An 87,185-nucleotide genomic window follows, 5' to 3' on the forward strand; every position below is an offset into this window, starting at 1 on the left:
CAGCGGAATGCGGGGATGGGGAATGGATTCGAAGCCGGACACCAGCTCGACCGGATCGCGGATCAGGTCGTCGATCGCGACGTCCTCGTCGCTGATCCGGTTGACGAAGCTGGAGTTCGCGCCGTTCTCGAGCAGGCGCCGCACCAGGTACGGCAGCAGGTCCTCGTGCGAGCCGACCGGTGCGTACACCCGGCAGGGCACGTCCAGCCGGTCGGCCGGGATCACTTCGGCGTAGAGGTCGTCGCCCATGCCGTGCAGCTTCTGGAACTCGAACGGATGGCCGCCGGCGCGCGCCCCGAGCAGGCGCGTGCCCATGCGGTGCACCGCGGCGATGGTGTGCGCGTTGTGGGTGGCGAACATCGGATAGATCGCATCGGTGGCCGACAGCAGGCGGCGCGCGTTGGCGAGATAGCTGACGTCGGTATTGGGCTTGCGCGTGAACACCGGATAGCCCGGGTGGCCGTCGACCTGGGCGCGCTTGATCTCGCTGTCCCAGTACGCGCCCTTGACCAGGCGCACCGGAATGCGGCGCCCGTGGGCACGGGCCAAGGCGGCGATCCAGTCGATCACGAACGGGGCGCGCTTCTGGTAGGCCTGCACGACGATGCCGAAGCCGTCCCAGCCGACCAGCGACGCGTCGGACCAGGCAGCCTCGATGACGTCGAGCGAGAGTTCCAGCCGGTCGGCTTCCTCGGCGTCGACGGTCAGGCCGATCCGGTAGCCCTTCGCGCGCTGGGCCAGGTCGAGCAGACGCGGCGCGAGTTCGGCCAGCACGCGTTCGCGCTTGGCGTGTTCGTAGCGCGGGTGCAGCGCCGAGAGCTTGACCGAGATCGACGGCGCGGTGATCGCGTCCTCGAACGACCCCGCGCCATCACCTCGGCGATGGCTGGAGTTTCCGATCGCGTCGATCGCGTCGCGGTAGGCCTTGAGATAGCGGTCGGCATCGGCCTGGGTCAGCGCGGCCTCGCCGAGCATGTCGAACGAATAGCGATACGCGGCGTTCGCGCCCTTGCGCGAGCGTGCGAGGGCCTCGCCGATCGTGCGGCCCATGACGAACTGGTGCCCCATGATCCGCATCGCCTGGCGCACCGCGAGCCGGATCACCGGCTCGCCGACGCGGCCGATCAGGCGCTTGAACGCGTTGTGGACGTCGCGCTTGGTGTCGTCCGCCAGGTCCACCAGATGCCCGGTCAGCATCAGGCCCCAGGTGGAGGCGTTGACCAGCACCGAGTCCGACTGGCCCATGTGCTTCTTCCAGTTGGCCTCGCCGAGCTTGTCGCGGATCAGCGCATCGGCCGTGTCCTGGTCCGGAATGCGCAGCAGCGCCTCGGCCACGCACATCAGCAGCACGCCTTCCTCGCTGCCGAGGTCGTACTGCTGCATGAAGGCCTCGATCGCGCCCTGGTGCTGCGCGCGCGCGCGGACCCGGCGCACCAGATCGGCCGCGGTGGTCTGGATCGCGGCGCGGTCGGCCTCGCTCCAGTCGGCGCAGGGCTGGCGCGCCTGGCCGAGGAGATCACGCACATGGGCGCTTTCGTCCCGGGTCCATGCCGCGGTGATGGCCGCGCGCAGCGACGGAAGGGAGGCCGCCTGGGGGGCGGGCGACGGGCTGGCGTTCAAGAGGAGGCGACCGGCAGTGACAGAAGCGGAATTCTAGCCTGCGCGTCGCGGTCCGACTGTGCCGCGCGCGGCGTCTGCCGGGCCGTCCGCCGGGGCCCCGCGCCGGCTTCGCCGCCCATGGCGCGCTGCAGCACGGATCTGTCAAGAGGGCGAGGCGCCATGCGGCTTGCCCCTGCCGTTCGCCGACAGCTACCATTCATTGGTTATTCGCAGTACGCCGCCGCTCCTGCGTATGCCGCTTCCGGGCTCGTCCCGGGCATGGATCGGACGCGTTCCCGCCAGACAACGCCAGCGCAGGCATGGGGTCCGATGTGAAGCAAGCCGGTCGTTTCAAGCAGTGGGTGGGGGGCGTGGCCGCACTGGTGCTGTCCGCGAACGTCGCGGCGCAGTCCGCCGATCCGCACCGGTGGCAGCTGAACATGGGCAAGGGCGTCACCGCCTCGTCCCAGCACGCCTACGACGCGCACATGCTCGCGCTGTGGATCTGCGTGGCCATCGGCGCGCTGGTGTTCGGCGCGATGGCGATCGCGATGTTCCGCTTCCGCAAGTCGCGCGGGGTCACGCCGGCGACGTTCACCCACAACACCACGGCCGAGATCATCTGGACCGTCGTGCCGATCATCCTGCTGGTGATCATGGCGGTGCCCGCCACGCGCAAGCTGATCGCGATGTACGACACCCGGGACGCGGCGATGACCGTCAAGGTCACCGGCGTGCAGTGGATGTGGCACTACGAGTACATGGGCGAGGACGTCACCCTGACCAGCCGCCTCGACCGCGAGAGCGACCGCCTGCGCCAGAACCGCGGCACCACGCGTGCCGAACTCGACGCCCACGGCCACTATCTGCTCGACGTCGACAACCCGCTGGTGCTGCCCACCGACACCAAGATCCGCTTCGTGGTGACCGCCGACGACGTGATCCACTCCTGGTGGGTGCCGGCCTTCGGCTGGAAGCAGGACGCGATTCCGGGCCTGGTCAACGAGGCCTGGACCGAGATCCTCGAGCCCGGCGTGTACCGCGGCCAGTGCGCGGAGCTGTGCGGCAAGGACCACGGCTTCATGCCGATCGTCGTGCGCGCCGTGCCGCCGGCGGAGTTCGCCCAGTGGCTCGCCGCCGAGAAGGCGAGGAACGCGCCGGCCACCCCGGCGCCGGCGCCCACCGAGGCGGCACCGGTCGAGCCCGCCGCGGCCGCCGATGACGCCACCGCGCAGTCTCCTTCCGCCCCCGCCGCGCCCGCGGCCGGCTGATCGCTTCGAGGTCCACCGCCCATGTCGACGACTACCGCCACAGCCGACGCGCACCACGACGATCACGGCCACGCCCAGGGCTTCGTGCAGCGCTGGTTCTTCTCCACGAACCACAAGGACATCGGCACGCTGTACCTGCTGTTCTCGTTCGTGATGTTCATCATCGGCGCGGCGATGAGCGTGGTCATCCGCACCGAGCTCGCCGCCCCCGGCCTGCAGCACGTCAGCCCGGCGTTCTTCAACCAGATGACCACCATGCACGCGCTGGTGATGATCTTCGGCGGCGTGATGCCGGCCTTCGTCGGCCTGGCCAACTGGATGATCCCGCTGCAGATCGGCGCGCCGGACATGGCGCTGCCGCGCATGAACAACTGGTCGTTCTGGATCCTGCCGTTCGCCTTCACCCTGCTGCTGGCCACGCTGTTCCTGCCCGGCGGCGGCCCGGCCGGGGGCTGGACCCTGTACCCGCCGCTGTCGCTGCAGGGCGGCAGCAACGTGTCGCTGACGATCTTCGCCATCCACATGATGGGCATCAGCTCGATCATGGGCGCCATCAACGTCATCGCGACGATCCTCAACATGCGTGCGCCGGGCGTGGACCTGCTGAAGATGCCGATCTTCTGCTGGACCTGGCTGATCACCGCGTTCCTGCTGATCGCGGTGATGCCGGTGCTGGCCGGCGCGGTCACGATGCTGCTGACCGACAAGTTCTTCATGACCTCGTTCTTCAACGCCGCCGGTGGCGGCGACCCGGTGATGTACCAGCACATCTTCTGGTTCTTCGGGCATCCCGAGGTCTACATCATGATCCTGCCGGCGTTCGGCATCGTCTCGGAGATCATCCCCACCTTCAGCCGCAAGCCGCTGTTCGGTTACCAGGCGATGGTCTACGCCACGGCGGCGATCGCGTTCCTGAGCTTCATCGTCTGGGCCCACCACATGTTCACCGTGGGCATGCCGCTGGGCGGCGAGATCTACTTCATGTTCGCGACCATGCTGATCTCCATTCCCACGGGCGTGAAGATCTTCAACTGGGTGTCGACGATGTGGCGCGGCGCGCTGACGTTCGAGGCGCCGATGCTGTGGGCGGTGGCGTTCGTGATCCTGTTCACCATCGGCGGCTTCTCGGGCCTGATGCTCGCGATCGTGCCGGCCGACTTCCAGTACCACGACACCTACTTCGTGGTCGCGCACTTCCATTACGTGCTGGTGACCGGCGCGCTGTTCTCGATCATCGCGGCCGTCTATTACTGGTGGCCGAAGTGGACCGGACGCATGTACAGCGAGTTCTGGGCCAAGGTGCAGTTCTGGTGGACGATCGTGTTCGTCAACCTGCTGTTCTTCCCGCAGCACTTCCTCGGCCTGGCCGGCATGCCGCGGCGCATCCCGGACTACAACGTGGTGTTCGCGGACTGGAACCTGATCAGCTCGGTCGGCGCGTTCGGCATGTTCGTCACGCCGTTCATGATGTTCGCGATCCTGCTGCACTCGAAGCTGCGCGGCGCGCCCGCCGCGGCGCGCTCGTGGGAAGGGGCCAAGGGCCTGGAGTGGACGGTGCCGTCGCCGGCCCCGCACCACACCTTCGCCAAGCCGCCGATCCTCAAGCCCGGCGATCTCGCCCACGACGACATCAGCCACTGAACCCCGCGGAGACGATGCAGGCCACGATGCCCACGCCCGACGCCAATGACGACCTCGTCGCACGCCGCCGGCGCGCACGTCGCACGGCGATCGTGGTGGCGGTGATCGCGGCCGCGATCTACGCCGGCTTCGTCCTGCGCGGGGTGCTGCTGTCGTGAGCGGGGCGCCGCACGTGCCCGAGCAGCAGGTCGACAGCCGGCCGGCGTCGAAGACCTTCGGCATCGGCACGCTGGTCGGCATCTCGATCGTCGCGTTCGCCTTCACGTTCTCGCTGGTGCCGCTGTACCGCATCGCCTGCGAGAAGGTGTTCGGCATCCGTCTCGAGAACAGCGCCGCGAGCGCGCCGGCCACCAGTGCCACACCGGCCGAGCGCTGGGTGACGGTGGAGTTCGACGCCACGGTGAACTCGCGGCTGCCGTGGTCGTTCCGCCCCAACGAGACGCGCATGCGCGTGCAGGTAGGACAGCAGTACGAGACCACGTATTACGCGCACAACGACAGCAGCGCACCGGTGGTCGGCAGCGCGACGCCGTCGGTGGCGCCGGCGCGCGCGTCGGGCTTCTTCCAGAAGACCGAATGCTTCTGCTTCACCGCGCAGACGCTCGAGGCCGGTGAAACCCGCGACATGCCGGTGCGCTTCATCATCGATCCGTCGTTGCCGCCCGACGTCAACACGGTCACGCTGTCGTATACCTTCTTCAAGAACGATGTGCTGACCTCGCGCCTGGCCGCGCAGGGCACGGCCGCCCCGGGGCGCGCCGGTCCGGCCGCGGCGCCGTGATCCGCCCATCCTCCCTTTGAACCGCGCCCGAGACACGGACATCGCCATGGCCCACGTCAAGCCCGCTCCGCACGACCCCGACGTCTACTTCGTGCCGCACGACAGCAAGTGGCCCTTGTTCGCGTCGGTCGCGCTGTTCCTCACGATGCTCGGGCTGGCCACCTGGTTCAACGAGGTGAGCTGGGGACGGCCGATGTTCTTCGTCGGCGCGGCGGTGCTGGCGCTGATCCTGTTCAAGTGGTTCGCCGACGTGATCCTCGAATCGGTGTCGGGCTACTACAACAGGCAGGTCGACCTGTCGTTCCGGATGGGGATGGTGTGGTTCATCTTCTCGGAGATCATGTTCTTCGCCGCGTTCTTCGGTGCGCTGTTCTACGCACGCACGCTGGCGCTGCCGTGGCTGGGCGGCGAGGGCAGCGGCGCGATGACCAATGCGGTGCTGTGGGACGGCTACAGCGCCGCCTGGCCGACGTCCGGACCGGGCGAGGTCGGTGGTGTGTTCCAGACCATCCCGGCCTGGGGCCTGCCGCTGCTCAATACGCTGATCCTGCTGGCCTCGGGCGTGACGATCACGATCGCCCACCATGCCCTGCGCGGCGCGCGGCGGACCCAGCTGCTGGTGTTCCTCGGCGCGACGATCCTGCTCGGCTGCGTGTTCCTGTTCTTCCAGATCGAGGAGTACGTCCACGCCTATCGCGATCTCAACCTCACGCTGGGCTCGGGCATTTACGGCTCGACGTTCTTCATGCTGACCGGCTTCCACGGCGCGCACGTGACGCTGGGCACGATCATGCTGATCGTCATCTGGCTGCGCTGCTACAAGGGTCACTTCACGAAGGAAAACCACTTCGCGTTCGAGGCGGTGGCCTGGTACTGGCACTTCGTCGACGTGGTCTGGCTGATCCTCTTTCTATTCGTCTACGTCGTCTGACGACGTGGATGAAGTGATGGGTGATTTGTGATTGGTGATTCGCAAGAGCCAACGCTCGCGCGATCCGCCGTTCCCAATCACGAATCACCCATCACCAATCACAGCCACACCGGATCCGGACGGCAGCGTCAGCCGTAGACTCCATGCGGCCGGATCCATCCCATCGCGACCGCCAGCAGCACCAGGGCGATCAGGACGACCGACAGGCCGATGCGGCGTGTCAGCGCCTTGACCGTCCGGTCGCTCTGCCCCTTGTCGGTCAGCATGTAGTAGAGGCCGGCCCCGAGGTTCCAGAGAATCAGGAGCACGAAGCCGATGATCAACAGCGTCTTGAGCGAATCGTTCATCACCATGGCGGACTCCGTGGCGCGCGGGACGTGAGCGGAGTATCGCAGTGCGCCGGGGGGGATGTGTGAGTCCCCGCACCTCGCGCATCGTCGGCTGGACACTCGCCCTCGTCGTGATCCTGGTCTGCGCCTCGCTCGGCCGCTGGCAGCTCACGCGCATGCACGACAAGCGCGCCATGCTCGATGCGGTCGCCGCGGTGCTCGAGGCGCGCAGCGCCGTGCCGCTCGCGCGCGCCGCCGATGCCGACCGGGCCCGCGCCTACGACTGGGCGGCCGGGCACGGGCGGTTCGTCGAGGGACGGCCATGGGTGCTCGACAACCAGATCCGCGAGGGGCAGGCCGGGCTGAGAGTCTTCCGGCTGTTCGTGCCCGATGACGGTCTGCCGCTGCTGGTGGATCTGGGCTGGACACCGATTGTCGAGCGCGCAGGTCGCCTGCCGTCGCCGGCGATCGTCGCGGGCGACGGCCTCGCCGGCGCGTCCATGACGGTGCGGGGCCTGCTGATGCCGCCGCCGTCGAGCGGACTCGCCCTGGGCCCTGCGGTCAGCGCGGGTGACGTGTTCCTGATGACCCGCGTCGACATGCAGGCGATCGGAGACGCGGCCGGCGTCGGTCCCCTGGCGCCGCGCGTGCTGCGTCTCGATCCCGAGCTCCCGCTCGGGCAGACGCGCGATCTCGACATCCTGCCCAATACCCTGCCGCCCGAAAAACATCTCGGCTACGCCGTGCAGTGGTTCGGCCTCGCACTGGCCGCGCTGGTCGTCGCCCTCGTCCTCAGCTTCCGGAGCGCCCGTCGATGAGCGCCGAACGTCCCCATGCCCGGCGCGACCGCAACCGCGCCCTGCTGGTCCTGATCGTCGTGCTGTTCCTGGGCAGCGCCCTGGTGGCGGGCGCGTTGCGGTTTTCCGGCTGGCGTCCGTCCGGCATGCAGAACAAGGGCGAACTGCTCGATCCACCGGCCGACCTGCGCGAACTGTCGCCCCGAGTCGTCGACGGCGAGGCCTACCTCTGGCGTCCGGTCGAACGGCGCTGGCGCATCCTCGTGGCGCCGCCCACGGGTTGTGCGGCCGCCTGTGTCGACGTCGCCCGCGAGCTGGATCTGGTGTGGCAGCTGTTCGGCCGCAACGCCGACCACGTCGACATCCTCTGGCTCGGCGACGTGCCCGACGGCGCGGTCCGTAACTCCGCCTGGCGCGTGCTCGAAGCTGACCCGGCGCTGCGTGCGGCCCTGCCGCGCGTCGACGGCGGCCCCGGCGAAGCGGACAATGGCGTCCCCGCCTACGTCGTGGACCCGAACGGGTTCGTGATCCTGCGCTACGCCCCCGGCTTCGACCCCGGGCACCTGCGCGCCGACATGGCCCGGCTGCTCAAGCTCAGATGATGACCCAGACCCCTCCCGCGCACGGCAGTGCGTTCCGCCCGGCGGTCCACCGCCACTTCCACCGCATCGCCTGGCTGGCTGCGGCGCTGACGCTGTGCGTGATCGTGTTCGGCGCCTTCGTGCGCCTGTCCGACGCCGGCCTCAGCTGCCCTGACTGGCCCACCTGCTACGGTCGCGCGGCATGGCCGCAGGCGGCCGAAGAGGTGGCCGACCATGCGGCCACCGCGATCCGCGTGCTGGAAACCGACAAGGCCTGGCGCGAGCAGGTGCACCGCCACCTCGCCGCCGTGCTGGGCGTGTTCGTGCTGGTGCTGGCGCTGATCGCGGCGCGCCGCCGCCGGTACGGCATCGCCCAGGTGATCGGCGCCTCGCTGCTGGTGGCGCTGGCGATCCCGCTGTACATGGCCGGCCACGTGATGTCGGCGCTGGCGATCGCCGCGCTCGGCGAGGCGATCCTGCTGCTGGCCGCGCTGCGCTGGTCGAACGTGGACCTCGCGCGCGCCGCGGCGCTGACGCTGGCGGTGGTGATCTTCCAGGCGCTGCTCGGCAAGTGGACGGTGACCCTGCTGCTCAAGCCCGTCATCGTGATGGGCCATCTGCTGGGCGGCATGCTGACGTTCTCGCTGCTGCTGTGGATGGCCTGGCGGGCGACGGTGCAGCCGATCGTGCTCGTCCAGGCGGGCGTGCTGCGGCGCTGGGCGATCGCAGCGATCGCGCTGGTCGGCGTGCAGATCGCGCTCGGCGGCTGGGTCAGCGCGAACTACGCGGCGCTCGCCTGCGGCGCCGGCGGCTGGACGACCGAGGTGCACCATTACATCGACTTCCCGAAGTGCGTGGGCCAGTGGTGGCCGGCGGCCGATTTCCGTGAGGGCTTCGTGCTGTGGCGCGGCGTGGGCGTCGATTACGAAGGCGGCGTGCTCGACGGTCCGGCGCGGATCGCGATCCAGCTCGCGCACCGGGTGATGGGCGTCGTGGTGTTCGTGGGCCTGCTGGCCTTCGCCGCGCGCCTGCTGCGCACGCCGGGCCTGCGTGCCTGGGCGGTGGCGCTGGCGCTGCTGACCTGCGCGCAGGTCGCGCTGGGCATTCTCAACGTCAAGCTGTCGCTGCCGCTGTCGGTCGCGGTGATGCACAACGGCGGCGCGGCCCTGCTGCTGTTCGTGCTGGTGTCGTTGCTGGCCCGGCTCAAGCGGCCGGACTGACATGGCGCACATCGCCAGCCAGTACTGGGAACTGACCAAGCCCCGCGTCGTCGCCCTGATCGTGTTCACCGCGCTGGTGGGCATGTTCCTCGCGGTGCCCGCGCTGCCGCCGTGGCGCGAAAGCGTCTTCGGCCTGCTCGGCATCTGGCTGGCGGCGGCGTCGGCGGCGGCGATCAATCACCTGATCGACCAGCGCATCGACAAGGTCATGGCGCGCACCGCGAACCGGCCCCTGGCGACCGGCACGCTGCGGCCGGTGCAGGTGCTGGTGTTCGCACTGGCGCTGGGCGCGCTGTCGATGGCGATCCTGGTGCTGCTGGTCAACGTGCTGACCGCCGCGCTCACCTTCGCGTCGCTGATCGGCTACGCCGTCATCTACACCGGCTTTCTCAAGCGCGCGACGCCGCAGAACATCGTCATCGGCGGCATCGCCGGCGCGGCGCCGCCGCTGCTCGGCTGGTCCGCGGTGACCAACATGCAGGGCCAGTGGGACTGGGCGCATGCGCTGCTGCTGGTGCTGATCATCTTCGTGTGGACGCCGCCGCATTTCTGGGCGCTGGCGATCTTCCGCCGCGAGGACTACGCGCGCGCGCTGGTGCCGATGCTGCCGGTCACCCACGGCGTGGCGTACACGCGCTGGCAGATCCTGATCTACACCGTGCTGCTGGTGCTGATCACGCTGCTGCCGACCGCGATCGGCATGAGCGGGCTGTTCTATCTGGGCGGCGCGGTGGTGCTGGGGCTGGTGTTTCTGTGGTACGCGTGGCGCCTGCTCGATCCGCCGGACGAGTTCTTCGCGATGCGGATGTTCAATTACTCCGTCGTCTACCTGATGGCCCTGTTCGCGTTCCTGCTGGTCGACCACTGGCTGCTGCCGTGGTTGCCGGGCGCGGGCGCCGTGGCCGGCGGTCTGGAGTGGCAGCGGCTGGACTGATCCATCGGCTGCGACCGGCGCGCGCTGCGCCGGTCGTGCCACGAGGCCGTTCGCGACCGCGCAGTGTGCTCAGCTCTGGATGTCGGCTACCGCCGCATCGGCGCTCGGCACGTGCAGGCAGGCGTCGGGATCACCGTCGAGCCCGGCCGGCATCTGGCAAGCGCGCGGGGCGAAATCCAGCGTGGGCTGCCAGCCGAGCTTGGTGTCCGGCCGCAAGGCCACCTCGACGTCGACGTCGTGCACGACCACGCGCGCACTGCGGTCCGCGCCGCCCGTCCGCTGCCAGCCGTCGAGGGCCATCGCCAGCGTCGGATCGAGCAGGCGGTTGTCGTCCAGCAGCGTGCGGACATGATCCAGCGCGAGTGCGTGCTCCCCGGCGGTGCCGCTGGGTTCGATGTTGACGCTCGTCAGCAGGCCGTCCTGCTGGCGGAATGCCACGCGCGCGGCCGGCACCGTGAACTGGCGGCCGTCGGGCAGGCGCAGCGTGACCTGTCGCGGCTGGGCGACGGCGTGCTCGGCGGCCAGGGTACCGCTGCGCGTCGGCCAGGCCAGGTCCACCTGTTCGGCGACCGGCGCCGACAGGTCGATGTGCAGCGGCTTGACCAGGGTTGGCGGCGTGTCGATCTTCGCGCAGGCCGAGAGCAGGGTGCCCGTCAATGCGGCGGCGAGCACGGGAAGGCGGAAGCGGATCGATGTCATGGGAGAGGACCTGTCGCGAAGGAAGAAAGGCAGGGCACCGCGCCGGGCGCGTCTGTGCGGCCTCGGCGGATCCGGTTGTGGACGGACAGGCGTGCCGGGGCCGATGGCCCTGCGTCGTCGACCTGTCGATCCCCCTGCGGGCGATCAGGCCAGTGCGCGTGTTAAGCGTCTGTCGACGTGTCCGGCTGGAACCGGTTCCAGCACGGAACGAATGGGGCCGGACTCCCGAAGCGTGACGCCGGGCCGGTCACCCCGGTCCACCCACGCCGTCCGGCCCGCGGCGCTCAGCCGGATGCGATGCCGGCGCCACGCTGCGCCAGCAGGTCGCGCAGCTCCTGCTTGCCGGCGGCGTCGAGCGTGCCGCCGCGCTGCAGATCGAGCAGGGCATCGATGCGCTGCTGCACCACCTGCCGGTTCAACTGGGCGATGACGTCGTGCAGCTCGGCCTGCCAGATCGCCTCGTCGCCCGGCAGGCTCTGGCTGGCGAGTTTCTGCAGCGCCGGGGCTTCCTCGCGGTCGTCGAAATGCGCGAGCAGCAGGCCGGTGCTGATGTCGGGCCGGACGCTGGCCAGAGCGATGACCTCGGTCAGCAGGTCGATGCCCGGCTGACGCAGGGCGACGAAGGGGTACGGCGGCGGCAGGTGGGCCGCCATGCCGGGCTTCTGCAGCAACAGTGCGATCGCGTGGCGCACCAGACTGCGCTTGGGCGCCGGCACCGCGCGCCCGCCGCGCGGCATGCGCGCCGGGCCCGGCATCGGCGTCGCTGCGGCCTGGCCCAGGCCGGTGAGTTCGGACAGCCGCTGGCGCATCAGATCGGCGAACGCGCCGTCGGGAATCTGCGCCAGCATCGGCTTCGCGCGTTCGGCCAGGCGTGCCTTGCCGTCGAGCGTGGACAGCGTGATGCCCTCGCCGAGGGTGTCGAAGAAGAACGTCGACAGCGGCGTGGCCGCAGCCAGACGCGCCTCGAAGCCGGCCGCGCCTTCGGTGCGGACGATGGTGTCGGGGTCCTCGCCGTCGGGCAGGAACAGGAAGAACGCCTGGCGGCCGTCGCGCATGCGCGGCAGCACCGATTCCATCGCGCGCGTGGCCGCGCGGCGGCCGGCGGCGTCGCCGTCGAAACAGAAATAGACGTCGGGCGCATTGCGGAACAGCAGTTCCGCGTGATCCGGCGTGGTCGCCGTGCCCAGCGTGGCCACCGCCTGGGGCACGCCGAACTGGAACAGCGCGACCACGTCCATGTAGCCCTCGACCACGACGAGGCGTTCGATCGTCTGGTTGGCCTGGCGCACCTGCCACAGGCCGTAGAGCTCGCGGCCCTTGTGGAACAGCGGCGTCTCGGGCGAGTTGAGGTACTTGGGCGAATCCTCCGGGTCGAGCACCCGGCCGCCGAAGGCGATCGGCCGGCCGCGGCGGTCGTGGATCGGAAAGATCACCCGGTCGCGGAACTTGTCGTAGCTGTGGCCCCGGTCGTTCTTCGACAGCAGGCCCACTTTTTCCAGCACCGCCACCCGGCGCGCGTCGTCCTTGCCCAGCGCGTCCTTGAGCGCGGAGAACCCGTCGGGCGCGTAGCCGATCGCGAACTGCTCGCGCACCGCATCGCCGACGCCGCGGCGCTCGAGGTAGTCGCGGGCCTTGTCGCTGCCGGCCAGCTGGCGGACGAAGAACCGCGTCGCGGCATCGAGCGCGTCGTACATCGGCGCGCTGTCGGGCCGGGCCTCGCGCTGCCGCGTGTCACGCGGCACCTCCATCCCGGCGCGCTTGGCCAGTTCGTCGACCGCGTCGAGGAATTCGAGGCGGTCGTAGTTCATCAGAAAGCTCAGCGCGGTGCCGTGCGCGCCGCAGCCGAAGCAGTGATAGAACTGCTTGGTCGGCGAGACGGTGAAGCTGGCCGAGCGTTCGTCGTGGAACGGGCAGCGGGCCGAATACTCCTTGCCCTGGCGCTTGAGCGGCACCCGCGCGTTGATCAGTTCGACGATGTCGGTGCGCGCGAGCAGATCGTCGATGAAGGCATCGGGGATGCGCGCCATCAGCGATGTCCCCGCGCGGGCGCCTGCGGGTTGGTGTTGCCGGCGCGCGCGCGGACCGCCGCGCTCGGCACGCGGCCGGTGCGGACAGTCGGGTTCGGGCAGGGCAGGGCGTGCGGCATGCGGGCGCTAGGATGCCATGCGCCGCGCCGGCCGCGGACGCGGCTCAGCCCGACGCGGGCCCGCGCGATGCGGCCTCGGCGCGCGCATTGGCCGCGATGGCCGCGGCCTGGCGCGCGGCGCGCTTGCGCAGCGCGCGTTCGACCGCACTGCGACGCAGCCGTTCATCGATGACCGCGGTGATCAGCGCGCCGACGAAGAAGATGGTCGCCGCGTAGTACATCCAGATCAGCAGAATCACCAGCGTGCCGAACGAGCCGTAGGCGCTGCCCGGCGCGGCCTCGGTGATGTAGACGCCGATCACCCAGCGGCCGAAGACGAACAGCGCCGCGGTGATCGCACCGCCGAACAGGGCCTGGCGCCAGCGCACGCGCCGGTCGGGCAGGTAGTGGTAGAGCAGCGCGAACGCGAACGCATAGACCACCAGCATCGTCGCGTTGCCGAGCAGCGGCAGCAGCGAGGGCACGTTCTGAAACATGAATTCCATCGCCGTCGTCAGCAGCGTCGACACCAGCACCAGGAAGCCCAGCGCGAACACGACGCCGAACGAGAACACGCGCTTGCGCAGGAAGTCGACCACGCCGCCGGGCAGCCGGTCGCCGTCGGTCTGGAAGATCAGGTTCAACGTGGCCTGGAGGCGGGCGAACACCACGGTGGCGCCGACGAACAGCAGCAGCGTGCTCCAGATCCCGGCCAGCGAGCCCACGTCCGGCTGTTCGTTGGCGTTCTGGATCACCGTGTTGGCCACCGCCTGTGCGCCCTCGCCCGCGAGTTCGCCGATCTGCTGAAGCAGGGCCTCCTGGGCCGCGGGATACAGCGACGCGGTGATCCACAGCACCAGCACCAGCAGCGGCGCCAGCGAGATCAACGTGTAGAACGACAGCGAGGCCGCATGGGTCAGCAGGTCGATGTCGACGAAGCGCTTGACCAGGGCCGCCGGCAGGCTGTCCTGGACGCGGTTGACGCCCTTGTCGATCCGGCGGCGGGCGCGGTGCCAGCGGGTGCGCGCAACGGGCGCGTCGTCGGCGTCGGCGGGTGTGGAATCGGGCGAGGTGTCGGTCATGCGGGCGTCGTCGGCGCCGGTGCGTCGGGTGCTGTGCCCCGGTCGGGCGGTGGCGTCACCTTAGCGATGCCGCGGTTGCGCGGCGTGAGGACGTCACGGCGTGATGCGCGCGTCCGCGGCCAGGGCGCGCAGTGCCTCGCCGTCGAGCCGCTGCACGGTCCAGCCGTCCTGGCCGATCGCGCCGATCGCGCGGTAGAAGCCGATCGCCGGCGCGTTCCAGTCGAGCACCGACCATTCGAAGCGGCCGCAGCCGCGTTCGACCGCAAGTGCGGCGAGATGGACCATCAGGCAGCGGCCGACGCCGAGGCCCCGATGCGCCGGGCGCACGTAGAGATCCTCGAGGTACAGGCCACGGCGACCGAGGAAGGTCGAGAAGTTGTGGAAGAACAGCGCGAAGCCGGCGGCCTCGCCGTCGACCTCGGCGATGACCACCTCGGCATCGGGTCGCGGGCCGAACAGTGCGGTCTCCAGCAGCGCCGCGTCCGCGACCACCGCATCGGCCAGGCGTTCGTAGTCGGCCAGTTCACGCACGAAGCCGAGGATCAGCGGCACGTCGGCGCGCTGCGCCGCGCGCAGGTCGATCCGCGGCGGCGCGGCCGCGCTCATGACAGCGACTGCTTCACCAGCCGCGAGACATCGCCCATGTCGGCCTTGCCGGCCAGGTGCGGCTTGAGCACGCCCATCAGCTTGCCGATGTCGGCCGGGCCGGTGGCGCCGGTCTGGGCCTTGGCCGCGGCGATCGCGGCGAGGATGTCCGCTTCGCCCAGCTTCTCGGGCAGGTAGCGCTCGATGACCACGATCTCGTCGCGTTCGATCTGGGCCAGGTCCTCGCGGTCCGCGGCCTCGTACTGGCTCACCGAATCGCGGCGCTGCTTGACCATCTTCTCGAGCGCGGCGAGCACGGCGGCATCGTCGAGCTCGGTGCGCTCGTCGACTTCGCGCTGCTTGATCGCCGACAGCATCAGGCGCACGACGCCCAGCGTCTGCTTGTCGCCGCTCTTCATCGCGGCCTTCATGTCATCGGTGAGTCGGAGCTTCAGGGACACGGCGGACTCCATCGGAACTGGGGGAAATGCGGGGCAGGGGATTTCCGGGAACGACAAAAAGCCGGCGGCGCAGGGCGCTGCCGGCTTTTGCGTCATCCAAGATCCGAACCGGGCGTGACACCCGGCTCGCGCCGATCAGTACAGGCGCTGGCGCTTGGTGACGTCGCGCGAGACGCGGCGGGCCTGACGCTTCACGGCGGCAGCGGCCTTGCGCTTGCGCTCCTGGGTCGGCTTCTCGTAGAACTCGCGCTTGCGGGTTTCGGCGAGCACGCCGGCCTTCTCGCAGGTGCGCTTGAACCGACGCAGCGCAAACTCGAACGGCTCGTTTTCGCGGACTTTGACGCTTGGCATGGAATCTCCGGGGATCTGATCGTCCGGCCTGCATGGCCGGTTCGAATCGAATTTCGAATGCGAATCCACCGGGCTCAGCCCCGGCGAGCCGCGTATCATAGCCGTGTCCCGCCGGCGTGTGCAAGCCGCCGGGGCCGCCGCGCCCGGCGCGGCCTTCCGTCCCGCTCCCCGGCAGCGCTCCGACATGAAAGTCCTCGGCATCGAAACCTCCTGCGACGAAACCGGTGTGGCCGTCTACGACACCGCCACCGGCGGTGCCGACGGCCTGCTGGCGCACGCCGTCTACAGCCAGATCGCGCTGCATGCCGAGTACGGCGGCGTGGTGCCCGAACTCGCCAGCCGCGACCACGTGCGCAAGCTGCTGCCGCTGATCCGCCAGACCCTGGCCGAGGCCGGCCTGTCGACCGGCGATCTCGACGGCGTGGCCTACACCGCCGGCCCCGGCCTGGTCGGGGCACTGCTGGTGGGCGCGGGCGTGGCGCGCGCGCTGGGCTGGGCGCTGGACGTGCCCACGATCGGCGTCCACCACATGGAAGGCCATCTGCTCGCGCCGCTGATGGAGGACGATCCGCCGGCGCCGCCGTTCGTCGCGTTGCTGGTCTCCGGCGGGCATACCCAGCTGGTCGCGGTCGACGCGATCGGCCGTTACCGGCTGCTCGGCGAGACGCTCGACGATGCCGCCGGCGAGGCCTTCGACAAGACCGCCAAGATGATGGGCCTGCCGTATCCGGGCGGCCCGCAGCTGGCGGCGCTGGCCGAGCACGGCACGCCCGGCGCCTTCAGGTTCTCGCGGCCGATGACCGACCGGCCGGGGCTGGATTTCAGTTTCAGCGGTCTCAAGACCCAGGTGCTGCTGGCCTGGCAGGGCAGCGACCAGGCCGACACTACGCGCCGCGACATCGCGCGCGGTTTCGAGGATGCGGTGGTCGACACGCTGGCGATCAAGTGCGCGCGCGCGCTCGACGCGGCCGGCTGCGACACCCTGGTGGTCGCCGGCGGGGTCGGGGCCAACACGCGCCTGCGCGCGAAGCTGCAGGCCGACGCCCAGCGCCGCGGTGGCCGCGTGTGCTTTCCGCGTCCCGCGCTGTGCACCGACAACGGCGCGATGATCGCCTTCGCCGGCGCGCTGCGTCTGCAGGCCGGCCAGCACGACGACGCCAGCGTGCGCGCGACGCCGCGCTGGGATATGGCGTCGCTGTCGCCGGTGGCGGCAGCGACGGGATTGGGGACTGGGGATTCGGGATTCGCAAACGCGGTGTGACTGCAGGCGTGGCGGGTAAGCTGTTGCCGCTGCTGTTTCCAATCCCACCTCCCCAATCCCGAATCCCGGCTCTTATGGACCACGTCTTCATCGAAGGCCTCGAGATCGAGGCGCTGATCGGCATCTACGACTGGGAGCGGCGCATCCGCCAGCCGCTGGTGTTCGATCTCGAGATGCGCTTCGACAACCGCGTGCCCGCGGCCAGTGACGACATCGCCGATACCTTGAACTACAAGGCCGTGAGCAAGCGCCTGATCGAGTATGTCTCGGCCTCGGAGTTCGGCCTCGTCGAGACGCTGGCCGAACGCTGCGCGGCGATCGTGATCGAGGAATTCAACGTCGCTTCGGTACGCTTGAAGCTCAGCAAGCCGGGTGCCGTGCGTGGTGCACGCGCGGTCGGCGTGACCATCGAGCGCAGTCGTCCGGCCTGAGCACGGCCCGGGGCGCCGCGCGGCGCCAGGAGATCGTGTTCCCATGCAAGTCCAGCTCGAGCAGCTCCGCGATACGCTCGCTCCCTATCCCTGGGCCTACAGCCTGACCGTCCTGGTCGGGCTGCTGCTGCTGGCGTGGCTGGCCAACTTCATCACCAAACGCGTGCTGCTGCGTGGCCTGAAACAGGTTCTGGCCCGGACGCCGCTCGGCGGCGCGCAGCACGACCACCAGGTGCGGCTGCGGGTGATCCCGCGGCTGGCCAACGTGGTGCCGGCGCTGGTGATCTCGGCCGGCATTTCCGTGGTGCCCGACCTGCCGCCGCAGCTCGTCACCGTGGTCAAGGCGCTGTGCCAAGTGTTCGTGGTGGTGACGATCGCGCTGGCCGTGTCCCAGGCGCTCGATGTGATCAACCGCAACTACGAGCGGCGGCCGGAGGCCCGCAACAAGCCGATCAAGGGCTATTTCCAGGTCGCCAAGATCATCATGTTCGTGCTGGTCGGCATCTCGGCCGTGGCCACGCTGATCGGTGCGGAGTTCCTGCACATCGTCACCGGCCTCGGCGCGATGACCGCGGTGCTGCTGCTGATCTTCCAGGACACCATCCTGTCGCTGGTGGCCAGCGTGCAGATCAGCAACGACGGCCGCGTGCGCATCGGCGACTGGATCGAGATGCCCAGCCAGAACGCCGACGGCGACGTGATCGACATCGCGCTGCACACGGTGACGGTGCGCAACTTCGATCGCACCGTGACCACGGTGCCGACGAAGAAACTCGTCAGTGACGCGTTCAAGAACTGGCGCCACATGTCCGAGGGCGGCGGCCGTCGGATCAAGCGCTCGCTGCTGCTCGACCAGCGCAGCGTGCGCTTCCTCGAGCCCCACGAGATCGCACGCTTCCGCCGCTTCACCGTGCTCGACGGCTATCTCGACCGCAAGGACGAGGAGCTGCGCGCCTGGAACGCGGCCCTGGCCGAGCGCGGCGCCGAGCCGGTCAACCACCGCCGGGTGACCAACCTCGGCACCTTCCGCGCCTACATCGAGCACTACCTGCGCAATCACCCGGAGATCAACCAGGATCTGACGATGCTGGTGCGGCAGCTGCAGCCCACCGAAACCGGCCTGCCGCTGGAGGTCTGGGCATTCACCTCGAGCACTGCGTGGAGTGTCTACGAAGGCATCCAGTCGGACATCTTCGACCATCTGCTGGCGATCCTGCCGGAGTTCGACCTGCGCGTGTTCCAGGCGCACAGCGACGCGCCGGTGGACGTCAACCTGCGGCAGGTCGCGGCGGACGCCGGGGCGCCGGTGGCGAACGTCGTCGCGCCCCGCGCCGCGCCGCCGACACCCGCGCCGGACGCCGGTTGACCCGCGCGCCGCGTCTCGCAAGGAGGCGGGCCGATCGGCGATCATGGCGCCCCCACCGGAGTGCGTCATGGCCATCGCCCTGCTCAGCCTCGGCAGCAACGTCGAGCCGGAGTTCCATCTGCGCGCGGCGATCGCCGCCCTGCGTGCGCGTTTCGACGACGTGGTGGTGTCGGCCGTCTACCGGTTCCCGGCGGTCGGCTATACGGGCCCGGCGTTCCTCAACGCCGCGGCGACGGTGCGCACGGACCTCACGCCCCAGGCCCTGAACGACTGGCTGCATGCGCTCGAGGACGCGCACGGGCGTGATCGCAGCGGTCCGCGCTACAGCGACCGCACGCTCGACATCGACATCGTGCTGTTCGACGACGCCGTGCTCGACGGCGCCGGCCACCTGCGTTTGCCGCGCGACGAGTTGCGGCACGCCTTCGTGCTGAAGCCGGCGGCGGAGATCGCGCCCGAGTGGCGGCACCCGACCGCGGGCGTGCCGCTCGCGCAGCTGTGGGCCGCGCATGCGGATCGTGAGACGGTGTTCGAGCAGGTGGAAGGATTCGACGAGCGCCCGGTTGCCTGACGACGACGGCGATGGCATCGCGAGTGCCGGGACGCGGGGGCAGCCGGCGGTGCGGTTCGTGGCGTCGACGTCCTGGCGGCATGCCCGGGTCACGCCCGGCAGCCGGCGGCGCCGCGATGCGCGGCGCACCGGTGAGGTGACCGCGCCCCGATCGGTCACGCCTCGGCCGGGCGCCGCGCCAGGGACTCCGACGCCGACCCGTGGAACGCGACGGCCGTGGTGCACACCTGCGCCGCGTCGACTTCGCAGGTCGCCGCGCGATCGAGGCCAACCCCGGGTCATGTCGCGCGCCGACGGAGCGCCATGGCGAGGACTGACAGACGGAAGTGACGTCTGTCACTGGGCACCGCGCGCGCCGGGCGACACCATACGCATGGACGCCCGTGTGCAGGCGTTGCAGACCGAGAGGGGAGACCGATCATGTTCGAGACGCTGTCGCGGAGCTGGGGGCTGGTGAAGGCGAGCGCAGGCGTGCTGCGCTCGGACAAGGAACTGATGCTGTTCCCGGTGCTGTCGGGGCTGGCCTCGCTGCTGGTGCTGGCGACCTTCGCCCTGCCGATGTTCGCGCTGCGCGTGTTCGAGCACGGTATCGGCGTCGCCGGCCTGCTGCTCGCCTTCGTGTTCTATTTCTGCCAGTACGCCGTGATCGCGTTCTTCAACGCGGCGCTGGTCGGTGCGGCGATGATCCGGCTCGACGGCGGCGATCCCACGCTGTCCGATGGGCTGGCTGCGGCGAAGCGCCGGCTGCCGGCGATCCTCGGCTACGCCGCGATCGCCGCGACCGTCGGCGTCCTGCTGCAGGCGATGAAGCACAAGGACAACAACGTCCTGGTGCGGCTGCTCGGCAGCGGTCTGGGTGTGGCCTGGACGCTGGCCGCCTTTCTGGTGGTGCCGGTGCTGGTGAGTCGCGATGTCGGCCCGATCGATGCACTCAAGCAGAGCGTGGCGCTGCTCAAGCGCACCTGGGGCGAGAACGCACTCGGCAGCGTGGGCATCGGCGCGGCCTTCGGTCTGCTGACCGCGCTGGCCGCGGTGGTCGGGGTGGCACTGACCTACATCGGCTTCATGGGCTCGACCGCACTGGGCATCACGGTCGGCGTGCTGTGCGCGCTGGGACTCGTGGCACTGGCGATCTACCAGGCGGCGCTCACCGGAATCTATTCGGCGGCGCTGTACCGCTACGCGGTGTCACACGAAGTGCCGGCCGGATTCTCCGGTGCGCAGCTCGCGCACGCGTTCGTACCGAAGCGCTGACGCAAGCACCGCGGGCGCACCGCGTCGGTGTCAGAGCGAGCGACCGCCGTCGAGCCGCAGCACTTCGCCGGTGGTGAAGCCGCCGCGCAGCAGCCAGGCGACGGCGTCGGCGATTTCGTCCGCGCGTCCCAGCCGGGCCAGCGGCGTCGCCTCGAGGATGCGCGCCTGCTGCAGGGCATCGGCGCCGTCCTCGGGCCACAGGATCGCGCCGGGCGACACCGCGTTGACCCGGACCTCCGGCGCCAGCGCGAGCGCGAGGCCGCGGGTCAGCCCGAGCAGCGCGGCTTTCGACGCGGCGTAGGCGACCAGATCCGCACGGGGCCGTTCCGCATACAGGTCACCGATGTTGACGATCGCGCCGCGCGCGGCGCGCAGATGCGGTGCGGCGGCCTGCGCCAGCAGGAACGGCGCCCGTGCATTGGTCGCCATCAGCGCGTCGAAGGCCTCGGCATCCGTGGCCTCGAATGCGGTCGGCGCGAACGCCGCGGCGTTGTTGACCAGGGCGTCGAGCCGGCCGAACCGGGCTACCGCGGCGTCCACCAGAGCCGGCAATCCGGCCGCGTCGACCAGATCGGCCTGCACGACACAGGTCCTCCCCGGCGCACGCGCATCGAGCTCGGCGGCCAGCGCCTCGGCCGCCGCGCGCGACCGGTGGCAGTGCAGGACGACCGCGGCGCCGTCGGCATGCAGACGGCTCGCGATCGCCGCGCCGATGCGGCGGGCGGCGCCAGTGACGAGGACGACGGAGCGGACGTCGGACATGACAGGACGGATGCGGGCGACGGGCCGCCACCTTACGCCACCGCGCGCATGCCCGGCGCATGCCGTCGCCAGCCCGCTGTCGGCATGGTCACGACCGCCGCCGGGTATCGACGGAACCACGGAACCGACGTCGACGCGGCGCGTCACCGAGGTCGGACGCGCGGTCGTGCGCGAGTCGGTGTCGCCGCGACGCCGGATCGCGGGCGACCGCGATCCGAGACGCCCGATCCACCTCGGCGCGGCCGCGCCGACGATCGCCCGATTGCATCCGGACGAATCCGCGGGATGTCGACGGCGCTCTATCGCGCCACGCACGCTGCGCGCTGCCCGCGCCGGCGCGGGTGATCACGAGCGTGACGCCGTGTCACGCGACGCGGGCAGGCACGCCGGGCCAAGGACAGCGCTCCGCGTGACGGCGGGCCGTCAGGCCGCCTCGCGTATCCTGATGCGCGCCTGCTTTCGGAAGTCCAGCATGTCCGCTCCGTCTCCCGCTCCGCCCAATGATGCGCTCGCGCACAGCGCGCGCCTGCGCGCGTTGATCCATGCCCAGATCGACGAGGCCGGCGGGGCGATTCCGTTCTGGAAATTCATGGAGCTGGCGCTGTATGCGCCGGGCCTGGGCTACTACAGCGCGGGCGCGGCGAAATTCGGCGCGGCCGGCGATTTCGTCACCGCGCCCGAGCTCGGCGCGCTGTTCGCCGAGTGCATCGCCGAGGCGTTCGCGCCGGTGCTGCGCGAGCTGGGCGCGGACGCGCAGTTCTTCGAGATCGGCGGCGGCAGCGGCGCCTTCGCCGGCGATGCGCTCGGCCATCTGGCGGCGCTCGATGCCACGCCCGCGCGCTACGCGATCCTCGAGCCCAGCGCCGATCTGCGCGAACGCCAGCGCGCGCATCTGCAGCAGCGCCTGCCGCCGGATCTGTTCGCGCGCATTGAGTGGGTGGACGGCCCGATGCCGGGCGACTGGCAGGGCGTGCTGTTCGCCAACGAGGTCGTCGATGCGCTGCCCACGCCGCGCTTCGTCATCGGCGAGGGCGAGGTGTTCGAGGAGTACGTCACCCGCGACGGCGACGGCTTCGGCCGCACCGTGCACCCGGCCGATGCGCTGCTCGCCTCGGCGGTGCGCCATGTCGAACGCCAGCGCGGTGCGCCGCTGCCGGACGGGTACCGCTCGGAGTTGCTGCCGCAATTGCCGTACTGGGTGCAGGCCGTCGCCGGTGGGCTGCGCCGGGGCGCGATGCTGTTCGTCGACTACGGTTACGCGCGCCGCGAGTACTACCGGGACGATCGCGATGTCGGCACGCTGCGCGCGTTCCATCGCCATCAGGTCAGCGGGGACGTGTTCGCGTTTCCCGGCCTGCAGGATCTCACCGCCTCGGTCGATTTCACCGCGCTGGCCGAGGCGGGCACGCACGCCGGCTTCGACTTCGCCGGCTACTGCAACCAGACCTCGCTGCTGCTCGGCAACCGGCTCGAGCAACGCCTGGCCGAGCACGAGGCACGCGCCGCCGACGAGGCCGCACGCTACGCCCTGCGCCAGCAGGCCAAGCGGCTCACGCTGCCGGGCGAGATGGGCGAGGCGTTCCAGGCGATCGGCTTCGCGAAGGACGTCGATTTCGAGCACGCCTTCCTGATCGGCGATCTGAGTCATCGCCTGTGAGCGGGCGCCTGCGCTTGGGCCGTGCGTTCAAGCCGCTGCGCCGCCCGGCGCTGTGGGGCGGGCTGTGGATCGCGGCGATCGCCGCCGTCGTCGTGCTGTCGCTGGCGCCGTCGGTGCCGATGCCCGACGTGCCCGATGGCGACAAGCTCGGTCATTTCCTCGCCTATTTCGCGCTCGCGGCGGCGGCGGTCCAGCTCTACGCGCGCTGGTCGGCGCTGCTGGGCGCGGGGATCGGGCTGGTGCTGCTCGGCATCGGGCTCGAATACGCGCAGGGTGCATTGACCGCCACGCGCATGCAGGACGCCGCCGACGCGTTCGCCAACACGCTCGGCGTGATCGTCGGACTGTCCACACGGCTCACGCCGTTCCGCGATGTGCTGCTGCAGTTCGACACGCGCGGGCTCGACGGGGTTGGGCGCTGAGCGCGGTCCCGATTGCCCGATAATCTCCCCATCTCCGGCCTGGTCCATCGCATGTCCGCTGTCCTGCCCTCCACTGCGCCTGCCGACGATGCCGCGCGCGCCGATGCCCGTCTCACCTGGGCCCGCGAGGCGAGCGGCGACGCGACGCTGACGCTGGTCCGTGCATCGATGGACGCCGGCTTCCGCAGTTACTGGCGCGGCGAGGCGAACGGGCTGTCGCGCATCGTCATGGATTCCCCGCCGGATCTGGAGGACGTGCGCCCGTGGCTGCGCATCCGCGATCTGCTCGAGCGCCATGGCGTGCGCGTGCCGCACGTGCTCGCGCGCGAGGTCGAGTCGGGCTTCCTGCTGCTCGAGGACCTCGGCGGCGCGACCTGCCTGCAGGCGCTGGCCTCGCTGGACGCCGACGCGCTGATGGAGGCGGCTTTCGAACAGCTGCTGCGGCTGCAGGCGATCGCGCCGCCGGAGGACCTGCCGGTGTTCGATGCGGCGCTGCTGCGGCGCGAACTCGCGCTGTTCGACGACTGGTTCCTCGGCCGGCATCTGGGCGTGACGCTCTCCGATGACGAGCGCGCCGGCTGGGAATCGGTGCAGGCGCATCTGGTCGGCGCAATGCTGGCCCAGCCGCGGGTGCTGGTGCATCGCGACTACATGCTGCGCAACCTGATGCCGGTCGAGGGCGGCGTCGCGGTACTGGATTTCCAGGATGCGGTGCGCGGGCCGATCGCCTACGACATCGCCTGCCTGCTGCGCGACGCCTTCCACAGCTGGCCCGATGCACGGGCCGAGGCCTGGCTGGCGCGCTACCACGCCCGCGCCCAGGCCGCCGGCCTGCCGGTGCCGGTGCACCCGCGGTTCGTCCGCGATGTCGCGCTGACCGGCGCGCAGCGGCATCTCAAGGTCATGGGCATCTTCGCGCGGCTGCATCATCGTGACGGCAAGCCGAAGTACCTCGCCGATGCGCCGCGGTTCCTGGCTTATCTGGATGCCGTCGTGCCCACGGATCCGGCGCTCGAGCCGCTGGGCGCGCTGCTCGATCGCCATGTACGCCCGCGCCTCGCCGCGCGCTGAGCCGAAGGCGCCGACGCCATGCAGACGGTGATCCCGCAGCTGCGCATGACCGACGCCGGGCGCAGCCTCGCGTTCTACGCGGCGCTCGGCTTCACCGTCGACTGGGAGCATCGTTTCGAGGCAGGCATGCCGCTGTTCGCGCAGCTCACCCGCGACGGGCAGACGCTGTTCCTGACCGCCCATGCCGGCGATTGCGCGCCGGGCGGCGCGGTCTATTTCAAGGTGGCCGACGTCGATGCCTGCGCGCGTGCGTTCGCCGCGGCCGGCGTCCCGATCGTGCAGCCGCCCTGGGACACCGACTGGGGCACGCGCGAACTGCTGCTCGTCGATCCCGACCACAACCGCCTGCGGTTCGCGCAGCATGCCGACTGATCGCGCCGCGACGCGAGGAGACTCGAATGGATGACCTGTTCTCAGACGCACCCGCACCCGTCGACGGCATCCGCACCGGCATCGGCGGCTGGACGTATCCGGCGTGGCGCGACAACTTCTATCCCAGGGGCCTGGTGCAGAAACGCGAGCTGGAATACGCCAGCCGCCACCTGACCGCGATCGAGATCAACGGCACGTTCTACGGTGCGCAGAAGCCGGCGACCTATGCGAAGTGGGCCGGCGAGACGCCGGAGGGCTTCGTGTTCACGCTCAAGGCGCCGCGCCACATCGTCGGTGCGCGCACGCTGGCGGACACCGGACAGCAGATCGCGGCCTTCGTCCACGGCGGCATCGCCGAACTCGGCGACCGCCTCGGCCCGCTGCTGTGGCAGTTCGCGCCGCAGCGGCGCTTCGATGCCGACGACGTCGAAGCGTTCCTCGATCTGCTGCCCGACACCGTCGACGGCCTGCCGCTGCGGCACGCGGTGGAGGTGCGGCATCCGGCGTTCCAGAGCACGGCCTGGCTGCGCCTGGCGCGCGCGCGCGGCGTGGCGACGGTGTTCACCGATTCGTCCGATTACCCGTCGTTTGCCGACATCACCGGCGGCTTCGTCTACGCCCGGTTGATGGCCAGTCGCGAGGAGCACCGGGACGGCTATCCCGGTCTGCAGCTCGACGCCTGGGCCGAGCGCGCGCGCCAGTGGGCACGCGGTGAAGCGCCGGGCGATCTGCCCTACGTCGACGCGCGCGACGCGGCACCACGCACCCCGCGCGACACCTTCGTGTTCTTCATCTCGGCCGCCAAGGCGCGCAACCCGGCGGCGGCGATGGCATTGCAGCAGCGGCTGGACAAGGCCGCGCGCTAGGCGGTCGCCGGATCGCTGGCGGCGGCGCCAACGGGCGGCGCGGTTGCGGACGCGACGTCCGGCCCGGGCGCGGGCGACGGTGTGCGATGCGTGCCACGTGCCGTGTCGATCACCCACTCGGCGAAAGCGCGCGCGGCCGGACGCAGTCGGCGGTGCCCCGGCAGGACCAGGTGGTAGGACCAGCGACCGTCGACGCAGGGGCCAGGCAGCCGGAACAGGCGTCCACTGGCGAGAAGCGGCGTGACGATGCACTGCCGCGCAAGCGCGGCGCCGAGGCCGTGCGCGGCCGCTTCGAGCGCGCCCATGGCGTCGGTGAAGCGCAGCCGCGCGTCGGGCCCGAGATCGACGATGCCGGCGGCCCGGAACCAGTCCGGCCACCCCTGGTGCCCGTTGTCGGCGATCAATGGCAGTGCAGCGACATCGCGCGCCGTGGTCACCGCGCGGACACCGGGCAACGCCGGCGACGCGACCGCGAACAGCTGTTCGTGCATCAGCAGCGTGGCCTGCGCGCCGGACCAGTGCCCCGGGCCGAGCCGGATCGCCAGATCGGGGCCGTTGTCGTCGAAGCGGGCCAGAGCGAAGCCCGTCTCTACGCTCAGGCGGATGCCGGGATGCGCGTCGGAGAACGCGGACAAGCGCGGGATCAACCACGCGGAGGCGAACGAATGCAGCGTGGCCACGCGTACGACGTCGTGGTCCTGGTGGGTGCGCAGACGACGCAGCACGTCCTCCAGATCGGCGAGCGAACTGCTCGCGACATCGGCCAGCTGGCGACCGGCGGCCGTCAGCGAGACGCCGCGCGCATGACGCTGGAACAGAGGCAGACCGAGCCGCGCTTCCAGCTTGCGCACGTGATGGCTGACGGCGCTCGCAGTGAGGTGGAGCTCCTCGCCCGCGTGGGCGAAATTCTGATGCCGGGCCGCGGCCTCGAACGCCGCCAGCGCTGACAGCCACTCGGCGCGTGTCCCCATATCAGCCTCAAGCCAGATTCGTGGTCGACAGCGAAAGTATGCGCTTGTCGCGGGCGATGGACCGGCCAGACTGGCGCTGCCCACAAGCTGGCTCATGTCGGACCCACGATCCGACGTCCGTCGCCCACTCCGCAGGGAGCTCCATGTCCGCGCACACCACTGCCACGCCGCTGTCCGGCCACGACGCGCGCTGGATCACGCCGCTCGAGATCGGCGTGCTCGGCGCAATCTGGGGCGCCTCGTTCCTGTTCATGCGGATCGCCGCGCCCGAATTCGGACCGGCGGCACTCGTCGAAGTGAGGCTGGCGCTGGGCGCGATCGTGCTGCTGCCGTTCCTGTGGCGAGCCCGCGCGTCGTTTCCCCTGCGACTGTGGCCCAAGCTCGCGCTGATCGGCGCCATCAATTCGGCGGTGCCGTTTCTGCTGTTCGCCTGGGCGGCCGAGCGCGCGCCGGCCGGTGTCGGCGCCATCTGCAACGCGCTGACCGTGCTGTTCACCGCGCTCGTCGGTGCGCTGTTTTTCAGCGAGCGCATCGGCTGGGCCCGCAGCGCGACCCTGGCGGTGGGCTTCGCCGGTGTCGTCGTCCTCGCCAGCGGCCGCATCGAAGGCGACGCGATCGGCCCCGCGGTGCTCGCCGGCGCTGCGGCCGCGCTTCTGTACGGAATCGGCATCAACCTCGTCCGCCGCCAGCTCTCGGGCCTGCCCGCGACCGCGGTCGCCCCGGCGACGTTGGCGTGCGCGGCGGTCCTGGTGCTGCCGTTCGCGATCGCGCAGTGGCCTCAGCACCCCATCTCGTCGCGGGCCTGGGGGTCCGTCGCACTGCTCGGCGTTCTGTGCACCGGGGCCGCGTTCGTCATGTACTACCGGCTGATCGCGCGCATCGGCGCAGGCCGCGCCTCGACGGTGACGTACCTGGTGCCGGTCTTCGGCGTCGCCTGGGCGTGGGGGTTGCTGGGCGAGACGCCGACCCTGCGCATGGCGATCGCCGGCGGGCTGATCCTCGGCAGCGTCGCCCTGAGCCAGCGACTGCCCAGATGACCACGCCTGGCGTCCGACGTCGCGACATCGCGTCATCCGGCGACGCACGTCCGCGGCACGTCCCGCGTCGTTGCCGGATGGCGGGGGCCGTCACCCGCTCCGCGGATCGACGCCGGCACGCGACGCCGCGATCGCCGCGATCCGCGCCTTGCGCAGCGCCTCGCCGACGGCCGGCCCGGTGAGGCCGCGGGCAGCGATGTCGCGTGCGTGGACCGCGAGCGCAGCGGTGTGGGCCGCGCGCAGCAGCGCGCCCTGCGGATAGGCATCCTCGGCGCTGCCCAGGCGGCCGCGCTTGTCGCATTCGCACACCAGCGCGAGCTGGGCGATGCGCTCGGGCTTGCGGAAACCGTCGCAACGCGCGATCAGGTCGTGCAGCGTCTCGTTGCGCAGCTCGGCGATGCGATGCACGTTGAGATGTTCGCGGCAGGCGATGATCGCGAGTTCGCGATGCGCCGCCGGCACCTTCAGCCGCGTGCACAGCGCATCCAGCGGTTTCAGGCCGGCATGTTCGTGGCCGATGTGGCGGGGCAGCGTGTCCTTCGGCGTCAGCGCCTTGCCCAGATCGTGGGTCAGCGCCGCGAAGCCGATCAGCGCATCGCCCGGCGCGAGCCGCGCGGCCATGTCGCTGACCAGTTCCTGGTGCACGCCGGTGTCGACCTCGGGATGGAATTCGGCGCGCTGCGGCACGCCGTAGAGCGCATCGACCTCCGGCAGCACCACCGCGAGTGCGCCGCAGTCGTGCAGCGTGCGCAGGAACGCCGACGGCTGCGCCGACGCCAGCGCGCGCGACAGCTCCTGCCACACCCGTTCGGGCGTCAGCGCCTCGAGTTCGCCGGCCTCGACCATGCCGCGCATCAGGTCCATCGTCTCGGCGGCCACGGTGAAGCCGAGCGGCGCGAAGCGGGCCATGAAGCGCGCGGCGCGCAGCACCCGCAACGGGTCTTCGGCGAACGCCGGGCCGACATGCCGCAGCACGCGCGCCTCGATGTCGCGCACGCCGCCGTAGGGGTCGACGAGGCGGCCGTCGGGCGCTTCGGCAATCGCGTTGATCGTGAAGTCGCGACGACCGAGATCCTGCTCCAGCGTCACCGATGGATCGGCGTCGACGACGAAACCGCGGTAGCCGCGTCCGGATTTGCGCTCGGTCCGCGCCAGCGCGTACTCCTCGCCCGTCTGCGGATGCAGGAACACCGGGAAATCGCGCCCGATCGCGCGGAAGCCGGCCGCCTCCATCGCCGCCTGGGTTTCGCCGACGACGACCCAGTCGCGGTCGCCGGGCGGGCGTCCCAGCAGACGGTCGCGCACTGCACCGCCGACGAGATAGATGTGCATGGACATGGACGGATGCCGGATCACGAGAGGAGCGTCGCCGTGCAGCCTAACGGGCTTCGGCCCCGGACGGTCCGAACTCGCGTCCGGAGGTCGCGCGCTCGGCCTCGTTCATTCGCGAGCGGACGTCGTGGAAGGTCCAGGTCCGGGGTTCGGTGTGCCGGCGGTAATGGCGCCGGCGCAGCCCTGCGATCGGCTCGGCGCGCATTGTTCCAGCTGCGCCCGGTGCCCTGAAGCGCGCTTCACGGCCACGATCGAGCGCGTCGTGCGCTGCACGCGTGTGTGCTTCGCGCACGGGCAGGCGCGAAGCACACGGCCATGCACGTCCTGTACGGCGGGCGCACTAGACTGGCGAACACCCCTTGGAGTGCCGCTGTGCCGCGTCCTGTGATCCCGCGCCTGTGTCTCGCGCTGCTGCTGTGCCTGCCCGCCGCCGCGTTCGCCGCACCGGCGTCCGTGGCCGGTAGCGGAGATGCGGTCGACATCACGCTGATGCTGGTCTACCTGACGGCGGCGATCGGTCTCTCGTTCCTGTGCTCGATCGCCGAATCGGTGCTGCTGAGCATCACCCCGTCGTTCATCGCCGGCCTGCAGGCCGAGCGGCCGCGGCTGGCGGCGACGCTGCGCACGCTGCGCCACGACCGCATCGACCAGTCGCTGGCGGGCATCCTGACGCTCAACACCATCGCGCATACCGCGGGCGCGGTCGGTGCCGGCGCGAAGGCGTCCGATGCCTTCGGCAGTGCCTGGGTGGGCGTGTTCTCGGCGGTGGCCACGCTGCTGATCCTGTTCGTGTCGGAAATCGTGCCCAAGACCCTCGGCGCGCAGTACTGGCGCCAGCTCGCGGCCCCGGTGGCGAGCTTCGTGCGCGTGCTGATCCTGGTGCTGTATCCGCTCATCCGGCTGTCCGATCTGCTGACCCGGGTGATCTCGCGCGGGCGTCAGGCGCACGTGTTCAACCGCGAGGAGTTCATCGCGATGGCGGGCGTCGGCGAGTCGAGCGGCGACATCCTGCCGCGCGAGTCGACGATTCTCCGCAACCTGTTCCGCATGTCCGAACTGTGCGCCGAGGACGTGATGACCCCGCGGCCGGTGGTGGCGGCGCTGCGCGACGACACCCGCGTGTCCGATGCGCTGGCCGACCGGCGCGCGGCGCCGTTCTCGCGCATTCCGGTGTATCGCGACGACATCCACGATGCCGATGCCTTCGTGTTGCGCGCCGAGCTGCTGCAGGCCGAGGCCCGCGGCGAGGGCGACGCGCCGCTGCGCCCGCTGGCGCGCCCGCTGCGCAGCGTGCCCGAAGGCATGGCGCTGACCGCGCTGCTGGAGTTCCTGCTCGACCGCCGTCAGCAGATCGCCCTGGTGGTCGACGAATACGGCTCGACCCGCGGTGTGGTGACGATGGAGGATGTCGTCGAGACCCTGCTCGGGCAGGAGATCATCGACGAGAGCGATCGCGTGTCCGACATGCAGCGCCTCGCGCGCCGCCGTTGGGCGGATCGCGCGGCGGCGCACGGGCTGCCGGTCGATGCGCGCGACGATCAGGCGGGCGGCGGCCGCTGAGTCAGGGGCCGGCGTGGACCGTCATTCGGTGGAATCGACCCGCTCGAATGTCCAGACGTGCGGCACCATGCGCCAGCGGTAGCGTCGCAATTCCACCGCCGCGATCGGCGCGGGCGTGGCGATCTCGGTGCGCTGCGGCGTCTGCCGCCATTCCCAGTCGAGTGCGTCGGCATCGCGTCCTCGGTGCATCAGCGAGGCCTGCGGCAGCGGGCGGCCGTCGGCGTCCAGCGGCACCGCGATGCTCCACAGGGCCTCCGTTTCTCCGGGACGGGCGCGCGCCTGCTCGAAGCCGAGATGACGCGATGAGCGCCAGTCGAAACGGGCCCCGGGCTGCGATTGCGGCTGCGCGCCGTAGGCCACGGTCTCCACGCCGTCCCAGGCGAAGGTCTCCATGTCCATGCCGAGTTCGATCGTCGCCAGCGCGTCGAGGTCCTCGTCGCGCAGGCCAGGTGGCAGGCGGAACGGGAAATCGGCCTCGCCTTCGTCACTGCGCCAGCGGCCGAACAACCCGAGCATCGGCCGCACGGGCACGGCCTCCAGCGCGGGCAGCGGCCGGCCGGCGGCATCGCGCAGCGTGACCGAGCGCAGACGCCCGAACAGCGGCGGTGGGCCGTCGTCCGGGTCGCGGTCGTCGGCCGTCGTCTCGGCCGCCATGGCCAGACGTGCGCGGCCCATGCTGCGCGGCGTGATGCCGAACACCAGGCGCGGTGCGAGCGCCTGCAGGTGTTCCGGCGCCAGCATGTCGGCCAGCAGCACACCGCGCGGCGGCGGATCGTCGCGATACAGCGTCGGATCGTCCGACGGTTCGGAAAACGGCGGCGCCGCGAGCCGCTCGGTCTGGTAGTCCGCCACGGTGGTGTTCGATTCCGACACGTCGAGCATGGGGAGGGTGTCGAGCGCAACCATGCGCAGGCGCTGCTCGGTCGCCGGCAGCCCGTCGCCGGCGGCCACGTCCAGGCGCAGGGCCACGTCGAGCGGCATGCCGTCGGCCAGGCGCACCGCCTGCCGGCCGCTGCCGGTCACGGCGGCGCCGTCGACGTGCATCGCCAGCACGGCCACGCCGTCGTCGACGGCCAGCACCTCCAGGCGCATGTCGACGTCGCCCGTCGGCGACGGTGCACGTTGGCGCAGGACCTGACCCACGCGCAGGCCCTCGGGCAGTGCGCGCACCTGCAGGCCGAGCGTCTGCGGCGCATCCACCAGCGCCTGCGCCGCGCGCGGGCGCTGCTTCAACAATCGCGCCCAGGCGACGCCGTCGACGGCGCGCATCGGACCGGGCGTGCCGTCGGCCGACATCCGCACCTCGAACCCGCTGTTCAGCACCTCGATCAGCGCCGCATCGACGGCGTCGTCGGGATCGAGATCGTCGGTGGACCGCCACTGCCCGCCACCCCGCAGCTGCGACCACAGCGGTCGCGTGTGCAGGCGTTGCTCGCGTCTCGGCCCGGTGTCGAGCGCGAGCCGGTTGAACCCCAGGGTGCGCATCGTGCCGGCATGGCCGGGTGCGCGGATCGTGTGGTCGAGGAAATACACGGCGGATTCGGCGTGGACGCCCGTACAGAGCGCCAGGCCCAGGCCCAGCATCAGGGCGCGCAGTGCGCGCATGGCAGCCTCCATGGCAGTGGGCCGCGACGCGCGCGGTCGGCGCGTCGCGGCGACAGGTGGGTGGCCCGGCTCAGCCGGCCGGGCAGGCGAAGGCGGTCGTGCGCGCGTCGCTGGTGCCGCGCATGCGTGCTTCGAGCGGTGCCGCCTTGCCGTACATCCGCCAGTCGTAGATCACGCTGAATGCCAGCACGCGGGCCACGTATTCGCGCGTCTCGCGATAGCTGATGGTTTCGATCCAGAGGTCCGGGTCCATGTCCGGCCGCTGCGCCAGCCAACGCCCGGTCGGCGTGGGGCCGGCGTTGTAGGCGGCGATCGCCACGTAGGGCAGGCCGTACATGTCCTTCTTCTCGCGCAGGTACGCGGTGCCGATGGCGACGTTGGTCGCGGGATCGTAGAGGCTGTCCGGGCCGCCGTAGGCCAGGCCGAGGCGACGCGCGACCGCCGCGCCGGTCGCCGGCATCACCTGCATCAGGCCGCGCGCATCGGCGGGCGAGCGTGCATTCGGGTTGAACGTGCTCTCGGCGCGGATTTCGGCCGCCACCCAGGCCGGATCCAGCCCCTGGCGACGCGATTCGCGTTCGATCAGGGCCTGGCTGGTCAGCGGAAAGCGCAGCGTGTACAGGCGCGTTTCGTCCGGCTGACGGCCGAGGCCGAACACGCCGCGGTCGTACCAGCCGTTGTCCTGGGCCACCTGCACCGCGATGCGGCGCTGGTCGTCGTCGAAGCGGGCCAGCGCCGCCGTCCACTCGCGCGTGGCCCAGCCCGGCCGATCGATGCGATACAGCGCCATCGCACGCACGATGCCCGGGTCGGTGGCGATGCGCCGTTTCGCGGCCTCCGCCGGTGCGAAGTCCCACGGGCACAGGGCATAGGGCTGGCCGAGCCGGTCGGCGGCGAGAAAGCCGTGGAAATCGGGCTGCGTCGCCGCGCGGCGATACAGCGGCTGGGCCGCCGCGCGATCGCCGGTGAGTTCCAGCATCCGCGCCTCGAACCAGGTCCAGCGCGACTGGGTGCGCTGCGCGGTGCCCATCAGGCGGATCGCGGCCAGCGCGGCCGCCCAGTCGCGGCGGGCCATCGCTTCGCGCACGCGCCATTCGTGCAGGCGCTCGTCGTAGGCGCTGGCCGGCACCTTCGCCAGCAGGCGGGCCGAATCGGGCAGATACGACGCCACCGTCCACAAGGCGGCCTGGTAGAGCACCCGGCCGGTGTCGGCTTCGGTGAAACCGAGCGCCGAGGCGATCGCAGGCAGCTGCGCCTCGGCCGCCAGCGGCTGCTCCCTGGCGAAGCGCGCCAGTCCGTGCGAGGCCACGAGCCGGCTGCGCGCGGTTTTCGGCCACTGCGCGGCGCGGCCGTGCGGGGCCTGCATGAAGGCGACGTAGTCGTTGGCGAGCGCCTGTTCGGAGGCCGACAGGTTGCGCGCGATCGCGCGCATCATCGCTGCGTCCTGCTCGGCCGTGGCCAGCTCGAAGCGTTCCCAGCGCAGTGCGTCGCCCAGTTCGCCGCGCTGGGCGAGGGTCTGCAGCGGGGCGTCGCAGGTGTCGGGCAGCGATGCGCCGCTGCTGCGCCAGATCGCCTGCACGTCGCGGGTCCACTGCGCATCGATCGCGCCCGTCTTCGCGCGCGCATCGAGTTCGATGCAGCGCAGCGCGGGGCTGGTGATCGACGGCGACCACGCCGCGCGCACACCCTGCCACTCGCCTCGGCTGGCCAGCGCGCGCAACCAGCCTTCCCGGAAGACCTCGGCCACCGGCTGGTCGGCGTGCCGGCGCATGAAGTCCTGGCCCTGGGCCACCGGCAGCGTGGCGAAGTTGCGCCGCAGCGTCGCCAGTTCCAGCCAGGCGGCAGCCGGATGCGACTGCATCGCCGGCGCCACGGCCTGCCCACGTTCGGCGGCCTGCATCGCGGCGCGGAAGGCGGCATCGTCGCCGGCCGTCTGCGCGAGCACGGGCACGCTGCCGACACAGGCGAGTGTGGCGGCGAGCGACAGCGCGCAGGCGTGGCGCTTCGCGCGGGCAGCGGCGACGGGGCGGATCGGCATCGGCATCGGCGTCCTGGACTCGGGGGCCGGGGACTATACCCAAGCCCGTCTGAAGCGCTTGTGGCATTCCGCGTCCGGCGTTCGGTGTGCGGCGCTCGCGGTGCGGGGCGCACGACACGGCCGGCCTCGCGTGGCGTGCCCTTTAGACTTGTGCGGCTGCGCACCGGTTCGCGCAGGGACTTCCGCCGGATGCTGACGTGGTCGATGGTGTTGTTTCCGCTGCTGGGCGCGCTGGCCGGCGTGCTCGCCGGGCTGCTCGGCATCGGTGGCGGCCTGGTGCTGGTCACCGGCCTGGTCTGGGTGCTGCCGTTGTTCGACGTGCCGCGCGATGCCGCGATGCATGCCGCGCTCGCCACCGCGCTGGCCAGCATCATCCTGACCGGCGCCTCGTCGGCCCGTGCCCATCATCTGCGCGGCAGCGTGCTGTGGCGCACGGTGGCGTGGATGGTGCCGGGCGTGCTGGTGGGCGCGTGGCTGGGCAGCAAGGTGGCGATCCTGCTCGATGGCGAGGTACTGAAGTACTGCGTGGTCGCCTATTGCGGCATCGCCGGCACCCAGTTGCTGCTCTCGCGCACGCCGGCCGGCGGCGGCGAGGCCGTGGTGCCGCGCGGCGTCGGCCTGACCGGCGCGGGCGCCGGCATCGGCGCACTGTCGTCGGTGGTCGGTATCGGCGGCGGCAGCATGACCGTCCCGCTGCTGGTGTGGCTGGGCGTGTCGCCGGTGCGCGCGGTCGGCACCTCGTCGGCCCTGGGCATCTTCATCGCACTTTCGGCCGCTTCGGGCTATGCGCTGCAGGCGCCGGCCGGCGTGCTGCCGGCGCCGTCGTGGGGCTATGTCTATCTGCCGGGGGCGATCGGCATCGCCTTGGCCTCGGTGCTGGTGGCGCCCTACGGCACCCGCCTGGCGCACGCGCTCAGCGGGCGCGCGCTCAAGCGCGTGTTCGCGCTGTTCCTCTACGCCATCGGCGCGAGCCTGTTGTTCCTGTAACCCTCTTCCGTTTTCCTCGCTGGACCCGCCATGACCGCTTCCGCTCCGAGCATTCCCGCTTCCATCGCCGCGCTGGCGCCGCAGATGACCGCCTGGCGCCGCGAGATCCACGCCTGGCCCGAGCTCGGCTTCGAGGAGGAGAAGACCTCGGCGCTGGTGATCCGTGAGTTGCAGGCGCTGGGGCTCGAGGTGCACACGGGCCTCGGCGGCACCGGCGTGGTGGCGGTGATCGACAGCGGCAGGCCCGGCCTGTCGATCGGTCTGCGCGCCGACATGGACGCGCTGCCGATGGACGAGGACAGCGACCTGCCGTTCCGCTCGCAGCGTCCCGGCGTGGCGCATACCTGCGGCCACGACGGCCATACCTCCGCGCTGCTCGGCACCGCGCGGCATCTGGCAACGCATCCGCCGGCGACCGGGCGCGTGGTGCTGATCTTCCAGCCGGCCGAGGAAGGCGGACGCGGCGCGATCCGGATGATCGAGGACGGCCTGCTGACGCGCTGGCCCTGCGACGAGGTCTACGCCTTCCACAACATGCCGGCACTGGCGACCGGCGAGGCCAGCGTGCGCAGCGGTGCCACGCTGCAGTCGCTGGCGGTGTTCGAGATCGCGATCGAAGGCGTCGGCGGCCACGCCGCCGCGCCGCACCGCGCGACCGATCCGCTGCAGGTCGCCGCGCGGCTGGCAGTGGACATTCCGGCCATCGTCGGCCGGCATATCGACCCGATGGAGGCGGCGCTGATCAACGTCGGCTCGCTGCAGGCCGGCACCACCCACAACATCATTCCGGCGACGGCCACGCTCAGCGGCACGCTGCGCGCGCTGTCGAACGACGTGCACGAGGAACTGCTCAAGCGGCTGCGCGCGCTGTGCGAGGGCCATGCACAGATCGCCGGCTGCCGCATCGACCTGCGGATCCCGCACGCCTGCCCGCCCTGCGTCAACGCACCGGTGCAGGCCGCGCTGGCCGCGGAGGCGATCGCCGACGTGCTCGGCGCCGATCACGTGAAAACCGACCTGCGGCCGTATCCGTTCTCCGACGATTTCTCCTACATGCTCGAACAGTGGCCGGGCGCCTACCTGTTCCTCGGCATGGACAGCGCGATGTGCCATCACCCGACGTTCCGTTTCGACGACGGCCTGCTGCCGGTCGCGGCCGCGGTGTTCGACCGCATCGTGCGACGGCGTCTGGGATGATGCCGCGCGCGCGTGCCTGCGGACCTCGGCACGCGCCGACGGGCGGCGTACCCTGTGCACCGCGCCGCAGGTCCCGCGGCGCGTCGTCTTCCGCGAGTGCCCCATGTCCCAGCGCGACTGGGTGGCCCAGGCCATCCGCAAGATCGAGGCCGATTTCAACCGCTCGGCCGACACCCATCTGATTCCGCTCGCGTTGCCGGGCTTTCCCGGCATCGACGTCTATCTCAAGGACGAATCCAGCCACCCGACCGGCAGCCTCAAGCACCGGCTCGCGCGTTCGCTGTTCCTCTACGCGCTGGCCAACGGCTGGCTGCACGCGGGCAGCACGGTGGTGGAGGCGTCGAGCGGCTCGACCGCGGTGTCGGAGGCCTATTTCGCGCGGCTGCTGGGGCTGCCGTTCGTCGCGGTGATGCCGGCCTCGACCTCCCCGGAGAAGATCGCCGCGATCGAATTCCACGGTGGCCGCTGTCATCTGGTGCCGAGCGCCTGCGGCATCGCCGCCGAATCCGCGCGCCTGGCGCGCGAGACCGGGGGTCATTTCATGGACCAGTTCACCTACGCCGAGCGGGCCACGGACTGGCGCGCGAACAACAACATCGCCGAGTCGATCTTCAAGCAGATGGAGAAGGAGGCGCATCCGGTGCCGGCGTGGATCGTCTGCAGTGCGGGCACCGGCGGCACCAGCGCGACGATCGGCCGCTATGCGCGCTACCGCGGTTTCGAGACCGACGTGCTGTGCGCCGATCCCGAGCACTCGGCCTTCTTCGATCACTACGTGCGCAGCCTGGCGGGCGCCTCGGCCCACGATGACGTGGCGCCGGCACCGCCGTCGCGCATCGAGGGCATCGGACGGCCGCGGGCGGAGCCGAGTTTCATCCCCGGCTGCGTCGAGGCGATGGTCAAGGTGCCCGATGTCCTGAGCCTGGCCGCGATGCGCTACGTCAACGCGCGGCTCGGGCGCAAGGTCGGCGGCTCCACCGGCACCAACGTCATCGGCGTGCTGCAGGTGGCCGAGGCGATGCGCGCCGCCGGCCAGGCCGGCTCGATCGTGACGATTCTCTGCGACGGCGGCGAGCGCTATGCGCACAGCTACTACAACCCGGCCTGGCTGCAGGCGCAGGGGTTCGACATGGCTGCCGCCGACGCCGTCGTCCGCGCGAGTGCCGAGACGGGCGCGGCACTGCCGCCGCTGGGGCTCGCGCGGCGCTCGGGCGATCACTGACGTCAAGCTGGGGTTGACCCCAGGTGCAGCCAGGTTAAGGATTCGTTACAACCACATGGCCGGCGACACGGGGACGCCGGCGACCCCTCACCCAGCACGGAGCGCCTGCATGACCGCGATTCCCCCACGCCACCGGTTGACCGCCGGGGTCCACCTGTCCCTGATGATGCTGATCGCGCCGGCAGTCGCGGCCCAGGATGCGCCGCCGACCGCCCAGGAGGCGCGCACGCTCGACACCGTCCAGGTCACCGGCTCGCGCATCCGCAAGGCCGAGATGGAGACCGCGGTGCCGGTGCAGGTCCTCACGCGCGAGGACATCCAGCGCACCGGTTTCAGCTCCGTCGCCGACATCGTGCAGAACCTCACGGCCTCGGGCGCGGCGCTCAATACCAAGTTCAATTCCAGCGGCAACTTCGGCTTTCCGCCCGACGGCGGCGGCGTCGGCGCGGGTGCGGCGACGGTCGATCTGCGCCATCTCGGCGCCAAGCGCGTGCTGGTGCTGGTCGACGGCATCCGCTGGGTCAACGAATCCTCCGGCTCGGGCGTGGGCGCAGCGGTCGATCTCAACACGATCCCGCTGGCGCTGATCGAGCGCATCGAGGTGCTGGAGGACGGCGCCTCGTCGATCTACGGCTCCGATGCGATCGCCGGCGTGGTCAACATCATCACCCGGCGCGATGCGCAGGGCGGCAGCCTCGACCTGAACTACGGCGAGTACCAGGACCTCGGCGGCGGCACCTGGGGCGCGGACCTGGGCTGGGGCGGCAGCAACGACCGCGCGCAGTGGTTCGCCGGCGCGTCGTACTTCCGCCAGCGCGAGATCTCGTCGGCACGCTTCGCCAATGCCAGCGTGCCGGTGCCCGGCACGGGCCTGGCGAACGGCAGCTCGGCCACGCCGGGCGGGCGCTTCGTGTTCGCGCCTCCTGGCGGCAACGACACCCTCGGCGGCCTGTGCCCGCTGGCCACCGATGCCGCGGGCAATCCGATTCCCGGCAGCGCCACCTGCAACATCACCCTGCCCAACGGCGCGAGTTTCCCCGGCGGCGCGGACGTCGACGACTTCATCCCGTTCACCACCGCCAACCGCTACAACTTCGCGCCCAACAACCTGTTGCTCACCCCATCGGAGCGCAAGTCGGTGTTCGGCCAGGTGCGCTTCGAGTTCACGCCGCAGGTCTCGGGCTTCGCGCGCGTGCTCTACAACGCGCGCACCTCGTCCAACCAGGCCGCCCCCGAGCCGTTCTTCCTCGGCACCGATGCCGGCGTGTACAACCCCTACGCCGAAAGCACGCTGGTGATCTCGGCGCGCAATCCCTTCAATCCCTTCGGCTTCGACCTGACCACGGTGGGCGACGACGCCAACCTGTTCCTGCTCGGCCGGCGTCCGGTCGAAGGCGGTCCGCGCCGCTACACCCAGGACGTGAAGACCTGGTACGCCGCCGGCGGCCTGGAAGGCACGTTCGGCGTGGGCATGCGCACCTGGAACTGGGACGTCAACCTGATGCGCAGCGAAAGCCGCGCCGAGCAGGTCAACACCGGCAGCTACAACATCCGCCGGATCAACGAGGCGCTGGGCGATCCGGACGTCTGCGCGACGATCGCCGGCTGCACCCCGCTGAACCTGTTCGGCGGGCCCGGCACGATCACCCCGGCGATGCTCGCCTTCATCCAGCCCGTGGTGCGCGACGAGAGCCGCAACACCCTGAGCCTGGCCTCGGCCAACGTCACCGGCGACCTGTTCCAGCTGCCGGCCGGCGCGTTCTCGTTCGCGGCCGGTCTCGAGTACCGCAAGTACGAGGGCAGCTACACGCCCGACCCGATCACCGTCGCCGGCGAGTACAACGGCGTGCCGTCCGGCCCGACCCGCGGCGACTACGACGTCAACGAGGCCTACGCCGAAGTCAGCGTGCCGCTGATGCGCGACACCGTGTTCGGCGAGACCCTCGATCTCAGCCTCGCCGGCCGTTATTCCGACTACTCGACCTTCGGCGGCGAGAGCACCGGCAAGATCGGCCTGCGCTGGCAGCCGGTCGACGAACTGCTGCTGCGCATGAGTTACGCCGAAGGCTTCCGCGCCCCGTCGATCGGCGAGCTCTACGGCACGCTGAGCCGCTTCGACGCGACCCTGGTCGACCCGTGCTCGGGCGCCGCGGTGCCGTCACCGGCCTGCGCGGCGGACGGCGTGCCGGCCGGTTACGAGCAGACCAATTCGCAGATCTCGCTGGTCACCTCGGGCAATGCCGATCTGCAGCCCGAGCGCAGTCGCAGCCTGATGGTGGGATCGGTGTGGAGCCCGTCGTTCGCCGACGAGGTGTCGTGGTCGGACCGGCTGGATCTCGGCGTGACCTTCTATCGCCACCACATCACCGACGCGATCCAGGCGCCCGATGCCCAGGCGATCCTCGAGCGCTGCATCGCCACGCGCGAGCCGGCCGCCTGCGCGTCCTACGACCGCAGCGACCGCGGCCAGATCATCCGCTTCGACGCCATCCTGGCCAATCTCGGCACGATCAAGACCGACGGCTGGGATTTCACCGCGGCCTGGACGCTGCCCGCCCGCGACTGGGGCCGGCTGCGCTTCGACGCCAAGGCCACCTGGGTGACCCGCTACGAGCTGGTCAACGAATCCGGCGATGCCGAGCCGCGGCGCCCGGGCGTGGAGGTCAACAACAGCGCGATTCCGGAATGGACCGGCACCCTGGTCACCGACTGGACCCGCGGTCCCTGGTCGCTGGCGTGGACGCTGCGCTACATCGACCGGCTCACCGAGTCCTGCGGCGGCGCGAACGGGTTCGCGATCTGCGACGACAGCGCCAACGACGTCAACGCCCTCGGCGCCACCACCTACCACGACCTGCAACTGGCCTGGCACAACACCGCGTGGCTCAAGGGCACGCGGCTGAGCGTGGGCGTCAACAACCTCACCGGCAAGGAACCGCCGGTGTGTCTGAGCTGCAGCCTCAACGGCTACGACGCTTCGACCTACGACCTGCCGGGCCGCTACTGGTACGCGCGCGTGGGCTTCGACTTCTGAGCCGGCACGTCCGCGCCGGTGGCCGTGGAGCCACCGGTGCGGAGTCAGCGCTCCAGCGCGTGGCCGGGAACGACGAGCTCGGTCGACAGCGCGAGGTGATCCGAGAACGCCGCAGGCAGTGCCTGGGTGTTCGCGCACTGCAGGTTGCCGGTGACCAGGATGTGGTCGATCGCGCGCTGCGGACGCCAGCTCGGGAAGGTGTGCACCGCGCAGGCCGGCGGTTGCAGGCCGGTGCCGCGGTAGAGCACGTCCATCTCGGCGCAATCGGAGGTGCAGTTGAAGTCGCCCATCAGCACCGCGTGCGGATGGTCCGACAGCACCTCGGCAATGAACGCCAGCTGCGAGCGCCGTGACTGCGCCCCCAGCGACAGGTGCGCCACCGCGACCGTCAGGCCCGCGTCGCCCTCGCCGAAGCGACTGATCAGCACGCCGCGCCCGCCGATGCGGCCGGGCAGGGCGTGGTTGATGACCTCGAGCGGCTCCAGCCGGCTCAGCAGGCCGTTCGCGCTCGACGCCACCGCGCCGACGCGGCGGTTGGGCTGGTGGCTCCAGTACTCGAAGCCGGCGCGTTCGGCCAGGTAGTGGGTCTGGTTGGTGAAGCCCGAACGCAGGCTGCCGGGGTCCGCCTCCTGCAGGCCGACGATGTCGTGCTGGCCGGCCAGCGCCGCGATCGCGTCGAGCGCGGTGCGCTTGCCGGTCGGCAGCACGTGCGACCAGCTGCGCGTGGCGTAGTCGCTGTAGCGGCGCGTGCTCGAACCGGCCTGGATGTTCGCGCTGAGCAGCTTCAGCCGCCGCGCACCGTCGGCCGCGGGGCCGGGGGAGGGGGACGCGTTCACGACCGGACGCTTACTGCGCCGCGCGCTCCATCGCGACCAGGTGGTCGGTGATGCGCAGCAGGTCTTCCAGCGAGCGGCCGCCGATCACGCGGTACTTGCCGTTGACCACGATGGTGGGCGTGGCGTCGACGCCGCTGCGGGTCGCGAACTGGCGCGCGCGGCCGAGGTTGGCGTTGACCGCGAAGCTCTGCATCGTGCTGCGCAGGCGATCGGCATCGACGCCCAGGCCGCCGTAGAACGCGACGATGCTGTCGGCGTCGGCGTTCTGGCGCAGCTTGCGTTCGATGTGGATGGCGTTGAACGTGGCCGCGTGGGTGCGCTCCAGCGTGCCCATGGCCTGGGACGCGTAGAACGCGCGCGGGAACTGGTCGCGCTCGTCGAACACCGCCGGCACCGCGACGAAGTTCACATCGGCCGGCAGGCGGGCCTTCCAGGCGCTGACCAGCGGCTCGAACGCCGCGCAGTGGCCGCACCAGTAGGCGAACACCTCGGCGACCTCGATGCCGGCGCCCTGGGCGAAGGGCTGACCGTTGTCGATCACCACGTAATCGGTGCCGGCCACTGGTGCGGGCCCTTCGGGCGCGCGGATCGGCGCATCGGACGCCGTCGACGGTGCGGCCGGCGACGCGGCCTCGCCTGCCGCCGCGCCGGTCTCGGGCGCGGTGCCGCCGGGCGCCGTGGTGGCGTCGCCGGGGCTGGCGGCGGCCGGGGCGACCTGTTCGGTGCCGGCAGCGGCGTCCGCCGATGCGGCCGGCGCCGCCGCGGTATCGGGCTGCTGGGTGCAGGCCGCCAGGAGGACGGGAGCGAGCAGCAAGAGCAGGGAGCGGCGGACGGTCATGGGCATTCTCTCGTGGATGGAGTGCAGGCCGGCAGGCGGCGTGGAATCAGCGCGCAGCGCGTTCGCGGGCAATCAGCTGGTCGGCGATCACGAGTGTGTCCTCCAGCGACCGTGCCATCACCCGGTAGCGGCCGTTGATGATGAGCGTGGGGGTGCCTTCCACGCCACTGCGCATCGCGAACGCCTGCGCGGCGTTCAGTTTTTCTTCGGTTGCGGGGCTGGTCATCGCGGCGCGGAACGCGGCCTGCGACGGCGCCCCGTGCTCGGCGTAGAAGCCCGCGATCGCGTCGAGGCCGGCGCCGCTGCGCGGCAGCCGCGCGCGTTCGTGCACGGCCGAGAACACCGCGCGGTGGGTGCGGTCCTGGAGTCCGAGCGCCTGGGCGGCGAAAAAGCCGCGTGCGAAGGCATCGCCGGCCGAAAACACCGCCGGCACATAGGTCACCCGCACGTCCTCGTCCTGGCGGCGCGTCCAGGCATCCATCAGGCGCTGGAAGTGGAAGCAGTGCACGCAGGCGTAGGAGAAGACCTCGACGACCTCGATCCGGCCCTGCAGCGGTTGCCACGGCTGGCCGTCCGGGATCACGGCGTAGTCGAGGTTCTCGATCGGGGCTCGGTCCTGCGCATGCGCAGGCAGCAGGACGGCGCACGCCAGGAGCACGGCGCCGAATGCGGCGCGCAGACGGCCGAAGCCGGTGGCGACCCCGCGCCTGCGGGCGTCACCGGTGCGGCGGCCGTGGCCATCGGCGTGCGTGGAGGTCACTGGGCCTCGGGCGCGGGCGCGGGCGCGGCGGCGTCGAGGGCCTCGTCGGCGCTCGCGTCGGTGGGCGGCACCGGCATGGCCTGCGGCGGCGTGGCCGGCGTCGGCATGGCGGCGGCCTGGGCCTCGATCGCGGCGAGCATCGTCGGATCGGGGCGTGTGTGCAGGCCCTGCATGTAGCTGGCCAGCGCCTCGATCTCCTCGTCGGTCAGCGACTTGGCGACCGAGGCCATGACGTTGAACAGGTGCTTGTCGGCCTCGAGGGTCTCGCCCTCGCGGTAGGTGTACAGGCGCGCGGAGCTGTACCAGGCCTGCTGGCCGCCGACGTGCGGATACGCCGGACCCGGATTGCCGGCGCCGGCGGGACCGTGGCAGGCCATGCACGCGGGAATGCCGCGGCCTGCGTCGCCGCTGCGGAAGAGCTTCTGGCCGATCTCGTAGAACTTCATGCCCGCGTAGGGGCCGGTCTCGACCATGGCGTCGTCGGCGATGCCGGCACCGCTGGTCTGCTGGGCGAAATGCGCCCCGAGATCGCGCATGTCCTGGGCGCTGAGCGGCTGCGCGAAGGGCTGCATCAGCGGACTCAGACGCTCGCCGCTCTTGAACAGCGCGAGCTGATGGGCGACGTAGCGCTCGCTCTGGCCGGCGATGCGCGGATACAGCGTGGGATCGATGTCGGCGTTGCCGTCGAGGCCGTGACAGGCGGCGCAGGCACCGGCCAGCTGGGCGCCCCTCTGCGGATCCCCCGGCTGCGCCTTGGCCAGAGCGGCGACCGTGTTGGCGTCGAGTGCCGTGGTTTCCACCGGCGGCGCGTCGGGCAGCGGCTGGACGGTGGACTGGGCGAACGCGACAGCACCGACCACGAGGACGGCAAGACCGGCGATACCAAAGGCGCGAGCGTGGCGCATTGCTGGGCTCCGAGATCTTCGACGCGGCGGCCGGACGTTGCCGGGCCACGAGTTCCGAAAGTATGTGTGGCGGGGTCGGGCCGGTCAAACGCCTTCCGGACGCCGCGGTGCCGACCGTGCCAAGCTATCGCGATGTCGAATCCATTTGCCCGCGCCGGCTATCTGCTGGCCGCCCACACTCCGCAGCAGCTGCCCCCCGACGGCGGCTTCGAGGTCGCGTTCGCCGGCCGCTCCAATGCCGGCAAGTCCAGCGCGCTCAATGCGCTGTGCCAGCAGAACGCGCTGGCGCGCGTGTCGAAGACTCCCGGCCGCACCCAGCAGCTGGTGTTCTTCGATGTCCCGCCGTACGACAACAGGTTCCTGGTCGACCTGCCGGGTTACGGCTACGCCAAGGTGCCGCGCAATCTGCAGGCGCACTGGCAGGCGTTCCTGGCGCAGTACTTCCGCGAGCGCGAGGCGCTCAAGGGCCTGGTGGTGGTGATGGACATCCGCCATCCGCTCAAGGACTACGACCGGCAGATGATCGCCTTCGCCGTCGAGCACGGCATGCCGGCGCACGCCCTGCTGACCAAGGCCGACAAGCTCGGCCGCGGGGCGGCCGGCAACACGCTGCAGGCGGTGCGCAAGGACCTGCAGTCCGAATACGGCGACAAGGTCAGCGTGCAGACGTTCTCGGGCGAGTCGAAGGTGGGAGTCGACGAGGCGCGCAGCGTGATCGCGCGCTGGCTGGAGATCGGCGGCCAGCGCGGCTGAGCCCGGCTACCGCCACGCGGCGAATGGCGCCGCCCGGCGATGCGCGGGACGTCGAACAGCGCATCGCCGATGCGCAGCGGTGGACCCACGTCCGGACACGGGGCGCCGCGCGGAGGGCGCCACGTCCGTTCCGGGCGACGGGGTGGTCGAGATAGCGGCCGCGCCGGCGCCGGTGCGCGGCCACACGGGGAACACTGCGACACCGTCGGCGGGGCCGACATCCACCGGCGGGCCGCTTATAGTGCCGGCCTGCGGGCCTCGCCCGAGTGCGAGTCCGGAACCTTGTCCAGCCCCAGCCACGTCGCCGACACCCCGATCACCGACCGCGCGACCCTCGTCGCCGTGCTCGCCTCCGGCGAGAAGCCGCGTGCCGACTGGCGCATCGGCACCGAGCACGAGAAGTTCGGGTTCCGCCTCGACGATCTGCGTGCGCCCGCGTTCGACGGGGATCGCGGGATCGAGGCGCTGCTGCGCGGGCTCACCCGGTTCGGCTGGGAGGCCGTGGATGAAGGCGGGCGCACGATCGCGCTGCTCAAGGACGGCGCCTCGGTCACGCTCGAGCCGGCCGGGCAGCTGGAGCTCTCCGGCGCGCCGCTCGAGTCGATCCACGACACCTGCAGCGAAGTCGGTGCGCATCTGTTCGAGGTCAAGAGCGTCGCCGACGAACTGCGTCTCGGGTTTCTGGGCATGGGCTTCCAGCCCAAGTGGCGCCGCGAGGACATGCCGTGGATGCCCAAGGGCCGCTACAAGATCATGCGTGCCTACATGCCCAAGGTCGGCGATCTGGGCCTCGACATGATGACGCGGACCTGCACGGTGCAGGTCAATCTCGACTACGCGTCCGAAGCCGACATGGTGAAGAAGTTCCGCGTGTCGCTGGCGCTGCAGCCGGTGGCGACGGCGCTGTTCGCCGACTCGCCGTTCACCGAAGGCCGGCCCAACGGGTATCTGAGCTACCGCTCGCACATCTGGACCGATACCGACGCCGACCGCACCGGCATGCTCGACTTCGTGTTCGAGGACGGCTTCGGCTACGAGCGCTACGTCGACTACCTGCTCGACGTGCCGATGTACTTCTCCTACCGCGACGGCGTCTATCACGACGCCAGCGGGCAGAGCTTCCGCGACTTCCTGCGCGGCGAACTGCCGGCCCTTCCGGGCCGGCTGCCGACGCTGCGCGACTGGTCCGATCACATGACGACGGCGTTCCCGGAAGTGCGGCTGAAGAAGTACCTGGAGATGCGCGGCGCCGACGGCGGGCCCTGGAACCGGCTGTGTGCGCTGCCGGCGTTCTGGGTGGGCCTGCTGTACGACGACGCGGCGCTGGATGCGGCCTGGGATCTGGTGCGCGACTTCACGATGGCCGAGCGCAACGCGCTGCGCGACGACGTCCCGAAGCATGCGTTGAAGACGCCGTTCCGCGGCGGCACCCTGCGGGATCTCGCGGTCGAGGCGCTGAAGATTTCGGCCGGTGGCCTGCAGCGGCGCGCGCGCCTCAACAGCCGCGGCCAGGACGAGCGCGTGTTCCTCGACACCCTGATCGAGATCGCCGAATCCGGCCAGACCCCGGCCGAACGCAAGCTCGAACTGTTCCACGGCGCCTGGCAGGGCGACATCGACCGCGTGTTCCGCGAGTTCGCGTACTGAATCCGTCGCGGGCGGCGGGTGCGCCGGGCGGCGCACCCGCGTGCCTTCACATCCGGCGCGCTTCGAGAATCCGACCGTCAGCCACCAGCTGCGGCAGTTCGCGGCGATAGACCTCGATCTTCTCGTCCTCGTCCCAGTTGATCTCGGCCTGGTCGCCGCGCAGTTCGTTGATCGCGCCGCGCGGTTTCGGCCAGGCGCCGGTCTCGGTGTTGAGCGTGATCCGCTCGTCGTCGACCGCGATCACGCGCATCAGGCCGTAGGCGGCCTCGCCCGTGGCCGGGCCGGAGAAATCGACGCCGGAGAAGTGGGTCAGCTCGGCGGCATAGACGTCACCGACCTGCGGTGCCGCGAGCACCGGGTCGAGTGCCGCCGTCGCTTCGGCTGCCGTGGCATCTGTGCCCGGCGCGGCGGGGACGTTCTGCCCCGAGCAGGCGGCCAGGGCCGCCGCGATCGCCAGGCCCGCCAGGGGGCGTGTCACCGTCGAACTTCGATTCCGCATGTCGTGGTCCTGCATCCGTGTTGGGAAAAGGGCGCCGTGCAGACGCCGGCGCCGGGAGCATGGCGCAGGCCGCATTCATCGACAAGCGGCCACCCGCCCCGGGCGGGCCGGCGTCTGAAGACGGCGTCGCGGCCGTCTGAACACGCTGCGCTACTCTGCGTCGATGAAACCGACCTCCGACACGCCGCTGCGCGATCACCTCGGCTTTGCCGACACCGACACCCTGTTGCGCGACGACGTGCGCCGTCTCGGCGCGATGGTCGGGCAGATGCTGGCCGAGCAGGGCTCGCAGCGGCTGCTCGACGAAGTGGAGGCCGTGCGTCGCGCCGCGATCGAGCGGCGCGAATCCGGGCGGCCGGTCGATGCCCTGGCCGATGCGCTGGCGCAGGTGCCCACCGACGATGCCGAGGCGCTGGTGCGCGCGTTCGCCGCCTACTTCGGCGCAATCAATCTCGCCGAACGCGTGCACCGCATCCGCCGGCGCCGGGACTACCAGCGCGCCGGCGACGCGCCCCAGCCGGGTGGCCTCGAAGCGGTGCTGCGCGCGTTGAAGGACGACGGCGTCGAGCTCGACGAATTGCAGGCCTGTCTCGCCCGTCTGCACATCGAGCCGGTGTTCACCGCGCACCCCACCGAAGCCATCCGCCGCGTGTTGCTGGAGAAGGAGCGCACCATCGTCGAGCGGCTGATCGCGGACATCGACCGCGACCGCACGCCGACCGAGCGCCGCGCCGACGATGCACGCATCGTGCTGGCGCTGACGTCGTCGTGGCAGACCTCCGAAGCGCCGGCGCGCAAGCCCACCGTGGGCGACGAAGTCGAGCATGTCGGCTACTACCTGTCGAACGTGCTGTACCGGGTGCTGCCGGTGTTCTACGAGGCCCTGGGCGATGCGATCGAGCGCGTCTACGGCACGCGCCCGGCGCTGCCGCAGGTGCTGCGTTTCGGCACCTGGGTGGGCGGCGACATGGACGGCAATCCCAACGTCAACGCCGACACCATGCGCGCCGCGCTGGGCGCCCAGCGCGCCCAGGCCCTGGCCCAGTACCGCCGCGACCTGCGCGCGCTCGGCAACGTGCTCACCCAGACCCTGGGCCGCGCCGGGATCGACGAGGCCGTGCTCGCCCGGGTCGACGCCTACCGCCGCAGCGTGCCCGGCGCGGAGTCGGTGCTCAATCCGCGCCATGCCGACATGCCGTACCGGCGCCTGCTCGATCTGATGCGCGCGCGCCTGGCGGCCACCGATGCCGACCATCGTGCGGGCTATGCCGATGCGGTGGAGTTCGTCGACGACCTGCGGCTGATCGAAACCAGCCTGCGCGCGCATCGCGGCGAGAACGCGGGCCTGTTCGCCCTCGAGCGTCTGCTGTGGCGCGCGCGGACATTCGGGTTCCATCTCGCCGCGCTCGATCTGCGCCAGGACTCGGCGGTGCACGACGAGGTGCTCGGCCAGCTCGACGGCAGCGACTGGACCGCGCGTGACGTCGAGGCGCGCGTGGCGCGCCTGCACGCGATGCTCGACGCGCCGCCGAAGCCCGCCGACGCGGCCGCCCACGACACCGTGGCCTCGACGCTCGGGGTGTTCCGGGCGGTCCTGGACCTGCGCCGCAGCCATGGCGCCGCGGCGACCGGGCTCTACATCATCTCGATGGCGCGCAGCGCGGCCGACGCGCTGGCGGTGCTGGCCCTGGCGCGCATCGCCGAGTGCACCGTCGACGGCGAAGTGCCGCTCGACGTCGCGCCCCTGTTCGAAACCGTCGACGATCTGCAGGCCGCGCCCGAGGTGATGCGCCAGTTGTTCGACGATCCACGCTACCGCCGCCATCTCGCCGCGCGCGGCGACCGGCAGACGGTGATGCTGGGCTATTCCGACAGCGCCAAGGACGGGGGCCTGCTGGCCTCGCGCTGGGCGCTGCAGCGCACCCAGGTCGAACTCACCGCGCTGGCCCAGTCGGCCGGCGTGCGCATCATGTTCTTCCACGGCCGGGGCGGTTCGGTCAGCCGCGGCGGCGGCAAGACCGAGCGTGCGGTGATCGCCGCGCCGCGCGGCTCGGTCGACGGCAGTCTGCGCGTGACCGAGCAGGGCGAGGTCATCCATCGCAAGTACGGCATCCGTGCGCTGGCGCTGCGCAACCTGGAGCAGTCGACCGCCGCGGTGATCCGCGCCACGCTGCGACCGCGCCCGACCGATCCGCGTGAAACGAGCTGGCGCGACATGGCCGCCGAACTGGCCGATGTCTCGCGCGCGCACTACCGCGCGCTGGTGCACGAGCGCGACGACTTCCCGGACTACTTCCGCGCGGCTACACCGATCGATGTCATCGAGCGCCTGCAGATCGGCTCCCGGCCCTCGCGGCGGCGCGATGGCGGCATCGGCAACCTGCGCGCCATTCCCTGGGTGTTCGCCTGGGCCCAGAACCGCTCCGGCCTGACCGGCTGGTACGGCCTCGGCACGGCCCTGCAGCACGGCATCCGCACGTTCGGCCAGCAGGCGATGACCGAAATGGTGCGCGACTGGCCGTTCGCGCGCGCCGCGCTCGACGATGTCGAGATGCTGCTCGCCAAGACCGACATCGCGATCTTCGAACGCTACTCGCAGCTGGCCGGCGAGGCGCATGGCGAATTCTTTCCCGGCATTCTCGACGAGTGCTTGCGGACCCGCGATGCGATCCTGCTGCTGAAGAGTCAACAGGTGCTGCTGGCCGACGACTACCGGCTGCAGCTGTCGATCCGCCTGCGCAACCCCTACGTCGACCCGATCAGCCTGTTGCAGGTCGAACTGCTGCGCCGATGGCGCGAAGGCGGACGCGAGGACGAGGCCCTGCTGCGCGCGCTGGTGTCGACGGTCAACGGCATCGCCGCCGGCATCCAGAACACCGGTTGAGGCGTGCGCGACGGGCGCTTTGCAGCGGACGTCTCACGTGATGGCGGGCGCGCTCCGTCGTGGCCCGGCACACCCCGCGCACTGAGCCGGCCCCGTGGGTCGGCCACCCCGCGCAGACCCAGCCCGGTGTCGACGAGTACCCGCCGGGCTGCGGTTTCCACCAGCAGGCAATGACAGGTCAGGGGTCCGCGCTCGACGATGCCCGGCGCTGCGTCCGTCCATGAGCCGTCCGCCGAGCGGGCAGGTCGAGATGCCATTGAGAGGGTGGACGCGCATGTTCGCTTCCGGCGTGAACGGCACGACCCTCGACACAGGCCGGTCACCGGCGAGTGAGCGCGGGCTGTGCGCGCCTCGTGCACGCTGCAGGCCGTGCCGCCTGCAGTGCGCTCATGCGGACCGCATCGATGCCGAATGTCGCGGATCGCCGGCGCTGGGCCGGCGAGTCGGTGCGTCCACGTCGTAAACCAAATCGCGAGCGACTCGGCGGAGAGGCGGTTCCGGGACTGCCTGCCGGGGAGGGCATCGGCCTGGACGCGGCAGATCGCCTGATGCGCCGCCGCGCTCGCGACGGCATCCAGGATGTCGACACGTGGCGGCGAAGCGCCGGCGACGCGTTGCAGGCATCGGATGCGGGGCCGGGATGTCGCCGGAATCGCCGGCGGTGTTGGCGCCTGCGGTCGGTGTCGGCAGGCGGCGGACACCGCAGACGCCGCAGACGCCGCGCGCGATCGCATTCGCATCGGCGTCCGTTGACGCCTCGCCATGCATCCCGCCGGGGCCGCGCGCGGCGCGACGCCCGGCCGTTGCAGCCGGACGCCGCGGCGACGGCGTCACGTCGCCTGGGCAGCGTCCTGGTTGCCGCCGGATTCCGCCAGCATCGTCAGCTTGGCATCGGTGGCCTTCTCTTCTTCCAGCGTTTCCTGCAGCAGTTTGATCGCATCGGTGTAACCGAGCTGCTTGGCGAGCGCGCAGATCGTGCCGTAGGACGCGATTTCATAGTGCTCGACCTTCTGCGCGCCACCGATCAGCGCGGCATCGCGCAGCGGCCCCTTCTCGATCTCGTCGATGACCTCCTTGCTCTCTTCCACCAGACCCTCCATCGCGGCGCACTTGATGCGCTTGAGACGGATGCCGAGCAGGTCCACGACCTGGTCGAGGCGTTCGATCTGCCCTGCCGTCTCCTCGAGATGGGCTTCGAAGGCGGCGGCGAGATCGGGGTTGCTGGACGCGCGGACCAGGCGCGGCAACGCCTTCGAGATCTGCCGCTCGGCGGAGTGGATGTCGGAAAGTTCGTGGACGAAGAGATCTTCGAGTGTCTTGACCGCCATGGGGGAACTCCTGTGCGTGGGAGCGGGGATTGGAAGCAAGCCACCGTGAGCCATGTGTGAGCCACGGCGGCCGGACGGCGTCCGCTCGTGCATCCCCGTCGCGGTGTCCCGTCGGGGCGCCGGTCCACCTCATTGCGATCCAGCGCGCGGGGTGGGCGCGCGAGACCCGGCCGGGTGCTCGGTGCGTGGATGCCCGGCGTCGGTATCCATCACGGAGGCGTCGCCGCGCGCATGTGCACGCGCGCGCGAACCGCGGCCGATCTGCAGGCGCGGGTTGCGGCGTGTATACTCCCCCCCACTACACCTCCGCGCGTGCCGCCGTGCCTCACAGTCCCGAAGAAAAGAAGCGCGTCCTGCTCCGCGTGCGCCGGATGCGCGGACAGCTCGAAGCCCTCGAACGTGCGCTCGAAGCTGGGGCCGACTGCGCGCCGGTGCTGCAGCAGCTCGCCGCGCTGCGCGGCGCGGTCAACGGCCTGATGTCGGGCGTGCTCGAAAGCCATCTGCGCGAAACGCTGGGGCCCGACGACGCCTCGCCGACCGCGCGCCAGGCCGGCATCGACGATGCCGTCGCGCTGGTCCGGTCGTATCTCAGATAACCCCCGTCGGCGCATCGCGCCGCGCCACCCTTCCAACGGAGCCGCCCATGAAATCCCGTGCCGCCGTCGCCTTCGCCGCAGGCGAACCCCTGAAGATCGTCGAGATCGATGTCGCCCCGCCGCAAAAGGGCGAGGTGCTGGTCAAGATCACCCATACCGGCGTCTGCCACACCGACGCGTTCACGCTGTCGGGCGACGATCCGGAAGGCATCTTCCCGAGCGTGCTCGGCCACGAAGGTGCGGGCATCGTGGTCGAAGTGGGCGAGGGCGTGACCTCGCTCGCGCCCGGCGACCACGTCATCCCGCTGTACACGGCCGAATGCCGCGAGTGCAAGTTCTGTCTGTCGGGCAAGACCAACCTGTGCCAGAAGGTGCGCGCCACCCAGGGCAAGGGCCTGATGCCCGACGGCACCACGCGCTTCTCCTACAACGGCGAGCCGATCTACCACTACATGGGCTGCAGCACCTTCAGCGAATACACCGTGGTCAACGAGATCTCGCTGGCGAAGATCCATCCCGAAGCCAACCCGGAGCAGGTCTGCCTGCTCGGCTGCGGCGTCACCACCGGCATCGGCGCGGTGCACAACACGGCCAAGGTCAAGGCCGGCGACACGGTGGCGGTGTTCGGGCTCGGCGGCATCGGCCTGGCGGTGATCCAGGGCGCGGTGCAGGCCGGCGCCAGCCGCATCCTCGCCATCGACACCAACCCCGGCAAGTTCGAACTCGCGACCTCGATGGGCGCGACCGACTGCATCAACCCGAAGGACCACGACAAGCCGATCCAGGAGGTCATCGTCGAGATGACCGACGGCGGTGTCGATTTCTCGTTCGAGTGCATCGGCAACGTCCACGTGATGCGCGCCGCGCTCGAGTGCTGCCACAAGGGCTGGGGCGAGAGCGTCATCATCGGCGTCGCCGGCGCGGGCCAGGAGATCAGCACGCGGCCGTTCCAGCTGGTGACCGGGCGCGTGTGGCGCGGCTCGGCCTTCGGCGGCGTCAAGGGCCGCACGCAGCTGCCGGGCATGGTCGAGGACGCGATGGCGGGCCGCATCGATCTCGAGCCCTTCGTCACCCACACCATGGGGCTGGAGCAGATCAACGAGGCCTTCGACCTGATGCACGAAGGCAAGTCGATCCGCTCGGTGATCCATTACTGAGACGCCGGCATGCGGGCATCGATCGGGGATTCGAACGCGCGGATCTCCGGTTCCGATGCTGTCCATGCACTTGAAGGACTGATCGCCGGCCAAGAGGAGTCAATCGGCAATGGCGGAATTCCAGATCCAACGCGTCGAACACCGGGCCTGTTTCGGCGGCTGGCAGGACGTGTACGAGCACGCCTCCAGGTCGCTCGGCTGCACGATGCGTTTCGCGGTGTATCTGCCGCCGCAGGCCGAAGGTGCGATGTTGCCGGTGCTGTACTGGCTGTCGGGGCTGACCTGCAGCGAGCAGAACTTCATCACCAAGGCCGGTGCCCAGCGCTATGCCGCCGAGCATGGCGTGATCCTGGTCGCGCCCGATACCAGCCCGCGGGGTGACGACGTGCCCGACGCCGACGGCTACGACCTCGGCAAAGGCGCGGGCTTCTATGTCGATGCGACGCAGGCGCCGTGGGCCACGCACTACCGCATGTACGACTACGTGGTGAACGAACTGCCCGCATTAATCGAGGCGCAATTCCCGGTCCGCGATGCGCGCGCGATCAGCGGGCACTCGATGGGCGGCCACGGCGCACTGGTGATCGCACTGAAAAATCCGGGCCGCTACCGCAGCGTGTCGGCCTTCTCGCCGATCGTCGCGCCGAGCCAGGTGCCCTGGGGCGAGAAGGCCTTCGGCGCCTATCTCGGCGACGACCGCGCCGCATGGCGCGCCTACGACGCCACTGCGCTGGTGGAGACCGCGCGCGAGCGTCTGCCGCTGCTGATCGACCAGGGAGATGCCGACGAATTCCTCGACGACCAGCTCAAGCCGCACCTGCTGAAGGCGGCGTGCGAAGCCGTCGGCCATCCGATCGAATTGCGGATGCAGCCCGGTTACGACCACAGCTACTACTTCATCCAGAGCTTCATCGGCGAGCACATCGCGCATCACGCCGCGTCGCTGCACCGCTGAGTCCGGATCGGCCGCCGTCGCGCAGCGGTGGCCGATCAAGCGGCTGCCGGCGTAGGCTTCCAGGCTCCTCCAGCCGAGTCCGCCCATGCCTCGCCACCCGACCCGGAGCACCCGCATCGTCGGCGTGCTCGCCCTGTTGTGGAACCTCGTGGGGGTCGCCGCCTTCCTGATGCAACTGGTGCTTCCGGCCGAGGCGCTGCAGGCGATGTCGCCCGAGCGCCGCGCCGTCCACGAGGCCACGCCGGCGTGGCTGTACGTGTTCTACGGGCTGGCCACCTTCGGTGGGGTGCTGGGTGCGCTGGGCCTGTTGCTGCGCCGGCGCTGGGCTGCACCGGTGTTCCTCGTGGCGCTGCTGGCCCTGTTGCTGCAGATCGTCGCCGGCTATGCCACGACGCCGGCCTGGGCGCTCGGCGGTGTCGCCAGCCTCGGCTTTCCCGTGCTGCTGGTGGGCGTGGCGATCGCGCTGCTGCTGTTCGCCCGGCGCATGGCCGCGCGCGACATCCTGCGTTGACGCTCAGCCGCGGAGGCTGACGTCCGTGTAGGCGAAACGGGCGTCGCGCAACACCGTTCTGCCGCGGACCAGCCCCAGCGGCTGCGCGAACATCGGCCCGGCGTGTACGCAGGTATGGAATTCGCCGTGCTCGCCGCAGGGGTCGATGCCGGCTGGCAGCGCGGCCAGCAGGGCGGCGTCGAAGTCGCGGCCGGCGAACGCGGGATCGAGCTGCCGGGTGTCGACGCAGCACACGATCGCGCGCAGCCCGCCGGCCTGCATCGCGCGCGCGAGGGCGCCGGTGTCGGCATCGAACAGCGGAAACAGCGGTCGCCACCCCAGACGGGCGCACAGGGCCTCGCGCCAGGCGCGGATGTCGGCGAGCAGCAGGTCGCCGAAGGCGATCGTCGACACGCCCGGCCACCGCACCTGCGCGCGCAGCAGCGCATCGGCGAATGCGACCTCGTAGCCCGCGTTGTCGACCCCGGCCGGGATGCGCGCCTCGATCACCTCCAGCCCCGCGGCACGCGCCTGCGCGTGCAGCACCTCGACGCGGATGCCCTGCATCGAAACGCGCTCGTCGCCCGCGGTGATCGTCGTGACCAGCCCGACGACCTCGACATCGTCACGCTGGCGCAGCCGGTGCAGCGTCCAGGCCGCGTCCTTGCCGCCGCTCCAGGACAGCAGCACCGGCGTGGGCGATGGCGCGGAGTGCGTGCTCAGGTGGCCCGCACGTCGCGCAGCTCCCAGGCGCCGCCGGCCAGCAGGCGCAGGCGGTGCTTGAGGATGGTGCTGGAGATCGAGGTATCGACGGTCAGGTCGATGCCCAGATCGCGTTGCTCGCCGGTGACCCGCGCCGTGGGATCGACGATGCCGAGCGCCGGGTCGACCTCGTCCGGCTCGACCTGTGCATCGCGCCAGCGGGCGAACAGTGCATCGCTGCGCAAGGCGGCCTGCACTTCTTCGGCGATGCCCTCGGGGCCCTGTGCACGCAGCGCGTAGTCGCCGGATGCGCGGGCCTTGTCGGTGTCGGGAACTCGGATCAGGTAGCGGGTGCTCATACGCGGTTCGTCTGCGATCGAAGCCCGCAGCCTAGCAACCGGCCGCGTTAGAAATCCGTCATGCGGCCCGGGCGGGCCGCGCCCACCGCCGCGCAGCGGACCTGCGGTTCACCTGCGACGCGGACAGGCTCAGGCGAAGCTGTGCGGCGGCGCGGCAAAGCCCACCGTCAGCGAGCCGGCGCCGACGTTGACCATGCCGGTCAGGCTCATCACCGTTTCGAAACGCTCGACGTTGTGCGCCTCGCAGGCCTCGACCAGCGCCGTGTAGCCCGGCAGTGCATGCAGCTGCGCCAGTTCGCCGCCGTAGCTCAGACACAGTGTCGGGGTCAGCAGGCCGGCGCGCACGCGCTCGGCGGCGAAGGTCAGCAGTTTCTCGGCCGCTGGCTCGAAGCCGCGGATCTTGCCGACCGGGCCGGTGTCGCCGCGATGGCAGTGCAGGATCGGCTTGATGTCGAGCGCGCCGCCGATCAGTGCGGCGAGCAGGCTCACGCTCTTGTCGCCGCGATGCTTGATGCGTGCACGCAGATAGCCGAGATCACGCGGCACCATGTAGGCGTAACTGCGCTCGGCGAGAAATTCGAGACGGGTGCGGATCTCCGGCGCGGTCGCGCCCGCGTCGCGCAGGCGCACCGCTTCCACCGGCAGGATGCCCTGGCCGGCGAACACCTGCTGCGAATCCACGATGCGCAGTGCGAACGGCGTGGTGTGCCCGGCCGCCGCCCGGATGGGCTTGTACTCGTTGAGGATCGCGAAGCTCGCGTGGGTGGCGTTGTCGTGGATCTGGCTGCGGCTGCGGGTGATCGTCAGGCAGAACACGTAGTCGTAGTCGACCACCAGTTCGTCGAGGAACAAGGCCTTGATCTGCTCGGACGGATAGGCCGCGGTCTCGGCCGTGTGGCCGCGCTCGGCGACGTGGGCCTCGACGAAATCCAGCGTGGCGCGTTCGTCGCGCAGGTCGACGAAGCGCGTCTCGCCGATGCGCACGGTGACCGGCAACAGTTTGACGTTGTGGGCCTCGAGCCACGCGGGCGGCAGATCACAGGCCGAGTCGACGACGATTCCGATACGCATGAAGCCCTCCCGAGGCACGCGCGCTGTACGCCGCCGCTCGCCTGTCCCGGTGTGTCGACGGGCGGAGGGCGCCACGCCGTCCGCGGACGCACTGTACGCGATCCGTGACGCCGGTCTCCATATGCCGCCGCGTGCGGTTCAGCGCGAGGCCGGGCGCGGGCGTCGACCGGCGCGCTGGGCCGCGAGGAAGGCGCGCATCGAGGCCGGCTTGACCGGCTTGGTCAGCACCCGGTAGCCGCGGATGCGCGCGGCCTGCTTCAGCGTGTCGCTGCCGTCGGCGGTCAGCAGCGCGCCGGGCACCTCGGGCGCCATGCCGCGCAGCATGTCGAGGGTGTCGAGACCGTCGTGGCGGTCGTGCAGGTGGTAGTCGACCAGCAGCACGTCCGGGGCCTCGTCCATGCGCTCGATCGCCTCGTCGATGGTCTTGGCGCACAGCGGCTCCACCCCCCAGCGCCGCAACAGCGCCCGCATGCCGGCGAGGATGTCGTCGTCGTTGTCGACGCACAGCACGCGCAGGCCACGCAGCGACTCGTCCTGCAGTGGCGCGGCCGGCGGGGCCACCGGCAGGATCGCCTGGCTGCTGCGCGGCACGGTGATCGCGAACATGCTGCCCTGGCCGACCCGCGAGCGCGCATCGAGCGTGTGCCCGAGCAGGCGCGAGATGCGCTGGCAGATCGACAGCCCGAGGCCGAGGCCGCGGCCGTCCCAGTCGAAGGTCTGCTCGTAGCGGTGGAACTCGTCGTAGATCTGGCTCATGTGGTGCTCGGGAATGCCCGGGCCGGTGTCCCACACCTGCAGCGCGATCGTGTCGCCACGCCGGCGCGCCGCCAGCACGATGCGTCCGCTGCGCGTGTAGCGCAGCGCATTGGCCAGGAAGTTCTGCAGCACCCGGCGCAGCAGGCGGCGGTCGCTGCGCACGGGCGTGGGCGGGGCGTGCAGACGGATCTCGATCTGCCGGGCCTGGGCCATCGGTGCGTACTGGCCGGCGAGCTGGCGCAGGAGTTCGGCGGCGTCGAAATCGGTGATCTCGGGTTTGAGCGCGCCGGCGTCGAGACGCGAGACGTCGAGCAGGCCGTCGAGCAGCTCCTCGGCCGCGCGGAGCGACGTGTCGATGCGCTCGGCGAAATGCTTCTGGTCGGCGATGTCCTGGCTTTCGCGCAGCGCCGAGGTGAACAGTCGCGCGGCATTGAGCGGTTGCAGCACGTCGTGGCTCACCGCGGTGAGGAACCGAGAGCGCGATTCCTGCGCGGATTCGGCCTCGCGCGTGCGTTCGGTGACCCGCTGCTCCAGGGTCTCGTTGATCTCCATCAGCTCGCGCTCGGCACGCTTGTAGTCGGTGACGTCGCTGTAGCTCGTGGCATAGCCGCCGCCGGGCAGCGGCTGGCCGCGCAGCTCGATGACCTGGCCGTTGCCGAGCACGCGCTCGGAGACGTGCGGCGAGCCGGCACGCATGTAGGCGATGCGCTTGTCGATCTCGGTGTCGATGTCGATGGCATCGCGCGGCCCGAGCTCACCGCGCTCGGCGTTGTAGCGGATCAGATCCGCCACCGGACGGCCGACGTAGAGCATGTTGTCGGGATAGCCGAACAGGCGCTGGTAGCTGCGGTTCCACGCCACCAGGCGCATCGTGCGGTCGACCACGCTGACCCCGTGATCGATGTTCTCCAGCGTCGAGGACAGCACCTCGCGGTTGAAGCGCAGTTCCTGACCGGCCTCGTCAAGCATCGCGACGACCTCGTCGACCTCCATGCCCGAGCCCTTGAGCGCACTGGTCATCAGCAGGCGCGCCGAGGACGCGCCCACCGCGGCGGCGAGCTGGCGCTCGGTGAACTGCAGCCAGGTACGGTCGGCCGCGGCGTTGAGCACCAGGGGCCGGTCGACCGTGACGGCGTACTCGTCGAACACGCGGCGCGCGGTGCGGTCGCCGACGATGCGACCGGTCAGCGTGAGCAGGTCGCCGATGCTGACGTTGCCGTTCCAGTCCTCGGCGGCGAAGGTGCGGCGCTCGGCATACGGATCGAGAAACGGCGCCGCACGCAGGCGTTCGTCGAGCGTGGGGCGCCAGCGCGCCGAGACCAGCAGCAGCGCGCCCACGTTGAACAGCAGCGACCAGAACGTCCCGTGGGTCAGCGGGTCCCAGCCGCCGAGGCCGAACAGCGCCCGGGGACGCAGCCAGCCCAGACCCAGCGGCCCGTCCACCATCCAGGCCGGATCGAGCAGGCCGGATTCGGTGAGCTTGGGCAGCAGCAGCGTATAGCCCCAGACGCAGAAGCCGAGCAGCAGGCCGACTTCGACGCCGCGGCGGCTGGCGCCTCGCCAGTACAGCCCGCCGATCAGCGCCGGAGCGAACTGCGCGACCGCGACGAAGGCCATCAGCCCGAACGCCGCCAGCGTGGTCTCGTTGCCGCTGGTGCGGTAGTAGATGTAGGCCAGTGCCGCCAGGCCGACGATCGCGCCGCGCCGCACCCACAGCACCGTCGATGCGACGTTGCCGCCGTGACGCTCCGCATAGCCCCGGCGCAGCAGCAGCGGCATCACCAGGTCGTTGCTGATCATCGTCGCGAGCGCGACCGACGACACGATGACCATGCCGGTCGCCGCCGAGAAGCCGCCGATATAGGCGAACAGGGCGAGCAGGTCGGCGTTGTCGGCCATCGGCAGGGCCAGCACGAAACTGTCGGGCGCCACCGGCCCCTCGCGGCCGAACAGCGCCACGCCGGCGCTGGCGATCGGCAGCACCATCAGGCAGATCACCACCAGATAGCCGCCGAACAGCCAGCGCGCGCGGCGGATGTCGCGCACGTCGCCGCACTCCACCACCGCCACGTGGAACTGGCGCGGCAGGCAGATGATCGCCGCGAACGCGAGCAGGCATTGCACCGCGAAGCTCGACGGCGGGGCGTGGGCGATGAGCGCATGGGTGGCGTCGGCCAGCGGCAGCGCGTTGCGGCCGAGCCACGCCACCGCGAACACGCCCACCGCCACCAGCGCGACCAGCTTCACCAGAGACTCGAGCGCGACCGCCAGCATCATGCCGGGGCGGTGTTCGGTGGCATCGACGGTGCGCGTGCCGAACAGGATCGCGAACAGCGCCATCAGCGCGGCGACATAGAACGCCGGATCGCCGAACGGCGTGACCGGATCGTCCGGCCCGCCGAGCACGCCGAGGCTGATCGCCACCGCCTTGTACTGCAGCGCCAGGTACGGCACCGCGGCGACCAGCGCGATCAGCGCCACCATCGCCGCCAGCCGCTGCGAGCGCCCGTAGCGCGAGGCGATGAAGTCGGCGATCGAGACCGTGTTCTGCGACTGCGCGATCAGCGCCAGGCGTTCGAGGATGCGCCAGCCGAACAGCAACAGCAGCAGCGGGCCGATGTAGATGGGCAGATAGCCCACGCCCTGGCGCACCGCGGTGCCCACCGCGCCGTAGAACGTCCACGACGAACAGTAGACCGCCAGCGCCAGGCTGTAGACGGCCGAGCGCAACCACGGCCGATCGGTGTAGAGCGCGCGCCGGTCGCCGTACCACGCCACGCCGAACAGCAGCGCGGCATAGCCCAGCGACACCAGAAGCAAGACCCAACCCGGCAACATGCCGCTCCCCGCAGTGCGATCGGGCAAGTGTACGGGCGCGCTGCAGGGCGGCCCAGAGCGCGGGGCCGTCCGGCCCCGGCGCGCGTCGCGATCAGCCCGGCGCGGCCATGCTGCGGTCCTTGCCCTCGCGCTTGGCGCCGTACATCGCCAGGTCCGCGCGCTTGAGCAGCGACTCGAAGCTCTCGCGCGGCCGCGACAGTGCAACGCCCGCGCTGAAGGTCATCGCGATGCGCACGCCGTCGTGGACCACCGGGCGGTGGATCAGCACCGTGCGCAGCCGGGCCAGCGCCGCCAGCGCGTGCGGAATCGTCGTGGCCGGCATCAGGATCACGAATTCCTCGCCGCCGAAGCGGCCGACCACGTCGCTGTCGCGCAGGGTCAGCCGGGCGATGTCGGCGAAGTGGCGCAGCGCGGCGTCACCGCCGAGATGGCCGTGGATCGCGTTGAGCCGGCGGAAATCGTCGAGATCGGCCAGCGCCATGCACAGCGGCCGTTCGGCCCGCGCGCGCTTGGCCTCGCGCTCGAAGGCCTCGTCGAAGCCGCGGCGATTGAGGCAACCGGTCAGCTCGTCCTCGCGGGCCAGGCCCGCGGCGTCGTTGAGCTTCTCCTCCAGCTGCAGGATGCGCCGCTCGCTCTCCTCGAGCTCGCGCCGCGCCGCCACCAGGTCGTCGCGTGCGCGGATCGCGCGGGCCTGGATCCGCCCGGTGTCCTCGAGCACGGCGTCGAGCACCCCGTTGAACTCGGCGATGCTGCGCGCCTCGCGGATCTTCGTCGCATGACCGGCCAGGCGGTCCTGGTACTCGCCCGTGTGCGCCGCCATGCCGTCGAGCCGCTCGACGAAGGTGCCCAGCATCGAGCGCATCGCGACCTTCGACTCGTCGATGCCCTTCTTCAGTTGCCCCTGGCGGAACAGCACCTGGCGCAGCCCGGCGCGGGCCTCTTCCATCGTGGTCTTGTCCATCGGGCCGGCGAGCAGGCCGCGGATCTGGTCGATCTGGCCGTGCAGCCAGCTGCCGCCGTCGAGCAGTTCCCCGACGTTTTCCAGCAGCAGGTCGAACAGGCTGATCAGCAGCGAGATCTGTTCCTCGGTCTCCTGGGTGTGCACCCCGACGCGGTGGCACAGGTCGGTCAGGCGCCGGCCCAGGGGTTCGAGGTCGTCCCCCGGCGTCCAGCTGCGGAAGCCCGATGCCAGCGCGATCGCCTCGTCCGCCATGCGCGGATCGTTGCGCAACAGGGCGGCCAGGGCCGCGCCCAGGGTGTGGCGCAGCAGGTCGCGGAGCCGCGCGGCATCGCCGGCGCTGGGGGGCGGCGTGTCCAGCTCGACGTAGCGCACGTACTTGTCGATGAGCTGGCGCATCGCGCGGCCGTAGGCCGGCCAGTCGCCGCCCGCGTAGGCGGACTGCAGATAGCGGCCGAGCTGGCCGAGTTCGTCGTGCAGCCCGGCGACACCGTCGGCGAACGCCGAGAGCAGGCGCGTGGGCTCGTCGGCGCCGGCGAACAGGGTGAGCAGCGCCTGGGAGCCGATCGCACCGTCGCGCCCACGCGCCGGCCCGCGCGTGGCGCGGTCGGAGGCGGCGGTCGGGTCGGTCGGCTTGGTCATGGGTCTGGCACTGGGGACGGTTCCGTCCCGGCTGGGCGACGCAGCCGCGCCCCGGGACTCCGTCTTATCGGCCGCGAAGCCGCGCGCTTGACCCCCTCGCCCCGGTTACACGCGAGGCCCGCACACCGCCCGGCCCGGCCGTGGCCTCAGTAGCGGGGCACGCTGCCGTCGACGGTGTCGCTCCAGGCGTCGATGCCGCCGGCGACGTTGAAGACCCGGGTGAAGCCCTGGTTGCGGAAATGCTCGGCCGCCTGCTGGCTGCGGCCGCCGTGGTGGCACAGGAACGCCAGCGGGGTGTCCTTGGGCAGCTGCTGCAGGCGGGTGATGCCGTCGCCGTCGAGCACCTCGAACGGACGCGCGACGCGCGCCGTGGCGCGTTCGTCCGGCGGCCGCACGTCGACCAAGGTCAGCGTGCCCGCCGCCAGGCGGTCATCGGCCTCGGCCGGGCTGATGTCCTGGACCGGCTTGGGGGCGTTCGGATTGTCGATGACCAGGCCGCGGCCGCGGATGTCGTCGGCGAAATCGATCGTCATGCCCTCGGCGCGGCGTGCGCCGCCGAGGTCGAACTGCACGTCGATGCCGTCGGCCCGGGCGACGATCGCACCCGGATTGCGCGGCGCCAGCTGCAGCCGCGTGCGGAAGTTCTTGTCGATGTCGACCTGCAGCACGTAGTCGCCGCCGGCATCGGCCACGGCCTTGGCGACCATCTCGCGCGCGGCCGGCGTGATCGTGATCGACGGCGGGGTGCGGTCCGGCGGGGCGACGCCGAACAGGCCGTGCAGCTCGCCGCTGCCGACCATCTGCTCGATGATGTCGCTGCCGCCGACGAGTTCGCCGTCGACATAGAGCTGCGGGATCGTCGGCCAGTCGCCGTAGGCCTTGATGCCCTCGCGGATCTCGCCGTCCTCGAGCACGTTGACGTGCAGGTAGTCGACGCCGACCGCGTCCATCGCAGCCACGGCCTTGGCCGAAAAACCGCACTGCGGCGCCAGCGGCGAGCCCTTCATGAACAGCACGGCGCGATTGCCCTGGAGCAGGGTTTCGATGCGGGCGCGGAGGGCGGGGTCGAGGGCCATGGCGGTCTTCCGGTGAGCGTGGAAGGCCGACATGGTAGCGCGGGGGGGCATTTGCAAGCCTCTGGGGCGGTATTGGGGGGCGGCGTGTGGGCGTCGTCCTGTGGGGATCACTGCGTCCGGGCCGGCGTTCTCGCCCTGTCCGTCATTCCCGCGAGGGCGGGAATCCCGCGTCTTCAACGTTCGCACCAGAAGACACCGGATTGAACCGCCGTTCGGCTCGTGAAGCGCGCACTCGCTGCCGCGGAATGATGAGAAGCCAGGGTCGTGCTCGGACGTTTCCGGGTGCGGGCTTCGGCTGTGCATTGGCGTTGGCTTTGGGCTTGGCTCTTCTGCTGTTGCAGTGTCGAGCCGTAAAGCGAGCCGAGCATCGCAGGGCGGCCGGGCCGAAGAGCAGCCCATGTCTGAGCGCAGCGAGTTTGGGCTGCGTCACCGTGAAGGTGACAATGTGCCCGGTCGCCCGAGAAGCGCAGGGGCCCGCCGCGGTTGTATCACGGCGGATCGCGTCCGGCGATGGCGGTTTTGCTTACTTTTGACAAGACAAAAGTAAGCCGCGCGACAGCGCGGAAGCCCTGTCTTTGATTGTGCTTTAGCGAAGATCTGATTCGCAGAGCGGTGCGCTGAAATCGGAGAAGCGAAGCCAGTGCAGGGCTTTCGCCCGCTGCGCGTGCGAGTTCCTTTTTGACGGACCAAAAAGGAACCAAAAAGTCCCTTCGCCGGGCGCGAGCCGCCGCGGCTGCGCCGCGTCGGTCCCCTCCGCTCCTCGCCTGACGCGGCACGCAGCCCAAACTCGCTTCGCTCAGACATGGGCTGCTCTTCGGCCGCGTCAGACTCCGGTGCTCGGCTCGCTAAACGGCTCGAAAAATCAAAGGCTGACAGCCGAAGCCGAAGCCGAAGCCGAAGCCGAAGCCGACGCCAAAGCCAAAGGCAAAGGCAAAGGCAAACGGCGAGAGGCAAAAAAGCAAAGGCGAGAACAACGGTAAGGGTGGGATAAAAGCAGACCCGCGTCGCGCCCGACGCCGCACATTGTCACTTTCACGGTAACGCTGTCCGAGATCGCGGCGCTCGGATGTGCGGCCTTCGGCCGCGTCGGACTCCGGTGCTCGGCGCGCTGCACTGCTCGGGAGAGCAAGGCCGAAGACAAAACCCAAGGCGCTGGCAGCGGCAATGGCCGGAGTCGGGCAAAAAATCAATGTCCGGTCATATCGGGAAGCGCGCGGGTCACGGGCGGCGCATACGCCGGAGCGAATGCGCCGAGGTGCTCTCGATGAAACCGGTGTCGACGCGTCTGTCGATCGGTCGCGTGATCGACAGCGCGGATCGCCGTGCGTTGACCGCGAAGGCATCCAGGTCGGCGTCAAGAGACAGCCGACGCGGGCCAAAGAGGCACAAGGAAGTGAGCAGGAGTGGGAACAGACGGGACATACATGGCCCGGGCCGGCGCCGCCTCTGCAGTTCGGGCCTGAGCCGAGCCGGAAGTGGACAACGGCCGGTCGGCGCGTGATCCCGCAAGCGCGCGGCAAGAGGCGCGCGAAGCGATGGCATCATGCGCGCCATGTCGTCGCATCGTCCGCCCCGTTACCCGCGTCTCTGGCTGCCCCTGCTGATCGCCTCGCAGCTGGTGATCGCGTGGCTGTGGTGGCGGCTGGGCTGGCAGGTGGGGCTGCCGCTGCTGCTGGCCAGCCATGCGCTGTGCCTGTGGGGTGTGCTCGCGCCGTCGTCGCGGCTGTACGGGCCGGTGCTGACCCGGCTGACGGGCGACGGTGTGTGGCTGACCATCGACGACGGGCCGTCCGACGACACGCGCGCGGTGCTGGACCTGCTCGATGCGCACGGCGCCAAGGCGACGTTCTTTCTCGTCGGCGCGCGCGCCGAGGCGCGGCCGGAACTGGTGCGCGAGATCGCCGCCCGCGGTCACGACATCGGCAATCACTCGCACACCCATCCGCAGGCGCGTTTCTGGGCGCTCGGCCCGGCGCGCATGCGGCGCGAGATCGACGACGCCCAGGCCGCGCTCACCTGCATCACCGGCCGCGCACCGGTGTGGTTCCGCTCGGTGGTCGGCCACACCAATCCCTTCGTGCACGCGCCGCTGCGCGACGCCGGACTGGCACGTGTGGGCTGGAGCGCGCGTGGCTTCGATGCGGTGGAAGCGGACGTCGACAGGGTGATCGCGCGGATCGACGCCGACCTCGCGCCGGGCGCGATCGTGCTGCTGCACGAGGGCGCGAGGCACGGCCGCAACGTCGCCATGCTCGACGGCGTGCTCGCCCGTCTACGCTCGAAGGGGTTGCGCGCGGTCCTGCCCGTGGACGGCCCAAGACAGGCATAGGCTGGGAGCCGTGCCGCTGCGATGGCGCGCGTCGCCAGGTGCACGCCCGTGCACGCGTCCGAGACGGTTTGGAACCCGCAGGACTGCGGCAATCGCGGCCAAGGCCGCTCCCGCAGAGGCAGGTGTCCGGCCATCGCACAGCCCGCTTTGCGCGTGACCTGCAGGAACGCGCTCGCTCCTCAGGCGGTGCGCAGATACGCCAGCACCGACTGCACGTCGTCGGCTTCCAGCAGCAGCTCGGCCAGCGCGTGCTGGCCGGTCGAGGCAGCAGTGGCGGCCAACGCCGCGGCGCACAGGGTTTCGTTCCAGTCCGGCGTGGCCACCAGGCCGGCGAGCAGTGGCAGACGCGCGAGCGCGGTGACGTAGCCGTCGATCAGCGCATCGGGAATCTCCGCATCGTGCAGCGCGCGGGCGAGTTCGATGCTCGCCGGCAGCACGAAGTGGCTGGGCGTCGCCCGTTCGGGCGCTTCGGCCAGCGCGGCGACGATGTGGGGCACCGCGGCGAACGAGGCGGGATGCACGCGGCCTTCGTCGCACAGCGCCGCCCACAGCGAATGCCAGGGCTCGCTCTGCCAGGTTTCCTCGCCCACCCCATCGAGCTGGGCCAGCAACGCGGGAATGCCGCGCGCGCTGCCGCCGGCGCAGGTCAGGGTGGTCCACGACGGATCGTCCAGCGCCAGCATCGGCGCATCGGGCAGGCCGTCGCGGGCGGTCACGTGCGTTCGCCCACGATCAGCCAGTTGTTGAACGGCGTGTCGCCGTAGAGCGGGCGGAGCGTCGTGCGCAGGCCGGCGCCTTCGAGCTGCGTGCGCAGGCCGTCGGCCGTGGGGTAGCACTTGGCGCGCTCCTGCATCCAGCCGGCGAGATTCGCCAGCCGGTCGGTGATGCGGGTCGTGCGGCTGCGCGACGAGTCGTCGGCCAGGCCGCTGCGGATCACCAGGCGCGCACCGGGGGGCAGCATCGCAATCACGCTGTCGAGCAGTTCGCGCTGACGTTCGGGCGTCAGGTACTGCAGCACGTCGAGGATGGCGACGCTGCCGCGGTGATCGGGCATGCCGGCGCCGAGATCGAGCACGTCGAAGCGCACGTCGGCCAGGCCCGTGCGCGCGGCGACGTCGCGGCCGCGGCGGATCTTGGCCGCGTCGATGTCGACGCCGTAGAACGGCAGCGCCTGGCCGTCGGCGCGCAACGCGTGCGCCAGCAGGCCGAGCCCGCAGCCCAGGTCGAGCACCGGCGCCGTGGTCGGGCGCAGCGCCTGCAGCACGCCCGGATACAGCGGGTCGGTGCGCAGCTTGGTCAGCGTGTAGTAGTAGTCGTAACGGTTGCCGAGCACGTGGTTCGGCAGGAACGCACGCGCGATGCTGCGCGCGTCCTCGCGCGGAAACGGAGCGGTCGACAGCGGGGCGGCATCGTGGGTCGTCGTATTCATGCCCGAGACAATACGGCGCGGGCCACCGGCAGCGCCAGCTGCGTCCACGCCGCATGCAGCGCGGCCGAGGGGTGCAGGCCGTCGTCGGCGAGCATCTCCGGCTCGCCGCCACGCGCGCGGCTGACCGGCGCGATGTCGACGAAGGCGACGCCGCGTGCGGCGCAGATCGCCGCGGCGGCGGCGTTGTAGGCATCGAGTTCGCGCGCGATCGCCGCGGTGTCGCGGCCCGAATGCGCGCCGAACGGGGTGACGCCCCAGTCCGGAATCGCGAGCACGAACACGCGCGTCGCATCGCCACCGGCGAAGCCGATCGCGCGCGCGAGCAGCGCCTCGAACGCGGGCGCGTACGTGGCGACGTCACGGCCGCGGTACTGGTCGTTGACGCCGATCAGCAGGCTCACCAGATCGAACGGAGGCCGCAATGCCGCCGCATCGATCGCCGCGTCGAGTTCGTCGGTCGTCCAGCCGGTGGTCGCGACGATCCGCGGCGCGTCGATCGCGACGCCCTCGCCGCGCAGCGCGTCCGCCAGGCGCACCGGCCAGCGGTCCTCGGGCGCGATGCCTTCGCCGATGGTGTAGCTGTCACCGAGCGCGAGGTAGTGCGCGATCATCGCGCGGCACGCGCCTGGCGTGGCGTCAGCGGCACGACCTTGCGTGCCTCGCCGATGCGCCGCTCGAGCACCCGTTCGATGCGTGCGAAGACCTCGCGCAGCTGCGCCGGCTCGGGCAGCAGGGTCACCCGGAAGTGGTTGCGGTAGGGCACGTTGAAGCTGTTGCCGGGCACCACCAGCACGCCTTCGCTTTCCATCAGGTCCAGCGCGAACGCATGGTCGTCGAAGCCGGCCGCGACGTCCGCGGCGATGCCGGGAAATGCGTACAGCGCGCCGGCCGGCGTGTTGAGGGTGAGATACCGGCTCGCCGCGCAGGCCTCGACCACCGCACGCCGCGCCTCGTACAGCCGGCCGCCGGGCTGGCACAGCGGGGTGATCGTATCGACGCCGGTCAGCGCGGCCTCGATCGCGAACTGGCCCGGCACATTCGCGCACAGGCGCAATGCGCCGAGCAGATCCATCGCGTTGCGGAAATCGCGGCTGCGCGGCTCGCTGCCCGACAGCACCGCCCAGCCCACGCGCCAGCCGCAGGCCCGGTGCACCTTGGACAGGCCGCCGAACGACACGCAGGGCACGTCACCGGCGAGCGGCGCGATCGGTTCGAACGGCGCATCGTCGTAGGTGATGCCGTCGTAGATCTCGTCGCACAGCAACAGCAATTCGTGCTTGGCGGCGATCGCGACGATGCGCTCGAGCAGCGCACGCGGATACACCGCGCCGGTCGGATTGTTCGGGTTGATCAGCACGATTGCGCGCGTACGCGGCGAGACCAGCGCTTCGAGCGCATCGGGGTCCGGCAGGAAGCCGTTCTCCGCCTTGCACTGGTAGAACACCGGGCGGCCGTCGTTGAGGATCGTCGCCGCCGACCAAAGCGGATAGTCCGGCGAGGGCACCAGCACTTCGTCGCCGGGATTGAGCAGCGCACGCAGCGCGATGTCGATGAGTTCGCTGACGCCGTTGCCGACGAACACACGCTCGGCCGACACGGCCTGCGCACCGCGCGCGGCGTGATGCGCGGCGATGACCTCGCGCGCCACCGGCAGGCCCTGCTGGTGGGTGTAGGGGTCGGTGGCGTGGATGTGGTCGGCGATCGCGCGCTGCAGATGCTCGGGGGCGCGGAAGCCGAATGCGCCGGGGTTGCCGATGTTGAGTTTGATCAGTGTGCGCCCCTGCGCCTCGAGATCCCGCGCGCGCCGCGCCAGTTCGCCGCGGATCTCGTAGCGGACTTCGGACAGGCGTTCACGGGTTTTGAGGGGGGCGGACATCGGGGCGCTCGGCGCGGGGAATGTCGCCGGACTCTAGCCGAAAAGCCGCGCGCATGGGGCGCAGCGACGGCGTCCATCGGCCTGTCCGCAGGCGGCAGCACGCGGGGAATTTCCGCCGGCGCCGCGGCGTGTCGCCGTCCTTGCGCGCGCTCGCGCGGGGCTTCCCCCTTAGAATCCGCGCCATGTCGACCGTCCGCCGCATCGCTTGACCCCCACCGCGCCCGCCCTGCGTGCGATCGGCTGGCCCTTCGACGGTCCGCCATCGGGGGCCTGGGCCGAGACACTGGCCGCGCATCCCGGCACGCAGCCGATGCGCGTGGTCGAGCAGCACCGCTCCGGCTATCTGGTGGCCGCCGCGCCGGGCGAGGCGCTCGCGGTCGAATCACCGCCCGAATGGCTGCGCCGCAGCGGCTACCGCAAAGGCACCATGGCACCGGAAGACCGTGCCGCGGTCGGCGACTGGGTGCTGGTCGAGGACGGCAAGCGGATCGTCGTCATGCTGCCCCGGCGCAGCGCGATCAAGCGCGCCGCCGCGGGCGAGCATTACAAGCAGCAGTTGATCGCGGCCAACATCGACACCGTGCTCGTGGTCTGCGGGCTCGACGCCGACTTCAATCCGCGCCGCATCGAGCGCTACCTGCTGCTGGTGCAGGGCGGCGGTACGCCGGTCATCGTGCTGACCAAGGCCGACAAGCCCGAGGCGGACATCGCCGCGGCGGTCGCGGCGCTGACCGAAATCGCCGGGCAGGGCGTCGCCGTGGTGCCGGTCAACGCGCGCGCGCCCGCCAGCGTGCAGGGCCTGCACCGCTGGCTCGGGCCGGGCATGACCGCGGTGCTGGTCGGCAGTTCGGGCGCGGGCAAGTCCACGCTGACCAACAGCCTGCTCGGCATCGAGCGCATGAAGACCGCGGCGGTGCGCGCCACCGACGACCGCGGCCGGCACACGACCACCCATCGCGCCCTGGTTCCGCTGCCCTCGGGCGCCTGCCTGATCGACACGCCCGGCATGCGCGAGCTCAAGCCCACCGGCGAGGAAGACCTGGCCGAAGGCGGCTTCGCCGATGTCGAGTCGATCGCGACCGGGTGCCGCTTCCGCGACTGCACGCACGGCGCCGAGCCGGGCTGTGCGGTACGCGTGGCGGTCGAGGCCGGCGTGCTGTCGGCCGGTCGCGTGGCGAGCTACCTGAAACTGCGCGACGAACTGGCCGGCGCCGCGGGGCAGCGGGCCAACCGCATGGCGCACAAGGCCGAGACCGCGCCGGCGCCCGGCAAGCCGGGCGGGCGCGCGGCGCCGAAGTCCGGCGGCCGCCCCGGCCTCAAGCCCGCGCGTCGCGGTTCGGACTGGACCCGCGACAGCTGAACGTCGTGCCCGGCGGGCCACCGCCGGGCATCGCGCTCGACGCGAGCCCAGCCCCGGGCCGCAAGCGCATCCCCTGTCGGAGCGCGTGCGAACGCGGACCGGCGGACGTCGGGACTGCCGGTCGCGGCCGAGGCCGCTGCCGCACGGGGCATCGCGCCGGACGGAATGCCGACCCGGCGCCCGCGATGGAGGCGTGTGCGCCGATCGGCTAGCGTGGGCGCTCCGCCCGGGAGTCGACCGATGGCCGACGACATCGCCCACCACGCCGCGCTGGACGCGCGGATGGTCGCCGCCGCGCGCGGCATCCGGCTGTTGAGCCTCGCCAGCTGGTCGCCCGCCGTGCAGCAGCGCTTTCTCACCGCGTTCGCGCAGGGGCGCCGGGTGCTGCCCGAGGTGAGCTATCCCGCGCTCGACTTCACCGACGCGCGGCGCGAACTGGCCGCGATCGCTGCCGCCGCCGATCCGGCGCATCCGCTCGGCGCCTACCTGCTCGACTCCACCCGGGCCTGGAACACCGCCGCGCGCCTGCTCGAAGCGCTCGGCACGCCGGCGGTGACTGCGCATTCGATCGCGCTCTACGGGCGCCCCGACGTGCCGGTGCCCGGCAGCGCGGCGACCACCTGCGACGCGGCGCGGCATTTCATCCGCATCGCCGACGCGCTCGACCCGGGCCTGCTCGTCGAGGCCGACATCGATGCGCCGACGCTGCAGGCGGCCCTGCAGGACGATCTCGACCGCTTCTTCGGCGAACGCGTGGTCGCGGTCGAACTCGACGCCGACATGATCGCCAAGGCCGCGGCCGGCGCGTTCCGGCTGCGCCTGCGCGCCGATGCGCGCTACTCGATCCACGACCGCGGCCAGTTGCTCCAGCACGAGGCCTTCGTGCATTCGCTCACCGCCCTCAACGGCCGCGCGCAGCCGCAGCTGCCGAGTCTGGCGATGGCGTCGCCGCGCACCACCTGCACCCAGGAAGGTCTGGCGGTGCTGGCCGAGCAGATCACCGGGCAGATCGACATCCATCGGATGAAGCGCATCAGCCTGCGCACCGAGGCCATTGCGCACGCCCTCGACGGCGCCGATTTTCTCGAGGTGTTCGACGTGTTCCACCACGCCGGCCAGACCGCCGCCGAGAGTTTCGCCTCGGCCCAGCGCGTGTTCCGCGGCGCCCCGCTCGGCGGCGGCCATGCGTTCACCAAGGACGCGGTCTACCTGCGCGGACTCATCGAGGTGCACACCTTCTTCCGCCAGTCGCTGGCCCAGCGCGCGCTGCCGCGCTGCCGCCGGCTGTTCGCCGGCAAGATGACGCTCGAGGACGTGCAGCGCTTCGCACCGATGTTCGAGGCCGGGGTGATCGCGCCACCCCGCTGGCTGCCGCCGTGGCTGGCCCACGCCGGCAGCGTGGCCGGCATGCTCGCGTTCTCGCTGTTCGCCAACCGCATCCGGCTCGACCGGCTGTAGCGCCGCTTCAGAGGCCGAACACCGGCGCCTCGCGGCCGGAATGCAGCACCCGCACGCTGCCGCCGAGCGTGTACGGATCGGCCCCGGCGAGCAGGGCCTGCAGGTGCCGGCGGTCGGGCGCACGGCCGGGCACCACGCCCACCCAGGCATTGCGGCCCGCGGCCTTCGCCGCGTAGAGACAGCGGTCGGCGAGGGCGCTGGTCTGCTGCCAGTCGCCGAGCGCCGGCCACGCGGCCGAGAACGGCCACGGCGCGAAACCGATCGAGCAGGTGATCGACAGCGCCGCGCCGTGGCTCAGCACCATCGGGTCCACCGCGATCGCCGCGCGGATGCGTTCGGCCAGCCGCGCGGCGGCATCGGCGTCGCCGAGCCGGGTGACCAGCACGAATTCCTCGCCGCCCCAGCGCACCAGCAGGTCGCCCTCGCGGCACAGCGCGCGCAGGCGCTGGGCGAACTGCACCAGCACCTCGTCGCCGGCCTGGTGGCCGTGGCCGTCGTTGACGCGCTTGAACGCGTCGATGTCGAGCATGAAGAACAGCAGGGTGTCGGCGCCGGTGCTTCCCACGCGCGCGGATTCGCGCGTCAGCCAGTCCTGCAGTTCGCGCCGGTTGGCGACATGGGTCAGCGGGTCGAGCCGGTTGGCCGCGTCGAGCTGGATGTTGCTCTGCTGCAGCTGCCGGTTGGCCTGCTCGAGCTGGGCGGTGCGCTCGGCGACGGTGCGGTTGAGCAGCTCGACCTGCTCGCGCTCGCGCCGCACCGCACGGCGCGTGCGCACCACCGCCACCGCCAGCGCGAGCACTCCGAGCAGCGCGTAGAGCGCATAGGCCAGCGGATGCCGCCACGGCGGCGGGGGCATGTCGAGGGTGAGCGTGCGCGAGGCTCCGAACTCGCCGTCACGGCCCGCAGCCTGGACCTCGAGCGTGTAGCGTCCGGCCGGCAGATGGTTGAGCGAGATCTCGGTGCGCGCCTGGTGCGGATAGATCCAGCCGCCGTGCAGGCCGTGCACGCGGTAGCGCAGCTGGGCCGCGGCCGGTGCGAGGAAATCGATCGCGGTCATGCCGATCGTGAACACGCTGTCCTTGCTGTCGAGCGTGATCGAGGGCGCGTAGACGATGTCGATCTCGCGGTTGCTGCGGGCATCGTCGTCGCTGGCGCGGCTCAGCAGCTGCAGCGCGGTGAGCACCGGACGCGCGGGGGCACTGCGCCGGGGCAGTTGCAGCGGCGCGATCGCGTCCAGGCCCTGGGTGCCGCCGAAATACAGCAGCCCACCGGGATCGGCGAACCCCGCGCCGCTGTTGAACTCCTGGTTGCGCAGGCCGTCGCGCCGGCCGATGCTCTGCACGATGCCGCTGGCCGGATCGAAGACGCTGAGCCCGAGATTGGTGCTGACCCACAGGCGGTCCATCGCGTCGGGCAGGATGCGGTAGACCACGTTGTTGGTCAGCCCGTCGCGTTCGCTCAAGGCGGTGGACGCTCCGGTGGCGCGGTCGATGCGGTAGAGGCCCGCGCCGAAGGTGCCGGCCCAGATCGCGTCCGCGTCCGGATGCAGTGCCCACACCGAGGCGTAGAGCCCGGCACCGCCGGGTTCGATGCGGGCCAGGCGGCCGGCGTCCAGACGCCACAGGCCGCGGGTGTTGCTGCCGATCAGCAGGCTGCCGTCGAGATCCCGCACCAGGGTGGTGATCATGTCGCCGGCCAGCGGCGCGAGCGCCGGATCGGAGACGGCGCGATCGGCATGCAGGCGTTCAAGTCCACCGCGCGTGCCCACCCACAGGGTGCCGTCGACGCGCAGCAGGGCGTCGATGCGCGGGTCGCGCAGGCCGTCGATCCGGGCCAGGCGGCCATCGCCGTGCAGCCGCCACAGCCCCGACAGCGTGCCGATCCACCAGCCGTCGTCGGCAGCGGGCACGACCGCGCGCACCGATGTGCCGTCGAGTCCGGGCACGCCGATCCACGGCGCACCGATGCGGCTGCGCCGGCGCAATCCGCTGTCGGTGCCGATCAGCATCTCGCTGCCGCCGCCACGCCACACCGCGCGCACGCTGTGGTTGGGCCAGCCGTCCATCGCGCCGGTGCCCGCGGCATCGGAGCGGATCACCGCCGCCAGCGGCCGCACCCGGTACAGGCCCGAGGTGTAGGTCCCGATCCACCAGGCCCCGCTGCCGGTCTGGTGGAAGCGGGTGATCGCGCTGGTCGGCGGCCGGTCGAACCGCAACGCGTGCAGACGCGCCTCGCCCGGGCGCAGATACAGCACGTCGCCATTGCCGAAGCCCACCAGAACCCGGCCGTCGTCGAGCCGGATCATCGTCGTGGGCACGGTGCCCGTGTCCGCAGGGGGCAGCGTCCAGTGCCGCGCCGGGCGGCCGTCGGCGTCGAGCCGGTGCAGGCCGGTGTCGGCCAGCACCCACAGCCCTTCGGGACCGCTCTGCAGCGCCATGCAGCGCCGCGCGCCCGGCGGGCCGGGCAGCGGCGTCAGCGCGGTCGCACCCACCGTCCACAGGCCGCAGGCACTGTCCAGCGCCACCGCCCCGCGCTGCGCCTCCGACCAGACCAGGCCGACGACTTCGGCCGTTGCGCCGAGCCGGCGCACGGTCGCCACCTCGGCGTCGACGTGGTCCACGCCGGCCTCGGTGCCCAGCCACGCGCCGCCGGACGGATCGAGCAGCAGCTGGGTCACGCGCACGTGCGACAGGCCCTGCGCCGGGCCCAGGCGGTAGTGCGTCCAGGTCGGCAGGTGCACGACCTCGAGGCCGGCATCGTTGGTGCCCAGCCACATCCGCGCGCGGGCCTGCTCGAAGGCCAGGCTGTCGATGCTGCTGCTGGACAGGCCCGGGTCGGGCGCGCCGGGCTCGGCATGGCGGCGGTAGGTGCGGAAGCGGTGGCCGTCGAAGCGGTTCAGGCCGTCCTGGGTGGCCACCCACAGAAAGCCCTGGTCGTCGCCGCTCATCGCCGAGACCGTCAGCTGCGAGAGGCCTTCGTCGAGCCCGTACATCTCCAGGCTCAGCTGCGGCATCGTCTCCGGCGTCTGCGCGTGGCCGGACGAGAGCCAGCCGCCGACCAGCCAGGCCAGCAGCACGCACCAACGACCGCGGCGCGCGGGCCCCGGCACGACGTCGGCGATGGCGGTCGGACTGCGCAGGGGAGCGTCGCGCTTCGAAGGGCAGATGCCGGTATGCATGCCAGAACCATGCCAGTCGCGCGCCGCGCCGGCCACGCCAGACTGTCGGCATGACGACTCCGACGATCCTGGTCGCCGACGATCATCCGCTGCTGCGCGCCGCGGTGCTGCACGCGCTGCGTGACGGGCTGGGTGCGCTCGAGGTGATCGAGGTCGCCAGCGCCTCGGCGCTCGCGCCCGCGCTCGAGGCGCATCCGGGGATCGAACTGGTGCTGCTGGATCTGGCGATGCCCGGCGCGCGCGGCCTGTCGTCGCTGGTGTGGCTGCGCGGCGAGCGGCCGGAACTGCCGGTGGTGGTCATCTCGTCCAACGATCACCCGCGCACCGTGCGCCGGGTGCAGCAGTTCGGCGCCGCCGGCTTCATCTCCAAATCGGCGCCGGCCGAGTCGATCGCGCGGGCGGTGGCCGCGGTGCTCGACGGGGGCAGCTGGTTCCCGCCGCTGACCGCCGCGCGCTCGGAGGACGACGCGCGTCTGGCCACGCGCCTGGCCCAGCTCACGCCGCAGCAGTTCCGGGTGCTGATGGCGCTGGCCGACGGTCTGCTCAACAAGCAGATCGCGCACCAGCTCGGCCTGGCCGAGAACACCGTCAAGGTCCACGTCACCGCGATCCTGCGCAAGCTCGAATGCACCAGCCGCACCCAGGCCGCGGTGCTGGTCAAGGCGCTGGAGCCCGAAGACGAGGGCTGAGCGCGCTGTGCGCCCGGGCCGCGCGCGCAGCGCCGCTGCGTCGCCCGGGCCGACGGCGCAGGGCGCGGGTCAGCTGCTGAAGTGGAAGACCGGCGCGCGCAGCGTCTGCCAGCGCCTGTCGCGGGCGAGCGGAAACCCCGCCGCATGGGCCCGGGCGAACCAGGTCTCGATCTGTGCCCGCTCGATCCCGGTCACCGCGTTCTCCATCGCCAGCAGTCCGCAGAAATACAGGCCGAGCGCGCTGCCCGCATCGCCGGCGCGCTGGAACTGCGCCAGCGCGGCCTGCGGGTCGCGGGGCATGCCGATGCCGAAGGTCTGCAGCAGTCCGAGGTCGATCCCGGCCTCGACGTCGCCGCGCGCGGCCTGCGCGCGGATCGAGGCGACGATGGCGTCGAGCCGCGCCTGCGATGCGGCGGTCGGCGGCGAGCGGGGGTCGGGCAGGCCGCCCAGCTGGGTCGGGCGCAGTGCGCCGCGTTCGAACAGGCTCTGCGTGGTCATCGCGAAGCGCATGCGCCAGCGCGCCTCCTGCGCGACGTCGCCGCGACGGCGGGCGTCCTCGCGCAGATCGCGCATCGCGGCCGTCGACCCATGCCGCGCCGCGCGCAGCAGCCACGGGCGCCCCTGTTCCGGCCGCGGCCGCCGCACTGCACCGCCGCCGTCGCGCTCGCCGTAGGGCGCCAGGCTGCCGGTCGCCAGCGCACGGCCCAGCCGCGCCTGCGCGCCCATCACCGATTCGTCGACGGGCTGCAGCACGGCGGCCTGCCGGTACAGGCGCAGGGCGGTCCAGTCCTGTTGCCGGGCGTGGCGCTGGCCGGCCTCCAGCAGGGCCTGCGCATCGGCATCGCCCCGGGCCGGCGTCGTGGTGGCGCAGCCGCCCGGCATCAGCAGACAGGCGCACAGCGCCGCAATGGGGGGGAGCGCGCGTGCGCGCGAGAGCAGGGGCATGGCGGGGCGGGGCTCCGGAATGGCGGCGTGGGGCGGGCGGGCAGCGAGGATCAGGCGACAGCGCCCGGACGGCAAGCGTGTTCGCGCATCGCCCGCGCGTCGGGCGGGGCGGCGCCGCTTCCTGCTCGACGTCATTCCCGGCACGCTGGTCAGTGCCTTCGTCGACGGCAACATCCTGCAGGTGCTGTTCATCGCGGTGCTGTTCGGCATCGCGCTGGCGCTGGTGGGCGAGCCCGGCAGGCCGGTGCTGCGTTTTCTCGAAACGCTGACCGTGCCGGTGTTCAAGCTGGTGCACATCCTGATGAAGGCCGCGCCGATCGGTGCGTTCGGCGCCATCGCCTTCACCATCGGCAAGTACGGCCTGGCGTCGCTGGTGAACCTGGCGTGGCTGGTGGGCACCTTCTACGTCAGCGCCGCGCTGTTCGTGCTGGTGATCCTGGGCGCGGTCGCGCGCCTGCGGCTTTTCGATCCTGAAGCTGATCCGTTATCTCAAGGCCGAGCTGCTGCTGGTGCTGGGCACGTCGTCGTCGGAATCGGCGCTGCCGTCGCTGATGGAGAAGATGGAGACGGCCGGCTGCCAGAAGTCGGTCGTCGGTCTGGTCGTGCCCACCGGCTACTCGTTCAATCTCGACGGCACCAATCTCTACATGACCCTGGCCGCGCTGCTCATCGCCCAGGCCACCAATACCGAACTCACGCTGTGGCAGCAGATCACCCTGCCGCTGGTCGCGATGCTCAGCTCCAAGGGCGCGGCCGGCGTGACCGGTGCGGGCTTCATCACCCTCGCGGCCACGCTGTCGGTGGTGCCGACCATTCCGGTCGCGGGCATGGCGCTGATCCTCGGCATCGACCGCTTCATGAGCGAGTGCCGCTCGATCACCAACTTCATCGGCAATGCGGTCGCGACGGTCGTCGTGGCGCGCCGGGAAGGTGCGCTCGACCGCGACGCGCTGGCCTGCGCACTCGACGGCACGCCGGCCCCCGTCGCCCGGGCGCCCGATCCGGCCGCCGGCCCCGGCGATCGCGGCGTGCTCGCACTCGACTGACGCCGCCGGGCGCCGCGCACCACACGCCTCGTCCAGGGGCCGGCGCGGTGCGGGGTTAGAATCCCGTCCCGCGCCTTTTCTTCCAGAGCAGACCCTCCGCCGATGTCCAACGACGAATTCCGCCAGGCCGCCCTCGACTATCACCGTTCGTCGCCGCCGGGGAAGATCACCGTCAGCGCCACCAAGCCGATGCTCACCCAGCGCGACCTGGCGCTGGCGTACTCGCCGGGTGTGGCCTTCGCCTGCGAGGAGATCGTCAAGGACCCCAACGCCGCCAGTGAACTCACCGCGCGCGGCAACCTGGTCGCGGTGATCTCCAACGGCACCGCGGTGCTGGGCCTGGGCAATATCGGCGCGCTGGCCGGCAAGCCGGTGATGGAAGGCAAGGGCGTGCTGTTCAAGAAGTTCGCCGGCATCGACGTGTTCGACATCGAGGTCGACGAAACCGATCCCGACAAGCTGGTCGACATCATCGCCAGCCTCGAGCCCACCTTCGGCGGCATCAACCTCGAGGACATCAAGGCGCCGGAGTGCTTCATCGTCGAGCGCAAGCTGCGCGAGCGAATGAAGATCCCGGTGTTCCACGACGACCAGCACGGCACCGCGATCATCGTCGGCGCCGCGATCGTCAACGCACTGGAGATCGCCGGCAAGCGCATCGAGGACGTCAAGCTCGCCACCACCGGCGCGGGTGCGGCGGGCATCGCCTGTCTCGACATGCTGGTCGCGCTGGGCCTGCGCCCCGAAAACATCCTCGCCTTCGACCGCGACGGCGTGATCCACGCCGGCCGCACCGATCTCGACGACGCCAAGGCGCGCTACGCGCGTGACACCCCCGCACGCACGCTGGCCGAGATCGTGGCCGGCGCGGACGTGTTTCTGGGCCTGTCGGCCGGCGGCATCCTCAAGCCGGACATGGTCGAGACGATGGCGCCGAACCCGGTGATCCTCGCGCTGGCCAATCCGTATCCGGAAATCATGCCGGAGGAAGCCCGGCGCGTGCGTCCGGACGCGATCATCGCCACCGGCCGCTCCGACTTCCCCAACCAGGTCAACAACGCGGTCTGCTTCCCCTACATCTTCCGCGGCGCGCTCGACGTCGGCGCCACCGGCATCAACGAGGCGATGAAGCTGGCCTGCGTGCATGCGATCGCCCAGCTGGCGAAGGAAGAAGCCAGCGATCTGGGCAGCGCCTACGGCGAGGAGATCCCGAGCTTCGGCCGCGACTACATCATTCCGCGCCCGTTCGATCCGCGCCTGCTGACCATCGTCGCCCCGGCCGTCGCCCAGGCGGCGATGGATTCGGGCGTCGCCCTGCGGCCGATGGACGATCTGCGGCCCTACCGCGAGAAGCTCGGCCAGTTCATCCACCGCACCGGCCTGGTCATGAAGCCGGTCTACGACCGCGCCCGCGGCGACCGCCAGCGCGTGGTCTACGCCGAGGGCGAGGAGGAGATCGTGCTGCGCGCGGTGCAGACCGTCGTCGACGAGGGCCTGGCCACGCCGATCCTGATCGGCCGGCCCGACGTCATCGATATGCGCATCCAGCGCCTGGGCCTGCGCCTGCGCGCGGGCGCGGATTTCGAACTCACCAACATCAACGACGATCCGCGCTTCAACGAGTACTGGCAGCACTACCACGCGCTGACCGCGCGTCGCGGCGTCACCCCGGATTCGGCCAAGAACCTGCTGCGTTCGCGGCCCAGCCTGATCGCCGCGATCATGGTCGACCGCGGCGAGGCCGACGCGATGATCACCGGCCTCGTCGGCCGCTTCCACAAGAAGCTCGGCTACGTGCGCAGCGTGATCGGGCTCGATCCGGGCCTGCAGAGCACCTCGGCGATGACCGGCGTGGTCAACGACCAGGGCCTGTGGTTCTTCGTCGACACCCACGTCCAGCCCGACCCGACCGCCGAGCAGATCGCCGAGAGCACCATCCAGGCCGCCTACCGCCTGAAGCTGTTCGGCATCGAGCCCAAGATCGCGCTGCTGTCGCACAGCAACTTCGGCAGCCACGACGATCCCAGCGCCCGCAAGATGCGCGAGGTGCGCGAGATCCTGGTGCGCCGCGCGCCGAAGCTCGAGTTCGACGGCGAGATGATGGGTGACACCGCCTGGGACGACACCCTGCGCCGGCGCATGCTGCCCGACACCACGCTCAGCGGGCGCGCCAACCTGTTCGTGTTCCCGAACATCGACGCCGCCAACATCACCTACAACATGATCCGGGTGATGACCGGCGGCGCTGCGCTCGGCCCGATCCTGATGGGCGTCAACAAGCCCGCGCACATCCTCACCCCGTCGGCCACGCCGCGCCGGGTGATCAACATGACCGCGATCGCGGCGGTCGATGCGCAGATCCGCAAGGCCCAGCTCGAAGGCTGAGCCCGCCGGTCGTCGGCACGCAAAAAAGGCCGGTGCACTGCACCGGCCTTTTTCATGTCACGCAGAGGCGAGATGCGGCCTGCGCGCGTGCGGCAGTCAGAGCGTCGGCAGCACCTGGCGCACCGCGTCCGGCAGCTGGTCCAGCGCATCCTTGTAGACCAGGCCGTCGCCGACCGGCAGTTCCTCGCCGGGCAGGCCCATCACCGAGCCGGTCAGAAACACCACCGGCACGCCGGGACGCAGCGCCCGGGTGATCTGCAGGGCCTCGGCGCCCGAGAACCCCGGCAGGTTGACGTCCGACAGCACGATCTGCGGCGCGAACGCATGCAGCGCCTCGCGCAGGCCGGCCTCCCCGTGCACCAGGCGCACGTCGATCGCCATGCCCGCATCGCGCAGGGCCAACTCGGTCAGCTCGGCGTCGTCGCGCGAATCGTCGACGATCAGCACACGCAGGGCGCCGTCCCGGGCCTCGGCATCGTCCTGGGGCATGCGGCTCAGTCTTCCTCGGGCACTTCGTTGAGCACGGCCCAGAACTTGCCGAGCGTGCGCACCGCGTCGAAGAACTGGTCCACGTCCACCGGCTTGACCACGTAGGCGTTCACGCCCAGGTCCCAGCTGCGTGCCAGATCGCTTTCCTCGCGCGACGAGGACAGGATCACCACCGGCATGCGCTTGAGCGTCTCATGGTCACGCAGCTGCTTCAGCACTTCCAGGCCGTCCATGCGCGGCATCTTGATGTCGAGCAGCAGCACGGCCGGATCGCCCTCGGGGCGGTCGGCGAACTTGCCGCGGCGGAGCAGGTAGTCGATCGCCTCGACGCCGTCCTCGACGTGCACGATCGGATTGGCGAGATGGGCCTCGCGCAGCGCATCGATCGCCATCTCGGCGTCGTGCGGGCTGTCTTCGGCGAGGAGGATCGTGCGGATTTCGCTCATGTCAGTGGGTTCCGGTGGCGTTGGCACCCGCGTCCTGGCCGGACGCAGGCAGGGTGAAATGGAAGGTGGCGCCGTTGCCGGGTTCGGCTTCGGCCCAGATGCGGCCGCCGTGGCGGCCGAGCACGCGACGCACGCTCGCCAGGCCCACGCCGGTGCCGGGGAATTCGTTGGCCGAGTGCAGGCGCTGGAACACGCCGAACAGCTTGCCCGCGTACTGCATGTCGAAGCCGGCGCCGTTGTCGGCCACGCAGAACTGGTAGCCGCCCTCGTCGAGGCGCTTGACGTCCACGGTGATGCGCGCCGGCTCGGTGCCGCTGCTGTACTTGACCGCGTTGCCGAGCAGGTTCATCCACACCTGGCGCAGCATGTTCTCGTCGCCGACGACGATCGGCAGCGGCGCCACCGACCATGCGATGCGGTGCTCCGGATTCTCGGCATGCGCGTTGCTGTCGAGCATCGCGCGCACGTCGTTGACCATCGACTGCAGGTCCACGCTCTGCAGGCGCATCGCGTTGCGGCCCAGGCGCGAGTACACCAGCAGATCGTCGATCAGCGCCGACATGCGCTTGGCCGAGCTGCCGATCACGCCCAGGTAATGCGTGGTCTTGTCGTCGACGTTCTCGCCCAGGTGCCGGCCCAGCTTGTCGGCGAAACCGGCGATGTGGCGCAGCGGCGCGCGCAGATCGTGGGACACCGAATAACTGAAGGCCTCCAGCTCGCGGTTGACGTCGGAGACCTGCTCCACCTTGCCTTCCAGCTGCTGGTTGAGCTCGCGGATCTGGCGCTCGCTGATCGTCTGCGCGGTGACGTCGGACGCGGTGATCAGCGCCACCGGATCGTCGCGGTCGGGCAGGGGCATGCGCCGCGCGTTGATCAGCATGGTGCGTTCCACGCCGTCGGCCGTGGGCTGGCTCAGGCGGTAGTCCCACAGCTCGCGGTCGCGGGCCAGCACGTCGTGCAGGCGGCGCAGGGTGTCCGGGTTGTCCCAGGCGCCGCCGCCGAGTTCGGTCAGCGGGCGGCCGCGGGCATCCTCGTCCACGCCGTAGAGCTCGGCGAAGGCCGCGTTGTGCATCACCACGCGCTGGCTGCCGTCGATCAGCACGATGGGCTCGCGCACGCTGTCGAGCACCGCCAGCGCCCGGCCGCTGGCCGCCGTGGCCTGGCGTTGGGCGTCGAGTCGCCCGCTCTGCTGGCGCAGCGCGAAGTAGCTCGCGCCCAGCAGCAACAGCAGCTGCACCACCATCGCGGCCCAGCTGGCGTTGTCGGCGCGCTGGTTGGCACGGGCCGCATAGGCGCGGCGATCCTGCAGCAGTGCCTCCTCGGACGCCACGATGTCCTGCACCAGGCGCTGGATCGGATAGAGCACGATCATCTCGTCGATCTGCTCGTAGGTCGCGCCCTCGGCCGCCTCGATCACCTCGTCGATCCGGGCCAGGCGCATCTCCAGCGTATTGCGCAGCGCGCCCAGGCGGGCCTGCTGCTCGGGGTTGTCGCGGGTGAGCGCCAGCACCTGGTCGAGATTCGGCAGCACCCGCTCGCGGGCCTCGGTGATGCGCTGGCGCAGCAGCGGCGTGTCGATGCCGCGGGTACGCGCGATGGCCGCGCCTTCCAGGCTGCGCGCATCGCCCGACACCCAGTGGATCAGCGTCTGCACCTCGCGCGTGTGCACCACGGCCGTGATCGCCTCTTCGGCCTGGCTGGTGGCGGCACGGATGATCAGGAACGGCCCGATCACGATCAGGGTGATCAGCAGGCCGAGCACCGGCAGGCGCCAGCGGCTGAACGGCGTGGGGAAGGCGTGCGGCATCGGGGACGGGGCTCGGGCGCGGGCGGTTCGGCGCGCAATGATGCCGCATCCTCCCCTGAACACGGGATCATCGCCGAGGCGCCCCGTGGCTGGCAATCGGAACCGTTCGCCACCGTCCGGACCCCGGTGTCATCCTTGATAGAATCACGGGTCCGATCGACCCCCACGCACGCGAGCGCGCGTGCCGCGCTGGAGCACACATGAACTGGCTGAACGACGTCCTGCAGAACGACCCCGACCCGACCGAAACCCGCGAATGGGTGGAGTCGCTCAAAGCGGTCATCGACGTCGGCGGCCCGGAGCGCGCGCACCAGCTGCTCGAGAACATGGTCGAGCTCACCCGCCGCGCCGGCGCCCACCTGCCGTTCGCGCCGACCACCGAATACGTCAACACCATTCCGGCCCACCTCGAGCCGAAGATGCCGGGCAACCCGGAGCTGGAGTGGCGCATCCGCTCGATCATCCGCTGGAACGCGATGGCCATGGTGGTGCGCGCCAACCGCAAGCCGGGCGACCTCGGCGGCCACATCGCCAGCTTCGCCTCCAGCGCCACGCTCTACGACGTGGGCTTCAACCACTTCTTCCGCGCGCCGTCGGCCGACCACCCGGGCGACGTCATCGCCACGCAGGGCCACAGCTCGCCGGGCATCTACGCGCGCTCGTTCCTCGAAGGCCGCTTCACCGAGGCCCAGCTCGACCACTTCCGCATGGAAGTCGACGGCCAGGGCATCTCGTCCTATCCGCACCCCTGGCTGATGCCCGACTACTGGCAGGTGCCCACGGTCTCGATGGGCCTCGGCCCCATCGCCGCCATCTACCAGGCGCGCTACTGGAAGTACCTCGAAGCGCGCGGCCTGATGCCCAAGTCCGACCGCAAGGTCTGGTGCTTCATGGGCGACGGCGAGACCGACGAGCCGGAAAGCCTCGGCGCGATCTCGGTGGCCGGCCGCGAAGGCCTCGACAACCTGGTCTTCGTCATCAACTGCAACCTGCAGCGCCTCGACGGCCCGGTGCGCGGCAACGGCAAGATCATCCAGGAGCTGGAAGGCGCGTTCCGCGGCGCCGGCTGGAACGTGGTCAAGACCATCTGGGGCAGCTACTGGGACCCGCTGCTGGCCAAGGACAAGGACGGCATGCTGCGCCAGCTGATGATGGAAACCGTCGACGGCGAATACCAGAACTGCAAGGCCTTCGGCGGCGCCTACACGCGCGAGCATTTCTTCGGCAAATACCCGGAAACCGCCAACCTCGTCGCCAACCTCAGCGACGACGACATCTGGCGCCTCAACCGCGGCGGGCATGACCCGCACAAGGTCTTCGCCGCCTACCAGAACGCCATGGACACCAAGGGCCAGCCCACCGTGATCCTGGCCAAGACGGTCAAGGGCTACGGCCTGGGCAGCGCCGGCGAGGCGCTCAACCCCACCCACAACACCAAGAAGCTCGACGACGAGGCCGTGCGCACGTTCCGCGACCGCTTCAAGATTCCGGTCAGCGACGCTGCGCTCAAGGACGGGCAGATTCCGTTCTATCACCCGGGCAAGGACTCGGAGGAAGTGCAGTACATGCTCGAGCGCCGCGAGAAGCTCGGCGGCTTCCTGCCGCAGCGTCGCCGCAAGAGCACGCAGACCCTCAAGGCCCCCGAGCTCAAGGTCTTCGACCGCCTGATGCAGGACACCGGCGAGCGCGAGATCAGCACCACCATGGCCTTCGTGCAGTCGCTGTCGATCATTCTGCGCGACAAGGAAGTGGGCAAGCGCGTCGTGCCGATCGTCGCCGACGAGGCCCGCACCTTCGGCATGGAAGGCCTGTTCCGCCAGCTGGGCATCTACGCCCCGCAGGGCCAGAAGTACAAGCCGGTCGACCGTGACCAGCTCATGTACTACCGCGAGGACGCGGCCGGCCAGGTGCTGGAGGAAGGCATCACCGAGGCCGGCGCGTTCGCCTCGTGGATGGCCGCGGCCACCAGCTACAGCACCAACGACGTGCCGATGCTGCCGTTCTACATCTACTACTCGATGTTCGGCTTCCAGCGCATTGGCGACTCCGCCTGGCAGGCGGCCGACATGCGCGCCCGTGGCTTCCTGCTCGGCGCCACCGCCGGCCGCACCACGCTCAACGGCGAGGGCCTGCAGCACGAGGACGGCCACTCACACCTCTTGGCCGGTGCCATCCCCAACTGCCGCGCCTATGACCCGACGTTCGCAGGCGAAGTGGCGGTGATCCTGCAGTACGGCATGACCCGCATGCTCGACCAGCAGGAAGACGAGTTCTTCTATCTCACCCTGATGAACGAGAACTACAGCCACCCGGCGCTGCCCGACGGCGCGGCCGAAGGCGTCATCAAGGGCATGTACCTGCTCAAGGACGCCGGCAAGGCCAAGAAGGGCGAGCTGCGCGTGCAGCTGCTCGGCTCGGGCACCATCCTGCGCGAAGCCATCGCCGCCGCCGAGCTGCTGGACAAGGACTTCGGCGTCACCGCCGACATCTGGTCCTGCCCCAGCTTCACCGAGCTGCGCCGCGACGGCTGGGATGCCGAGCGCTGGAACCGCTTCAACCCCGAAGCCAAGACGAAGAAGAAGGCCTACGTCACCGAACTGCTGGAAGGCCGCCAGGGCCCGGTCATCGCCGCGACGGACTACGTGCGCGCGTTCGCCGACCAGATCCGCGCCTTCGTGCCAGCCACGTACACCGTGCTCGGCACCGACGGCTTCGGCCGCTCGGATACGCGTGCCAACCTGCGTCGCCACTTCGAGGTGGACCGTTACTACATCGCCCAGGCGGCGATCGATGCACTGGCGAAGGACGGCAAGATGACCGGCAAGGATGTGGCACGGGCGATCAAGCTGTACAAGATCGATCCGGAGAAGGCGAATCCGGTTGGGGTTTGAGTAGCGTTTGAGCCAAAAAAGGGCGGCCAATGGCCGCCTTTTTTTTATTACAGACCGGGACGCTCTCTAGTACGGCGTCGCGATAAGATCAATCTTTGCACGGCCGAATCGCCTTTCTTGAGATGACAACTTATGTACCTAAATAGAATCGTGATCGAAAACATTCGTGGGTTCGGAAGCGGTGATCAAGGAGTGGATATCTCGTTCGCACGTCCTGATGGTGGGTATGCAGGCTGGACTGTGATCGCCGGTAGAAATGGAGCAGGTAAAAGCAGTTTTCTCAGAGCGATTGCTTTCTCAATTGCTGGTATTACATCGGCAAGATCTCTCCAAGAATCATTTCAGGGGTGGATAAAAGCTGGAGAGCGAAAGGCGACAGTGGCTACTCAGATATCGTTCGATAGCTGCGATAAGTTCGAACGAACTGGACGGATACCTACTTCGAACTTCTGGACGGGGCTGCAATGGGATGGTGAGGAGGGGCAGGAGCCGACCCTGGGTGAGTATCAACTCAACAAGAAAATGAAGCAAAGTCCGGAGCGTGGTCCTTGGAATGAAGATCCTAAGGGCTGGTTTGTTGCTGGTTATGGTCCTTTTCGTCGGCTGACCGGCCACGCATCAGATGCGCAGCGTTTGATGGTCGGCCCTAGCCATGTGCCCCGTCTAGTAAGTCTGTTTCGTGAAGATGCATCGCTAGTTGAGGCGGCTCAATGGTTGAAGGATGTATATCTTCGTCGCCTGGAAGGAAAGGCGGGGGCGGATATTCTTGAGAAGAACACTATTGCGCTTCTGAATGATGGAATGCTACCAGATGGCGTCAAGATCGAGAACGTTGACTCCGATGGGCTGTGGGTCAGGAAGGGTAGTGCAAAGTTGCCACTGCGCGATTTGAGTGATGGCTATAGGACCTCGATTGCGCTTGTGCTGGATCTCGTAAGGCATATGCATAAAGTGTATGGCGACGTTCAGTTGCGCGAGATAGAGATTGAAGACGAAGATGGTAAAAAGAGAAGACTTTATACCATTCCCTATCCTGGCGTTGTTCTAATCGATGAAATCGATGTGCATCTTCACGTGAGTTGGCAGCAGAGAATTGGATATTGGCTAAAGGAGAGATTTCCAAATGTTCAGTTCATCGTATCTTCCCATAGTCCATTTGTTTGTCAGGCGGCTGACCCTGGGGGGTTAATTCGACTTGCAGCGCCTGGTGAAAGTGTTTCTGCGCAGGTTGTGCATCCGACGCTGCACAAAAGGGTTGTGCTTGGTACTGCAGATGAAGCGGCTATGTCTGAGCTATTTGGTCTTGAGAGCACGCGATCACCGACCTCCCAGAAGCTTTTGAAGGAGCTGGCTGTACTTGAAGCAAAAGCTCTTAAGGGCGCGGCAACCAGCGCAGACCGGGCAAGAATTCGCCAATTGCAGATTGATTTCCCCTTGACACCATCTTCAGAAGCGCAAATGCTGTTGATCGGAGAATAATCTTTGAGAAGGATCTCGCGGCCGAGTCTGAGCAAGCATGCGTTGAATATTTTGGCTAAAAGAGCCGGTCTGGTGGCCGCGTCAGCGGATAAGGTGAAAAGGTGTCACGAGCTGTGGGGCCAGAGAAAAAATAAAGCATTTCAGGAAATTCGGGAGAAGCTGGGATCTTCTTGTAGCGGAAGAGTTCGCTGTATGTACTGCGAGGACAGCGAAGCGACGGACATCGAGCACTTTAGGCCGAAGTCGATTTTCACAGAGCATGCATTTGATTGGGAAAACTATCTTCTAGCATGCTCGAACTGTAATAGTAATTACAAAAGATCCAAGTTTCCTTTGGATGGAGCCGGGTTTCCACTTCTGATCAATCCAATGAATGATGATCCTATGGATCATCTGGATTTATCACTCTCCACTGGGAAGTTTGTGGCGTCTTCGCACAGGGGGATTGAAAGCATTCGGGTTTTCGGTCTTGACCGTCAGGTTTTGGAGGATGGTCGAAGAGATGCCTGGTCTATATTCTGTGCCCTAGTTGCAAGGTACTCAGCGATCAGAAGGGACACTAGTGCAGACAGTGCAGGGTTAATTGTGAGCGCAATTCAGAATCAGTCTTTCTCCTGCGTTTCCTTATATGCGAGGAAGTATTATTTGACCGGGGTATTGTCGATAGTCGCCCCGCAGGATGTCTGCAGAATTCTTGATGATAATCCCGAGATTTTTGATATTTCCACGTGATGGTAATGTAGTTTTGTTTGTTCAGCGAGGAATAGTGTCTGGGGCAATTATTTAGTTCAGCCTGCTTAGGGTTCTAGGTCAGCTAAGTCAGAAGCGCGATGTCGAGCTGGCTTCTAACTGACCTGCCCCCAGTAGCCGTACCACGAGTTACTGGGAGAGCCCGGGGTTGAAGGGTACTTTGGGTTGGTGGGTT

75 protein-coding genes and 2 pseudogenes (1 of these 77 running past the window's edge) are annotated in these 87,185 nt (G+C 70.3%); 41 read left to right on the forward strand and 36 right to left on the reverse strand.

Annotated features, from left to right (window positions below; all coding sequences use genetic code 11):
* Positions 1 to 1,620 carry the 5' portion of a bifunctional proline dehydrogenase/L-glutamate gamma-semialdehyde dehydrogenase PutA gene (gene putA, locus PQS31_RS09385; RefSeq protein ID WP_272762450.1) on the reverse strand. Its footprint begins 1,599 nt before the window's first position, so the window shows 1,620 of its 3,219 coding nt (coding positions 1–1,620); its start codon is at positions 1,618 to 1,620; its stop codon lies beyond the left edge, outside the window.
* A gap of 341 nt (positions 1,621 to 1,961) precedes the next feature.
* On the opposite strand from putA, the gene coxB reads away from it, so the two are divergent.
* Genes coxB through PQS31_RS09410 form a run of 5 tightly spaced genes read left to right on the forward strand, consistent with a single transcriptional unit; the run spans position 1,962 to position 6,223 of the window.
* A complete protein-coding gene (coxB, locus tag PQS31_RS09390) occupies positions 1,962 to 2,870 on the forward strand; it encodes a cytochrome c oxidase subunit II (protein WP_272762527.1) in 909 nt (302 codons plus the stop codon).
* Between the two features lie 21 nt (positions 2,871 to 2,891).
* On the forward strand, positions 2,892 to 4,511 hold the full coding sequence (gene ctaD / locus PQS31_RS09395; RefSeq protein ID WP_272762452.1) for a cytochrome c oxidase subunit I: 1,620 nt from the start codon (positions 2,892 to 2,894) through the stop codon (positions 4,509 to 4,511).
* A gap of 26 nt (positions 4,512 to 4,537) precedes the next feature.
* Positions 4,538 to 4,669: a hypothetical protein gene (locus PQS31_RS09400; protein ID WP_272762453.1), complete on the forward strand. Its 132-nt coding sequence runs from the start codon at positions 4,538 to 4,540 to the stop codon at positions 4,667 to 4,669.
* A complete protein-coding gene (locus PQS31_RS09405) occupies positions 4,666 to 5,292 on the forward strand; it encodes a cytochrome c oxidase assembly protein (protein ID WP_272762455.1) in 627 nt (208 codons plus the stop codon). Before PQS31_RS09400 ends, PQS31_RS09405 begins: the two co-directional genes overlap by 4 nt.
* Before the next feature lie 46 nt (positions 5,293 to 5,338).
* Positions 5,339 to 6,223 carry a cytochrome c oxidase subunit 3 gene (locus PQS31_RS09410; RefSeq protein WP_272762456.1) on the forward strand — a complete coding sequence of 295 codons (885 nt, stop codon included), beginning with the start codon at positions 5,339 to 5,341 and terminating at the stop codon, positions 6,221 to 6,223.
* A 128-nt stretch (positions 6,224 to 6,351) separates the two neighbouring features.
* On the opposite strand, the gene PQS31_RS09415 is transcribed toward PQS31_RS09410, so the two are convergent.
* Positions 6,352 to 6,570, reverse strand: coding sequence for a twin transmembrane helix small protein (locus PQS31_RS09415; RefSeq protein WP_272762528.1), 219 nt, complete (start codon positions 6,568 to 6,570; stop codon positions 6,352 to 6,354).
* A 65-nt stretch (positions 6,571 to 6,635) separates the two neighbouring features.
* On the opposite strand from PQS31_RS09415, the gene PQS31_RS09420 reads away from it, so the two are divergent.
* Genes PQS31_RS09420 through cyoE form a run of 4 tightly spaced genes read left to right on the forward strand, consistent with a single transcriptional unit; the run spans position 6,636 to position 10,084 of the window.
* Positions 6,636 to 7,370, forward strand: coding sequence for an SURF1 family protein (locus tag PQS31_RS09420; RefSeq protein WP_272762457.1), 735 nt, complete (start codon positions 6,636 to 6,638; stop codon positions 7,368 to 7,370).
* The gene (locus PQS31_RS09425) at positions 7,367 to 7,951 is read left to right on the forward strand and encodes a hypothetical protein (RefSeq protein WP_272762458.1); all 585 of its coding nucleotides are present in this window, start codon (positions 7,367 to 7,369) and stop codon (positions 7,949 to 7,951) included. The genes PQS31_RS09420 and PQS31_RS09425 overlap by 4 nt, the downstream gene beginning before the upstream one ends.
* Positions 7,951 to 9,150 (forward strand): COX15/CtaA family protein, encoded by a 1,200-nt coding sequence (locus tag PQS31_RS09430; RefSeq protein ID WP_272762459.1) that lies wholly within the window; start codon positions 7,951 to 7,953, stop codon positions 9,148 to 9,150. Before PQS31_RS09425 ends, PQS31_RS09430 begins: the two co-directional genes overlap by 1 nt.
* A gap of 1 nt (position 9,151) precedes the next feature.
* Positions 9,152 to 10,084 carry a heme o synthase gene (gene cyoE, locus PQS31_RS09435; protein ID WP_272762460.1) on the forward strand — a complete coding sequence of 311 codons (933 nt, stop codon included), beginning with the start codon at positions 9,152 to 9,154 and terminating at the stop codon, positions 10,082 to 10,084.
* A gap of 69 nt (positions 10,085 to 10,153) precedes the next feature.
* On the opposite strand, the gene PQS31_RS09440 is transcribed toward cyoE, so the two are convergent.
* The 6 genes from PQS31_RS09440 to rpsU form a co-directional block, all read right to left on the reverse strand.
* Positions 10,154 to 10,783, reverse strand: a complete 630-nt coding sequence (locus PQS31_RS09440) for a hypothetical protein (RefSeq protein WP_272762462.1) — start codon at positions 10,781 to 10,783, stop codon at positions 10,154 to 10,156.
* 284 nt (positions 10,784 to 11,067) lie between these two features.
* Positions 11,068 to 12,810 (reverse strand): DNA primase, encoded by a 1,743-nt coding sequence (dnaG, locus tag PQS31_RS09445; protein ID WP_272762463.1) that lies wholly within the window; start codon positions 12,808 to 12,810, stop codon positions 11,068 to 11,070.
* Between the two features lie 163 nt (positions 12,811 to 12,973).
* Complete coding sequence (locus PQS31_RS09450) at positions 12,974 to 13,990, reverse strand: YihY/virulence factor BrkB family protein (protein ID WP_272762464.1); 1,017 nt, start codon at positions 13,988 to 13,990, stop codon at positions 12,974 to 12,976.
* A 93-nt stretch (positions 13,991 to 14,083) separates the two neighbouring features.
* The gene (locus PQS31_RS09455) at positions 14,084 to 14,596 is read right to left on the reverse strand and encodes a GNAT family N-acetyltransferase (RefSeq protein WP_272762465.1); all 513 of its coding nucleotides are present in this window, start codon (positions 14,594 to 14,596) and stop codon (positions 14,084 to 14,086) included.
* The gene (locus PQS31_RS09460) at positions 14,593 to 15,036 is read right to left on the reverse strand and encodes a GatB/YqeY domain-containing protein (RefSeq protein ID WP_272762466.1); all 444 of its coding nucleotides are present in this window, start codon (positions 15,034 to 15,036) and stop codon (positions 14,593 to 14,595) included. Before PQS31_RS09460 ends, PQS31_RS09455 begins: the two co-directional genes overlap by 4 nt.
* A gap of 135 nt (positions 15,037 to 15,171) precedes the next feature.
* Positions 15,172 to 15,387, reverse strand: a complete 216-nt coding sequence (gene rpsU / locus PQS31_RS09465; RefSeq protein WP_047138278.1) for a 30S ribosomal protein S21 — start codon at positions 15,385 to 15,387, stop codon at positions 15,172 to 15,174.
* Positions 15,388 to 15,571: 184 nt separating this feature from the next.
* Between rpsU and tsaD the strand changes: the two genes are divergently transcribed.
* From tsaD to PQS31_RS09490, 5 genes are all read left to right on the forward strand, one after another.
* Positions 15,572 to 16,648: a tRNA (adenosine(37)-N6)-threonylcarbamoyltransferase complex transferase subunit TsaD gene (gene tsaD / locus PQS31_RS09470; protein WP_272762467.1), complete on the forward strand. Its 1,077-nt coding sequence runs from the start codon at positions 15,572 to 15,574 to the stop codon at positions 16,646 to 16,648.
* A gap of 74 nt (positions 16,649 to 16,722) precedes the next feature.
* On the forward strand, positions 16,723 to 17,079 hold the full coding sequence (gene folB, locus PQS31_RS09475) for a dihydroneopterin aldolase (RefSeq protein WP_272762468.1): 357 nt from the start codon (positions 16,723 to 16,725) through the stop codon (positions 17,077 to 17,079).
* Positions 17,080 to 17,122: 43 nt separating this feature from the next.
* On the forward strand, positions 17,123 to 18,445 hold the full coding sequence (locus tag PQS31_RS09480; protein WP_272762469.1) for a mechanosensitive ion channel domain-containing protein: 1,323 nt from the start codon (positions 17,123 to 17,125) through the stop codon (positions 18,443 to 18,445).
* A gap of 67 nt (positions 18,446 to 18,512) precedes the next feature.
* A complete protein-coding gene (gene folK / locus PQS31_RS09485) occupies positions 18,513 to 19,016 on the forward strand; it encodes a 2-amino-4-hydroxy-6-hydroxymethyldihydropteridine diphosphokinase (RefSeq protein ID WP_272762470.1) in 504 nt (167 codons plus the stop codon).
* Positions 19,017 to 19,436: 420 nt separating this feature from the next.
* Positions 19,437 to 20,270 carry a DUF6159 family protein gene (locus PQS31_RS09490; protein ID WP_272762471.1) on the forward strand — a complete coding sequence of 278 codons (834 nt, stop codon included), beginning with the start codon at positions 19,437 to 19,439 and terminating at the stop codon, positions 20,268 to 20,270.
* Positions 20,271 to 20,300: 30 nt separating this feature from the next.
* Here the strand turns inward: PQS31_RS09490 and PQS31_RS09495 are convergent, their stop codons facing one another.
* Complete coding sequence (locus PQS31_RS09495; protein ID WP_272762472.1) at positions 20,301 to 21,032, reverse strand: pteridine reductase; 732 nt, start codon at positions 21,030 to 21,032, stop codon at positions 20,301 to 20,303.
* A 472-nt stretch (positions 21,033 to 21,504) separates the two neighbouring features.
* Between PQS31_RS09495 and PQS31_RS09500 the strand changes: the two genes are divergently transcribed.
* From PQS31_RS09500 to PQS31_RS09520, 5 genes are read left to right on the forward strand one after another with little or no spacing between them, the layout of a single operon-like run.
* A complete protein-coding gene (locus tag PQS31_RS09500) occupies positions 21,505 to 22,689 on the forward strand; it encodes an SAM-dependent methyltransferase (RefSeq protein ID WP_272762473.1) in 1,185 nt (394 codons plus the stop codon).
* Positions 22,686 to 23,111 carry a VanZ family protein gene (locus PQS31_RS09505; protein WP_272762474.1) on the forward strand — a complete coding sequence of 142 codons (426 nt, stop codon included), beginning with the start codon at positions 22,686 to 22,688 and terminating at the stop codon, positions 23,109 to 23,111. Before PQS31_RS09500 ends, PQS31_RS09505 begins: the two co-directional genes overlap by 4 nt.
* 51 nt (positions 23,112 to 23,162) lie before the next feature.
* Positions 23,163 to 24,182 (forward strand): phosphotransferase, encoded by a 1,020-nt coding sequence (locus tag PQS31_RS09510; RefSeq protein WP_272762475.1) that lies wholly within the window; start codon positions 23,163 to 23,165, stop codon positions 24,180 to 24,182.
* An 18-nt stretch (positions 24,183 to 24,200) separates the two neighbouring features.
* Positions 24,201 to 24,554, forward strand: a complete 354-nt coding sequence (locus PQS31_RS09515) for a VOC family protein (protein ID WP_272762476.1) — start codon at positions 24,201 to 24,203, stop codon at positions 24,552 to 24,554.
* A gap of 26 nt (positions 24,555 to 24,580) precedes the next feature.
* Positions 24,581 to 25,420 carry a DUF72 domain-containing protein gene (locus tag PQS31_RS09520; protein WP_272762477.1) on the forward strand — a complete coding sequence of 280 codons (840 nt, stop codon included), beginning with the start codon at positions 24,581 to 24,583 and terminating at the stop codon, positions 25,418 to 25,420.
* Here the strand turns inward: PQS31_RS09520 and PQS31_RS09525 are convergent.
* Complete coding sequence (locus tag PQS31_RS09525) at positions 25,417 to 26,391, reverse strand: LysR substrate-binding domain-containing protein (protein WP_272762478.1); 975 nt, start codon at positions 26,389 to 26,391, stop codon at positions 25,417 to 25,419. The genes PQS31_RS09520 and PQS31_RS09525 overlap by 4 nt on opposite strands.
* 143 nt (positions 26,392 to 26,534) lie before the next feature.
* Here PQS31_RS09525 and PQS31_RS09530 point away from each other — a divergent pair, with 143 nt between their 5' ends.
* Positions 26,535 to 27,428, forward strand: coding sequence for an EamA family transporter (locus PQS31_RS09530; RefSeq protein ID WP_272762479.1), 894 nt, complete (start codon positions 26,535 to 26,537; stop codon positions 27,426 to 27,428).
* Positions 27,429 to 27,518: 90 nt separating this feature from the next.
* Here the strand turns inward: PQS31_RS09530 and PQS31_RS09535 are convergent, their stop codons facing one another.
* On the reverse strand, positions 27,519 to 28,760 hold the full coding sequence (locus PQS31_RS09535; protein ID WP_272762529.1) for a multifunctional CCA addition/repair protein: 1,242 nt from the start codon (positions 28,758 to 28,760) through the stop codon (positions 27,519 to 27,521).
* Between the two features lie 372 nt (positions 28,761 to 29,132).
* On the opposite strand from PQS31_RS09535, the gene PQS31_RS09540 reads away from it, so the two are divergent.
* The gene (locus PQS31_RS09540; protein WP_272762480.1) at positions 29,133 to 30,320 is read left to right on the forward strand and encodes a CNNM domain-containing protein; all 1,188 of its coding nucleotides are present in this window, start codon (positions 29,133 to 29,135) and stop codon (positions 30,318 to 30,320) included.
* A gap of 21 nt (positions 30,321 to 30,341) precedes the next feature.
* Here PQS31_RS09540 and PQS31_RS09545 read toward each other — a convergent pair whose 3' ends face one another.
* Positions 30,342 to 31,925 carry a hypothetical protein gene (locus tag PQS31_RS09545; protein WP_272762481.1) on the reverse strand — a complete coding sequence of 528 codons (1,584 nt, stop codon included), beginning with the start codon at positions 31,923 to 31,925 and terminating at the stop codon, positions 30,342 to 30,344.
* A gap of 70 nt (positions 31,926 to 31,995) precedes the next feature.
* Positions 31,996 to 33,963, reverse strand: a complete 1,968-nt coding sequence (locus PQS31_RS09550) for a lytic transglycosylase domain-containing protein (RefSeq protein ID WP_272762482.1) — start codon at positions 33,961 to 33,963, stop codon at positions 31,996 to 31,998.
* A gap of 189 nt (positions 33,964 to 34,152) precedes the next feature.
* On the opposite strand from PQS31_RS09550, the gene PQS31_RS09555 reads away from it, so the two are divergent.
* The 4 genes from PQS31_RS09555 (at position 34,153) to PQS31_RS09570 (ending at position 40,403) form a co-directional block, all read left to right on the forward strand.
* Positions 34,153 to 34,950, forward strand: coding sequence for a sulfite exporter TauE/SafE family protein (locus tag PQS31_RS09555; protein WP_272762483.1), 798 nt, complete (start codon positions 34,153 to 34,155; stop codon positions 34,948 to 34,950).
* 30 nt (positions 34,951 to 34,980) lie between these two features.
* Positions 34,981 to 36,147, forward strand: coding sequence for an amidohydrolase (locus tag PQS31_RS09560; protein ID WP_272762484.1), 1,167 nt, complete (start codon positions 34,981 to 34,983; stop codon positions 36,145 to 36,147).
* 103 nt (positions 36,148 to 36,250) lie between these two features.
* The gene (locus PQS31_RS09565) at positions 36,251 to 37,369 is read left to right on the forward strand and encodes a PLP-dependent cysteine synthase family protein (protein WP_272762486.1); all 1,119 of its coding nucleotides are present in this window, start codon (positions 36,251 to 36,253) and stop codon (positions 37,367 to 37,369) included.
* 109 nt (positions 37,370 to 37,478) lie between these two features.
* Entirely contained in the window at positions 37,479 to 40,403 is a 2,925-nt protein-coding gene (locus PQS31_RS09570) for a TonB-dependent receptor (protein ID WP_272762487.1), read from the forward strand.
* A 44-nt stretch (positions 40,404 to 40,447) separates the two neighbouring features.
* On the opposite strand, the gene PQS31_RS09575 is transcribed toward PQS31_RS09570, so the two are convergent.
* The 4 genes and pseudogenes from PQS31_RS09575 to PQS31_RS09590 all read right to left on the reverse strand — a co-directional run.
* Positions 40,448 to 41,239, reverse strand: a complete 792-nt coding sequence (locus tag PQS31_RS09575; RefSeq protein ID WP_336314344.1) for an endonuclease/exonuclease/phosphatase family protein — start codon at positions 41,237 to 41,239, stop codon at positions 40,448 to 40,450.
* Positions 41,240 to 41,249: 10 nt separating this feature from the next.
* Positions 41,250 to 42,077, reverse strand: a complete 828-nt coding sequence (locus PQS31_RS09580) for a thiol:disulfide interchange protein DsbA/DsbL (RefSeq protein WP_272762488.1) — start codon at positions 42,075 to 42,077, stop codon at positions 41,250 to 41,252.
* 46 nt (positions 42,078 to 42,123) lie between these two features.
* A complete protein-coding gene (locus tag PQS31_RS09585; protein WP_272762489.1) occupies positions 42,124 to 42,837 on the reverse strand; it encodes a thiol:disulfide interchange protein DsbA/DsbL in 714 nt (237 codons plus the stop codon).
* Positions 42,838 to 42,983: 146 nt separating this feature from the next.
* Positions 42,984 to 43,742, reverse strand: a pseudogene (locus tag PQS31_RS09590) (cytochrome c4); the annotation flags it as partial.
* 132 nt (positions 43,743 to 43,874) lie between these two features.
* On the opposite strand from PQS31_RS09590, the gene yihA reads away from it, so the two are divergent.
* Together yihA and PQS31_RS09600 are read left to right on the forward strand one after the other, a co-directional pair.
* The gene (gene yihA / locus PQS31_RS09595) at positions 43,875 to 44,495 is read left to right on the forward strand and encodes a ribosome biogenesis GTP-binding protein YihA/YsxC (RefSeq protein WP_272762490.1); all 621 of its coding nucleotides are present in this window, start codon (positions 43,875 to 43,877) and stop codon (positions 44,493 to 44,495) included.
* 282 nt (positions 44,496 to 44,777) lie between these two features.
* The gene (locus PQS31_RS09600; RefSeq protein ID WP_272762492.1) at positions 44,778 to 46,142 is read left to right on the forward strand and encodes a glutamate--cysteine ligase; all 1,365 of its coding nucleotides are present in this window, start codon (positions 44,778 to 44,780) and stop codon (positions 46,140 to 46,142) included.
* A 46-nt stretch (positions 46,143 to 46,188) separates the two neighbouring features.
* Here the strand turns inward: PQS31_RS09600 and PQS31_RS09605 are convergent, their stop codons facing one another.
* Positions 46,189 to 46,620 carry a hypothetical protein gene (locus PQS31_RS09605; protein ID WP_272762493.1) on the reverse strand — a complete coding sequence of 144 codons (432 nt, stop codon included), beginning with the start codon at positions 46,618 to 46,620 and terminating at the stop codon, positions 46,189 to 46,191.
* A gap of 184 nt (positions 46,621 to 46,804) precedes the next feature.
* On the opposite strand from PQS31_RS09605, the gene ppc reads away from it, so the two are divergent.
* Positions 46,805 to 49,525 carry a phosphoenolpyruvate carboxylase gene (gene ppc / locus PQS31_RS09610; protein ID WP_272762494.1) on the forward strand — a complete coding sequence of 907 codons (2,721 nt, stop codon included), beginning with the start codon at positions 46,805 to 46,807 and terminating at the stop codon, positions 49,523 to 49,525.
* 830 nt (positions 49,526 to 50,355) lie between these two features.
* Here ppc and PQS31_RS09615 read toward each other — a convergent pair.
* On the reverse strand, positions 50,356 to 50,853 hold the full coding sequence (locus PQS31_RS09615) for a ferritin-like domain-containing protein (RefSeq protein WP_272762495.1): 498 nt from the start codon (positions 50,851 to 50,853) through the stop codon (positions 50,356 to 50,358).
* A 320-nt stretch (positions 50,854 to 51,173) separates the two neighbouring features.
* Here PQS31_RS09615 and frmR point away from each other — a divergent pair, with 320 nt between their 5' ends.
* The 4 genes from frmR (at position 51,174) to PQS31_RS09635 (ending at position 54,072) form a co-directional block, all read left to right on the forward strand.
* Positions 51,174 to 51,449, forward strand: coding sequence for a formaldehyde-responsive transcriptional repressor FrmR (frmR, locus tag PQS31_RS09620; protein WP_272762531.1), 276 nt, complete (start codon positions 51,174 to 51,176; stop codon positions 51,447 to 51,449).
* A 47-nt stretch (positions 51,450 to 51,496) separates the two neighbouring features.
* Positions 51,497 to 52,606 (forward strand): S-(hydroxymethyl)glutathione dehydrogenase/class III alcohol dehydrogenase, encoded by a 1,110-nt coding sequence (locus PQS31_RS09625; protein WP_272762496.1) that lies wholly within the window; start codon positions 51,497 to 51,499, stop codon positions 52,604 to 52,606.
* Positions 52,607 to 52,730: 124 nt separating this feature from the next.
* On the forward strand, positions 52,731 to 53,561 hold the full coding sequence (fghA, locus tag PQS31_RS09630) for an S-formylglutathione hydrolase (RefSeq protein ID WP_272762532.1): 831 nt from the start codon (positions 52,731 to 52,733) through the stop codon (positions 53,559 to 53,561).
* An 85-nt stretch (positions 53,562 to 53,646) separates the two neighbouring features.
* Positions 53,647 to 54,072, forward strand: coding sequence for a hypothetical protein (locus PQS31_RS09635; protein WP_272762497.1), 426 nt, complete (start codon positions 53,647 to 53,649; stop codon positions 54,070 to 54,072).
* 3 nt (positions 54,073 to 54,075) lie between these two features.
* On the opposite strand, the gene PQS31_RS09640 is transcribed toward PQS31_RS09635, so the two are convergent.
* The 8 genes from PQS31_RS09640 to PQS31_RS09675 all read right to left on the reverse strand — a co-directional run bounded on the left by PQS31_RS09640 (position 54,076) and on the right by PQS31_RS09675 (position 63,875).
* Positions 54,076 to 54,741: an ATP-binding protein gene (locus tag PQS31_RS09640; protein ID WP_272762498.1), complete on the reverse strand. Its 666-nt coding sequence runs from the start codon at positions 54,739 to 54,741 to the stop codon at positions 54,076 to 54,078.
* Between the two features lie 29 nt (positions 54,742 to 54,770).
* Entirely contained in the window at positions 54,771 to 55,112 is a 342-nt protein-coding gene (locus PQS31_RS09645) for a hypothetical protein (protein WP_272762499.1), read from the reverse strand.
* Positions 55,113 to 55,241: 129 nt separating this feature from the next.
* The gene (locus tag PQS31_RS09650; protein ID WP_272762500.1) at positions 55,242 to 56,183 is read right to left on the reverse strand and encodes a DegV family protein; all 942 of its coding nucleotides are present in this window, start codon (positions 56,181 to 56,183) and stop codon (positions 55,242 to 55,244) included.
* Between the two features lie 138 nt (positions 56,184 to 56,321).
* Entirely contained in the window at positions 56,322 to 59,777 is a 3,456-nt protein-coding gene (locus tag PQS31_RS09655) for a PAS domain-containing hybrid sensor histidine kinase/response regulator (RefSeq protein WP_272762501.1), read from the reverse strand.
* 91 nt (positions 59,778 to 59,868) lie between these two features.
* Positions 59,869 to 61,377, reverse strand: coding sequence for a GGDEF domain-containing protein (locus PQS31_RS09660; protein WP_272762502.1), 1,509 nt, complete (start codon positions 61,375 to 61,377; stop codon positions 59,869 to 59,871).
* A 146-nt stretch (positions 61,378 to 61,523) separates the two neighbouring features.
* Positions 61,524 to 62,453, reverse strand: a complete 930-nt coding sequence (gene grxD / locus PQS31_RS09665; protein ID WP_272762503.1) for a Grx4 family monothiol glutaredoxin — start codon at positions 62,451 to 62,453, stop codon at positions 61,524 to 61,526.
* A gap of 845 nt (positions 62,454 to 63,298) precedes the next feature.
* Positions 63,299 to 63,643, reverse strand: a complete 345-nt coding sequence (locus PQS31_RS09670; RefSeq protein ID WP_272762504.1) for a hypothetical protein — start codon at positions 63,641 to 63,643, stop codon at positions 63,299 to 63,301.
* Positions 63,644 to 63,671: 28 nt separating this feature from the next.
* Entirely contained in the window at positions 63,672 to 63,875 is a 204-nt protein-coding gene (locus PQS31_RS09675) for a hypothetical protein (RefSeq protein ID WP_272762505.1), read from the reverse strand.
* A 130-nt stretch (positions 63,876 to 64,005) separates the two neighbouring features.
* On the opposite strand from PQS31_RS09675, the gene PQS31_RS09680 reads away from it, so the two are divergent.
* On the forward strand, positions 64,006 to 64,782 hold the full coding sequence (locus tag PQS31_RS09680; protein WP_272762506.1) for a polysaccharide deacetylase family protein: 777 nt from the start codon (positions 64,006 to 64,008) through the stop codon (positions 64,780 to 64,782).
* A gap of 179 nt (positions 64,783 to 64,961) precedes the next feature.
* On the opposite strand, the gene PQS31_RS09685 is transcribed toward PQS31_RS09680, so the two are convergent.
* From PQS31_RS09685 to PQS31_RS09700, 4 genes are read right to left on the reverse strand one after another with little or no spacing between them, the layout of a single operon-like run.
* Positions 64,962 to 65,498 carry a hypothetical protein gene (locus tag PQS31_RS09685; RefSeq protein ID WP_096207830.1) on the reverse strand — a complete coding sequence of 179 codons (537 nt, stop codon included), beginning with the start codon at positions 65,496 to 65,498 and terminating at the stop codon, positions 64,962 to 64,964.
* The gene (locus PQS31_RS09690) at positions 65,495 to 66,211 is read right to left on the reverse strand and encodes a class I SAM-dependent methyltransferase (protein WP_272762507.1); all 717 of its coding nucleotides are present in this window, start codon (positions 66,209 to 66,211) and stop codon (positions 65,495 to 65,497) included. Before PQS31_RS09690 ends, PQS31_RS09685 begins: the two co-directional genes overlap by 4 nt.
* A complete protein-coding gene (locus PQS31_RS09695) occupies positions 66,208 to 66,822 on the reverse strand; it encodes a GDSL-type esterase/lipase family protein (protein WP_272762508.1) in 615 nt (204 codons plus the stop codon). Before PQS31_RS09695 ends, PQS31_RS09690 begins: the two co-directional genes overlap by 4 nt.
* Positions 66,819 to 68,087 carry an aminotransferase class I/II-fold pyridoxal phosphate-dependent enzyme gene (locus PQS31_RS09700; RefSeq protein ID WP_272762509.1) on the reverse strand — a complete coding sequence of 423 codons (1,269 nt, stop codon included), beginning with the start codon at positions 68,085 to 68,087 and terminating at the stop codon, positions 66,819 to 66,821. Before PQS31_RS09700 ends, PQS31_RS09695 begins: the two co-directional genes overlap by 4 nt.
* A 205-nt stretch (positions 68,088 to 68,292) precedes the next feature.
* Here PQS31_RS09700 and rsgA point away from each other — a divergent pair, with 205 nt between their 5' ends.
* Both rsgA and PQS31_RS09710 read left to right on the forward strand, forming a co-directional pair.
* Positions 68,293 to 69,447 (forward strand): ribosome small subunit-dependent GTPase A, encoded by a 1,155-nt coding sequence (gene rsgA, locus PQS31_RS09705; protein WP_272762510.1) that lies wholly within the window; start codon positions 68,293 to 68,295, stop codon positions 69,445 to 69,447.
* A 240-nt stretch (positions 69,448 to 69,687) separates the two neighbouring features.
* Entirely contained in the window at positions 69,688 to 70,905 is a 1,218-nt protein-coding gene (locus tag PQS31_RS09710; protein WP_272762511.1) for a flavohemoglobin expression-modulating QEGLA motif protein, read from the forward strand.
* A gap of 7 nt (positions 70,906 to 70,912) precedes the next feature.
* On the opposite strand, the gene PQS31_RS09715 is transcribed toward PQS31_RS09710, so the two are convergent.
* Complete coding sequence (locus PQS31_RS09715; RefSeq protein ID WP_272762512.1) at positions 70,913 to 74,083, reverse strand: ligand-binding sensor domain-containing diguanylate cyclase; 3,171 nt, start codon at positions 74,081 to 74,083, stop codon at positions 70,913 to 70,915.
* Positions 74,084 to 74,133: 50 nt separating this feature from the next.
* Between PQS31_RS09715 and PQS31_RS09720 the strand changes: the two genes are divergently transcribed.
* A complete protein-coding gene (locus PQS31_RS09720) occupies positions 74,134 to 74,772 on the forward strand; it encodes a response regulator transcription factor (protein ID WP_272762513.1) in 639 nt (212 codons plus the stop codon).
* A gap of 69 nt (positions 74,773 to 74,841) precedes the next feature.
* Here PQS31_RS09720 and PQS31_RS09725 read toward each other — a convergent pair whose 3' ends face one another.
* Positions 74,842 to 75,717, reverse strand: a complete 876-nt coding sequence (locus tag PQS31_RS09725; RefSeq protein WP_272762514.1) for a hypothetical protein — start codon at positions 75,715 to 75,717, stop codon at positions 74,842 to 74,844.
* Positions 75,718 to 75,835: 118 nt separating this feature from the next.
* On the opposite strand from PQS31_RS09725, the pseudogene PQS31_RS09730 reads away from it, so the two are divergent.
* Together PQS31_RS09730 and PQS31_RS09735 are read left to right on the forward strand one after the other, a co-directional pair.
* Positions 75,836 to 76,763, forward strand: a pseudogene (locus PQS31_RS09730) (cation:dicarboxylase symporter family transporter); the annotation flags it as partial.
* Between the two features lie 102 nt (positions 76,764 to 76,865).
* A complete protein-coding gene (locus PQS31_RS09735) occupies positions 76,866 to 79,148 on the forward strand; it encodes an NADP-dependent malic enzyme (RefSeq protein WP_272762515.1) in 2,283 nt (760 codons plus the stop codon).
* 96 nt (positions 79,149 to 79,244) lie between these two features.
* Here PQS31_RS09735 and PQS31_RS09740 read toward each other — a convergent pair whose 3' ends face one another.
* The 3 genes from PQS31_RS09740 to PQS31_RS09750 are packed head-to-tail and all read right to left on the reverse strand — an operon-like array spanning position 79,245 to position 81,890.
* Positions 79,245 to 79,637, reverse strand: a complete 393-nt coding sequence (locus tag PQS31_RS09740; protein ID WP_096207837.1) for a response regulator — start codon at positions 79,635 to 79,637, stop codon at positions 79,245 to 79,247.
* Between the two features lie 5 nt (positions 79,638 to 79,642).
* The gene (locus PQS31_RS09745) at positions 79,643 to 80,083 is read right to left on the reverse strand and encodes a response regulator (RefSeq protein ID WP_272762516.1); all 441 of its coding nucleotides are present in this window, start codon (positions 80,081 to 80,083) and stop codon (positions 79,643 to 79,645) included.
* A 1-nt stretch (position 80,084) separates the two neighbouring features.
* Entirely contained in the window at positions 80,085 to 81,890 is a 1,806-nt protein-coding gene (locus tag PQS31_RS09750) for an ATP-binding protein (RefSeq protein WP_272762517.1), read from the reverse strand.
* A gap of 200 nt (positions 81,891 to 82,090) precedes the next feature.
* Between PQS31_RS09750 and aceE the strand changes: the two genes are divergently transcribed.
* The 3 genes from aceE (at position 82,091) to PQS31_RS09765 (ending at position 86,992) form a co-directional block, all read left to right on the forward strand.
* Positions 82,091 to 84,781: a pyruvate dehydrogenase (acetyl-transferring), homodimeric type gene (aceE, locus tag PQS31_RS09755; protein ID WP_272762518.1), complete on the forward strand. Its 2,691-nt coding sequence runs from the start codon at positions 82,091 to 82,093 to the stop codon at positions 84,779 to 84,781.
* Positions 84,782 to 84,931: 150 nt separating this feature from the next.
* Complete coding sequence (locus PQS31_RS09760; protein ID WP_272762519.1) at positions 84,932 to 86,260, forward strand: AAA family ATPase; 1,329 nt, start codon at positions 84,932 to 84,934, stop codon at positions 86,258 to 86,260.
* Between the two features lie 42 nt (positions 86,261 to 86,302).
* A complete protein-coding gene (locus PQS31_RS09765; protein ID WP_272762520.1) occupies positions 86,303 to 86,992 on the forward strand; it encodes an HNH endonuclease in 690 nt (229 codons plus the stop codon).
* Positions 86,993 to 87,185 lie beyond the last annotated feature (193 nt).

The sequence above is a fragment of the Luteimonas sp. BLCC-B24 genome (assembly GCF_028550595.1).
Classification (GTDB): domain Bacteria; phylum Pseudomonadota; class Gammaproteobacteria; order Xanthomonadales; family Xanthomonadaceae; genus Luteimonas.

Excerpts from the sequence above, each read along its gene's own strand:
- PQS31_RS09725 (WP_272762514.1), bottom strand. The coding sequence starts at position 75,717 with ATGCCCCTGCTCTCGCGCGCACGCGCGCTCCCCCCCATTGCGGCGCTG.
- PQS31_RS09615 (WP_272762495.1), bottom strand. The coding sequence starts at position 50,853 with ATGGCGGTCAAGACACTCGAAGATCTCTTCGTCCACGAACTTTCCGAC.
- yihA (WP_272762490.1), top strand. The coding sequence starts at position 43,875 with ATGTCGAATCCATTTGCCCGCGCCGGCTATCTGCTGGCCGCCCACACT.
- grxD (WP_272762503.1), bottom strand. The coding sequence starts at position 62,453 with ATGGCCCTCGACCCCGCCCTCCGCGCCCGCATCGAAACCCTGCTCCAG.
- PQS31_RS09545 (WP_272762481.1), bottom strand. The coding sequence starts at position 31,925 with ATGCGCGCACTGCGCGCCCTGATGCTGGGCCTGGGCCTGGCGCTCTGT.
- PQS31_RS09740 (WP_096207837.1), bottom strand. The coding sequence starts at position 79,637 with ATGCCCCAGGACGATGCCGAGGCCCGGGACGGCGCCCTGCGTGTGCTG.
- PQS31_RS09660 (WP_272762502.1), bottom strand. The coding sequence starts at position 61,377 with ATGACCAAGCCGACCGACCCGACCGCCGCCTCCGACCGCGCCACGCGC.
- PQS31_RS09490 (WP_272762471.1), top strand. The coding sequence starts at position 19,437 with ATGTTCGAGACGCTGTCGCGGAGCTGGGGGCTGGTGAAGGCGAGCGCA.
- PQS31_RS09555 (WP_272762483.1), top strand. The coding sequence starts at position 34,153 with ATGCTGACGTGGTCGATGGTGTTGTTTCCGCTGCTGGGCGCGCTGGCC.
- PQS31_RS09750 (WP_272762517.1), bottom strand. The coding sequence starts at position 81,890 with ATGCCGCACGCCTTCCCCACGCCGTTCAGCCGCTGGCGCCTGCCGGTG.
- PQS31_RS09510 (WP_272762475.1), top strand. The coding sequence starts at position 23,163 with ATGTCCGCTGTCCTGCCCTCCACTGCGCCTGCCGACGATGCCGCGCGC.
- cyoE (WP_272762460.1), top strand. The coding sequence starts at position 9,152 with ATGGCGCACATCGCCAGCCAGTACTGGGAACTGACCAAGCCCCGCGTC.
- PQS31_RS09415 (WP_272762528.1), bottom strand. The coding sequence starts at position 6,570 with ATGAACGATTCGCTCAAGACGCTGTTGATCATCGGCTTCGTGCTCCTG.
- folK (WP_272762470.1), top strand. The coding sequence starts at position 18,513 with ATGGCCATCGCCCTGCTCAGCCTCGGCAGCAACGTCGAGCCGGAGTTC.
- PQS31_RS09495 (WP_272762472.1), bottom strand. The coding sequence starts at position 21,032 with ATGTCCGACGTCCGCTCCGTCGTCCTCGTCACTGGCGCCGCCCGCCGC.
- aceE (WP_272762518.1), top strand. The coding sequence starts at position 82,091 with ATGAACTGGCTGAACGACGTCCTGCAGAACGACCCCGACCCGACCGAA.
- PQS31_RS09520 (WP_272762477.1), top strand. The coding sequence starts at position 24,581 with ATGGATGACCTGTTCTCAGACGCACCCGCACCCGTCGACGGCATCCGC.
- PQS31_RS09525 (WP_272762478.1), bottom strand. The coding sequence starts at position 26,391 with ATGGGGACACGCGCCGAGTGGCTGTCAGCGCTGGCGGCGTTCGAGGCC.
- PQS31_RS09400 (WP_272762453.1), top strand. The coding sequence starts at position 4,538 with ATGCCCACGCCCGACGCCAATGACGACCTCGTCGCACGCCGCCGGCGC.
- PQS31_RS09515 (WP_272762476.1), top strand. The coding sequence starts at position 24,201 with ATGCAGACGGTGATCCCGCAGCTGCGCATGACCGACGCCGGGCGCAGC.
- PQS31_RS09710 (WP_272762511.1), top strand. The coding sequence starts at position 69,688 with ATGGCCGACGACATCGCCCACCACGCCGCGCTGGACGCGCGGATGGTC.
- PQS31_RS09715 (WP_272762512.1), bottom strand. The coding sequence starts at position 74,083 with ATGCATACCGGCATCTGCCCTTCGAAGCGCGACGCTCCCCTGCGCAGT.
- PQS31_RS09645 (WP_272762499.1), bottom strand. The coding sequence starts at position 55,112 with ATGAGCACCCGCTACCTGATCCGAGTTCCCGACACCGACAAGGCCCGC.
- PQS31_RS09675 (WP_272762505.1), bottom strand. The coding sequence starts at position 63,875 with ATGTCCCGTCTGTTCCCACTCCTGCTCACTTCCTTGTGCCTCTTTGGC.
- PQS31_RS09535 (WP_272762529.1), bottom strand. The coding sequence starts at position 28,760 with ATGCACATCTATCTCGTCGGCGGTGCAGTGCGCGACCGTCTGCTGGGA.
- PQS31_RS09560 (WP_272762484.1), top strand. The coding sequence starts at position 34,981 with ATGACCGCTTCCGCTCCGAGCATTCCCGCTTCCATCGCCGCGCTGGCG.
- PQS31_RS09700 (WP_272762509.1), bottom strand. The coding sequence starts at position 68,087 with ATGTCCGCCCCCCTCAAAACCCGTGAACGCCTGTCCGAAGTCCGCTAC.
- PQS31_RS09635 (WP_272762497.1), top strand. The coding sequence starts at position 53,647 with ATGCCTCGCCACCCGACCCGGAGCACCCGCATCGTCGGCGTGCTCGCC.
- PQS31_RS09440 (WP_272762462.1), bottom strand. The coding sequence starts at position 10,783 with ATGACATCGATCCGCTTCCGCCTTCCCGTGCTCGCCGCCGCATTGACG.
- PQS31_RS09735 (WP_272762515.1), top strand. The coding sequence starts at position 76,866 with ATGTCCAACGACGAATTCCGCCAGGCCGCCCTCGACTATCACCGTTCG.
- PQS31_RS09745 (WP_272762516.1), bottom strand. The coding sequence starts at position 80,083 with ATGAGCGAAATCCGCACGATCCTCCTCGCCGAAGACAGCCCGCACGAC.
- PQS31_RS09695 (WP_272762508.1), bottom strand. The coding sequence starts at position 66,822 with ATGATCGCGCACTACCTCGCGCTCGGTGACAGCTACACCATCGGCGAA.
- PQS31_RS09625 (WP_272762496.1), top strand. The coding sequence starts at position 51,497 with ATGAAATCCCGTGCCGCCGTCGCCTTCGCCGCAGGCGAACCCCTGAAG.
- PQS31_RS09450 (WP_272762464.1), bottom strand. The coding sequence starts at position 13,990 with ATGACCGACACCTCGCCCGATTCCACACCCGCCGACGCCGACGACGCG.
- PQS31_RS09565 (WP_272762486.1), top strand. The coding sequence starts at position 36,251 with ATGTCCCAGCGCGACTGGGTGGCCCAGGCCATCCGCAAGATCGAGGCC.
- rpsU (WP_047138278.1), bottom strand. The coding sequence starts at position 15,387 with ATGCCAAGCGTCAAAGTCCGCGAAAACGAGCCGTTCGAGTTTGCGCTG.
- PQS31_RS09680 (WP_272762506.1), top strand. The coding sequence starts at position 64,006 with ATGTCGTCGCATCGTCCGCCCCGTTACCCGCGTCTCTGGCTGCCCCTG.
- PQS31_RS09530 (WP_272762479.1), top strand. The coding sequence starts at position 26,535 with ATGTCCGCGCACACCACTGCCACGCCGCTGTCCGGCCACGACGCGCGC.
- ppc (WP_272762494.1), top strand. The coding sequence starts at position 46,805 with ATGAAACCGACCTCCGACACGCCGCTGCGCGATCACCTCGGCTTTGCC.
- PQS31_RS09480 (WP_272762469.1), top strand. The coding sequence starts at position 17,123 with ATGCAAGTCCAGCTCGAGCAGCTCCGCGATACGCTCGCTCCCTATCCC.
- PQS31_RS09655 (WP_272762501.1), bottom strand. The coding sequence starts at position 59,777 with ATGTTGCCGGGTTGGGTCTTGCTTCTGGTGTCGCTGGGCTATGCCGCG.
- dnaG (WP_272762463.1), bottom strand. The coding sequence starts at position 12,810 with ATGGCGCGCATCCCCGATGCCTTCATCGACGATCTGCTCGCGCGCACC.
- PQS31_RS09410 (WP_272762456.1), top strand. The coding sequence starts at position 5,339 with ATGGCCCACGTCAAGCCCGCTCCGCACGACCCCGACGTCTACTTCGTG.
- PQS31_RS09425 (WP_272762458.1), top strand. The coding sequence starts at position 7,367 with ATGAGCGCCGAACGTCCCCATGCCCGGCGCGACCGCAACCGCGCCCTG.
- PQS31_RS09430 (WP_272762459.1), top strand. The coding sequence starts at position 7,951 with ATGACCCAGACCCCTCCCGCGCACGGCAGTGCGTTCCGCCCGGCGGTC.
- folB (WP_272762468.1), top strand. The coding sequence starts at position 16,723 with ATGGACCACGTCTTCATCGAAGGCCTCGAGATCGAGGCGCTGATCGGC.
- PQS31_RS09550 (WP_272762482.1), bottom strand. The coding sequence starts at position 33,963 with ATGCCGATCCGCCCCGTCGCCGCTGCCCGCGCGAAGCGCCACGCCTGC.
- PQS31_RS09720 (WP_272762513.1), top strand. The coding sequence starts at position 74,134 with ATGACGACTCCGACGATCCTGGTCGCCGACGATCATCCGCTGCTGCGC.
- PQS31_RS09580 (WP_272762488.1), bottom strand. The coding sequence starts at position 42,077 with ATGACCGTCCGCCGCTCCCTGCTCTTGCTGCTCGCTCCCGTCCTCCTG.
- tsaD (WP_272762467.1), top strand. The coding sequence starts at position 15,572 with ATGAAAGTCCTCGGCATCGAAACCTCCTGCGACGAAACCGGTGTGGCC.
- PQS31_RS09690 (WP_272762507.1), bottom strand. The coding sequence starts at position 66,211 with ATGAATACGACGACCCACGATGCCGCCCCGCTGTCGACCGCTCCGTTT.
- PQS31_RS09570 (WP_272762487.1), top strand. The coding sequence starts at position 37,479 with ATGACCGCGATTCCCCCACGCCACCGGTTGACCGCCGGGGTCCACCTG.
- PQS31_RS09650 (WP_272762500.1), bottom strand. The coding sequence starts at position 56,183 with ATGCGTATCGGAATCGTCGTCGACTCGGCCTGTGATCTGCCGCCCGCG.
- ctaD (WP_272762452.1), top strand. The coding sequence starts at position 2,892 with ATGTCGACGACTACCGCCACAGCCGACGCGCACCACGACGATCACGGC.
- PQS31_RS09455 (WP_272762465.1), bottom strand. The coding sequence starts at position 14,596 with ATGAGCGCGGCCGCGCCGCCGCGGATCGACCTGCGCGCGGCGCAGCGC.
- PQS31_RS09500 (WP_272762473.1), top strand. The coding sequence starts at position 21,505 with ATGTCCGCTCCGTCTCCCGCTCCGCCCAATGATGCGCTCGCGCACAGC.